Source organism: Sodalis sp. RH14 (assembly GCF_047324285.1).
Taxonomy (GTDB): Bacteria; Pseudomonadota; Gammaproteobacteria; order Enterobacterales; family Enterobacteriaceae; genus Acerihabitans.
In genome coordinates, this window is record NZ_CP178739.1 from 2,643,961 (window position 1) to 2,759,303 (window position 115,343).

The window sequence follows — 115,343 nt, forward strand, 5'->3', positions numbered from 1 at the left end:
CGGTGCCCTCAGTGGTGCATGACCTGTTTACCGCCGTGGAAAACAACGATCACGCCACCGCGCGCGCCCTGCATTTCGGCCTGGCCGGGCTGTGGAATACGCTGCCCCACGATAATTTGCCCGCCTGCGTAAAATATATCCAGTCGCTGCAAGGGGTGCCGCTGTTCCAGCCGCGTCCGCCGATGCAGCCGGTCAGCGAAGCGCTGAAACGCCAGATCAAACAGGCTTTTGATCACCTGATGGGGTAAAGCCACTCCGGCCTGCGTCCACGCTGGGACGCAGGCCCATAATCATAGCCCAGCGCCCCCGTACCCGGCGCGATGGAGGCGAACGGCGATGAAATCTTATCACTCTGCATTCGCGGCCGATGCGCATGAAAATACCGCGCCGGCATACCTGAACCTGACCAGGCCTAAACACCATAATCTGCGATGGCTCATTATTGGCATCATTGCACTACTCACTATTACCAATTATCTGGATCGCGGCAATCTCTCCGTGGCGGCGCCGCAGATTATGCGGGATTTGCATATCAGCAACGCCATGATGGGGGTGATCCTCTCGGCCTTTGTCTGGCCTTACGCCATCATGAATTTGCCCGCCGGCTGGGCGGTGGACCGTTTTGGCGTCAGGCTGTTGCTCGCGCTGGCGGCGGGGCTGTGGTCGATTGTCGCCATCCTTACCGGCTTTGCCCGCGGCGTCGGCGCGTTTATCGGCCTGCGCGTCGCGCTGGGCATCAGCGAGGCGCCGTTATTTCCCGCCGCGCTGAAAGCGGCCGACACCTGGTTTCCCGAACGGGAAAAAGCGGCGGCCACCAGCGCCTATATCGCGGCCACCCAAGTGGGGCTGGCGCTGGCGCCGCCCATTTCGACACTGCTGATGGCGCAATTCGGCTGGCCGGTAATGTTTATCATCATGGGGATGCTGGGTTTTATCGCCCTCATCGGCTGGCTGGTTATCTACCGCGAACCGGAGCGGCATCCCCGGCTGCACCGGGACGAGCTGCGCTATATCAGCGCCGGCCAGCAGCAGCGCCGCGACGCCGCGCTTGCCGGCCGGGGCCGGGTTTCGCTGCGTGAATGGAGCGGCCTGTTCACCTACGCCACCACCTGGTACATGGTAATCGGCGGCTTTTGCCTGCAATACGTCTTCTGGTTCTACATCACCTGGCTGCCGACCTACCTCCAGCAGGCGCAGGGCTTTACCCTTAACCGCGCGGGCCTGCTCTCGGCGCTGCCTTATATTGCCGGCGGCGTGGCGGTGCTGATCGGCGGCCGATTCTCCGATCGGCTGGTGAGCCGCGGCGTGGATCCGTTCAAGGCCCGCCGCTGCACCATCGCCGGGGCCGCGGTAATGACCGCGCTGGCGATGTTTGTCACCGCCGCGTCCAACGGGCCGGCGCTGGCGGTGGCGCTGCTGACGCTCGGCATGTTTACCTACAGCCTTTCCTCCGGCAACTACTGGACATTGGCCGCCGAAGCCGTCACCTCCAGACGCCTGGTCGCCTCGGTGGGCAGCATCCAGAATTTCGGCGGCTTCCTCGGCGGCGCCTGTTCGCCCATCGTCACCGGCGTGGTGGTCGACAGGTTCGGCGGTTTTGTCCCCGCGCTGGTGGTGGCCGGCGCCATGGCGCTTGTTTCGGCCGTCATGTATGGCTTTGCGTTGCGCCGGCGCCTGCCGGTATAACCGGTGGAAATCTCCGCGCGCCGCCAGGAGTCGCGGGGCGCGCTTTTCTCAGGATGGCCTGAACGGCCGGCGTTGTAATTCTTAGCAGTATTGTGTATTTATTTAACCTCATTGCTAAGGTTTATGGTGACCATGCCGGCCAGCCACTCTGAAGAGAAGGACAATACGCCATGAAGAAGATTGGATTTTTGTCGTTTGGCCACTGGACGCCTTCCCCGCAGTCGGGGACCCGCTCCGCCGCCGATGCGCTGCTGCAATCCATCGAGCTGGCCGTCGCCGCCGAGGAACTGGGCGCGGACGGCGCCTATTTCCGCGTGCACCACTTCGCCCGCCAGCTCAGCTCTCCGTTCCCGCTGCTGGCCGCGGTCGGCGCCAGGACCCGCCGTATCGAGATCGGCACCGGCGTTATCGATATGCGTTATGAAAACCCTCATTATATGGCCGAGGACGCCGGCGCGGCCGACCTTATCGCCGGCGGGCGCCTGCAGCTCGGCATCAGCCGGGGTTCGCCCGAGCAGGTCATTGAGGGCTGGCGCCACTTCGGCTACCGGCCCGCCGAAGGCGAGACGGATGCCGATATGGCCCGGCGTCATACCGAAACCCTGCTTGAGGTGCTGCGCGGAGAAGGATTCGCCCAGCCCAATCCGCAGCCGATGTTTCCCAACCCGCCGGGACTGCTGCGTCTCGAACCTTACTCCGCCGGCCTGCGCGAGCGTATCTGGTGGGGGGCCGGCTCAAATGCCACCGCGGTCTGGGCGGCAAAGCTTGGGATGAACCTGCAAAGCTCCACGCTAAAGGATGACGAGACCGGCGAACCGTTCCATGTGCAGCAGGCCGCGCAGATCCGCGCCTACCGCGCGGCCTGGCAGGAAGCCGGGCATACGCGCGCGCCCCGGGTATCGGTGAGCCGCAGCATCTTCGCCCTGATGGACGAGCGCGATCGCGCCTATTTCGGCAACAGCAGCCGCGACGGCGATCAGATCGGTTTCCTCGACGAAAAGACCCGCGCCATCTTCGGCCGCAGCTACGCCGCCGAACCGGATGTGCTGATAAAGGAACTGGCGCAGGATGAAGCGATTGCCGAGGCCGACACGCTGCTGCTAACCGTACCGAACCAGTTAGGCGTCGACTATAACGCGCACGTGATCGAGGCGATATTGCACCATGTCGCGCCCGGCCTGGGCTGGCGCTGACCGTACCGGCGCCTGCGCGCCGCATTAGCGGCGCGGCGGTCATGGCGGCATGGATCATTGCCCGCCGGTATTTTTACTTATTCGCGCCACGCCGGCGCTTAAATTAAATTTATCATTACCCTGTTCCGGACGGGAATCACTATTTCGCCGCCGTTAACATTCGTTAAGATATAACCTATTTACAGGAGATGCTTATAACAGCAGTCAGCCAATATTGTCCCTGCCGCGCCATGCCAGGGTAATTTTTTCATGCTAAGCTATGCGCCGTCTGTTCCTGTGATTGTTTGAGGTACGCCCCATGTTAGGACTTTCCCAATTGTTGCAAGCGGTAACCTTGGGTTTGGTATTGCTGTTGCCGCTGGTGAATCCGTTAACATCGGTTGCGCTGTTATTAAGCCTTTCCGGCAACATGAGCTATAAAGAAGTCAAACATCAGGCGTTTCTGGCCTCGGTGTACGTCTTTTTCATCATGATCGTCGCTTTTTATGCCGGCCAGCTGGTGATGAACACCTTTGGCATTTCCATCCCGGGACTCAGGATTGCCGGCGGGCTGATTGTCGCGTTTATCGGTTTTCGCATGCTTTTTCCCCATCCCCGCCATGAAAAATCCTCTATCGTGGATGCCAAACATCAAGAGATGCTGAACGAGGGTTCGGAAAGCATTGCCTTTGTGCCGTTGGCCATGCCGGGCAGCGCCGGGCCCGGCACCATCGCCATGATCATCAGTTCGGTTTCCACGTTAAAAGATAATTCTCTGGGGTTTGAAAGCTGGGTATTGCTGGTCAGTCCAGCGCTGACCTTTGCCACCATCTCTTTTATCCTTTGGATTTGCCTGAACGGCTCCGGCGTTATTATGCGCCTGATTGGCAAAAGCGGTATCGATGCCATATCCCGATTAATGGGTTTTCTGCTGGTATGCGTAGGGGTGCAGTTTATAATTAATGGCGTTTTAGAAATCATCGCGGTGCATTAATACATTACTTAATTAAAAGATTAAGCCGGATATTAAAATACCGGTCTTAATCTTTAATCATCATACGTCGCCAGAAAAAAAGCACCGCCGATTTTTATTCGTCAAAGCTTGGTAATATGCCAGTAACAACTCTATAGTATGGTTTCTACCGCAGAATATCGGCGCGAAATAGCGTATTGGTAAATGGCGAACAACAATGATGCCGGGAGGGACTATGCCGCAATGGATATCGACCGCCATTGCCAACTACGGATACGCCGCCCTGTTTATCGCCGTTCTGGTGGAAGGCCCGATGGCGACAGTCTTTGGCGCGATCCTGGCATCCCAGGGCCTGCTGCATATCAGCGGCGTTTATGCCGTCAGCGTGGCGGGCGACCTGACCGGGGACGTGATTCTCTATGGGCTGGGCCGGAGTGGGCGCATCACCACGTTGTTGCTGCGGCGCCGTTTCGACCTCCAGGGCGGCCGGCAGCTGGAGCCGCTGATGGCGCGGTTTCGCCGCCATCCCGGGCGCGTGCTGGTCACGGCGAAGCTGACGCATGCGGCGGGGTTCGTGGTGTTGTTAAGCGCCGGCGCGGCAAAAATTCCGCTCGGGCTGTTTCTTGGTTTCAATCTCCTGGCGACGCTGCCCAAGTCCGGCTTATTGCTCTTGCTGGGCTGGTTTGCCGGCGCCGCATGGGCGCGTATCAATGTATGGCTGTGGCTGTTTTCCTGTGCGTTGCTGGTGTCGCTCGCCATCGCGGTGGTCGTCTACCGGCGCCGGAATAACGGAGTGGAGCTGCCAGGGGGGTAATTCCATGCGTATTGCTGTATTTACCGACAGTTTTTATCCGGAGCTGGGCGGTATCCAGGATTCGGTATTGTCCGGATGCCGGGAATTGGGCAAACGCGGTCATCAGGTGGTGATTCTCGCGCCCCGCGCCAGCGGACATGACTTTGCCGTGGCCGGCGTACCCGCACGGGAAGTCGACGCGGGGAAAAATGTTTCCGTCCGCCGGCTGTTTTCGCTGCCGGTGCCCAGTTCGACCGGGCAATCCCGCCTGGTGGTGCCCACCGGGCGGCGCTGGCGCCAGTTGTTGTCTTTCGCGCCGGATATTATCCATACCCATACTTTTCTCGGCGCCGGTCTGGAAGCGCTGAGCGCCGCGCGCCAACTGGATATTCCGCTGGTAGGCACCAATCACTGGGCCATCGGGGAGTTTGCCGGCTATACGCCGTTTTCGGCGCAATTTTTCCGCAACGTCAGCCTGCGGGCGGTCAACCGCTATTACAACCACTGCGCATTAGTGACCGGTCCTTCCCATTCCGTGATTGACGAAATGCGCGCGTTTGGCCTGCGCAGTCCCCACTGCGTGCTGTCCAATCCGGTGGATCCCGCCCAGTTCCATCCGGTCCCGGACGAACGCCGCGCCATGCTTAAACGGGCGCACGGTTTCAGCGACGCAACCATTGTCTATGCCGGCCGGCTGGCGGACGAAAAAAAAATCGATGTGCTGATTCGCGCCCTGGCGCTTATCGCCGCGGAGGTGCCCGAAGCGATGCTGGTATTGGCGGGGCACGGCTCCGCCCGCCATCGCCTGGAGCACCTGGCGCGGGCGCTGGGGGTCGGCGATCGCGTCAGGTTTACCGGCACGCTGGATAAAGCCACGCTGGCGGATGTGTTTCACGCGGCGGACATCTTTGCCATCGCCAGCACGTCTGAAACACAAAGCATGGTATTGATCCAGGCAATGAGCGCGGGCCTGCCCGTGGTCGGGGCGCGCTGGCGCGCGCTGCCGGAATATATCGACCCGCAATCGGGGTTCCTGGCGCAGCCGGGGGACCCTGAGGATTTTGCCCGCAGGCTGACCCACTTGCTGCGCGCGAAAGCGCTGCGCCAGAAAATGGGCGAGCATGCCGCGCGGCAAACCAGGCATTTTTCCATCACTACCGTGACAAGCCGCTGGGAAGAGATTTATGCCCGGATCGGTCTGGCAGTACCCGAGGGCATGTCGCGTATCTCAGGAGCGTAATGATGAAACTCAGTTTAATAATCCCAGCGTATAACGAAGAGTTGTATCTTGCGACCTGCCTGCAATACGCCCTGCGGGAGCTGACGGCGCACGCACATCCCGGTGAGTACGAAATTATTGTCGTTAATAACGCCAGTACCGACCGGACGTCGGACATCGCCGCCGGCTTCAGTGGGGTTCGCGTCGTATACGAACCGATAAAAGGCCTCACCCGCGCCCGCCAGAAAGGGCTGGAATCGGCCTGCGGCGATATTCTGGCCTTTATCGACGCCGACACGCGTATGCCGTCCGGCTGGCTGGATAAAGTGCTGCATGCCTATGCGCAGCGCGGCGATCTGGTCTGTATCAGCGGCCCATACCGTTATTTCGACCTGCCGGGAATAAAAAGCGTCCTGGTGAAATTCTACTGGCTGGCGCTGGCGAAACCTACTTACTGGTGCACCGGCTATATGGCGGTGGGCGGTAATTTCGCCGCCAGTAAACGGGCCTTGCTGCGTATCGGCGGCTTTGATACGTCTATCGCGTTTTATGGCGAAGACACCAATATCGCCCGTCGGCTGGCGGGCGAGGGGCGGGTACAGTTTGACCTGGATATGGTGATGGAAACGTCGGCACGCCGCCTGAAAGAGGAAGGCTTCGCCACCACGGCGCTACGCTACGTCCTGAACTTTATGTCCGAGGCCATCCGCAATAAGCCCGCCACCTCCGAATATCGGGATATCCGCTAAGGGCCGCCGGCGTAGTGCGCCACGCGCCGAGTCACGCACGCGGTGCCGCTTCCGCCTTCAGGCCGTTATTGATCGACAATAAAACCATCCAGGTGCGGGCGCATGGAAATGGGTTTGCTTAACGGCGGACGGATACGCTGCGCGTCGGGCAGTAATTTCATTCCCAGGCCTGGCCCGTCGGGAATATCCACAAAACCGTCCAGCGGCAGGGGAACTTTATCCACGATATTGCTCCCCAAATGCTCGGGGCGGGATGCGAAAATGCCCGCTTCAAAGCCGGTGGCATATTCCTGAATGGCGAAATTAGGAATAGCGGCCGCCAATTGCAGACAGGCGGCCAGGCCGATGGGTGAGAGCGGATTATGGGGAACCACCTGGACATGATGCGCTTCGGCCATCGCCGCGACTTTTTTGCCGCCGGTAATTCCACCGCACAGGCACAAATCCACGCGGGCGAACTCCATCGCGTTGCGACTCAACAGGGCCTGGAATTCATAGAGGGTGGAAAAGCGCTCCCCGGTGGCGATGGGAACATGGATTTTATCCGCCACCCGCGCCATGGCATCGGCATTTTCCGGCCGGATGGGGTCTTCCACAAACATAGGATGATATTCTTCTATGCCGCGGGTAAAGGTCACCGCTTCCGGCGGCGTCAGGCGCCGGTGCAACTCAATCAACAAATCGACCCGATCGCCGACCACTTCCCGCATACGCCTGACGTTATTGATGGCATCACGCATTTTGCGGATATGGGTTTTAAAATAAACCTTGTCATTACCTTCATCCAGGAAAGGATTGAGATGACCGAATGCCGTAAATCCCGCATCCATTTTAGCCTGGCATTCTTCCAGTATTTTCTCAATGGTCTGTTCATAAATATGGCCATATATCCGCGCTTTTTTGCGCACCGGTCCTCCCAATAATTGATAAATCGGCACATTCAGGGCCTGGCCTTTAATATCCCAAAGCGCGATATCTATCGCCGAAATGGCCGCATTGATGGCCAGTCCCTGGAAATAGCTGAACCGATGCATTACATTCCAGTGGTGTTCGATATCAAACGCTGATCTTCCCTCCAGATATTCAGCGAAACGCTGGATAGCGGCGCCCGAGGCCTCAATATGGCCCCAGGCACCGGCTTCGCCATGGCCAACCAATCCGCTGTCGGTTTCCACGCGGGCAAACATGAACTGACCAATATGCAATGGCTCAACTCGGGTTATTTTCATAGGCTCCTCACTGACTGTTTATATCGCGAAATTTTTTTACCGGTTTGGATGTGACGAATAGGCGCCGTGCTCGTGCGCCTGCTTGCCGCCTTCGGCCTCGACATCACGTAAATCACGACCACGGGTTTCCGGCCCGAGAAATACCGATACGGCCGTCAGGACCGACAGCACGATGACGTAGGCGCAAACCAGTTTGGGATCCCCGTCGCCCACGGCTAATAAACTGAGGGCGATGATGGGGGCTATCCCCCCGGAAATGGGCGAGGTGACTTCCCTCGCCAGCGAAAAACCGGTATAGCGCACCCGTGAAGGGAACATCTCCGCCAGCCATGGACTTTGCGCCGAGGTCATCATGGTCTTGGCAATGGAAGAGACCAGAAACAGGCCGGCGTAAATCCATACCAGTTCCCGGGTTTGCAGCAGATGGAAAAAAGGAATAATCGCCAGGCCGGAAAGAATCGCGCCCCCCATGTAAACGGGCTTACGCCCCACTTTATCGGAGACCCAGCCAAATAAGGGCACGGTAATGAATTGCAAGGCGGTGCTGAACATTAGCGCGGTGACAATTTCGTCCCTGGCGATATGTAATTGCTGGGTGACATACACAATGACAAATGATTCGTAGATATACGCCAGGGAATTATCGCCTAACCGAGCGCCCCAGGCGCAAAACAGCTGGCGTTTCGACGTTTTGAATACTTCACGCACCGGGTTTTTGATAACGGCGTTCTTGCGTTTTAATTCTTCAAAGATGGGCGACTCTTTTAACTTCATGCGTATAATAACGCCAAACGCAATGACCACGGTGCTTAATAAAAACGGTATGCGCCATCCCCATACCTCAAATGCTTCTTTAGATAAATGCGAAGAGAAGTTGAAGGTGGCCAGCGATAACAACAGGCCCAGGGCCACTCCCATATAAGGCATCGCGCCATAAAGACCGCGCCGTTCAGCCGGCGCATTTTCAACAACGATCAATACCGCGCCGGCATATTCAGCGCCTGAGCCAAGCCCCTGCAGGGCGCGAAGCAGGGTCAGCAGGATAGGCGCCGCTATACCCGCCTGGGCATAGGTCGGCAACAGCCCCATCAGGGTGGTTGAACTTCCCATTAAGAGTAAGGTGATCACCAGCACTTTTTTACGGCCGATGCGATCGCCGAGATAGCCAAACAGCACGCTGCCGAACGGGCGGACGAAAAAGCCGATGCTAAAGCTGGCAAAAGCCAGAATAGTACCGGTCAAATGGTCGAAAGACGGGAAAAATAAGGTATTGAATAACGTTGCCGCAGCGGTGGCATACAGATAATAATCATACCATTCAACCGTCGTGCCGATGATGGCGCTGAGAATGGTATTACGAATGACTTGCCGGGTTGCCGGCGTTTGCGCGATTGCTTGTTCCACGACGAGCCCCTTATTGGTAGGTGTACAGGTTTGGCCAACGTTGGAATAAAAAACCACATACGAGTTATGCTTACCTTCGCATCCAGCGTGCGAAGGTGGTAATAACCCTAAAATAATCGGCGATATGTTGTTATATGATGCTTGGAAACGTTTCCGGAAACGTTTCCAGTGATTAAAAAGCGGTTGCCACAGACTGTCAAGTTTCTTTGGCGCGAGGATGTATATGAGTTCAAAAAATGAGACACCGGTCAATGAACGGGCCGGAATCCGTCAAGTTGCTGAACTGGCCGGCGTGGGGATCGCCTCCGTTTCCCGCGTGCTGTCAGGGCAACCGGGCGTCAGTAAAGAAATGACGGAACGGGTACTGGCTGCGGCGGAGAAGTTACGTTATACCCCCAATGTCCTGGCGCAAAGCCTGCGTCGCCGTTCAACCAAATCTATCGGTTTTGTCTGTTCGGATATCACCAATCCGTTGCTGGCCTCAATCGTCAGCGGCGCGGAAAGTGTCCTGACGGCCTCGGGGTTTTCCCTGCTGCTGACCAATTCCGGCGGGGTGCCGGCAATGGATGCGGAACATATTGACGTATTGCAACAACGCCAGGTGGACGGGCTGATTTTGCTGCCGTCGCTGGAAAATGATGAAGCGACCCTGAGCGTGCTGCGTAAAAGCACCATTCCGATGGTGGTGATTGACCGTACGTTGCCGGATGATGTCAACGCCAATACGGTATTATCCGATCATTTTACCGGCGTAGGCGCCGCCGCCAGGGCGCTATTGCAGTTGGGCCACCGGCGTATCGGCCTGGTCGTCGGGCGAGATGTGCGCCCGACCCGGGAGCGTATCCGTGCCGTGCGGGAGGCCTATCAGGCATGCCAGGCGGCGCCTGATTTTATGATAGAGGCAGGTATCCTGTCGGTCGCCCACGGCGAGCGGGCTATGGCGCGCTTACTGGCATTGTCCCACCCGCCGACCGCGGTGATTTTGGGCGGTAACCAATTACTGGAGGGTGCGCTGAAAGCGGTGGGGCAGCGCAACCTGGTCCTCGGCCGCGATCTGTCGCTGGTGTGTTGTGACGATGTCGCCATCGGCCGCCTGTTCTCGCCGCCGATTGCCACCGTGATGCGCGATAACGGCTTATTGGGCAAACGTGCCGCGGAGCTGTTACTGGGACAGCTGCGGCATCCTCATGATAAAGAACATATTCTCTTGCCAACCTGGTTTGAAAACCGCGCCAGCTGCGGCCCGGTACCGCCCACGCCGGGTCAGACAGACGTATAAGGCATGCAACCTGCCACGGCCGACGCGTTGGCGGCTGTTGGCCAACGATATCCGGCGTTGTTTGACCGCGGTTAGTCTCATTGCGCGATTTCAATCATAATATGTCATAAACTACTGCCATGTGGCATGTATCAGCGTTAAGTCTCCGTTTGGATAATTTGATCTTGCTCACGGTTAATCAAATATGATTAAATATAATCATTATAACTCGTGACCACCGATAATAACCTAAGGAATGTCTATGCCGGCCGGGCAAAACAACGCGCAGATAGGGGTGATCGCCGACGATTTTACCGGGGCCAATGATGCGGGCGTGGGGCTGACCCGCCACGGCGCCCGGGTCAATGTGCTGTTCGGCGGCGCGGACGCAATCACCGACGGCGGTCGCGCCGACGCCTGGGTTATCAGTACCGACAGCCGTGCCCTGCCGGCCGGGGAGGCGGCGCGGAGGGTGGGCAGGGCGGTAGGGCAATTACGTGCCGTCGCGCCGGACGGCTGGCTGTATAAAAAGATCGATTCCACGCTGCGCGGCAACCTGGGCGCCGAAATCGAGGCGGCCCTCAACGGCGCGCAGGCGCCGCTGGCGATTATCGCCGCGGCCGCGCCCGCCATGGGCCGGTGCATCCGCAACGGCCACTGCGAAGTCAACGGCCGCAGGTTAACCGATACCGAATTTGCCAGCGATCCCAATACGCCGGTCGCCACCTCCTCCATAGCCGGACGGATCAACGAGCAAAGCGCGCTGCCGCTGGCGGAGCTGGATGTAGCGGCGGTGCGCGACGCTTCCCTGGCAATGCGGATTACCGCCCTGGCGGAACAGGGTTGCCGGCTGGTGGTGCTCGACAGCCTGCTGGACGACGATTTACAGCGTATCGTCGCGGCGCTGCGGCAGTTGCCGTTCAAGCCGCTGCTGGTGGGATCGGCGGGCTTGATTGACCCGTTGGCGCGCAGCCTGCCGTTCGCGCCGGCGCCGCCCCTGCTGGCGGTTATCGGCTCCATGAGCGCCGCGGCCCGGCGGCAAATCGACCACGCGCGGGATAACGCGGCGGTCAGGCTGGTGGATATTGATGTGCTGCGTCTGTTCATCGCAAACCCGGCGAGCTTGATCGATCAATGGGTCGGTGACGTGAGCGCGGCATTGCGCGCGGGCAGGCACTGCGTGGTTCGTACCTGCCAGGATGAAGATCAGCGACGGCATATCGAAGCGGTCTGTCGACAACACGGCATCAGCCGCCAGCGGTTGGGCGAGGATATCTGCCTGGCGCTCGGCCGCCTGACGCGCCGGGTGGTCGACGCCCAACCCATCGGCGGGCTGTATCTGACCGGCGGCGACGTTGCCGTCGCGGTCGCCTCCGCGCTGGATGCGACCGGCTTCCACATCCGGGGACAGATTGCCGCCTGCGTCCCTTACGGCCGCTTGCTGGGCGGCGTGGCGCAAAACATACCGGTAATGACCAAAGCGGGCGGTTTCGGCGGTGAAACCACGCTATCAGAAGTTATTCGCTTTATTGAGGAGATGTCGCGTGACTAAGACAATTGCGGTAACCATGGGAGATCCGGCGGGCATTGGTCCGGAAATTATCATTAAAGCGTTGGCTGAAGGTGAATTTTCCGGTGCGCCGGTGGTGGTGGTGGGCTGTGTTTCCACCCTGCGCCGTATCCTGTCGCTGCGGATCACACCGCCCGCCGAATTGAAAATCATTGCCCGTCCCGCCGACGCGCGGTTTGCGCCCGGGGTTATCAATGTCATCGATGAGCCGCTGCAACAGCCCGCGGCATTGGTTCCCGGCCAGGTGCAGCCGCAGGCGGGCGACCTGGCCTATCGCTGCGTAAAACACGCCACCGGACTGGCGCTGGCCGGCGAGGTCCACGCCATCGCCACCGCGCCGCTGAACAAGGAGGCGCTGCATGCCGCCGGCCATATTTACCCCGGCCATACCGAATTGCTGGCCAAGCTGACGCAGAGCCGGGATTACGCCATGGTACTGTACACCGACCGGCTGAAGGTGATTCATGTCACCACGCATATCGCGCTGCGTAAATTTCTCGACACGCTGAGCCGCGAGCGGGTGGAAACGGTCATTCAAATGGCGGATACCTTTCTCAGGCGGGTCGGTTTCCCCCACCCGCGCATCGCGGTAGCCGGCGTCAACCCGCACGCGGGTGAGCACGGCCTGTTCGGCGACGAGGAAATTACCGTCGTTAATCCCGCGGTGGCCGCCATGCGCGACAAAGGGCTGGACGTCACCGGCGCGTGCCCGCCCGATACCGTCTTTCTGCAAACCTATGAAGGCCATTATGATATGGTGGTGGCGATGTACCACGATCAGGGGCATATCCCGTTGAAATTGCTAGGGTTTTATGACGGTGTCAACATTACCGCCGGCCTGCCGTTCATCCGCACCTCCGCCGATCACGGCACGGCGTTTGATATTGCCTGGACCGGCAAGGCCAAGGCCGACAGCATGGCGATAGCGATAAAACTGGCCATGCAGCTGGCCTGAGGGACGCCGCACCCTGTCGCGCCGCGCCGTCTCAAGCGGATGATGGTCTTTTTTCCTCGCCATCATCCGAATCCTGACATGAGGACGCCGCTTTCCTTTATTCCCCGCTGGATTCCAACTGCTGGATATGTTGCGCAATCAGGCGCGCCAGCTTTGGCGCATCCCGATCGCGGATCGCCGCCACCATGGCGAAATGTTCGCCGGACGATTTTTCTATCCGGGCATGGGAGCTCCATTGCCCCAGCGGGGCGGAGGGCACCCGGCTGCGCAGATCGAAAATCAGCTCCACCATATCCTGGTTCAGGCAGGGCGCCAGCAGCGCCCGGTGAAAAGCCATATTGGCCTCATACTGCTCAAGCAACGTGCCGTGCCAGGTGGCGTCGGCGAACGCCTGCGCGCAGTCCGTCAGGCGCGCGATGCCCTGTTCGCCGATATTCTCGACAATATCCGGCGCGGCCGCGCACTCCAGGATACAACGGATAGCCGAAATATTCCGGCGCTGCTGCAAATTGGGCGCGTAGACGTGGTACCCCTTGTTGGGCACGTGCTGCACCAGCCGTTCAATCACCAGTTGGTCAAGGGCGCGGCGCACATCGGCGCGGGTGCAGCCATAGCGTTCCTCCAGCTCGGCCTGTTTCAGCCACATGCCGGCGGTGAATTCACCGGTATTAATATCCTTGGCGATATCGTTGGCGACATTGGCGGATGCGCCGGGCTTTTTTTGCTTCATGTTTAGCGTCCTTCATTAACCTGGCGGTCGTCGATTCAAAGCATTATAAGGCGTTTTGCGCCGCCTGAAATACCGCCGCCATAATAAAACCCTATGGAGAAATGGGCGGGACGGCGCGCGGCTTCTTATCGTAAATCATCGTGTTACTGGGTTATTGCCGCAGAGGATACTTTTATATTACCGGGAAATGTGATGGGGGCGATAGTTTTTGCGCATATTTATCCAATTAAATTGGCGCCAATTTTGGTTTTATGTTTGAATGAAAATCACTCATCACCCTGTCATTTCTACAGGAAAAAAATGGCCCTCGACGAAACCCAACTGGCGGAAACCCGCGGACGCGCGCTTTATCAGCGCGGCCATACCACCATTTTCGCCAGCAGGCAGGACCCCCGTTTTGCCTATTGCATGTACGTTCCGCCCGATTTTGACGCCGATCCCGCCGGACATTGCCTGGCGGTGGTCATGCACGGCACCGGGCGCAGCATGACCGCCTACCGCGACGCTTTCGCCGAATTCGGCCGCTATAACCGCTGCGTGATCCTGGCGCCGCTGTTCCCGGTGGGACCGTTGCAAGACGGCAACTCCCATGGTTTTAAGTACATCATCGAGCAGGGCATCCGCTATGATCGGGTACTGCTGTCGATGGTGGATGAAGTCGCCGCATCCCTCGGCACGCCGTTCGACCGGTTTTTACTGTTCGGGTATTCCGGCGGCGGCCATTTTGTGCACCGCTTCCTGTATATCCATCCCGAACGCCTGCTGGGCGTCTCCATCGGCGCGCCGGGCTCCGTTACCCTGCTGGATGAACACCAGGACTGGTGGGTGGGCGTGCGCAATTTTGAGCAGATGTTCGGCAAACCGCTGAATTATGCCGCCCTGCGGCAGGTGCCGGTGCAACTGGTGGTGGGCAAGGTCGATGTGGAAACCTGGGAGATTACCCACCGGCCGGGAGGCAAATATTATATGCCGGGCTGTAACGACGCCGGCGCGACCCGCATCGAGCGCAATACCGCGCTTTGCCAGAGCCTGCTCGGGCACGGCGTCGACGCGCGCCAGGACATCGTGCCCAATGTCGGCCATGACGGCATGAAAGTGCTGGATACCGTAAAGGATTTTTTCCTGCGCGTGCTGCGCAGCCACCGTTGCGCGCCACCCCCCCGTTAAGGAGACACGATGTCGCAGATTACCCCCTTTCCGCTGGTTACCGTATCCGGCAGCGCCCATGAACGCGGGTTGCAATACGGCGAAATTGCCCGCGATCGCATCCGCCTGAGCGTCGGACTCTACGGCGATCAGCTGCGCGAACTGGGATTAAGCCAAGCCCAGCGCGAGGAACTCATTACCGCCTTCAGCGCCATCATCCGCGATTTCGATGCCGACTACCTGACGGAAATGACCGGCATCGCGACCGGGGCGGGCGTACCGCTGGAAGGCATCGTGATGATCAACGCCCGCACCGAGGTGATCGCCAAGGCCCGGCTGCTGAAAGAGCAGCGCGACGCCCATGACGATACTATCAAGGACGGCTGCAGCGGCGCGGTGATTTTGCCGCAGCGCAGCGCCAGCGGACGGCTGATCCACGGGCAGAATTGGGACTGGCGCGCCGAATGCGCCGACAGTTCCATCGTACTGAAAGTGCACCGCGACGACGGCCCCGATTACCTGACCTTTGTGGAGGCCGGCGGCCTGGCGCGCAGCGGCGTAAACCAGGCCGGCCTGGCCATCACCGCCAACTATCTGCGCTGCGAGCGCGACTACCGCCAGATAGGCGTGCCGATTTCCCTGATCCGCCGCAAGGTGCTGGAGCAGCAGCATATGGCGCTGGCGATGCGGGTGGTGGCGGTCACGCCCAAGTCCTGCTCCAACAATATGATGCTCAGCACCCGCGAGGGGTTCGCCATTGATTTTGAATGCGCGCCGGATGAGTCTTTTACCCTGTACCCCACCGACGGCATCCTGGTGCACGCCAACCATTGGGAAAGCGACGCGGCAAAAAGCAAAATCCGCGAAATGGGCATTGGCACGTCGCCCGATACCCTGTACCGCGCCTGGCGGGTGAATCAATTGCTGCGCGCTAAGCCCAAGCTCAGCGCAGACGATTTGAAAAATGCCTTTTTTGACGACTTCGGCGCGCCGTATTCGGTATGCCGGCCGCCGCGTCCCGGTTTTCAAAGCGATTTGTCGGCCACCGTGGCGATGATCGTTATGGACTCCACCGCGGGCACGATGGAGGTGGCGCCGCTGCCGGCGATTAACCGCGAATTTACCCGATATTCCCTGGCCCTGTCCTGACAGCCGCCGTCCGAACGAAACAACGACCCATTGAGGATACTATGAAGCAGATAATCGCGTGTATCGTTATGCTCCTGCCGGGAATGATGGCGGCCCGGGCCGGCGCGGCCGACAACAGCGTCATCCGTTTTGCCTTAAACCAGGACATCCGCAGCAGCCAGCCGGGCGTGAACCGCGACGGCAATACCGACGACGTGCTGATGCACGTGGTGGAAGGGCTGGTGGGCTATCGGGAGGACGGCACCGTCGGGCCGATGCTGGCCGACACCTGGGAGGTGCAGGACGGCGGCAAAAAATATGTGTTCCATCTGCGCAAAAATATCAAATTCCACAACGGTGATACTCTGGGCGCGCAGGATGTGCTGTGGAGCTGGAAGCACTGGACCGATCCGAAAACCCAGTGGCGCTGCCTGCGGGAATTCGACGGCAGCAGCCAGATCAACGTCACGTCGGTAAGCGCGCCGGACGACAGTACGGTGGTGATGACGCTGGCGCAGCCGGTGGCGCTGTTTCTCGATACGCTGGCCCGCACCGACTGCGGCGCCGCGGCGGTCGTCAGTCCCAAATCCGTGGACGGGCAGGGCAACTGGATCAAGCCTATCGCCACCGGTCCTTTTACCTTCGATAACTGGAAGCACGGTGAATACGTTTCGCTGAAACGTTTTGACGGCTACAGCTCCCGCGCCGGCGCGCCGGATGGTTTTGTCGGCGGCAAGAAAGCGCTGGTGGACGAAGCGCGGTTTATGGCCGTGCCGGACGCCGCCACGGTGAAAGCGGGGCTGCGCTCCGGTGCGGTGGATGTTGCCCAGGTCAGCCCCATCGACGCGTCGGACCTGAAAACCGACCCCAATGTGGCCATCGCGGTGGCGCCCAACGCCCAGCGCCATGCGCTGCTTATCCAAACGGCGGATCCGCTGCTGAAAAACCTCAAGCTGCGCCAGGCGATCGCCGCGGCGCTGGATACCGAACAAATCGCCATGGGCACCAGCGAGGGGCTGGCCACGCCGAGCAATTCCAATATTTCCGTGGCCTCCGGTTACTATAAAGAAGTGGAAAAGCAGGGCTATAAATATGATCCCGCCCGTACCAAACAGCTGCTAGAGGAAGCCGGATATAAAGGCGAGACGATTGAAATCATCGCCAATAAACGCTCCACCGTGCCCAGCTTCGATATGGCGGTTATCGTGCAGGCGATGCTGCAGGCCGCCGGCATCAACGCCAAAATCACCACCATGGAATGGGCCACCCAGCTTGAACGCTACCAGGCCGGCCGCTACCAGATGATGACCTTTACCTTCTCGGCGCGCTTTGAACCGGCGCTGGCGTTTGAGCAAATCAACGGCGATAAAGCCAAGCAGCCGCGCAAGGTTTGGGACGATCCCCAGGCCAACAAACTGGTGGACAGCCTGGCCTATGTCAGCGACAGCAAACAGCGGCAGGATATCGTCGACCAGCTGCACCGCATGATGATCGAACAGGTGCCGCTGATTATTTTCTATCCGGGGCTGGATATTATCGCGCACCGCAAGGTTATCGTAGGCTATAAACCCTGGCTGGCCGCCGCCGCCCGCCTGTGGAACGTATCCGTTAAGTCATAGCGGCAAGGAGTCGTCATGCTGAGTTTTATCTTCAGGCGGGTGGCGTCGGCGATCCCGACGCTGCTGCTGGTGACGGTGATCGTCTTCCTGCTGACCAGGCTGGTGCCCGGCGATCCGGCGCTGCTGATGCTTGGCGATCTGGCGACCGAGAGCAGCCTGGCGGATTTGCGCCATAACATGGGCCTGGATCAGTCGCTGTTGACGCAGTTTTTTATCTGGTTCGGCCAGGTGCTGCACGGCGACTTCGGTCACTCCATCCAGAGCGGACAGGCGATACTGCCGCTGATCCTCGAACGGTTTTCCGTCACCATGAGCGTGGTGCTGGCGGCGGTGGTCGTGGCCGCGCTGGTCGCCGTGCCTTTCGGCATGCTGGCGGCATGGAAACAGAACACCCGTCTTGATGTCGGCCTGGTGATGTTCTCGACGTTTCTGCTGTCGATACCGAGTTTTTGGATGGGGCTGCTGATCCTGATGTTTTTCGGCCTGAAGCTCGGCTGGCTGCCGGTGGTGGGGTATGTCTCGATTCGGGACAACGCCTGGCAGGGCGTGCTCTATCTGCTGATGCCGGTGCTGACGCTGGTGCTGGTGGAAGTGGGCGCGCTGGTGCGCATGATGCGCGCCAGCACCCTGGAGGTGCTGCGCCTGGATTATGTCACCCACGCCCGCGCCAAGGGGCTGCGCGAGCGTACCGTACTGTCGCGCCATGTGTTTCCCAATGCCTTCGGGCCGACCTGGACGCTGATAGGCCTTACGCTCGGCAACCTGCTGAGCGGCGTGGCGGTAACCGAAACGGTGTTTAGCCTGCCGGGCCTCGGCAGGCTGCTGGTGGACGGCATCTATGCCCGTGATTATCCGGTTATCCAGGGGTGCATGCTGTTTATCGCCGGTATCTATGTCCTGACCAATCTGGTGATAGATGCCCTTTATCCGCTGTTTGATCCCAGGGTGGCCGCATCATGAAACGCTCAATATTTTTGGCGCCCAACGCCCTGCTGGGCGGGCTAATGATCGGGATTATCGTCTGCGCCAGCCTGGTGGGGTTCTTCTGGACGCCGTTCGACCCCAGCCGGATCAATATTCTGGCCCGGCTGCAAAGTCCCGGCGCCGCGCACTGGTTCGGCACCGACGAATACGGACGCGACGTATTGAGCCGCATTATGCTCGGCGCCAGCGCCAGCATCAGCATTTCGGTGCTGACGGTGGCCTTCGCGCTGCTGACGGGGATTGTGCTGGGCTTGCTGAGCGGCTATCTGCGCGGCGTGACCGACCGGGTCATCATGATGGTGACCGATACGCTGCTGGCGTTTCCGGGCATCCTGCTGGCACTCGGCCTGCTGAGCATCCTGGGCAGTAACCGCTACGGCATTATTCTCGCCCTGGGCCTGGCCTATACCCCCTCGGTGGTGCGGGTGGTGCGCGGAACGGTGCTGGGGCTGCGCGAGACGGATTTTGTCCACGCCTCCCGGGTGATGGGACATCGCGAAGGATTTATCCTGCTGCATCATATCCTGCCCAACTGCATCGCGCCGCTGACGGTGCTGGCCACGTCCATGCTGGGCTGGGTGCTGATTTCGGAAAGCGCCCTGTCATTCCTCGGGCTCGGGGTACCGCCGCCGGAACCCACCTGGGGCAATATGCTGGCGGCAAGCCGTACCTATCTTTCCCAGGCGCCCTACCTGGCCCTGCTGCCGGGGTGCTGTATTTCCCTTGCGCTGCTGGGCGTCAACCTGCTGGGGGACGCGCTGCGCGATTATCTTGACCCGAGGATGCAATAATGAATAACACCGCGCAGCCTCTGCTGGACGTCGGTAACCTGACCATTAGCGTGCAGGATCGCACGGTGGTGAACGGCATTTCCTTTTGTCTGCAGCCGCGCGAAGTGCTGGCGGTGGTCGGCGAATCGGGCAGCGGCAAAACCCTGGCGATGCGAGCGCTGATGGGGCTGCTGCCGTCCAATGTCGCGCGCCGGGCCGATCGGCTGCGGTTCGCCGGCCAGGATTTGCTGGCGCTGGATAACGAGCAACTGCGCCAGGTGCGCGGCGCCGGTATCGGCATGGTGTTCCAGGAACCCATGACCTCGCTAAATCCGGCCATGACCATCGGCCGCCAGCTGGATGAAGGGCTGGCGCTGCACACCACGCTGACGCCGCAGGAGCGCAAACAGAAAATCGTCGCCATGCTGCGCCGCGTCGGGCTGGACGGCGGCGAAACGCTGCTGGCCAGCTTTCCGCACCAATTTTCCGGCGGGATGCGCCAGCGGGTGATGATTGCCGCGGTGATGCTGCTGGAACCGAAACTGATTATCGCCGATGAACCCACCACGGCGCTGGATGTGCTGGTGCAGCATGAAGTGATGAGCCTGATGCTGTCCCTGACCGCCGAGCAGGGCAGCGCGGTAATCCTGATAAGCCACGATCTGTCGATGGTGGCCAACTACGCCTCGCGCATCATGGTGATGGAGCAGGGCGCGCTGGTGGAGCAGGGCGAAAGCCGCCGGCTGCTGGCCGAACCCCGGTATCCCTATACCCGCCGGCTGCTGGACGCGATGCCCGTCAGAAAAGCGCCCGCCGACCGCCGCTCGCTACTGTCGGCATCGGCGGTATTGACGCTGAGCGACGTGAGTATCGATTATCCGGGGCAGAAAACATGGTTGCAACCGGCGCGCGTCACCCGGGCGGTGAACAGCGTCAGTTTTAACGTGCGCCGGGGCGAAACGGTGGCGCTGGTCGGCGCCAGCGGCTCGGGAAAAACCACCATCGGCAAGGCGATTGCCGGTATGTTGCCGGTGAGCGCCGGCTCGCTGTTGTTCGAGGGCCGGGATGTCAACGACCGGGACCCGGCGTTAAAACGCCGGTGGCGCCTGGCCTGCCAGATCATCCAGCAGGATCCCTATTCCTCCCTCAATCCGCGCATGAAAATCGGCCGGATCCTGGAGGAGCCGCTGCGGGTCTTCAATGATACCGGGCGGGCGCACCGCCTGGCGCGCGTCAAAGAGGTATTGAACGAAGTCGGCCTGGCGGAATTTTTCATCGACCGCTATCCGCACCAGCTTTCCGGCGGCCAGCGCCAGCGCGTGGCCATCGCCCGCGCCGTGATCCGCAAACCGGCTTTTATCGTCGCCGACGAGCCGACCTCGGCGCTGGATATGACCGTGCAAAAGCAGATTTTGACGCTGCTGCGCCGCCTGCAGGACAGCTACGGTTTCGCCTGCCTGTTTATCACCCACGACCTGGGCGCGGTGGAGCAGGTCGCCGATCGCATCATGGTCATGGAAAAAGGCCGGCTGGTGGAAAACGGCTGGAGCGACGATGTGCTGGACCGGCCGCAGCACGACTATACCCGGCGGCTGCTTTCCTGCCTGCCGCAGCTTAAGCTGCTGGAGAATGGCGGCTATCAGCTGGAGGCGCCGGTCCAGGCGCCGTAGCCGGGGGACTTCCCATCCGCCTGTGGCCATAGTAAGTTATTTTCTCACCTATTTTGACATCAGATGAAGGGTAATAATGTCCACACTGCAAGGCTCTGAACGTATTTTAACCACCCATGTCGGCAGTCTCCCACGGCCCGTGAAATTGCTGGATCTGATGAAGGCGAATATCGACGGCGCGGATAATCAGGCGGAGCTGGACCGCTGCATTAAAGACGCGGTGATCGAGTCGGTCCAGCAACAGGTCGATGACGGCATTGATATCGTTACCGACGGTGAACAATCCAAAGTCGGTTTCTTTGCCTATGTCCGCGATCGCATGAGCGGCTTCTCTGCGCGCCCCGGGCAACGCTATACGGCTTTTGACGCGGAGATCGAGGCGTTTCCCGATTATTATCAGCACTATTTCGGCGAAGCGATGCTCGGCGGCAACCTGGTGCCATTCGTCCCGGTGGCCTGCACCGGACCTATCGCCTATCACGGCACGGCGCAATTGCAGCGCGACCTGGCCAACCTGGCGGCCGCATTGGGTCAAGTGAGCGCCCATTCGGCGTTTGTCCCGTCGGTGGCGCCGACCGGCGTGGGCAGCAATGCGTTTTATGCCAGCGAAGGCGAGTATCTCTCGGCGGTGGCCGAGGCGCTGCGCGTCGAGTATAAAGCGGTGATTGACGCGGGATTCAGCCTGCAAATCGACGATCCGTTCCTGCCCGATCTGTTTGCCGATCGCGCCCTGGACAATGCGGCGATTCACCGCAAAGCGGGCGAGTATGTCGAGATCCTGAATCATGCGCTGCGGGGCCTGCCGCAGGAAAGAATTCGCTATCATACCTGCTACAGCATTAACGAAGGTCCGCGCATTCACGATGTGCCCTTCGTGGAGTTTGTGCGCTATATGCTCAATATTAACGCATCGGATTATTCCTTCGAGGCGGGCAATGTACGCCACGAACATGAATACCACCTCTGGGAAGAGATTACGCTGCCGGCGGGCAAGCGGTTGATCCCGGGCGTGATATGCCATGCCAGCAACACCGTGGAACATCCGGAACTGATTGCCGAACGCCTGGTCCGCTTTGCCGAACGGGTAGGTCGCGACAATGTTATTGCCGGCGCCGACTGCGGTTTCTCTTCGCAGGCCACCTATCGCACGGAAGTGCATCCCACGGTGGTGCGGGAAAAATTCCGCGCCCTGCGCGCGGGCGCCGACCTCGCCAGTAAAAAACTGTGGAAAAAATAAGCGGACGCCAGCCGTCCAGCGGCCGGCAACCTGCCCACTGAGCGTGACGGGGGCCGCCCGGCGGCCTGATAGCCGCTGTGTTGCGTCGCGTAAGGGAAAACGCCGCGCCGCCGATGCGGCGTTGCGGGCTTACGGATTGCCTGGCGCGGCGGGGAGGGCATCGTCCAAAAACCTCACCGCATTACGCAGCGCCTGGTCGGCTTCGGGGAGAACCCCGGAGAACAAATGCCAGACATGGAACATGCCGGGCCAGACCTCAAGTGATGTCCGTACCCGGCTTTCCCCGAGATGGGCCGCAAGGCGGAGGGCCCCGCTCAGCATGACCTCATTTTCGCCAATTTGGATCAGGGTGGGCGCAATCCCCCGGACATCGGCGAAGATCGGCGAGGCATCAGGGTGAGTCGGCAATTCTCCGGCCAGGAATATACGGGCCAGTTGGTTAAGAAACGCCGTGCTGCACAGCGGATCGATACCGTCCCTGACGGTTGCCGAATTTCCGCTGTGCGTGAGATCCGCCCAGGGTGAAAGGGCGACGGCGGCGGCGGGTAGGGGCACGCCGGCGTCCCTGGCTTTTCTCATAATGGTCACCACCATCGCTCCGCCGGCCGAATCACCGGATATCGCCAGGGAACGCGGGTCGACGCCGTTATCAAGCAGCGCGCGATAGGCGGTAAAAGTATCTTCAATCGGCACCGGGAACGGGTGCTCCGGGGCTTGCCGGTAATCGGGCACATAGACGCTGGCGCGCAGCAGCGCGGCATATTTTCCGGCCAGGCCGCGGTAGGCGTTTATCCCGCCATGGACATAGCCGCCCCCGTGTATATAGAACAGCACGCGGTCCTCCAGCACATTTTCCGGCGTGACCCGCAGCGCGGCGACGCCGCCCAAATCAACAGGGGTAAACGACACCCCGCCAGGCGCCGGGAATAACCTTTCCAGTCCAGCCGTATAGGCCGCGCGCGCCTCGGGCCATCCGGCCTCGCTCTGGCCATTCATTTTCTGGACCACAGGCAGTGCCGCTTGTATCCAGCCATCCAGCGTTTTTCTGGCATTTACAGGTAACATTGCATATCCTTCTGGGTGAATAAGTTTCTACACAATCACTCTATCGCAACCATTCGGGAAAAGGATTCTACAGTGGGTGTCCGTCACGTCGCGGCCGGCCAGCATGGCGGCGGGGGAATTGAACTCAACACCATGCGTGCCTTTGTGGCCATCGCCGAGTCAGGCAGCTTTGTCGCCGGCGGCAAAATCATGGGATTGACCCGCTCCGCGGCCGGAAAGTCGCTGGCACGGCTGGAAGCCTACCTGGGTACGCGCTTGCTGCACCGCACCACCCGCAGGGTGTCGCTGACAACCGATGGGCAAAATTTTTACGAGCGCTGCGTGCAGATACTGTCCGATCTGGACGAGGCCGAGCACAGCGTCAGGCAGGGCCGCCTGCAACCCAGGGGTACGCTGCGCCTCACCGTGACCGCGGCCTTCGGAAGGATAGTTATCCTGCCGTTGCTGAATCAATTCCTGAAAACATGGCCGGAGCTGGAAGTCGAGGTCAGCTTTACGGACAGGGTCGTCGACCTGGTGGAAGAGGGGTTCGATCTCGGTATCCGCATGGGCGATATGCCCGTCGACTCGCTGATGGTCGCCCGGCTGATTGCGAAATACCGTCCCTGTCTTTATGCCGCGCCGGCCTATCTGCAAGGCTATGGCACGCCAGAAAACATAGCGGACCTCAGCGGCCATCAGCGGCTTATCTACGGCCTGCATTCCGCATCGGGCGCCTGGCCTCTGGCCGGGCCCGATGGGACGCCGGTCCTTATCGACGGCCGCCGCCGCCTGCGTTTTGACAGCGGCGAGGCCATCAAGGACGCCGCGGTAGAAGGCATGGGCATTGCCTACCTGCCGTCCTTTCTGGCTGAGGATGACGCGAGGAAAAACCGGCTGGTAAAATTATTCCCGCAATACCAGGGCAGCGAGATACCCATCCATGCCATTTATCCCGACAGGAGACATCTGGCGGCGAAGGTACGCCTGTTCATCGATATGCTGGTGCAGCATTTTCATAAGGAAGGGCAACCGGGCTAAAAGGCTCCGGCCGGGCAGCCGTCATGGATATAGCCGGCCGCCCCTGCGTGATCGATCTCTTGACAGCCAGGCTACCAACTAGTAGGGTGATTGCACGCGATGGCGTTCTGGCTTTCCTGTGTCGGGCCCCGCCCGCATTATTGCGGGGGCCGCAATGCCGGTAAAGCAGCATTCGCCGCACCCCCTTTGTTTGGTCGATGGACTTTTATCATGAACGCAGAGCTTTCTCCCAAGGCCGCGGAAATCGCCGCCCATGCGCGGTTACTGCTGGCCGCCGGCGGCTATAACAGCTTCAGCTATGCTGATATTTCCGCCCGGGTACACATCAGCAAGGCCAGCATCCATCATCATTTCCCCAGCAAGGAAGAACTGGTCAGAACCGTGGTCGCCCTGTATCGGGAAGAGGCGCGGGCAGGCATGGCGGCCCTTGATAGCCAGCTCGCCGACCCGCTGGCGGAGCTTAACGCCTATGCCGATTACTGGATCACCTGCATTCGCGATGGTACGTCTTCTTTTTGCATTTGCGCGATGCTGGCCGCCGAACTGCTGACGATCCCGGTCCGGGTGGCGGATGAAGTCCGCGGGCATTTTCAGGATCAGTCTGACTGGCTCGCGTCGCTGCTCCAGAACGGCGCGGCCCAGGGGCAATTCCACCTGCGCGCCAGTGCGGCCGTCGAGGCCGGCGCTTTCATGGCCACGGTCCACGGCGCGATGCTGGCCGCCCGGGCCTATGGCAATCCGCAAACTTTTCAGTCCATTATCCAGCCTACGATCCATCATTTGACCGCGTCAGCCTGATCCGCTCCAGCGGAACGGGGTGGCCGGGGGTTTTTTGCGCTGCAGTAAGCCTACCAACTAGTAGGTTGATTACGCTGTCGCGGGTGCATACCCGCCAACCGGGGTTTGTTATCACGTCGCAGGCTTTCCAGGCGCCGCCTGCGACGGTTTTTCTTTTTAATGCGCCATATCAATCTATCGCGGTGCCCGCATCGCTCAGGAGATTCAACATGACTGTTCCAAGAATAACCCGCTTCCTGGCCCTCGGCCTGACCGGCGCGCTCCTTATGTCCAGCGCTCTGACGCCGGCTGCCGCCGCCGATAACAGCGTCAGGGTACGGGGTACCGTCGCCGCCCTGACGGGTGACCGGCTCCAGGTGACGTCGCGCGAGGGCCAAGCCGTCATGGTCACCCTGAAACCCGGCTGGAGGGTCTCGGCGGTAGCCAAGGCCGGTATCGCCGACATTAAGCCGGGCGACTACGTCGGCATCGCGTCGCTCCCCACATCGGCGGGAGGCGACGGGGCGCTGGAAGTGCTGATCTTCCCGCCCCAGCTGAAAGGCGCGGCGGAAGGCAGTTTCGGCTGGGACCTGAAACCCAACAGCACGATGACCAATGCCACCGTGGCCGATGCGGTCAAGTCGGTGGGCAGCAGCGACGTTACGGTCAGCTATCACGGCCGGGAAAAAAAGATTTCCATTGCGCAAGGCACGCCGGTCGTCACGCTGGCGCCGGCCACACCTGAGGATGTGAAGCCCGGCTCGGTGGTTTTCGTCAGCGCAGAGAAGGGCGCGGACGGCGAGCTTTCCGCCGGTAATCTTATCGTCGGCAAAAACGGCGTTGTTCCCCCGATGTAATCAATCACCCCCGCCGGCTGGCGGTGTCGGCCAGCCGGTCAAGGAGCCTGTCATGAACAAACCTGATACATCAAGCGCGCCGACCCCATCAGCCCCGCCTGGGCGCCGCCGGCTCGTTAAGCGGCACTCATTGCCTGTACGCATTACGCATTGGGTGAACGTCCTCTGCCTGTCGATTCTGTTACTGAGCGGATTGCAGATTTTTAATGCCCATCCCCGGCTCTACTGGGGGCAATACGGCGCCGACGCGGATCGGGCGTTTATCGCCATTGGCGCCAGGCAACTGGGCGATACATCGCGCGGCTATATCCAAATCGGCCCGCTGGGCATCGAAACCACCGGCTTTCTCGGCGTTTCCAGCGAAGACGGCGCCGCGGCCGCACGCGCATTCCCGACCTGGCTTACCCTACCGTCCTATCACGATCTGGGCGCCGGACGGCATTGGCATTTTTTCTTCGCCTGGCTGCTGGTCATTAATGGCCTGGTCTACCTGGCGCATGGGCTATGGTGCGGCCACCTACGGCGGGACCTGTTGCCTACCAGGGCTCAGCTGTCATTACGCCATTTGTGGCGGGAAGTGATCGACCACGCGCGCCTGCGCTTCGCCAGGGGGGAAGCGGCGCGGCGCTACAACGCATTGCAAAAGCTGGCCTATCTGACGGTCGTCGGCGGCGCGATCCCGCTTATGGTGTTGACCGGACTGGCGATGTCGCCGGGACTCAACGCCGTGTTTCCGTTTCTGCCGGATCTGTTCGGCGGACGTCCTTCGGCGCGCACGCTGCACTTCCTCACCGCGTCTTTCCTGGTGCTGTTCGTCATCGTGCATGTGGCGATGGTGGTCGCCTCGGGCCTTTGGAACAATCTGCGCTCGATGATTAGCGGCCGATACGCCATTGACGAAACAGGAGACAAGCCATGAAACCTCAGTTTTCACGCCGGCGTCTCCTGGCCGGCCTGCTCGCCGGGGCGGGGGGGACATTGCTCACCGGGTGCGATGGCCTGACGCAGAACGCGCAAGTGACCGCGTGGCTGGATAAGGTGGAAAAGCTGACCATGGGCAGCCAACGCATGCTGCTCGGGCGTCAATCGCTGGCACGGGAATACACTGAGGCCGACCTGTCGCCGGTCTTTCGCGCCAATGGAACGCAGATGCCGGACTCGGAGGACTATGCCCGCTTGCTGGAGCGCGGCTTTGCCGACTGGCGTCTGCAGGTGGATGGGCTGGTGCGGCAACCGCTGAGCCTGTCGCTGTCCGACCTGAAACGGTTTCCGGCCCGTACCCAGATCACCCGGCACGATTGCGTCGAGGGATGGAGCGCCATCGGCAAATGGCAAGGCGTTCCGCTGGGGCGGGTGCTGGATGCGGCGGGAGTGAAACCGGGCGCCCGCTACGTGGTGTTCCATTGCGCGGACGAGCTGGAGAGGACGCTGGATGGCAGCGGCCGCTATTATGAAAGTATCGATTTGCTCGATGCCTACCACCCCCAGACTCTCCTGGCCTATGGCATGAACGGCGGGGATCTGCCCGTGGCCCATGGCGCGCCGCTGCGTCTGCGGGTTGAAAGACAGCTCGGCTATAAGCATGCGAAGTATCTGATGCGCATCGAAGTCGTTACCGCGTTTGATGCTCTGGGCAGCGGAAAAGGCGGCTACTGGGAAGATCGCGGCTATGAGTGGTATGCGGGCATATAATGTCGTGCAATAGGGATTTTGACGCTATCCCGTTATGCCGGCCATAAAAAACGCCCTGGCGTTCAACGGGATGCCAGGGCCTGGAATCCCGCTACCTCTGGCTGAAAAATCCATGATGAAAATGTAATGATGCATGCCTGAAATAAGCACTCTCACGTTAAATTTGGCCGTGTTTATCTTTGATAAATAAGCTATATAAACTCGTGTTTTTTTTGGCGGATGTTTATTTTTAAATTTTTACTTTTTTGTCATTAGAGCTTGATGTGCATCACGCCAAAAGACCGTAAATTTCTTTAATTTTTTATTTTAGCTGGGATTTTTTGATGTATTTAGGTTAAGTGAAGATTCAGGAAGATATCTCACTATAAAATTGCAGTTACGGCATTTTATGTTATTTTTTTCATATTGCAATTCATCATTAAACGCACAATTGCACCATTTTTCTGGTTTTAAGGGAAATGTAAATAAATTTAATTCATATAAATCATAAGCTTACTTTTTATATCCTTTTTCTTAATTTAGTCTTAAGAAAATTAAGTTTTTTGCCGATAAGCTTTTTAGCATGAAAATATTATCATTTTGGAATACTTGAATATTATTCTAAAAAGCATATCCATATGTTAACAAGGGATTTTATATGTTTACCGGCAAATTAATGTTTCGTAATTTCTCCATAGGCAAGAAGCTTTTTACTGGGTTCATAATGTTGATTGTCATTATCATTGGTATGTCATGTTACAGTATTTACTCTTTAGATGTGATTCAACGTAATGCGGTCAGGACAAACCACACCAACAAGATTGGCGATTTGCTTGAGTTGGCCCGAAGGAATCGCCTGTTGTATATGCAAACGGGGGATGAGCAGATGATCAAAGCCAATGGCGAAGCGTTAAGCAGTATGCAAGTCTTAATCGAAAAAGAAGACGTCTCTCATTGGCAGGGCAATACAAAAAATAAATACGAAATATTAACTGAAAAAATAAAGCATTATAAGCAGCTGCGGGATGTATTTTTCGCTAATATTGTTCACAGTAACGCACTTGCCAAAGAAATAACGCAGGATAATGGACAGCGTGTTTTGAATGACCTGCAGAGAAAAATGCAGGATTCCTCCGTTGAACCTGGTATACGGGAAACGCTCCTTGACATTTCGCTGTCGCTCGACAACCTGCGTGATGCCGCGAATACACTGATAACCCAACATACTGATGACGCATTTGCGGTTTTTAAGACGTCGTACAATGATGCCGAAACCCTTTATTCCGCCAGCATTACTAAGCTTCCCGACTCAGAAAAAGCGGTAGTCATTCCCGTGTTGGCGTATTTCCAAAAAATTAAGGCCAGTACCTACGCTTACTTCCCAGCAGCCGTGGAAAGCCAAAAATCCTCTGACAGCATGAGCAACGTTGCAGACGAACTTAACAGTGCGACAAGCGATCTTATTGAAGCACAGGATTATGATAATGAAAGAGTCATTACGGACGCCATCGTCTTCATCTCCGCGCTCGCGGTAGCCGCGGTCCTCGTCGGATTATTGGCGGCCTGGTACATTACCCGCCAAATAACACTCCCCATCATCGAAAACCTGGCGATGGCGGAACGCATTGCCCGCGGGGACCTTACCTCAGCGATCTCCTCCAATTCCGGTGATGAGCTTGGCCAGCTCACGCGCGCCATGGGCGCAATGAACACCAAACTGAGCGAAATCATTACGGGCATACGGGAAAGCGTCGGCCACCTCGCCAGCGCGTCTTCGCAAATCGCGGCCGGGAATACGGATCTGGCCTCGAGGACTGAACAGCAGTCGGCGGCTGTCGTGGAAACAGCGTCCAGTATGGAAGAGCTGACCTCGACCGTCAGGCTGAATGCGGATAATGCCCTGCAGGCAAATAAACTGGCCGCCAGCGCCACCCTCGACGCGCGCAAAGGCGGTGAAATCGTCGACAATGTGGTGCTGACCATGAACGGCATTGCCGACAGTTCAAAGAAAATCACCGACATTATCGGTGTCATCAACAGTATCGCTTTCCAAACCAACATCCTGGCCTTGAATGCCGCGGTCGAAGCGGCGCGGGCAGGCGAGCAGGGACGGGGATTCGCCGTCGTGGCCGGCGAGGTAAGAACGCTGGCGCAACGAAGCGCTACCGCCGCCAAAGAAATTGAATCCCTGATTAACGAGTCGGTGCTGCGCATTAGCTCAGGTACGGAATTGGTCAATCATGCGGGATCCAGCATGGGGGATATCGTGCAGTCGGTGACGCATGTCAGCCAAATCATCGATGAAATCGCCACGTCATCAACCGAACAAAGCCACGGCATTGATCAGATCAGTAAAGCCATGGTGGAGATGGATTCCACCACGCAGCAAAACGCGGCGCTGGTTCAGGAATCCTCGGCCGCCGCCATTTCCCTGGAACAGCAGGCAAGAAATCTCAATGATATGGTCGCTATCTTTAAGGTCAGAGCGGGTCGCGCGCAGGAAAGCGCCGCTGGTGAATCCTTGGGGATGGCGAAAAGAAAAAGCCCGTCCAAGCCTGGCACAATGAATAAAGCGCTTAATGAAGAATGGACTTCATTTTAAACGTTAATCTTCTATTCATATCCTCCAGCAGGGTGGCTTTCGAAGGCGTCATCCTGCTCATACGGACTTTACCGGCTTATAAAGGGTAGACCACCGGCTATAATCGTATCCTGGCGGCGTTTATTTTTGCCGCGGCGTATTTCCGAATCCCCTTATACGTATGCTTCCTGCCAGGGAGAGTATGGCCGGGCTTTTGTGCTCATCCGGCGCTGTATTTCACCTGACTGAAGCGGTATTCACCATGGCACCTTGCGCATTCTTTGCGGCGTGGATCCAAGGCAGCGTAAAAAGGCCTTTCGCATTAATGCAGTATCACTAAAACCCGCCTCCAGCGCGATGGCCGCCAGCGTCTGGTTGCTGTTTTCCACCCGGCTGCGGGCAAACTCCACCCGCAAGCGCTCCACGGCCCGCGCGGGGGAAAGACCGGTATTGGCGACAAATTCCCGGGAAAACTGGCGCGGTGAGAGATGCGCCTCTTCCGCCATCATGGTAACGGAGAGGTCACCCCGAAGATTGCGATTGATAAACGCCAGCACCCGCTGGATCCGTGGCGAAGGCGGGGTAATATCCCGCATGCGCATAAACTGCAACTGGCCATGGGTACGACGGCGGGGGATCAGCAACTCCCGGGCAATAAGATGCGCCAGCGGCTCGCCGTGTTCCGCCGCGACCAGCGCGAGCGCCATATCCATTCCGGCAGTGGCTCCGGCCGACGTCCAGATATCATCATCCTGCACCACGATACTGTCGGCCAGCAGCCGGGCGTCAGGGACCAGACGCTGCAGTTCCGCCACCCGGCGCCAGTGGGTGGTCACCTTTCTTCCTGCCAACCTGCCCGCCGCCGCCAGCACAAAAGCGCCGGTGCAGACGGAGACATAGCGGTGGGCAATATCCTCCCGCAGCAACGCCAATAGCGCGGGATCGCAGCTTGCCCGGCCGACGCCGCTGCCCCCCACCACCACCAGGGTATCGAATCGTTTGCCTCCGCCAGCGCTGGCGTGTACCGCCAGGCCATTGGAACTGGCGAACATCCCGGCCCGCACGGCGCACACATCCAGCTGGAATTGTTCCTTTGGCGGCAGGTGGAAATTAGCGGTCTCGAACACGCTGAGCGGCCCGCTGAGGTCAAGCAGATTGAAACCGGGAAAAATCAGAAAACCAATGCGACGCGTCATGTCCTAAAAAGCCCTTTTTATGTCATTTCAGACAAAAGTATGGTGTGGAATACTGACCGGCGTCAATCAACGGTTTCAGGAGAAATGTGATGCCTTATGTCATGGACAGTGAACTTTCGGCACGTTTAGCACAATTGCAGCCCGAGCTTGCACGTTTTCCCGCCTTTCAACCCGGCGATGTTCTGAGCTGGCGGGACAAGAGCAACGCCTTTTACGCATTGCTTAACGACCATTTTCCCGAGGCGACCGGCATAGAGACCCGGGAATTTTTCATTCCCATGGGTAATGAAAAACGCCTGGCGCGCTGGTATCAGAACGCGGGCGAGCCCTCGCGCGGCACGGTGCTCTTTGTGCATGGCGGTGGCGGCGTCTCCGCCGATATCGCCGCCTATCATAAAATAGTGGCGAACTATGTGGCACAAAGCGGCGTCAGTTTTCTGGCGCTGGATTATCACCTTGCCCCGGAGATAGCGGGGGATAGCCAGGCGGAACAAATTATTAGCGGTCTGGCTTGGCTACAGGAAAACAGCGCGCAGTTGTCCATCGAACCGGATCGTATTGTGCTGATGGGTGACAGCGGCGGCGGGGGTATCGCGGCGTCCGCGGCCATTCTCGCGCGGGATCGACACATTGCCTTAGCCGGGCAGATCCTCGTTTACCCCATGCTGGATGACCGGACGACGGATGCGACAGCGGAAATATCGCCCTTTCTTACCATCACCGCCAGCGAAATACAGACCGCATGGCGCGCCAGGATCCCGGACGGAGCGGATGACGGACAACTGAACCGCATTATCCCGGCCAGGCTGGACGATTTTACAGGACTTGCCCCCACGTATATTGACGTGGGCGAGCTGGATCTCTTTTGCGCGGAGAACCTGGCCTGGGCGGGAAATCTGGCCGCCGCCGGCGTGCCGGTGGAATTTCATCTCTACCCCGGCGTCAATCACGGTTTTGAGTTGCTGGCCCCGCATTCAGCCATCGCCCAACAGGCCATGCGGCTGCGTTGTTCGGCCATTCGCCGTCTGACGGCGTAAGCAGGGTACTTCCAGCCAGGGCCGCGAACCGCCGGTGTATCCTGCTTCGGCGTCGCGGCCGCGCGTTGCGCTGAAAGTTACACGGCCAGCGTGTAGCCGTGTAGCCATGAAAAATGCCGGCCAAGACTGTTGAGCACGGCATCACGCTCCGCCCGGGCAGGTCCCTGCGCAAGATGCAGACAGTCATTCACCCGGCGCGACGATGCCTGAATTCTTTCACCACGGGCTTTACGTTCGCGTTGGTAGCTCTCGAGCTTTGATTCGATGGAATCCAGGGCATCATTATTCATGATGTGCGCGAGGGCGACGGCATCTTCGAACGATGAAATCGCGCCCTGGCCGTGATGGGGCATCATGCCGTGCGCGGCATCGCCGATGAGCACGGCGCGCCCGCGATACCAGGCCGCCATCGGGCTGACCTGGAACATCCCCCAGCGCTCGGACAGGTTAACGTGTTCAAGAAGCTGCCCGACGGCGGGATGCCAGCCGTTAAACATCCCGGCGATGGCGCCGGCGTCGGCGGGGACCCGCCAGGCTTCCTGCCGCCATATTTCCGGACCATCCATAAAAACCACGATCGTCTGATATGCAAAGTTTTTCCCGATGGGAAAATTCAGTACGTGCTTGCCATCGCCCATCCAGTCGGTAAAGGAATGCGGTTCGGGAAGGAGGTCGAGATCGGCGGTTTTGGCCAGTCCGCGAAACGCGCTGTTGCCGGTGAATACCGGCGTGGCGGAGGCACTGATCGCATTGCGGACGACGGATTTAATGCCGTCGGCGCCCACCACCAGGTCCGCCGTCGCCACCGAACCATCAGCCCAGTAAAGTTTCGCTTCGCTGCCTGCATCCTCCAGACGGGTAAGCTGTTTGCCCAGCCGGATATGTTCTTTGCCGATAACGTCAAGCAAGGCCGCCTGCAGGTCGGTACGGAAGGCGCCGTAGTAGGGGTGCCCGTATTCATTTCTGTACCAGTTATCGCGGGCGAGCAACTGCGAGGCCGCCACGCTGCCGTCTTCATTGCGAAAAAACGCGGCTTCCGTTTCACAGGAACATTCCGCCATGCGCGCCGCAATGCCCAGCTCGGCAAACAGGCGCGTGCCGTTCGCCCACAGCGAGATGCCCGCACCAAGCTCAACCAGTTCTCTGGCCTGCTCATACACAATAACCTCATGTTTGCTGTTTTTCATGGCGCAGGCAAAGGCCAGCCCGCCCATGCCAGCGCCAACTACTGCAATTCGTGCCATGGCAGTTCTTCTCCACTCATGTTGGTAAACATCGTCTTACAACTTTCAGATGAAGTACGCATTTATCTTTAAATAAAACAATAATCGGCAGTATTTAAAATAAGGCTTGGCCGCAGGCTGAATAAAATATTCCCATGGCCTTATGACCAGATTAATTAATTTAAATGTAGCTTACGCAGGAAATTCCTTTTCCCGATGATAAATGTGTATGAAATAAGTTTATTGTTGACCGGGGTAAGTTAAATAACTCATTCCCGTTATCCATTCCGGTACGGATTCATAAGCAACGTAGTCAGGGCGCGCGCCTTTCATCGCCCCCATCAGCGCCACCCAGTTGAGCGCCTCATGGCCGCCGTGTCCGCCGCGCTCCTCCACTTCCTCATAGGTCAGCGCGCGCATATATTCCACATCACCCGCGGCAAAGCGCTCCAGCATTTCCCTATCCCATTCTTCATTGACCAGCGGATGGCTATTACCGAGCGGCCATTCCATTTTGCTCATCATATCTATTTCATATTGGGCGAAATCGGTATACAGCGTCGGGTCGTCAATCAGCGCTTCCTTACCGATGGTCTGATACACCTTCATGCGCTGCAGCAGCTTATCATCTTCCGGCGCGCCTTCAGTCCATACCGGCGGCCAGTGCGAAAGCCCGCCTGTCGCCAGAAAATGAATACGATAGTCATCAGGCAATGTGTCGATGATTTCGCGGACTTTTAACCCCAGATCGTAGGCCCGTGAATACGGCATAAGCGGCGGAGAGAAGACGTTGATATAGACTGGCACCACTGGAATATTGAATTCCGGGTTGATGAAGACCAGGGGCATCATCAGATTATTGCCATATTCAATCGCGCCCATGCGTGTTGCGTCAAACCCGCCATGAATCAATTTTTCAAGCAACGTTTGCGCAATGCCGGCATTACTGGCAATGCTGTGCTGAGTAGTGAATTTCAGCGCTTCCATCATATATTCCGCCGGCCCGATATTCGCGTCACTGACTGGAACGCCCAGGGTCGGCATTAAGTTGCGGAAATTGTTTTCAAAATGATCGTCTAAAAACGCAATAATCAGATTTGGTTTGGTATCGTCGATACAGTGTTTCAACCGCGCATGTATGGCGGCCAGGCGTTTTCGCTGCTCGGGGGAGGGCGCGTCTGCCCAGCCAAGCGCACCGGGAACATGGGACATACTGATGGCACTGACAATCTTAGCCATATCATAACCTCGTTATCTGAATAGGTGATATTTCAACGTGAACGCCTGAGAAAATGTATTATCTGCAAATCAAATAATCGTATTGGTTAATTCGCCGATCTCCTTCATTGCCACCGTCACTTTATCTCCCTTTTTTAAATATCTAGGCGGCGTAAAACCTATTCCAACACCAGCAGGCGTACCGGTGGCGATAATATCGCCCGGCAGCAGCGTAATGTTTTGTCCAATGGTCTTGATTAGGGTCGCAACGTCAAAGATAAGATCCGCAATGGCGGCCTCCTGGCGTTTTTCGCCGTTGACGGTACAGGCTATTGTCTGGGAACCGGGTTCGCCAAACTCATCGGCAGTCACCAGGACCGGGCCCATCGGGCAGAATCCGTCAATGCCCTTGCCGAGCAGCCACTGGCTATGCTGTTTTTGCAGATGACGCGAGGTGAGGTCGTTGACCAGTGTGTAGCCGAAGACATAAGACATGGGATCGTCGCTCTGCGTCACGCGTCCTTTTTTGCCCAGCACCACGGCTAACTCGGCTTCGTAATCGAGGGTATGGAAGGGATCGAGCGTACTGTCTACCTCGTCGCCGGGGCCACTGACCGAGGTGGAGGGTTTGCTGAAGATAATAGGATGCGCGGGAACATTTCCCGCCGCGGCGCTCGAATCAAACCCGCTGTTTGCAAACTCTTGCGCATGGGCCGAGTAATTTTTGCCGACGCAAAAAATATTGCGCCGGGTACAGGGAATCGGCGCCAGTAAACGCACGTCTTCCTGCGCCAGGCCATCCTCATCGGGACGTTCACTGTAGCGTTGCAGCCTGTCGGCAAATGTCGCATAGCTGTCAATCAGCACATTCATATCATTGGTAGCAACAATATCAGTGACATCGACTACTTTTCCGGCAGTGTTAATTACGCCGATTTTTTTCTCGCCGGAACGCAGATACGTAACCAGTTTCATATTTTACCTTACAATAAAAACGCTATATTAATTAATCGCGCGCGCGGGCCACGGCTTCGACTTCAATGAGGAATTCTTCTTTAACCAGCCGGTCCACTACCAGCAGCGTATTCGGCGCATAATCCGGCGTGGCGAAAAGTGTTGGAAACAGTTCTTTCCGGTTTTTCATAAAAGCGTCAATATGCTGGGATGCCACCAGATAGGTATTAAATTTCACCACATCGTTGTAATCGCAGCCTACCGCTGCCAGCACCGCGCCCAAATTGTCAAACACCTGCGCAAACTGCGCGTCAAAATCGTTTTTACCTACCACGCCGCCATCGGAACCTACTGAAAGTTGACCGGAGATATAATAAAGGTCTCCCGCGCTCACTTTGGTCAGGTTAGAATAGAGTCCTTGCGCGGGGCTGGCGTTTTCCGGATTGATGTATTGCACCTTATCGGACACGGTAATACTCCTCGATGATAATAGGGATGAAGCCAATATAATGTTAATGCGAATCATGGCGGCGGAAACGATCGAGAATAACGGCGAAAATAATGACGACACCCACGGCGAGCGTCTGGTAATAGGCGGATACGCCTACCATGTTCATCCCGTTTGACAGCAGCGTTAATACCACCACACCGGTAATCACCTGCCGAAGATTGCCTGCGCCGCCGGTCAGCGCCACGCCCCCGAGAACGACCGCCGCCAGGGACTGCAGCGTCAGGTTCGCCGCCGCGATGGGCTGGGCGGAGCTGGTCCAGGCGGTTAAGATGATGGCCCCCGTTCCGGCGCAGAAACCGCTGACCATATAGACCAGGACCGTATTCCATTTTACGTTGATTCCCGATTTGGACGCCGCGGACACATTGGAGCCCATGGCATAGACATAGCGGCCGAACAGCGTGTATTTGAGCAATACGCCAATCATGATGGTCAAGGCGATGGCAATCCATACCATTACGGGAAGCCCTAATAATGTGCCATAGCCCACGGCTTCGATATATGAGGCGGGAACGTCGTAAATGGGCACGCCGCCCGACAATATTAAAGCGAATGCCTGAGCGACGGACAGCATCCCCAGGGTAATCACCAGGGGGGAGGTATTAAAAACCGCGATAAGGATGCCTGACGCGGCGCCGGTTAACGTGCCGACCAGCAGCATGGCGACCAGGCCCGCGGGGACGCCGAACTGATTCATGATCATCACGCCCGCGACGCCTGCGAGGGACATGGCAGAAGAAAGCGACAGATCCAGTCCCCCCCTTATTACGGCCACGGCCTGGCCAAGTGAGATAATAAGCAGAGGGGCCAGTTGGCAGGCCAGATTTATCCCGTTACTGACGGACATAAATCTCGGCTGGATAAAGCCCGCGATGACGGCGGTTAACACAATCAACAGGGGAAGCATCCAGTCCGAAAGCGAAAATCGTCTGGTTTTCACGCCTTTTCCCGACGCCAGGAGCCCCGCTTCTCTGCTTGTACTCATGATGCAAACTCCTGCTTCATCATTACGTAAGGGTTAATGATCTGGCTGGTCCTGACCGGCCTGGCCGACAACGTCTGCGATAATCGACGCTTTGTCATGTTCGTCAGGGTTGCGGTATGCCGTGACGATACTGCCGTGGAACATTGTCCACACCGTGTCGCACAGCGCCATCGTTTCGGCCAGATCGCTTGATAACATCAGCACCGATACCCCGGTCGAGGCCAGCGCGCGAATGCGCTGATGGATTTCATGTTTGGCCGCGATATCGACGCCGGCGGTGGGTTCTTCCAGTACCAGCACTTTTCCGGCGCTGGCCATGGCCCGGGCGAGCAGAACCTTCTGCTGGTTGCCGCCGCTGAGGCTGGTAAGCGGGTCATGCTTATCAGCGTATTTCACGCCGCAGGCTTGCAGCAGTTGGTCCGCCATGGATTCTGCCCGGCCAATACGGATGAATCCGCTGCGAGCGAACCGTTTTAACTGGGTCATCATCAAGTTTTCCGCGATGGACAGGGACGGATACACGCCATTGGCCGCCCTGCCGGCAGGCAGCCAGGAAACCCCTTTTTTCAGCGCCTCGGACACGTTTGCGGGCCGCCATGCATAACCCTCTAATTTGAAGCTGAGGGGGGCGTCGCCTGGTATGGGCAGGAAGCCGACCAGGTTATGCAACAGGGCCTCGCCTCCGCAGCCGACCACCCCATAGATGCCAACCACTTCGCCGCGACCGACAGAAAAAACCCGGGTTCCGCCGCGGCTGACCGGCAGGTTTTCCACGTCGAGCAAGGGCGGGAAGCGCAGGTTGCCTTTGCCGTTAATGTCGTGGCTGCCGGGCGCCTTGCCCGTAAGGCGCGAGACAATGACATCAGCATCCACATCGCCGCCGACGGGGAATGAGTCCACGACTTGTCCATTGCGCATAATAGTGACTCTGTCACTGACCGCGATCACATCATCAATATGATGAGTCACTAAAACCGAGGCCAGGCCCGCTGCCCGCAGTTTTTCCAGCACCCGGAAAAAGCGTTCCTTCTCGACGGCGCCCAGCATGGCCGTCGGCTCGTCGAAGATAATCACCCGCGGCTGGGACAGTAACGATTTCCCGATTTCGATAAGCTGCTGTATGGCTACCGGGAAAGCGCTTACCGACCGTTCCATATCAATGTCGGCCAGCCCAAGCTGGGCCAGGACTTCCTGCACCCGGGCGACTTCCCGGGCTTTGCGGATAAACGAAAACACCGTTTTGCCTTTCTCCGCGCCCAGCCACAGGTTGGCGCGGACCGACAGGCTCGGCGCCAGGGACAGTTCCTGATACACCATCACTATGCCGGCATGGCGCGCTTCACGGGAACTGCTGAACGAGACCTGCCGTTCGCCATACCAGATCGCGCCTTCGTCTGCTGGATATAATCCGCTGATGATCTTGCCGATAGTTGACTTGCCGGCCCCGTTCTCGCCCAGCACGCAGTGGATCTCCCCGGCCTGGAACTGGATGGAAACCTGGTTCAGCGCCTGCGTGGCGCCAAACCGCTTGGACAAGCCGCTGATCCGCAGCAGCGGCGAGCTTCCCTGACTTAGCGCCTTACCCGTTACCTGTTCTGTCGACATCGTTGTTACCTCGTACCAGGCTTACTGCATTGCAGGCACTTTCCATTCAGCCGGCGCGATTTCATAGGTTTCAAAGGGATGTGTCGCCACGTTGCTCTTGTCCAGCACCTTATTCGGCACATTGTAATGGGCGTAATTCAGTCCATCGGTACCTGCCGGCGCCAGGTTAGGCAGCGGTTTTCCCGCCATGGCGCGGATGGCGTACTGAACAATCAGGCGTCCCATGATGATGCCCGGCTCGGATACCACGGCCAGCATTTTCCCGTCTTCTATCATCGGCACGGCCCTTTTAACCATGGCCGAGCTCACGACGGACGCCTGCCGGTGCTGCTGGCGGATAGCCTGGACCGCGCCCATGCCCAGCGTAATCTGCGGGGTATAGATAAAATTGACCTCAGGGTTGCGTAGCATCAGGTCGGAGGCCTTGGCCAGACCTTCCTGAAGATCGATGCCGCCGCCAAATCCCGTTTCAACCACGGAAACGGGCGTTGCGCATTTACCTGCCTGCGCCTTGAAACCTTCATAACGAAGGCGTACCCATTCGGCCCCGGCGGGTCCTGGGATCATGGCGACATTTTTCGGCGTGACCGGGGATTTACAGACGGCGTCCGCCATAAGTTTGCCGATATAGGTATCATCCTGCAGAACGCCGAAGTCGATATTTTTACTGTCCACGGGGATGCCGACCGATGCGACCTTCATGCCGCCCGCTTTGAGGGATTTAATGATGGGGTCAAAACCGTTGAAGGCGGCCGGGGCCAACACCGCCACGTCGGCGCCGATGCTTTTCAACGCCTCCAGCTGGGCAAACTGTTCACGCACATTGCCGTATGCGCCGGCCACCGACACCTGGACCACGTCCACGCCGGAGCGTTTGGCTTCATCGGTAATGCCGTAAATAATGCCTTTATAAAAATCATCGTTCAGATGGACTACGGTCACCCCCAGCTTGAACGGCTTTTCCGCTTTAAGCGCGGGAATCAACCCGACTAATCTGTCTTCCTCTGCTTTTACCGGGGTAGTCATAAAGGCTGATAGCGCCGTTGACGCCAGAATATAGGAAAAGAATAAAGGGGACGTGCGTTTTTTAAAGTGAGACAGCCAATTCATTATAATTTCCTCGTTGTAATACCGCGACAGGACAGCAAACATCATTCCCTGTGAAAGGGTGTTTTGTAGTGAAAAGCCGACTTATTATCGGACCGTCATTAAGCATTGCGGCGATGCGTTATCGCCACGTACATCGCTTTATTCTTGTCATCTCGGGCGCAGCGATGGAATTACTGAAACAGTTGATGCGCTGCCGCCATAAAGGCTCTGGTTCTTTCAAATGCCACAGAGTGAGAGCATTCACTCAGGATATGTAAATCGGCATATTTAATCTTTGCTGATAAATATTCAGAGGTACTTTTGGGAAAAGGAATATCATCGCGCCCGTGCAGCATGACGACCGGGCAGTTAATCGCGGACAACACCTCATCACCCAGGGTGGTCATTTCGACATAACGCTGCGGTTCGCCGGTAAACATGGCATTGAAATATTCGGCATAACCGGGCGCAAACACGACCGGCTCTCTTGCCTTGATATAGTTGTCATCAATGATCGATTGATCATGAATAAGCGTACCCAGCGTGGCGATCAGTTCGTCCCGGTTTTGCGGACAGCGCCAGATGCGCTGAGTCGCGGCCGTGGCAAGGAAAGGCGCGCCGATAGCGCCGGTGGTCAGCACTGCCGACACCCGCTTGTCGGAAGACGCCAGTGACAGTGCGATGGCGGCGGACAGCGAATGGCCGATGATGCCGATCTCGGCCGCGCCGATATAATCCAGCATCGCTTTAGCCTGGCGAATCCACAGGGGGAAATCAAAGTAGGGTGGTTCCGCCTTGCGATCGCTGATGCCAAAACCGATAAGATCCATGGCGAAGATGTGATAGTCATGGCCCAGCGGCTCCAGCACGCGGCTCCAGTTGCCTAAACTGGAGGCGCCAGGGCCGGAACCATGAATCAGCATCAGCGGCTTGCCTTTCCCTGCGTGGTAATAGCCTGCCTGCATGCCTTCAAATTCAATGGACGCCTTATTCAGTGGAACATTCATGCTGACTCCTGGCTGACACCGGTGGGGGTGAAATTGATAATACGCGGCAAAAAACTTTTTTAAAGCAAAAAATGGATTTTTTGGCATATTATAAGTTTTATGTATGAATATCCTTTTAATTTTGGCTATGTTATTATGGGAATTAATTAGCAGAGCAAGCTTTTAACTATTTGAAAAATAAGAATTCACTGGAGAAGGAAAATGAAGGTTCTCAAAGAGGGAAGGTCGCTAAATGAGACGATTTATTCTCATGTCCGGGGCTTGATTCTTACCGGACAGCTTCTGCCGGGGAATAAACTTAAGATTTCCGAACTTGCCCAGCGGTTTGATGTGAGCATGAATGTCATACGCGAGGCCCTGAGCCGCCTGGCGGGAGAATTGCTGGTGGACGTTGCGCCGCAGCAAGGATTCAGCGTGCGCGGGCTTAATGCGGGCGAGCTTATCGATTTAACGGAACAGCGGATTACGTTGGAAGGGATTGCCTTGCGCAAGTCGATCGCCAGCGGGGATATTGAGTGGCAGGCGCGCCTTATCGCCGCTAATCACCGCCTGGTCCATACTCCCCAGACCTTACCTGAGTCGCCGGACAAATTTAATCCTGAATGGCATACGCGCCATGAGGTGTTCAATTTTATCATGATGGAAAACTGCGGCAGCAAATGGCTATTTTTGATGGTCAAACAGCTTGCCGAGGCGTTTTCAATTTATCAGCGGGTGCTTTTACCGGTTTCAACAGAGCAGGGGGAACGCAACAGCGATCACAATGAACTGTTGCAGGCAATATTAGACGGCAACGCGGACCGTGCCGTGTCTATTTTGTCTGAACATCTGAACCATACCCGCGATGTGATGCTAAGCGCGCTGGGCACCGCCGTTCGTGCCGAGCGCAGTACCTCTGCTTCCCACTGACAGGCGGCGGGATTATGCGGGTCCCGGCTGTTCGCCGGGGTCGGGAGCATCGTTGCGGGACGCGAGCAGCGCCCGCACGGCGAGCAGGATGCGTTCAACCCGCGCGCCGGGCCTGATTCGACCTGAACGCTCGAGTTCGGCGAGGCCATGCAGGGTCGCCCAAAACGTCTCGGTCATGACCTCTGCGTCGGCGCAAAACGGCGTGACCACCGTCGCGATGGCGTCGAAAGCAGCCCGCAGTTCCGGCCTGGTATCCGCCTCGGCGAACCGCAGAGGGGTCGGGAGGACAAACATGGCCTCGTAGAGCGCGGGCCAGCGGAAGGCAAAGCCGAGATAAGCCATGGCGACATTCTCCAGGGCGTTCCGCTGTCCGTCCGATTCACGCGCCGCGGCACGAAGCGCCGCGGTGATCTCTTGGAAACCCTCGATCGCCACAGCGGCAACAATCGCATCCCGGTTCTCGAAATGTGAATAAAGCACGGGCTGGCTGTATTCTATCTCTTGTGCCAGGCGGCGGATGGTCACCGCATTCCATCCTTCGCGCTCTGCGATCGCGCGCGCTGCCGCAATAATGCGGGATTCGCGTTCCGCCCGCTGCCTGCCTTTCCGCTCGGCGATACTCATGCTTTTATCTCCCGGACCACCCTAGCCGTCATTGCCGGTTATTATACGATGGCTTGATAATCTAGCAATGATAGATTATATTCTATTGCTATATTATCACCCTGGGACACTCAAATGCATTGGCTAACGTTCGGACTGGCGCTGTTCCTGGCACTCGCGATTATCGCGATTGGCAGCCTCTATATGGTGAACCCCACCGCCGCGACCCGCAGTTTCGGCCTGCCGCTGCCGGAAAGCGGCGTCAACATTCCATGGTGGCTGCGCCTGAAGGGCGTGCGCGACCTGACGACGGGATTCATGGTACTGGCGTTCATGGCGTGGGATACCCCGCGCGGCGTCGGCCTTATCCTGTTGGTGGGCGCCCTTATTCCGGTCGGCGACATGCTGCTTATTCTCGCCGCGAAAGGCTCCGCCAAAAGCGCCTTCGGCATCCATCTGCCTACGGCCGCGCTTATGGTCTTAACGGCCATGCTGATGCTGCCGGGGGGACGCTGAGAGGGTTCATACGCTTTCCGGCCATCCCTATGGGCGTTAATCGATATACTTTAACCCGGCCTGCTCCAGCATATCGCGCATATGATACATATCCAGGCCCAGCTCGCCCTTAGCGAAACGCTCGCGCTTCGCCTGTTCGTTATCTTCGCGTTGCTGCGCCGCGTCGGCCGTTTGCCGGGCGAGGTCGCGCGGCACCACCACCACGCCGTCGTCATCGGCGACGATCACATCGCCGGGATTGACCAGCGCGCCGGCGCAAATCACCGGCACATTGACTGAGCCCAGGGTGGCGCGGGCGGTGCCTTTGGCGCTGATGACGCGGGAGAATACCGGGAACCCCATGTCGCGCAGGGCGCCGACATCGCGTACCCCCGCCTCGCTCACCAGGCCGGCGGCGCCGCGGGCGCGGTAAGAGGTGGCCAGCAGTTCGCCGAACATGCCGTCGCCGTTTTCCACGGTACAGGCCACCACCACGATATCGCCTTGCCGGATCTGCTCTGCGGCGACATGCAGCATCAGGTTATCGCCGGGCTGGGCCAGCACGGTCACCGCGTTGCCGCATAACCGGGCGCCGGCAAAGGCCGGGCGGATGTGGGGTCGCATAAGGCCGGTGCGGCCCATGGCCTCATGCAGCGTGGCCACGCCAAAATCCCCCAGCCGTCTGACCAGGGCCGGATCGGTCCGCTCGATGTTGCGTTTGACTATACCTAATGCATTGATTCGGGTATGCATACTGCCTCCTTAACGGCCCTGGGCCTTAAGTCGTTGATCGAGAAGAGGATAGACGCGGCGTGCATTGCCCTCGAATATCAGTTGGCGTTCAGCGTCTTCAAGCCGGGCGCATTCAATATAACGGCGGGTATCGTCAAACGCGAACCCGGTTTGCGGGTCGATACCCCTGACCGCGCCGATCATTTCCGAGGCGAACAGCACATTCCTGACGGGGATCACGCGGGTAAGCAGGTCGATGCCCGGCTGATGGTAGACGCAGGTATCGAAGAAAATATTGTTCAGCAGCTTTTCCTCGATATCGTCGATGCGCATCGCCTGCGCCAGTCCACGGAAGCGGCCCCAGTGGTAGGGCACGGCGCCGCCGCCGTGGGGAATAATAAAGCGCAGCCGGGGGAAATCGGTAAACAGATCCGAGGCCAGGCACTGCATAAAGGCCGTGGTGTCGGCGTTCAGGTAATGGGCGCCGGTGGTGTGAAACGCCGGGTTGCAGCTGGTGCTGACGTGGATCATCGCCGGCAGATCATATTCCTGCATTTTTTCGTAAATCGGATACCAATATCGATCGGACAAGGGCGGCGACGTCCAGTGGCCGCCGGAGGGGTCCGGATTAAGATTGATGGCGACGAAACCGTACTCCCGCACGCAGCGATCCATTTCCGCCAGGCATGAGCGGGTGTCGACGCCCGGCGACTGCGGCAGCATGGCGGCGCCGGCGAAAAAGGCCGGATACAGCGCGCTGACCCGATAGCATAATTCATTGCAGATCCCGGCCCACGCCGCGCTGGTGGCGGCGTTGCCGATATGGTGGGCCATAAAGCTGGCGCGCGGCGAAAAAAGGGTTACGTCGATACCGCGCTCGCGCATTTTTTGCAGTTGGTTCTGCTCGATGCTTGCCCTGATTTGCTCATCGGTGATACGCAAATCGGCGGCGCTGATGTCGGAAGCGGGGTCGGTCAGGGCGGCCACCTGGCGTTTGCGCCAGTCCTCAAGGGCATCCGGCGCGGTAGTGTAGTGCCCGTGGATATCGATAATCATTGCATTTTTGCCCTCTCGGCGGTGTGGTTTTCAGCCATGACGATATGACCCAGATCGCGCCCCCGGGTTTCCGGCAGCATCATGGCGGCAAGCACCACGATGACATAGGACGCGCAGGCGCATATGCCCATGGCCGGTCCCAAATCCATATTGATGCTCAGTAATCCCACCATGGTCGGCATCACCGCGCCCAGGGCGCGGCCGGCGTTACCGCACAGGCCCTGCGCCGAACCGCGCACCCGGGTGGGGAACAGTTCGGCGATAAAGGCGCCGGTACCTGCGGCGGTGCCCGATTGCAGCGTGCCGAGCACAAATCCCAGCAGCAGGGTGATGGTCAGGTTGATCGGCGCCAGCGTATAGACCCCTACCGCCACGGCCTGGCAGCAGGCGATGATCATAAAGGTTTTACGCCTGCCGAACGCATCGGCCATCCAGCCATTAAGGAAGGCGCCGGCGAACGACCCGAGGATATTGATGGCCAGATAGCCGCCGACGTTGTTAATCGACAGATGCAGCACCAATTTCAGGTAAGCCGGCAGCCAGGTAATCATCACGTAATTGCCGCCGTAAATACCAAAGGTCAGCAGAATGGCCTTCAGGGTGGTGGCGCGATAAGGGGAGGAAAAAACATCCCAAATACTGTTGGACTGATCCTGGACGTCGGCATGTTCTTTTTTATACAGCGGCGCTTCCTGGATATTGCGCCGGATCCACAATACCAGCAGCGCGGGCAGCAGTCCCAGGGCAAACAGGATGCGCCAGGCGGTATCGGCGGGAAAAGAATTAAAGATAATGGTCGAAATAATAACGGTAATACCGTAGCCGATGGCCCAGCCCGCCTGCAGCGCGCCGACCACGCGCCCGCGCACCCGGGCGTTGATGGTCTCGCTGATAAGCACCGCCCCGACCGCCCACTCGCCGCCAAAACCGATGCCCTGCAGGCCGCGGGTGATCATCAGCTGCCAGAAGGAATCGGTAAATGCCGACAGGAACGTAAAGAGGGAAAACCAGGCGATGGTCACCTGCAGGATCCGCACCCGGCCATAGCGATCGGATAAAATACCGGCAATCCAGCCGCCCAGCGCCGCCATGATCAGCACGGTGGTGCCCAGGATGCCCGCCTGTCCTTTGGTCATGCCCCACAGGGCGATAAGCGTCGGGATGGACAGGGCATACATCTGCGTATCCATGGCGTCCAGCCCCCAGCCGCTGAAGCAGGCCCAGAAGGTGCGTTTTTCGATTTTGTTAAGCGATGTGAACCATTGAAACATCATCATGTCCCCTTTATGCCTTCGCCACCGGCGTTATAAACCGTCTCCCCGGTATTGAAAGGGCTTTTACAGGCAATATCGTTTCACTTATCGACAGCATGGGATTCGTTTTGCGCCGAACTCCAAACGATGAGCACGTATTAAACAGCTATCTCTTTTGCATGCAGCAGCGGTCGCGCGTCGCCGCCCAGCCGTTCCGTCGCGCGGGCGGCAATCTCCAGCAGGATGGGGCGATACCGCGCCATCAACGCCATGTCCAGCCGGCTGATGGGCGCCACGATGCCCAGCGCGCCGATAAGCCGCTGGCCGGGGCCGAATACCGGCGCGGAAATCCCGGCGGTTTCCTCGTCGCGCTCGCCGTGCGACGCGTAGGTATGGGCCCGGCGCACCTGTTCGTAGATGTCGCCGGGCTCCCCGGAAAAGGCCAGCAGGATCCTGCCGCCGGCACCGCGCTCCAGGGATTGCACATCGCCCTGCTGTACGTTTACGCGCACGGCAAATTGCGAATTAATCCGAAACAGGCACAAGCGGTGATCCCCTTCCCGGATATGAAAAGACACGGTTTCGCCAAGTTGTTCATTAAGCTCACGCATTAACGGCAGCAGCACATCGCTGAGATTCAGGTGGGCTAAGTAATGGTTTCCCAGGCTGAAGGTGGCGGAGCCGAGGCCGTAACGGCCATCCTCCAGGCGGATCATCATCCGGTGATGGCAAAGCGCCGCCGCCAGCCTGAGCACCGTGCTTTTATACAAGCCGGTGCGCCTGGCGAGTTCGGTCAGGGTTAACGACCGATCTTCTTGCCTGAAGGCGAACAGCAGCGCCATCGCCCGATCGATCACATCGACGCCGCTGGGGGTTACGCCCAGGGGTTGGGGATTTGTCCCCTCTGTTCGCGCCATAATATTGCCTCGTGTTCTGTCTGATAGAACTAGATATCATCTAATAGAACAACTATAGACAGCGCAGGGGATAATTTCTGTGTGTTTCATCACAGGTTAATAAGGGGAGGGGAGGCGGGGTGTGCCGGCAAAAGGCCACTTAGCCAGGCCGCAGCAAAGCGGATAATCCTGGCGCCGATCATGGCGACGGGGAAAGGGATTGACACAAAATCGTAACATGCTATCGTCTATCGGTAATATATAACACCTTACAGATAACAACTGACTGAGGAGAAGGGTAATGCGCTTTCGAAAAACTATCGGCGTGGCATGGGTCGGTTCCGCGCTGATGCTGTGTGCCGCCTCAACATATGCATATGCGGCGCCCGCCAACAGCATGCCCACCGGTGAGGAGGGCGGCATTGCGGCTGTGCCCGAGATTGTCGCGCTGGTGCCCGAGGCGATAAAAAAACGCGGGGTGCTCCGCGTCGCCACCATGACAAAATACCAGCCTTTTTCTTTTGTCGCCAACGGGAAAACTGTCGGCATGATCCCGGAGATGGTTAGCGCTGTCGCCCAAACGATGGGGCTGAAAGCGGAGATCCAGGGTATGGATTTCCCCGCGATTCTTTTAGGGCTGCAGGCACAGAAATACGATATCGGCATGGGCGAGTTTTTCGTGCGCAAAGACCGTGTCGAAGTTGCCGACTTTGTCACCGAATGGAGTAATTTCGATGCGTTCGTGGTGAATAAAGGCAGCAAATATATGCCTGAAAGCATCGCGGATGTCTGCGGGCATAAGATAGCGATCCTGGGGGGGTCTTCCGGCGTTCCCGCCATGGAAACCGGCAAGGCGCGCTGTGCGGATGAAGGCAAACCGGCGCCTCAGGTCAGCGTCTTTCCGCAAATGGCGGATGCCGTGCTTGCGCTCGCCAGCAAACGCGTCGAGGCGGTGCTGACCGGCCGCGAAGTGGGGTTAACCCTGGTGGCGTCGGGACAGCCTTTTGTGCCTACAGGCCGTGTGGGCGGTGGTCCCTGCGCCACGGCCGTGGCGCGCAATGAGTCAAGCGCGGGGTTGCTGCAAGCCCTGCAGGCCGCCTATGTGCACCTGATCGCGTCGGGAAAATATGCGCAAATCCATAAGCGGTGGGGCACGGATTACGGCATGATCACTGATCCCACTATCTATAAACAAGGCGACGCCCTGCCGGCTTATACCATCGAGTAAAGGTTATCCAACGCTCTGATAGGTAGATATTATCGCTTCTTTTATTCCCCAGGAGACCTGATGCATTCAAGATCTCACTATTCTGTTGTTGATATGCACGCCGCCGGAGCGCAAGCGCGGGTTGTGATCGGCGGCGTCCCGCAAGCCAAGGGCAATACCATGAATGAAAAGCGGCTGTACTTGGCTGCTCACTATGATCATGTGCGCAAGCTGCTGATGTATGAACCCCGCGGCGGTTCACAGATGAGCGGAAGCCTGATTATGGCGCCCTGCGATCCGCGCGCCGATGTGGGTATTGTGTTTATCGAAAGCGGCGGCTGGCTGACCATGTGCGGCGCAGGCACCATCGGCGCGGCGACCGCGTTGATCGAGACCGGCATGTTTAAAGCGGCCGGCGCACGCGCGCAGATCGTATTTGACACGCCGGCCGGTCTGGTGACGGCGCATATTGCTCTTAAAGACGGCGCGGTCCAGGGCGTCTCGCTCTCTAATGTGCCGTCATACCTCGCGGTCAAGGACCACCAGATCGATGTGCCCGGACAGGGTCGTGTCGATGTCGATATTGCCTATGGCGGCAATTTTTACGTCATTGTCCCCGCTGACCGCTTCGATCTGGCGTTGGTCCCGGCCTGTGCGGAACGGCTGGTGTTGATTGGCCGGCAAGTACGGGAAAGCACTAACGCCACCCTCGCCGTCAGGCATCCATTGGAAACGGGGGCGACGCCGATCCCCAACGTGATTTTCACCGGGCCTGGCTCGCATCCGGGCACCCATCGAAATCTGGTGTTGTTTGGTGAAGCCGGTGTCGATCGTTCTCCCGGCGGGACGGGGACATCGGCGCGCATGGCTCAGCTGTATGCGCGGGGTGCGTTGGCATTGGATGAAACCTTTGTCCATGAAAGCATTATCGGCTCCCGTTTCACCGGCAAGCTGACCGGCGTACACATCGTGGCTGGAAAAGAAATGGTGCTACCTCTTATCACAGGGCGGGCGTTTGTTATTGGCCTGCGCAACTTTTTTGTCGATCCGGAGGATCCGTTCCAGGAGGGATTTGGGGTCGGCTATGCGGCGGATGCGAAGCGTCCCGTTTTTTCAGACGGTAAGGATCACATATGAAGTCAAGCGTCCAGTATTCCGTGATTGATGCCCATAGCGCCGGCGCGCCCGCACGGGTGGTTATCGGCGGCGTCGCGCCCGTTCCCGGCGCGCGTATCAGCGAAAAGCGCGCCTATCTGATGGAGCATCACGACGCCATCAGGAAGCTACTCATGTATGAACCGCGCGGGAGTTCGGAAATGTGCGGCAGCATCTTGATGCAGCCCTGCGATCCACGGGCCGACATTGGCATCGTCTTTATCGAAACCGGCGGGTGGCCGTTAATGTGCGGCGCGGGAACCATCGGCGCCGCAACGGTGATGGTGGAAAACGGGTATGTCGAGGTGACCGAACCCCTTTCGCGCATCTCATTTGATACCCCCGCCGGCCTGGTCACCGCGGAAGTCGAGGTCGCTAATGGCGTGGTGAAAGGGGTCACCATCCAAAACGTCGCCTCTTATATGGTGGCCCCAGACCAGGTGGTGGACTTGCCGGCGTGCGGTCCCGTTACCCTGGATATCGTCTTCGGCGGGAATTACTATGCGCTGGTCGCCGCATCAAGTTTGGGGCTGGCGGTGCAACCGGCGTATGCGGAGCAACTGGTGAGCGCGGGTCGCGCCATTCGCGATAGCGTCAATCGCGATCTGCATATCATCGATCCCGCCACCGGCAAGGCTTGCCACGTGCCGATGGTGATTTTCACCGAAGAGCAAAACAGCGCCGGCAGCTACCGTAACCTGGTGTTTTTCGGCGAAGCAGGCGTTGACCGATCTCCCGGCGGCACGGGAACGTCGGCGCGCATGGCCCAGCGCTTTTATCGCCGCCAGCAGGGGCTAGGCGACAGGTTCCGGCACGAAAGCATTATCGGTTCAGTCTTTGAGGGTACTTTCGAGGAGACGACGAAGCTGACTCCCCATGTCGAAGCCATTATCCCGAAAATACGCGGCCGCGCCCATATTATTGCGCAATCGACCTTCCTGCTTGATCCCGAAGACCCTTTTGCCGAGGGTTTCGGCGTCGGCTACGGCAGCGATGCGTTGCCGCCGGCAAACCGGACCGCCTAGGAATGGATGTACAGGAATAGCGGTGCCCTGCCACGCGGCAAACGCACCTATGCCAGCGCCTGTTACGCCAAAGCGTATCGGTTATCAAAAAAAACGCCCCGAAGGTCATTTGGCCTTCGGGGCGCAGCGCACCGTGATAAGCGTTATCTTTTCTTACGTCGCCACCTGATTAAGCACGGATTTTTTCGCGCGTGTAAACGCCGTTGACCAAACGCGAAAGATTCAGCGGGTTGTCATCTTTTAGCGCATCGGGCAGTAATTCCTGCGGATAATCCTGATAGCAGACCGGGCGCAGGAAACGATCGATTGCCAGCGTGCCCACCGAGGTACCGCGGGCATCGGAGGTCGCCGGCCAGGGGCCGCCGTGTACCATGGCGTCACAGACTTCGACGCCGGTGGGATAAGCATTTAACAGCAGGCGGCCGGCTTTGCGTTCCAGTAAAGGAACCAGATGGGCAAAATGGCGCAAATCTTCCGTTTCCGCCACCAGCGTCGCGGTCAACTGCCCCCGCAGCCCCGTCAGGGCCCGCGTCAGCTCGGCCTGGTCCGCCACGGCGACGGCGATGGTCACCGGCCCGAAAACCTCTTCCTGCAACAGTGGATCGCCTGTGGTCAACAAACCGGATTGCGCCTGGAACAGCTGGGGCACCGCCTGCATACCCTGCTGCGGCTCCCCGGCGAGATGGGTGATGCCCTGGTGTTGATGTAATTGCGCGAGTCCGTGTTCATAGCTGGCGAGTACGCCGCGGTTGAGCATGGTTTGCGGCGGGCTGCGCCGGATATTTTGCCGCATCATCTGCAAAAAAGCGCTGAAGTCAGGCGAAGATATACCGATTATCAATCCTGGATTGGTGCAAAATTGCCCGCAGCCGGCGACCACGGAAGCCGTCAGCTCACGGGCGATCCCCTCGCCGCGCGCCGCCAGCGCGCCGGGCAGCAGGATCATCGGGTTAATGCTGCTCATTTCGGCAAACACGGGGATCGGATCGGGGCGCGCGGCGGCCAGATCATATAACGCGCGGCCGCCTTTCAGCGAACCGGTAAACCCCACCGCCTGAATAGCCGGATGCCGCACCAGGACTTGTCCGATATCGCCGCCATAAATCATATTGAACACTCCGGCAGGCATGCCGGTTTGCCGGGCGGCGAGCACGATGGCGTTAGCCACGCAATCGGCGGTGCCCATATGGCCATTATGCGCTTTCATGACTACCGGACAGCCCGCCGCCAGGGCGGAGGCGGTATCGCCGCCGGCGGTGGAGAAGGCGAGGGGAAAGTTACTGGCGCCGAACACCGCCACCGGCCCGATGCCCCGTTTTATCTGACGCACATCGGGGCGCGGCAGCGGGGCGCGCTGCGGTAGCGCGGTATCGATACGGGCGCCAAAGCAATCCCCGCGCCGCAGCACGGAAGCAAACAGCCGCATTTGCCCGCTGGTACGCGCGCGCTCCCCGCGGATACGGCCTTCAGGCAGCGCTGTTTCCCGCATCGCCAGCTGGATAAACTCATCGCCCAGCGCATCCAGCTTATCGGCAATGGCATCGAGAAAAAGGGCGCGGTCACGCGCAGGCGCGCTGTGATAGGCTGGGAAAGCCTGTTCGGCGGCTAAGCAGGCCTGGACGGCTTCCTGCTCCGTGGCTTGATAAAAAGTGTAGGGCAGCGCCTCGCCGGTAAATGCATCATAACTGGCCAGCGTGACGCTGTTTTGCCGGCTGCGTTCACCGCGGATAAAGTTTTCACCCAGAATTTGCATAGCGGAACCTTGATACGTGTTGAAAATAAGATCAGCGCCGGCGGACGGTGCCGCGTTCAGCGTCAACTGAGGGTTACCCAGATGGTTTTCATTTGGGTGTATTGATCAAAGGCTTCGAATCCTTTGTCATAGCCGCCGAAACCCGAGGTTTTGAGGCCGCCAAACGGCGTGGTGATATCGCCTTCACCGTAACCGTTAACCGCCACGGTGCCGGCCTGTATTTGACGCGCCATGCGCACGGCAATGTTGATGTCATTGGAAAATACCGTAGCCGCCAGGCCATAAGCGGAGTCATTGGCGATTTTTACCGCCTGTTCCTCGCTGTCGAAAGTGAGGATCGCCACCACCGGACCGAAGATTTCGTCCCGGGCCAAGGCCATATCCGGCGTGACGCCATCAATAATCGTGGCTTCGACAAACCAGCCGCCGCTATCCTGCCGCACCTGGCTACCGCCGTGCAGCACAGTGGCGCCTTGCTGTTGGGCCTGCGCGATGGCGCTCAATACCCGCGCCAGCGCGTCAGGCTCGATCAGTGGCCCCAGCCTGGTGGCGCGGTCGGTGGGGTCGCCGGTTTTCCATACCTGCGCGGCCCGGATAAAAGCCTTCATAAAGGGTTCTTTAATGGCGGAGTGCACCAGGATGCGCGAACCGCAGGTGCAGTTTTGCCCCATATTCCAGAATGCCGCATTGGCCAGGTTTTCGGCGATGGCGTCCAGGTCTTCCGCCATATCCGCCATGACGATCTGCGGGCTTTTGCCGCCGCATTCCAGCACCACTTTCTTCAGGTTGCTGTCGGCGGCGTAGCGCAGGAACTGCCGGCCGATTTCTGTTGAGCCGGTGAAGGTCAGCGCATCGACATCGTTATGCAGCCCTAAGGCTTTACCGGCGATATGGCCTAAGCCGGGCACCACGTTGAATACGCCTGCGGGGATGCCCGCTTCCCGCGCCAGCCCGGCGATACGTATCGTCGACAGCGAGGCCAGTTCCGCCGGCTTGATCACCAGCGAGTTGCCAGCCGCCAGCGCCGGCGAAATTTTCCATGACAAGGTGGCGGCAGGGAAGTTCCACGGCAATACCATGCCGACCACGCCCACCGGTTCACGAATAATCAGGCCAAGGTTGCCCGCGCCGGTGGGCGATATCTTGCCGAAGACCTTATCGATGGCTTCGGCATACCAGCGAATGTTGTTGACCACATCGGGTAGGTCGAAATTTTCGCAATCCGCCAACGGCTTGCCGGCATCCAGCGAATCCAGCAGGGCTAACTCGGCGGCATGTTGTTCGATAAGATTGGCAAAAGTATGCAGGATGCGCTTACGCTCGCGCGGCTCCATGCGGCTCCATTCACCGCGCTCAAAGGCGGCGCGGGCGGCCTTAACCGCTTTATCAACGTCGGCGGCGGAGCAGGCGGCAATCTGGTTGAGCAGTTTACCGGTCGCGGGATTAAAGTTATCGAAGACCCGCTGGTGTTCAGCGTCGACATATTCGCCGTTGATAAAAGCGCGGGTCCGTACAGTGTCAGGTAAAGCAATCATATGCACTCCAGAAGGGATGTTATAGCACTTTGCCAAGAAAGGCTTTGGCGCGTTCATTTTTGGTATGGCTGAAAAATTCAGTCGGGTTGCCTTGCTCTACCACCACGCCGTTGTCCATGAAGACCACCTGGTCGGAAACTTCGCGGGCGAAACCAAGCTCATGGGTCACGACGATCATGGTCATGCCCTCGTCGGCCAGTTCGCGCATGACGCTCAGCACTTCGCCGACCAGTTCGGGATCGAGGGCGCTGGTCGGCTCGTCAAACAGCATCAATTTGGGCTTCATCGCCAGCGCGCGGGCAATGGCGACGCGCTGCTGCTGGCCGCCGGAGAGCGTACGGGGATAGGCATTGGCCTTACCGGTCAGCCCCACCTTGGACAGCATCACCATCGCCTGTTCGACGGCGTGTGATTTACGGATTTTTTTGACGTGCATCGGCGCTTCAATGATGTTTTCCATTACCGTCATATGGGGGAACAGGTTAAAGCTCTGGAAAACCATGCCGATATCGGCCCGTTGCCGGGCCACTTCGGACTTTTTCATCTCATAAAGCTTGCCGTTGTGTTCGCGATAGCCGACCGTTTCGCCGCCGACCTGCAATAACCCCTTTTCAATACGCTCAAGATGGTTCATGCAGCGTAGAAATGTGCTTTTACCCGATCCGGAAGGTCCGAGGATGCAGCATACGTTGCCGTATTCGACGGTCAGGTCAATGCCCTTGAGCACCGGCAGATGGCCATATGATTTCTCGACGCCGCGCGCCACTACCGCAAAGTGGTGTCCGTGCGGGGAAGATGGGGAAAAAGGCATAGTCAGGCATTCCTTACTGTGTGATCGTCAAGTTTCTCGTCCGCCGGCGCTGGCAGCGCCTGGGAATGATGATCGCTTTTGGAAAAATGCTTCTCGGTATAGTGCTGCAGCACGCAAAGAACAGAGGTGAGCACCAGATACCATAGCGAGGCCACAATCAGCAGCGGGATGGTCTGGAAGTTCGCGGTATAGATGAGCTGCGCGGAGTAGAGCAATTCCTGCAGGGCGATCACGCTGACGAGGGAAGTGGTCTTGAGCATGCCGATCAGCTGGTTGCCGGTTGGCGGAATGATAATGCGCATCGCCTGCGGCAGGATGATTTTCACCATCACGCGAAAGCTTGACATGCCCAGCGCTTCCGCCGCTTCCCGTTGTCCGCCAGGCACTGAATTCAAGCCCGCCCGCACGATCTCGGACATATAGGCTCCTTCATTCAGCCCCAGGCCAAGCAGCGCCGCGGCATAGACCGTAATGTACTGATTGGCGTCAAAGGTGCCTAGATTGGGCCCGAACGGAAAACCAATGGTAATCTCCGGATAAAGCGCGGACAGGTTGTACCAAAATATCAGTTGCACCAGCAGCGGCGTGCCGCGAAACATCCATAAATAGATAAAGGAGATACTGTTGAGCACCGGATTTTTTGACATGCGCATCAGGGCGAGCAGCGTACCTAATACCACGCCGATGCTCATGGCGGCGAGTGTCAGCCAGACGGTTGCCATCAGGCCAGAGAGAATCGAAGCATCGAAAAGGTATTGGGAAACCACCTGCCATTGATAACGCGGATTGGTGATAAGTGAAACGATCAACCCCGCCGCCACAATGATAAGAAGTCCCGCCGCAATCCACCGCCCATGATATTTCAACGGCACCACGGGCATGCTCTGATGTTCTCCGATGTCTCCCACTACCTGCCGATTTAACAATTGTGTCTGTGTCACTTTCGTTCCCCTAAACATACTTGAAACTCGCTATGGATGTATGTGAGACTTTACGGTAATCGATAACCGGTAGCCGTTTACATAATGTTAGTTTAGTTTTTATCCGTCAAGTTCAATCGCGCAAAAATGGGAGTGATGACGATGTCTCAATTCAAATGGACCAACTGGGGTGGCAATCAAACCTTCACCGTGGACAACTGTTTCCGGCCGGCAAGCGAAGAGGAGGCAATCGCAGGCATTCGCCAGGCGGTAAGCCAAGGACAGCCTGTGCGGGTTGCCGGCAGTGGCCACTCATTTACGCCTATCGTTCGCACGGGTGGTTTATTGCTCGATCTCAGCGCGCTGAGCGGCGTCATCGCCATCGATAAGGGGCATCAACAGGCGCAGGTCGCGGCGGGTTCCTCCATTGCCGCCCTCGGCGAACCGCTGTGGTCCGCGGGACTGTCGCTTGAAAACCAGGGGGATATCGACGTGCAATCCATCGCCGGCGCCGTCGCCACCGGCACCAAAGGTTCGGGCACCGCTTTTGGGTCGCTGTCATCAAAGGTGGTCAGCCTGCGTATCGTCAATGGGCTCGGGGAGGTGGTGGATATCGATGGTGAAACCGCTGATTATCTGCGCGCAGGCCAGGTTTCGCTCGGTTTGCTCGGGCCGGTGGTGCGAGTCGGTTTACAACTGGTCCCAGCCTACCGGCTAAAAGAGGAAAATATCATTCTGCCCATGTCGGAGGTGCTGCGCCAGTGGGATTACCTGCTCGGCGCATACCGGCATTTTTCTTTTTGGTGGATGCCCAGCGCGCATTCCGCCCAGATGTACCAACTGGGCGAGGTGCCGGCCGATCACTGCTTTGTCAAACTGCTGCGGGAAGTGTCCGCCGATGGACCCGACCTCCCTCAGGGCGCAATGAATCGGCGCACGGATCGGGCGTATCGCATCTATCCCGATGGCACTACCGATGCGCAATTCCATGAACTGGAGTACATGGTGGACGCCGCCGATGCGCGGGAGGCGGTCGAACGCATGCAATATCTGATGCGCAGCGGATTTCCCCATGAGATCTCGCCGCTGCAGGTCCGCTGGCAGAAAGCCGATACCGGCTATATTTCGCCGCAGAGCGGCCGTGACAGCACGTCCATCTCCGTTTCAGGCGCCATAGGCAGCAATTATTTTCCCTTCTTGCAGGCGGTGGATCAGACTTTGCGACCGCTTTCGGCCCGGCCGCACTGGGGCAAGCTGCACTTTCTCGACCGCCGGCGGGTGAGCGAACTTTACCCCGATTACTCGCGTTTTATACAAATTCGCCGGCAGATGGACCCGCTCGATCTGTTTTTGAATCCGCATTTTGCCGAGCTGTTTGCATAACGCCGTGTTTGAAAAAGCGCATTGACAGACTTAACGTTGAATGTAATATATTACCCATAACCAATCACTATAAGTGAGAGCACAATGAAGATCGCGGCAATTGAAGTTTACGGCTATCAACTGACCTACGCCCATGGCGAATACGTGATGTCCCAAGGCCGCGCCGCTCAGCGACAGGCATCCACGCTGGTGCGGATTATTACCAATGAGGGGCTGGAAGGCTGGGGGGAAAGCTGCACCCTCGGCGGCACCTATCTGCCGGATTTCGCCGAAGGGACGCGCGCGGGAATTTGCCTTATGGCGCCCGCGCTGCTGGGGCTGGACCCCACCAACCTGGCGGTCATCCATCAACGCATGAATGCCTGCCTGCTGGGTCAAAACAGCGCCAAAAGCGCCATCGATATAGCCTGTTGGGATGTGTTGGGCAAAATGGCGAACCTGCCGATCGCCACGCTGCTGGGCGGCGTGACCCAGCCGGATTTTCCTTTATATGAAGCGGTGCCCCTGTCATCCCCCGGCGACATGGCCGCCTTTGTGCGCATGCGCGGGGAGGCGGGCATCAGCCGTTTTCAACTGAAAGTGGGCAACGATCCTTTCGATGATGCCGCGCGGACCCGCAGCGTCGTGGAAGCCTGTCGCGATGATGTGACGATCGTCGCCGACGCCAACGGCGGCTGGAATCTGCAGTCGGCGGCGATCGCGGTGCGGGAACTGGCCGGCCTGAATATTTTTATCGAGCAACCCTGCCGCGATACCGCCGATTGCGCGCTGGTGCAGCGCATGAGTTCGCTGCCGCTGGTGATGGACGAGTCGGTGATCAATGCCGCGGAGCTGTACCGGGCGAAATACGACGCGGGCGCAGTCTCGGTCAATATCAAGCTGGCGCGGGTAGGCGGCATCACCGGCGCGGTGCGTATGCGTGACCAGGCGCAGGATTTAGGCATGACGGTTTGTATTGAGGATGTCTGGGGCGGCGATGTGACCACCGCCGCAGTAGCGCACGTTGCCGCCAGTACCCGCGCGGATGCGCTGATGCACGCCTCCTTTTTCAACGACTGGACGCTTGAGCATGTCGCCGGTTATGCCCCGCGCTCCGTGCGGGGACGGGGCAAAGCGCCCACCGCGCCCGGACTAGGGATCGCCGTTGATGCCCGGTCATTAGGCGCGCCGCTGTTCCGGGTGGAAAACCATGGCCGATAACCGCGCCTTGCCGCAAAGCGCCATCGATTGGCTTAGCCGCCGGGATCGGCAGGTGATATTCGCGGTGGATTCGCACACCGGCGGCAATCCGACGCGCATCGTGCTCTCGGGTATTGATTTGCCCGCGCAGGCGGCAACCGTTGACGGCGCGCGGCGCTGGCTGCGCGACCGGGCCGACCACTGGCGGCGCCGTCTAGTGCACGAGCCGCGCGGCGGCGGGCTCACCTGTGCCGTAGTGCCGATTATGTCGCAGGAAGATGGCTGCGATATCGGGGCGGTGATCCTGGAACCCGGTTCGTACCCGCCGATGTGCGGACACTGCATGATTGGCTTCGCCTCGGTGATAGTCGAGCTGAATCTTTTGCCCAATCTGTGGCGCGAGCGCGCGGACAGCACGTCATTTCGCATTCGCACGCCAGCGGGGCCGGTTGGCGTGACGGCCAGGCGTGAGGGCGAAAAATTCACGACCGTAACGCTTACCAACGTTGAATCTTTTGTGGTCGGCCGGGGGGAATGCCGGCTGGAAGGCCGTCTGGTTCAGGTCGAGCTGCTTTATGGCGGCGATTATTATATTTCTGTGGCCGCCGAGAGCATCGGCCTGTCGCTCGATCGCGACAACGCCACTGAAATTGTCCGCCTGGCCCGGCTGCTGCGCGAGGCCTATACCAGGGAAGGCGTCACCGATCCGCTTACCGGCGCGGCGCTGGATGTCTATCAGGTATTGTTTTACCGCTGCGATCCCGCGCAACACCTGCGGGCGAAAATCGTGGTGGTGGCGCCGCCGGGCGTTATAGACCGTTCTCCTTGCGGTACCGGGACCAGCGCGCTGTTCGCCAAACTGGTCACCGAAGGCAAGGTCCGGCCGCAGGATACCGTCACCACGCAGAGCATTATCGGTTCCACTTTTACGGTAACGGCTGCGCAGGTGCGCGGCGCCGGCCCGCGTACGTTTATTACGCCGGCGCTGACCGGGCGTGCCTATATCAACGGCTTTCTGACTATTGCGGCGGACTCGGAAGACGAGCTCGCCGATGGTTTTCCGCCCCTCTGACTTTTATCAATGGAGATTCAGCTTATGATCCTTAAGGGAGTACTGTCCGCTATTGTTACGCCGTTCACCGCTGACGGTGAAGGTATCGATGAAGCGGCGCTACGCAAGCTCGTAGACCAAAATATCGCTGACGGCGTCGATGGTTTTGTTCCTGCCGGCGGTACCGGCGAGTTTTCTGTCCTTTCCCACCAGGAGAGATTACGTTTAGTCGCGATCGTGGCCGAGCAGGCGGCTGGCAAGGCCACGGTACTGGCCCATACCGGCGCAACCTCGTCCCGGGAAGCCATTGCATTTTCCAGGCACGCCGAAAGCGTGGGCGCCACCGCCATCATGCTGGCGACCCCCTACTATGAGCCCATCGGTTTTGATGAGGCGTTCGCGTATTACGCCGAAGTCGCCGCGGCCACCAGCCTGCCCATTTGCGCTTACAACTTTCCCCCGGCCACTGGTCTGCATCTCGACGTGGATTTCCTGCTAAAACTGGCCAGGGAGATACCGCAGGTCAAATACGTCAAGGATTCGTCGGCCAACATCATGCAAATGAGCGCGCTGCTGATGGATCATGCCGATGAAATCACTTTTTTCAACGGCGAAGACGTGCTGATGCTGCCCGCGCTGATGCTGAAAGCGCCCGGCATGGTGATGGGCACCGGCAATTTTATGGCGCCGGGGCTGGTGAAATTACAGCGCGCGAGCGAAAGCGGCGACGACCAGGCGGTTGCGGATCTCTGGCGGCAAGTGTATCCGCTGATCCGCCTGCTAGGCGCGGGCCGCTACAACAGCGGCATCAAGGCCGCCTGTGAAATCCTGGGGCTGAGCGTCGGGCCGGTGCGCGCGCCGATTCCGCCTTATTCCACCGTGCAGAAAGCGGCGCTCAGGCAGGCCATTTCCGCCATAGATCCGGCATTGCTGACCGGCGCGGCGCGCCGGTAACCCAACGGCACCGGCAATCCCGTTACGCCGTCCGTTAAGAACCATCATTGGAGAGGTAGTATGAAAGCAGATATATTTTCCGGGGTGATCCCGGCGTTGATGACGCCTTGCACACAGGCCAGGCAGCCCGATTTTGATGCCCTGGTGCGTAAAGCGCAGGAATTGATCGGCGCGGGTATGTCGGCGGTGGTCTATTGCGGTTCGATGGGCGACTGGCCATTGCTGACCGACGCGCAGCGCATGGAAGGGGTGGAGCGCCTGACCCAGGCCGGCATTCCGGTCATCGTCGGCACCGGCGCGGTGAATACCGCCGCTGCGGTGGCCCATGCCGCCCACGCGCAGAGCGTTGGGGCCAAAGGCCTGATGGTTATTCCGCGGGTGCTATCGCGCGGTTCGGTGATCGCGGCGCAAAAAGAACACTTTAAAGCCATCCTTGCCGCCGCGCCGGAGCTGCCGGCGGTTATCTATAACAGTCCCTATTATGGTTTCGCCACCCGCGCCGATCTGTTTTTCGCCTTGCGCGGCGAACATGCCAACCTGGTCGGTTTTAAAGAGTTCGGGGGCATGGATGACCTGCGTTACGCCGCGGAGAATATCACCAGCCGCGACGATGACGTTACGCTGATGATTGGCGTCGATACCGCCGTAGTGCATGGCTTCGTCAACTGTGGCGCCACCGGCGCCATCACCGGCATTGGCAACGTGCTGCCCGAAGAAGTGCTGCATCTGTGTCATCTTTCTCAGGCGGCGGCGGCCGGTGATAGCGACGCGCGCCAACGGGCGCAGGAGCTTGAACAGGCGCTGGCGATTCTGTCGTCATTCGATGCCGGTCCGGATCTGGTGCTGTTCTTCAAATATATGATGGTGCTGAAGGGGAATAAAGAGTACGCGCTGCATTTCAATCGGACCGACGCGCTTACCGACAGTCAGCGCGGCTACGTGGAGGCGCAATTCCGCTTGTTCAATCAATGGTATACCGAATGGAGCCAATTGCCGGGCGCGGTACAGCGCTATAAAAACGGCATGGAACGAGCCGCTTAGGTTGTGTTCAATCGCTCTATTCAAGCGTGGTTGGCAGTAAAAACCACGCTTTTTTTTGCGCGCCACGGGATTATTTACGCTGACGTGGGGCCGGCTTTAGGGGAAACCGGGAGCCGGCATGCGGGGCGCTATAGTGCTTGCGGCAGACGGCGCGTGGCGGCCGGGCGGTGAAGCGCATCCACCACCTTGACCGTGGCCTGCGCCCGATCGGCCTCACTGAGGGCAGGGCCCTGCGTCCAGGCGGTGACAGGCCTGCGGTATTGAAAAAGCGGCCGCCAAGGCCGCCCCTTTGTCCATGTCACGGCAGAAAACGGCGCAGACGACCGCACCTTCGACCCGCGTTAACTCGCGGGCAGGGGTTCTGCCGCCACGCCCGCCCCAATAATGCCGATGCGAAACGGGAGCGCGGCTTTATTCAGACATTTTCCTTCACCTGCCCGGCGGTGGCGATACGGTCCCGTTCGACGATGCTCAGCTGCGTCTTTTTTTGCGCCTGGCTCATCAGGTGCACGCGGGCGCGCCGCGCCGCTTCGTGGCCGGAGCCGGTGGCGATCTCCATATTGCCGATTTCGGCAAAGTAGTCGCCCGCAAAATGGATATTGACGTCGTTGCGTTCGCAGTAGGCGAGCATGGGGGCAAAATTGAACCCGGCCGGGCGATACGTATTGCCGGGCACCCAGCGTTGCACAATGGTTTCCTTCACATGCCCCTGCAATTGCGGGAACATTTTATAGATATCGGCAAGATAACGATCACGAATCTCATCATCGGTCAGCTTAAGCATTTCGCGCGCCGGGGTACCGCCGGAATAAACCATCAGGCTGCCGCCCGGTTTGCGCGGGCCGGTTCTCAGCGGATTGGCATGATTGAAAAACATGTCAAACGAGGCATCCGGCGTGGTGATGGCATAGATATCGTCATAGGGCATCGGGCCCGGCTCGTCGGTGATGATTCCCATGGTGGGGAACGGACCGTACTGAACGCTTATAAGGGTCTGGCGAACATCATCGGGTATATCGCGGACCATGTCCGATGCCTGGTAAGCCGGCACCGCCACCACCACTTCCGCGGCGGTTACGCTATGTTCACGCCCGTCGGTTTCATAGACCACGGTAACCAGGTCGCCGGTTTTACTCACTGATTTCACGGTAGCGTCATAGCGCACGCGATCGCCCAGCAGTTCCATCATCACCTCGCCGAAACGGCCTGAACCCCCGTTAAGATTAAGCGCCATGGCATCGCCTTTACCGGCCCATACGGCGCCAAAAAGCGAAACGCCGACCCCCGCGTGCTGGTCTTCCATTTCCGCCGCCGCGCGCCGGGCCGCAGATTGAAAAAGCGCTTCAAGCCGTTTGGGCAGCGGTCCCATAAATTCGCGAAAGGATTTATCCGACAGATAGCTGGCGACCCGCGCCCGGCGGCGCTGGTTACTTTCGCCATATACCGGCGCCATCGCTTTTTGCCAGCCTTTCACCGCCTTTAGAATCCGCATGCCTTTGGTCGCCAGGGCGAAACGCTCACGCAGGGTCATCGGCATGGTCAGCGGCAGGGCGGAAACCATTTTGGGCTTATACACTTTACCGCCCCAATAAATCGCGAATTTATTGCCGGGGATCTTGATGATATCTAGGCCTATGGAATGAAGGATGTTGCGCATATGCGATCCCGGCGGTGGAAACAAGTGACCGCCGAGATTCAGCCAATAGTCTCCCCGTGATACCGAGTAGAGACGTCCGCCAAGACGATGCGATTTTTCCAGGACCAGAATATTCTTGTCCCTCAGCTCCCAGGCCGCCGACAAGCCCGATGGGCCGCCGCCAATAATCACAACATCAAATTCCGGTTTAACCATTTTTATTTCACCTCAATCGCTTACGTGTTGAATTGACTTGCCTCGCAGAGGATGTTCCTGGAGGACCCTGGCCCGGACGGCGGGATAAACATCGCGCTTGCAGCAGCTAAGTGTTACGGGTAATATATTACGTGTAACACGCTATTGTCAATGTTCAGTGAGTGTTCAAGCCCGCGTCGCGCCCTTAATTCATCCCAGGAGAGTTATATGAAATTCAATTATTCACGACTTTTGTGCCTGATTGCCGCGCTGGCGGCAGGCGCGCTTCCCGCCGCCGGCGCCTGGTCTCAGGAGGCGATTGCCAAGGCCGATGACGTGGCTGCACAGCTGCCGCAATCGATAAAGGACGCCGGCGAACTGCGCATCGCCGTTCCGGACACCGGAAAACCCTTGGCTTATAAAGAAGGCGGCGTGCTTAAGGGGATGGATGTCGATCTCGCGCAATCGGTTGCCGCCATATTGGGTCTGAAGGCCGATATTCGCCTGATCCCTTTCGCCACCGCGCTGGCCGGCTTGCAATCGAATAAATACGATATCTCCTATGGCGAGTTCTATGTCACGACGGAACGATTAAAAGTCGCTGATTTTGTGACTAACTGGCAGGATTACAGCACTTTCCTGGTGAAAAAAGGCCAGCCTTTCCAGGCCAAGGCGCTGGCTGATATTTGCGGCCATAAAGTCGGCGCCATGGCCGGTTCCGCTGAGCTGGCCACGCTCAACTCCGCCGCGCTGAAATGTACGGACAAGGCGTCTGTGGTCAGCGCATTTCCATCCATTAATAATGCCGTGCTGGCCCTTAACAGCGGCCGGGTCGACGGCGTGTTGATTAACCGCGGCGGGGCGCAGGAATCGATACGCGTCGATGCGGGACTTAGCGCCTCGGGTGAAATCGGCGGGGGACCGACCGCGACGGCGGTGGCGCGCAACGCGAATTCGGCTCAATTGCTGCAAGCATTGAAAGCCGCCTACGATCGTTTGATTCAGAACGGCGAATACGCCAAGATCCTGGAAAAGAACGATACCGCCTTCGGTGCCGTCAAAAGCGCGGAAATTTACCAGGAAGGGTCAACGCCGCCTAAATACAGTTTCTGACGTGGCTCCCAGGGATGGGAAGTTTAACGATTAGGCAGATAACTATTACTTATTATAATAAGGAAATGTTATGTCATCGCCCTGTTACCGCCACGGGTGAGCAACAATTTAGCGGCCGGGTCATAAGAAAATAGAATCTATATTGAGTAGAACCTTCATTCGGGCTAAAATGTAGCATGTTATCGACTACTAAGATGTCAGTCTGAGGTTTATATGGAACAGGAACATCCTATACTGCGGCAAGCCAATCTGCGCGATCAGGCGCTGTCCATTTTGAAATTGCGTCTGGTTTCCGGCGATCTGGCGCCGGGCCAAATTTATTCCGCCTCGGCCTTGGCCGAAGAATTAGGCGTTTCCAATAGCCCGGTTCGCGAGGCCATGCTGACGCTGGTTAACCAGGGATTGATGGAAACGGTGCGTAATCGCGGTTTTCGCGTGGTGCATTTCAGCGATAAAGAGCGTCATAACGTCTATGAGCTGCGGTTATTGCTTGAAGTGCCGTCGATGGCCAAACTTGCTAGGCTCAGGCCGCGGGTGGAAGCGCGCCGGGAGGAGTTTTCACATATTGCCTCCGACATGGTGGGGTATGCCAAGGAAGGGAATATTGCGGGTTATCTGGAAATGGATCGCCAGTTCCATCTTGGCCTGCTGTCGCTGCTCGAAAATGAACCCTTGGTGACCATTGTGGAAAACCTGCGCGATCAGTCCCGTCAGTATGGTCTCAAGGCGCTGCGTGAAAGTGGCGGGCTGGTAAAATCCGCGCAAGAGCATCAACCTATCCTTGATGCCATGTTATCCGGGGATGGTGAATTAACCACTCAATTGATGACTGATCATCTGAGCCATTTAATGAGTGACTGGGCGGGCTGATTTCCGCCGCCGCCCTGGTTATCTTTCCTCGTAATTCGCCGGCGCGCCGCGCCGTGCTCGTGGCCCGCGGGCCGGCGCGAATATAAGGGTTACGCCGTGCCTGGACCACGGCGAAGTGGGTCTCTTGCCTTATTCCGCCGGTGCGGTCAGCGCGGCGCGGTGCGCGCTGACAAGGCGTTTCTCGTCGCTGAGCGCCTTTTGCACCGATGGCCGTGCGTCCATCCGATCTTTCCAGCTCGCCACGTTTTTCAGGTGGCTGATGTCGACCCCTGAGCGATCGCCCCAGAATGTGGCCCAGAGATAGGCATCCGCCACCGTCATCGTCTCGCCGGTCAGAAAAGCGCGGCCGTCGGCAAGACGGTCATCGAGGATGCTGTAGGCCGCGGCGATTTTGCCGCTGGTCCAGGCAATGCCTTGTTCCGTCATCAGTTTGCGCATCAGCGGGATATGTTTCTGGGCGATTTCGGTGGCGATAAACACCAGGAGCTGGTCGTACCTGACGCGCTCAAGCGTGCCGCGTAACGGGATCAGTCCGGCCGCGGGATACTGGTCGGCGAGGTAGGAAATAATCACGATTGTTTCGGAAATCGGATGATGTTCTTCTTCATCGATAACCAGCAGAGGAACGTATTGCATGGGATTGAGCTGGGTAAAATCATCGCCGTTCGAGGTGGATTTGCCGACCACGTCGAAGTGAATAAGCTCAGGCTCGAGGCCGAGTTCGTTGGCGATAATCTGGACGGCTTCAGAGCAGGTTTTATCAGCGATATACAGTTTCATTGGGTGATCCTAGGATAGTTGCGGCGTTATGGGATGTATAGGGTTGCCCGCGTGCCGGATAAACGGGCCGTGAGGCAAAACCCGGTCTTGCTCAGCGGGGCGCGTGCGCCGGGCGCAGGCTGCGAAAGGCCGCGCGTATTTCATCCGCGAAGATCCGCGGCTGTTCGAACGCCGCGAAATGGCCGCCGCGCGTCGTTTTATTCCAATAGATAAGGTTCGGATAGGTTTGCTGCGCCCAGGATTGCGGCGCGGTCCAGATCTCGCGCGGGAATACCGATACGCCGACCGGGATCCGCACCGGCAGCGAGTAGAAATCCAGGTGCGGATGTTCGGCATACATGCGCGCAGAAGAAGCGCCCGAGTTGGTTACCCAGTACCAGGTCACATCGTCGAGGATTTTATCGTAACCAAAGGCGCTCACCGGGTCGCCGTCGCAGTCCGACCAAGACTCGAATTTTTCGTAAATCCAGCTTAACTGTCCGGCGGGGGAATCCGCCAGGGCATAGCCGATAGTCTGGGGCCGCGTGACCATTTCCCAATAATAGCCGGAGCCATCCCGAGCGAACGCGTCAAGCTGATCAAACACTCGCTGTTCATCAGGCGTCGGGTTCGCCGGCTTTTCTTTCGGCGCCACCAGCGGCAGGTTGGTATGGATGGCGCGCAAGCCGGGGAGTTCAAGCCGGGCCATTGCAATGGTGATATGACTGCCCCAATCGCCGCCCTGGGCCACATATTCGGCGTAGCCCAGCCTGTGCATCAGTTCATGCCAGGCTTTGGCGATACGGTCCCGGTTCCAGCCGGTCTCGGCCGGCTTGTCTGAAAAGCCATAGCCGGGGAGGGAGGGAATAACGAGATGGAAGGCATCTTCCGCCCGGCCGCCGTGCGCAGTGGGATCGACCAGCAAGTCGATGGTATCCAGGAATTCCAGCACCGAACCCGGCCAGCCGTGGGTTATGATCAGCGGTATCGCATGCGGGTGACGGGATCGGACGTGCAGGAAATGAATGCCGAGCCCATCGATTTCCGTTTTGAACTGGGGATACCGGTTCAGGCGTTGCTCCACGCGGCGCCAGTCATACTGCGTGCGCCAGTATTCGATGAGTTCCCTGACCCGCGCCAACTGCGGCCCCTGGGAAGCATCGGGTACGGTTTCCCGTTCGGGAAACCGGGTCGCGTCCAGGCGGCGCTTTAAGTCGTCCAGCACTGGCTGGGGGATGTTGATAACGAAAGGCGAAAGGGTAGTGTTCAGCTCGCTTTCAGTGATGTTTTGCATAACAGGACTCCGTTAAGGCGATCGCCGGCAGACGCGCGGCGTTTCGATGACGCAAAACATAACCGGCCGCGCCGGGGAAATAAACGCCGACAAAAGCGACGCTCTGTAGCTCCGGGAGCGACAATGCCGTTGGGATAACCATTTACTAAACGACGGCGATACCCTAATTTAGGACGTTATCGTTTCCGGAAGATCAATCATGACGCAATCTTCTCCTTCACTGCAGGATATCGCCGCCTTTGTGGCCGTGGCCCAGCATGCAAGCTTTACCCGGGCGGCCGAACAGCTGGGAACCAGCAAGGCAAACGTGGGTAAAGCGGTGCAGCGCCTGGAGGCGCGCCTCGGGACCAAGCTTTTTCAGCGAACCACCCGATCGGTAACCTTGACCGAGGATGGCAATACCTATCTTGACGCGGCCCGTGCGGCATTAGGCGGTTTACACGAAGCGGAAACGGCATTGGCCGCCCGCCGCGACCATCCCGCCGGCCGGGTCAGACTGGACATTCCCGTGGGGTTCGGCGGATTTATTCTTCCCTCGCTTCCCGCGCTTCGTGCGCGTTATCCCCTGGTGACCCTGGATATTTCACTTACCGATAAGGCCACTGATGCCGTGGGCGAAGGATGGGATATCGTGGTGCGGGTGGGAGAACTGCCGGCGGACGGTGAAATGACCGTGAGAAAACTTTGTGGCCTGCGCCTGTGCCTGTATGCCGCGCCGGCCTATCTCGACGGCCGGCCCTCAATCCGTTCCGTCAGCGATCTGATGCGCCACGAAGCGGTTATTTTCCGTTCTGCCTCCGGCAAGCTCAGACAATGGCATATCTTTGACGAGGGCCGCGTGCGGGAATTTTCCCCCAATATCAGCGCCATTGTGTCCGACGGCAGGTCGCTGGTGGATGCCGCCAGGGGCGGGCTTGGCATTGCGCAGGTTTTTGACCGCGTCGGGGACCCCTATGTCGCCTGCGGCGAACTGCGGCGGGTGCTGCCGGCGGCATCCGTTGCGGGACCCCCGGTGCATGCGCTTCTCCCCCTTGGCCGGCGAATGCCGCTGAAAACGCGCGTGGTACTCGATCACCTGGCCGATCTTATGCGTTCAGCGACCGCGGAATAAGCGCGTGATTGTCTCCTCACCGGAGACACAGCTGCGCCGCTGCCGGTATTTATCCCCGAATCAACAACGCCTATCGTCGCGGTGAAGGACAATATCGTCCCTTTCATACGAGGTGTTTATCATGTCATCAAGCCCGGCGTCTTCGTACGCCCGCAGCGGCCCGCTGGTGCTGTTTGCCGTTTGCCTGGCGGCATTGGCCCTGCCGCTCAGCTTTACCGGCGCGGCGCTGGCCACGCATACCATCGGGATTGAGTTCTCGGCAAGCGCCGCCCAACTTAACTGGATCACCAATAGTTTTATGCTCACCTTCGGCAGCTTTATGCTCCCCGCAGGCGCACTGGCGGATGTTTACGGCAGGAAGCGCGTTTTTATGGGCGGGGCCGCGCTGTTCGCCATGGGCTCCCTTGCGCTCGATTTTGCACCTGATATCACTACGCTGAACCTGCTGCGCGCGCTACAGGGGGCGGGGGCCGCCGCGGCCCTGGCCGGCGGCTCGGCCGCGCTGGCGCAGGAGTTTACCGGCCATGCGCAGACCCGGGCGTTCAGTATGATCGGTACCACGTTTGGCATCGGTCTTGCCCTGGGGCCGATCGTTTCCGGCAGCCTGATAGAACATTTCGGCTGGCGCTCAATCTTCCTGACGGGCACGATCCTGGACGTGATTGCCCTGGTTATCGCCCAAGGCGTGATGAAAGAAACGCGCAATCCGGGCAGTTCCCGCTTCGACAGCGCCGGCGCCGTGGCTTTTATCGCCGCGCTCGGTTTCCTGACGCTCGGGCTGAACGAAGCGCCCGATCGCGGCTGGTCCGCGGCGATCGTGCTCGGCGCGTTTGCCCTGTCCATCGCTGCGTTTGTCCTCTTCGCAACGATAGAGACCCGCATTAAACAACCGCTGCTCGAACTCTCCCTGTTCCGCTACGGAAGATTCGTCGGCGTTCAGATCCTGCCCATCGCAACCTGCTATGCGTATGTCGTCCTGCTTATCGTGCTCCCCATGCGTTTCATCGGCGTGGAGGGTTACAGCGAAATACAAACCGGTCTGCTGATGCTTGCGCTTTCCGCGCCCATGCTTATCGTTCCCGCCGGCGCCGCCATCCTTGCCCGGACGATACCCGCAAGCTGGCTGGCAAGCGCAGGCCTGTTCGTCGCCGCCGGCGGGTTGTTCTGGCTGAGCCGGGTCGGATCCGGCGGCTCAATGCTGGCGTTGACCGGCCCGCTGCTGGTGATCGGCCTCGGGACCGGCATTCCCTGGGGCCTGATGGACGGCTTGTCGGTGACCGTCGTGCCGCGGGACCAGGCCGGTATGGCCAGTGGCATCTTCAACACCACCAAGGTGGCCAGTGAAGGTATCGCCTTGGCCATGGTGAATGCGCTGCTATCGGCTTTTGTGTTCTTGGCGGTGACACGGGCGGGCGCCGGCGATGGCGCACATCAGCCTCTCGTCGAGGCGTCGCGCCAGCTCGCCACCGGCAACCTCGATCAGGCAACGCGCATGCTCGCCCCTCTGGGACGCGACGCCCTGACCATGGCCTATGACACCGCATTCACCATGCTGCTCTATGTATTGATGACCGTCACCCTGGCCGCCGCGGTCTCGGTATTTATCCTGCTTTCTCCCCGGGACGCGGGAACGCCGTGCCCGGATCGGACGCTGACGGAATAACGGCCCGCCGCGGGTTGCATGGTTTTAGCCCCGACTCCCGCTCTTAATCGTCTTGCCATTATTCCAATGGCTTAAAGGGCAAACGGGTATCATACCTGCTCCCAAAAACCATAGCCCAGGGCGCGTATCCCATACCCGTTTTCCCTGTGCTGCTCTGAACGGCACACAAGGCAATGCCCTTACGCCAAGAATGGCGTGATATGTTGAGTGAGAAAGAACTTGTCGGTAGCAGAAGCGAAAAAACCACCGCATTTGTTCTGTTTAATACATTGAGCACATACCAGCGGATAGATATTTTTGAAATCGCTGATGCTTTTGGCGCAAATATCATGCACATCGCTATTGACCACACAAAGCGGCAAATTGAAGATGCGGGTCTCAATGCCACAGCGTTGGAGAATATCGACCGCTGCCGACAGGATATCCTTGTAATCCCACGGGTCGATAGAAAGGGCAGACCAATTAAGTTTGGCATAGCCCATATTTTCCATACCCATCAACGCCACGTGTTTAACAAAGAATAAGTTATTCGAAATAAATTCTACTAAATCTGGGAGATATTCAATGGTCTTTTGATGTAACACAATACGCAGTTCAATGGGAATACCTTGCTTATAGCAGTTAAGCAACCCAGCCAGCGTTTGATCGAATGCGCCTCGGCTTTGCACAATATAATCATGGATATCTGAAACATGTGCAAAAAGCGGGATGCCGACCATGAGGTTGCCGCGAGCCGCGGCCGCAAGCCGGGAGACATAATTCTCATAATAAAAATAGCGCCCATTACTAAGAAGATGGATTAGGGTGTGTGGGGAGCGCTGCGCGATCTTATCAATGATGCGGATTAAGCCCTCATTTAACATCGTTGGCTCGCCGCCCGTAATACATAATGTCTCGGGTAAATGGTCGTCATCCAGCAGATCTATCGTGGCCGTAACGTCGTTTTCCAATTGATAGGGATCCGTAATCCTTGCCGGTTTAGGCGGCTGAGGACACATTACGCATAAGTTATTACAGAGTTCTGTAACCAGGAAGGCATTGTTGTGGGAAGCGGTGCGATAATAGCGGTGTATTCTGCCTTTAACGCTAATGCTGATAATGTCTCCAGGAGAGAAGACAATGCCAGGTTTAACCAGGAGTACGGGAAACCGGCCATGTTCCCACAGCGCCGGTGCGCGATAGTCGTCGGCCGCACAAATCACTGCAGTCGGGCACGTGTCTTGGAACGACGGGAGCAGGGCGTCGGTGGCTAAATAAAGGATATCGCGGTCGGTCATAGGATCAGACCCCGTGACCACTTTGCCGAATAGCTCCCGAACCAAGCCGTAGGTCAATTCTGCCTGCGTAAATAGAAAGCAGGTATCTAACGGGATGGCTGGCTTCATTGCAAACCCCATTGCAGCAATATATGCCGGGTTTGAAGGTCATTTGATGTCAATTTTTTGATAATCATTTTGATGATGCTTTGGTTTTTATAACAAAAATCGTCCTTGCCCGGCCGCCCATAAGGGGACGCCGTGACTTGGTAGCGCCGAACCGGATCAGCCCCGCAATAGGGCGCATAGGCACAGTCCGAGCAGACTGGCAAGCTGTCGTTAATCCCCGATAACGCCAATTCTTGCATTACCGGCCCCAAAAACAATTCTGACCGGGTATTCTCAAGCACATGCCCCATCTTGAAATGCCGGTCTCCGGTCTCGGCCATCATACGGCTTTCATCGCTGGGATAAATATTGCCATCGTAGTTATATAAAGTGACACCGAAACCGGCGCCACAGGGGGATTGTAAATCGACAAAACCTGTCGCCCATGGTGTGACAAGTTTCTTCACAATAAGACTGGCATAGGATTCGCGAAACGGTTGTCCGTCTTTGTTTAACTGGATGATATAATCCAGGCATTTTTCATAGAATTCCAAAAAAGCGTCTGTTGTATAGCCAATTTTGTTGAAATATTTTTGAGCAAAGCCGTAAGGATTCAACTCACGGATAAAGATGCTGCTAAACCCTTGCCGGATATATTCATCAATTATTTCTTGGTGCAGACCAAGACTTTGGCGGGTTGTTGTCATCAGCGCGCTGACCTTGGCGAAGGCATTTTTTTGTTTAATGCGATCCAAGGTAGCGATTAGCGCTTCCCAGGCGCCGGCCTGGCTAAATTTCCGATTAGCATTGTGCAAGGACTGGGGGCCATCTAACGAGGTGCTAATTGAAATATTATGCTCGATCAAAAAGTTGATATCTTCGTCATTTACATCGCATAGGTTGGTGCACAGAACAAATTGGATTTCTTTCACCGCATTATTTTGTTGCACACGCTTCACGGCCCGCCGGACCAGCGGCATTGTCAACGTCGATTCTCCCCCCTGAAACTCCAGCGTGAGTTTGGCGGAGGGCATGGACAAGGCCATATCGATACTGGCGTCAAGTACGGCTTCGCTCATATCAAAGCGAGAAGAGGCGGACTGGCAGGATTTTCTCGATGCCTGGCAGTATATGCAAGAGTTGTTGCACCTCACAGTCAGCACGAAGATATGCAATTGCGCAAAGTCTTCGAGAAAGGCCTTTTTGGTCTTAAATTTAGACGCCAGTAGAGGGATCGGATCTAACGCCTCGTCATTGATGATGATGTGCTTCGATCGCAATTCATAGTAGAGCTTTTTATCGGTTATTTCTTTTTTATTGACCAATACGCTAAGCTGTTCATCGTTTAAACAGATCCATTCACCGTAATCGGTCGAAATAAAATATCGCTTAGCATCCAATTTGCTGAATCTGAAAGGCAACAGCTGATAATGGGGCTGGTAAAAACTCTCAGCGCTTGCGAATTTAATGCTCATGATTGAATCGTTCTTGTATGCTGAGCATCAGCGCATTATTGAGAAAAGTATTGATGATTTCGGCACTCTCTTGGACATGTGCGTTTGTGACGGTGAAATTCAGCAGCATACCATCCCCGGCTTGAGCTGTTATTGATAAATAATCCGCAAATAGTGATGCCATTTCATCAATGGCATGCTGCGTATAAAAATCAGAATCCAGTATCATTTGCATAAGCGTTAGACCGAGGAAGTCAGTATATGAAGGCTATCGCCGGGAGCCGCATTGTGCACCAGCGTGACCACCGGCGAAAAGGCTTTCCTAACGATTTCGGCATGAATTTCTTTTGTTTCAGCTAGGACGATCTGGCGCATCTGGTTTTCATGCAGAAGATCCAGAAATTCATATACTACCCGTTCAATATCGCTGGTAGGTGCTGCGGTATTTTTATTATAAAAGTAAATCAAAAGATGATTGTCCGCAGTTTTAGTGACATGAATATAAAACCGGTCTGTCAAAGAATAACATGTTTTCATTATCGCATTAATGGAATAAATCCCCTTATCTGCGATGATATAAAAAAATCACCGAGTGCATTCGTACCTTTACCGGTGGGCGCCATGGTTTAGTTACTCCTATAAATAGCCAGCATTTCTGCTGGCTATGACTGATTAACAGGTCTTGCCTGGCGTGCAGGAGTAATGGCTTGCATGGCTCGCGTGGCTGGAATGGCTATAGTGGGCTGCAAAAACTTGCCCATCCAGCGCGGGTCTATCCAAAATAACGGCTATGCCACCCTGCGGATTCGTTCGGGTACTGATGCTTTCCTGAACCCCATTGTTCACCGGAATGGCATCCGTTGACGCTATGGCGTTCAAGCTGCTTCCCGCTAAAACCCCAACAACTATCCCAGCGATAATCGGTTTAATTTTTTTACTTGCTTCAACCTCGTCTAACGCGATCTTTGGTACTGTTGGTAATCCTTTCATTGTTGATCCTTACCAATTTAAAACATAAGGAAATTATTAATCAATTAAATAATATTCCAATGTATTTCACTTTTCTTGCGCTTTTTATTGCAAAAAATTGATATAGGACAATATTTATTCACTCTCAAAGAGGACGTGATTCCTGGTTCTGTTGGTTAACACGTGAAACATACTGGAAGCGCTATAAACTGATTTTTCTAACACTGCATTTAATTAAATCATTATCATTATCATCAGCCGAAAACCTAATTCAACGTGTGGCAAAAATACCGCTTGGCAATAATTGATCCCAATTTTAGTGCAGAAAAGCAAACTATTAAAATACGTGATTTACATCACATGTTTTGATGATTTTCCATTGCAAGGTTTAGGTTTTTTTGCAATAACCCACCCTAAAACAGTGGCAGATGCACGATTCCACTACGGATGCCCTGGGTAACTTGCCCGCCGACAAAAGATTTTTACACTCTGAGAGCCGATGGCTTACATCTTATCGCAATTTTTCAAACTCAGGCTGTCAATAAGATGCACCCGTGAATATGTCTGCGTCAATCAAACAAGCCTGCGTTCTTCCCACGCTTTGCCCATTAATAGTGTGATCACGCGCGTGTTTACATCTAAATAAATCAACGCGTTAATTACCTGGTCGAAAATATATCATTAATTATTAGACAATTAATTCGCTTATAGCAAAAAACTAACATATTGAGCCTCTATATCACTTTTAACGATTAATTTGTTTTTTTTTATTTCCGATAAACATATGAAGGCGCAGTCCGACTTCCGGGGCACGATGCGATGCCAGCCATATAAAACCACAGGGAATCATGCCATGAAATTATCACTTGCCCATAAACTATGGCTCCCGCTCGTTGTCGCGCTGGTGTGCCTGGCCGGAACGTTATTTTTTGGCTCGGTGACGATTAAACAAGACCAACTGACACTGCGGAAAAATGCGATACAGGATGTCTCGCAACTGGCCCAGAGCGTAGTGAAAATGCAGGCTGATCTTGCTGACAAAGGATTGATTTCACAAGCGGAAGCGCAACAGCGCGCACTCCAGACCATCAAGAATCTGCGTTATGGTAAAACGGGGTATTTCACGATTTTGAATACCCAGGCGCAGGTCATCATGCACCCCATCAATGCAATGCTGATTGGCAAAGGGTCTGACATCGCTGATGCCAACGGGGCCTATATTTTCAGAGACATGGTGGCCGTCACCAGGGACAATAATGCCGGTTATACCGCCTATGTTTTCCCCCGTCCGGGCGAGACGAAACCTCAGCCGAAAATCGCCTACAGCATTCCGTGGTCGCCCTGGGGCTGGATCATCACGACCGGCCTGTATGTTGATGATATTAACGAGGCATTTCTGGTTTCTCTTTATCAGAATATCGTTGAATTCGTTACCATCAGCATTTTGCTCTCGCTGCTCGTCTATGTGATCAACCGGGGTATATTGCGAACCCTGGGCGGCGAGCCGCGCTATGCCGTTGAAGTCGCCGCCCGGATTGCTTCAGGCGATCTTTCCCACGCGGTGGATAAAAAAACCAGTGACAGCTCAAGCCTGATATATGAAATGGGTGTTATGCGCAAACAACTCACCACGGTCATTGAAGAGATCCGCGATGGCGCTGATATCATCAACGCCAGCACCCATGATATCGTCGCCGGAAATCAGGAGATAGTCGCTCATTCCGAGCAGCAGGCTATATCGCTGGAAAGAACCTCCTCCAGCATGGAAGAGATTACCGCCGCCGTAAAACAAAATGCGGAGAATTCGGGGCAAGCGCGCGAACTGGCGCGCGGCGCGGTGGATATTGCTTCTCGCGGCGGCGTGATGATGCAGAGCGTGAATGACACCATGACCGGTATTTCTGAAAGCGCCATCAAAATAGCCAGTATTATTGAAGTGGTAAACGGTATCGCTTTTCAGACCAATATCCTTGCCCTGAATGCGGCGGTGGAAGCGGCCAGGGCCGGTGAGCAAGGCAGGGGTTTCGCCGTGGTCGCCGGCGAGGTGCGCAGCCTGGCGTTACGCTGCTCTCAGGCGGCGCAGGAGATAAAAGGGCTGGTGGAAGAGTCCATGGCTCGCGTCAACAGCGGCTCCTCACAGATCAAAAAGGCCGGGAGCAATATCGACGACATGATAGAGGCCGTGCAGCGGGTTTCGGATATTATGTCGCAAATTTCCTACGCCACGGATGAACAAAGCAAAGCCATTAGCCATGTTAACGAAGCCGTAGTGCAAATCGATGCGGTGACGCACCAGAACTCCGTGCTTGTGCAGCAGGCGGTGGTGGCGGCAAGTGGCCTGGAAGAGCAAACCCGTAGGCTGACCGAAACCGTTGCCTTTTTTAATACTGGCAGGTAATTTCCGTAACAGACGACAATGCCCGGTCTCGATGCGAGCCGGGCATCATGGTTATTGATTGAATTGTAGCGTGACTCCGTCGATGCCGTCTTGCTGTTGCAGGAAAGCGACGGTGCGGCCCGCTACCCGGCGGAATTCCAGCGATACCCTGCCTTCCTCAAGGGGCAAGTCATCCACCGTCAGGCGGTCCACGCCGTCCGGCAATGCGGGACGGTTGACGCGGATCCGGCGGCGGTCGGCGTCGATTTCCAGTCCCAACGTGGCTTGCAGCAGCATGAATACCGCACCTGAAGCCCATGACTGCGGCTGGCACGCCACCGGATAGACGATGGGCTGCTCGCTTGCCGCGCGGGAAAAGCCGCAAAACAGCTCGGGCAGACGCAGGGAAAACGCCAGGGCCGCTTCGAACAGATTGCTTAATAGCGCCGCCGTGCCCTGGCGTTCGCCGTAGCGCGCCAGGCCGGCCGCGCACAAACCGACATCATGGGGCCATACCGAGCCGTTGTGATATGACATCGGATTGAAGCGGGCCGCTTCGCCGGACAGCGTGCGAATGCCCCAGCCGGTGTTGAAGGCGGGCGACAGCAGCCGGCGGATCACCTGGGATGCGCGTTGCTGGTCCGGCAGGCCGACGTACAGCAGATGGCCGGCATTGGACGCCTCCACCTGGCAGGGCCGGCCGGCGCCGTCCAACGCCAAAGCATAAAAACGGCGCTCCTGCAGCCAGAACCGCTGCTCCACGGTCTGGCGCAACCGTTCCGCCCGTTCGCGCCAGCGCCCGGCGGGTTCCGCCTCGCCCCGTCTGGCCGCCATGCTCGCCATGTCCAGCAGCGCGCGCCAGGCATAGCCCTGCACCTCCACCAGCGCGATAGGGCCTTCGGCCAGCCGTCCGTCGGCATGGGACACCGAATCATGGCTGTCTTTCCAGCCCTGGTTCGCCAGCCCGCTGCGCTCCCCGCGCTGGTAGTCGAGCAGCCCGAGCGGGCTGGCATCCAGCCTGGATTCTATCCAGGCGATGGCGGCGGTCAGCTGCGGCCAGATCCGGCTGATAAACGCCTCGTCCCCGGTGCGCTTATACCAGGCGCCGGCCAGCATGATAAACAGCGGCGTGGTATCCACTCCGCCATAATAAAACCCGAACGGCAGCTCATTGGTGGCGGTCATCTCGCCCTTGCGGGTCTCGTGCATGATCTTGCCCGGTTGGGCATCCCGGAAGGTGGACGCTTCCGCCGCCTGATGGCCGGCCAGATAGGCCAGCACGCCTTTGGCCAGGGCCGGATCGATCCAAAGCGTTTGCAGGGCGGTGATGATGGCATCGCGTCCGAACGGCGTGGAAAACCAGGGAATACCGGCATAAGGATACGGGCCGGTGGGCAAATCGCTGGTCAGCAATGCCAAATCGGCGCGCGCTTTGTCGAGCCAGGCCTGGAACAGCGGCTGGGAGCACGTCAGTTGCGCCCCCCGGCGCCGGCGCTGGCGCATCTTGCGTCTCGCCTCCACCGCGCCGCGCCGGAAACGGCCGGCGGTCGGGATATTGGCTTGCCGGCCGGCTTCCATCAGCAATTGCCAGTGGCCATGGGGCGGCAAGGGTGCCTGAAAGCGCGCCAGGCCGTCGCCCAAAGCCTCCGGCTGCGGTGAAAACGTCAGCGCGGTTTGCCGGCGAACCGCGTCCAGTCCCTGATAGGCCAGGGCGACGCCCTGTTCAATGGGCTGTTGCGCCAGCGTGCTGCCGCGCAACGGCCGCCGGGCTCCGCGAATCTCAAAGATGTCGCGAAAATCGGTAGCGAAACGCAGGCCGACCGGCAACCTCAGCGCGTATTCGCTGTAATTGCGGATGGCGATGCGCAGATACAAGCGGTTTTGCCACAAAAAGCAGGTGCGTTCGATATGCAGCGCGTTGGCGGGCAAGGTTTGGCCGTCTACCGTCAGCGGCGGGTTGGTCAGATGCGCGGTAAAGAATACGTTGTCGCGGCTGACGGTCGAGGAGAGAAACGCCGGCTGCACATTGTCGCCAATAGTCAGCCCTAGTCCGGACAAGAGGCGGGTATCATCGGTAAAGAGTCCGTCGCTCCGGCCGGTGATATCGCCGAAATCATCGGTCACCAGAAAGCTGTCGCCTTCCTTAAGGACATACAGCGAGGGACGTTTCGCTTCCGTGTGCGGGGATTGCTCCTGCACGTCGCATGATAAGCGGGGCTGATTTTCCATGGCGCTTACCCCGCCTTTTCCACATGCAGCAGGGCATCGCTGTTGGCGGCCGGTTGCCGCAAACGGCGGTACAGTTGTACATAGCGATCGGCCATGACGTCGGCCGAAAAGCGTTGCTCGAACTCTGTCCGTACCCGGCAGCGGTCCAGCGTGTCCACGGCGCGGCAGGCGGCCACCGCCTGCGTTTCGTCTTCTACGATAAAGCCGGTGACACCCGGTTCGATCACTTCCGGCACCGAACCGCAGCGCCAGGCCACGACCGGCGTGCCGCAGGCCATCGCTTCAATCATGACCAGCCCGAACGGCTCCGGCCAGTCGATGGGGAACAGCAACGCCCGCGCCTGGCCGAGGAAATCCGCTTTCTGCCGGTCGTTGATTTCACCGATAAACTCCACGCCGCCGCCCTGCAGCAGCGGTTCAATCACCTGGCGGAAATAGTTTTTATCGGCATCATCCACCTTGGCGGCAATTTTGAGCGGAATCCCGGCCTGACGGGCGATGGCGATAGCCCGATCCGGGCGTTTTTCCGGCGAGATGCGGCCGAGGAAAGCCAGGTAGTCCCCCCGGGGAGCGGCGGTGAACCTATAGCGTTCGGGATCCAGCCCATGCCATACCGTGCCGGCCCAGTTGGCGAACGGCAGCGGCTGGCGCTGCGAATCGGAAATGGATACCAGGGGATATTGCCGCCAGCGATGGAAAGCCGTGGGCAGATCGGTCATATCCAACCGGCCGTGCAACGTGGTCAGGGTCTTGGCGGCCACGGACTCGAAGAACGGGAAATGCAGCAGATCGGTATGGAAATGCAGCACATCGAACTCGCCGGCGCGCTCGCGCAGCTCATCGAACATCACATAATGGGCGGCCAGATCCGATTTCAGCGGAGCGGGATCAAGACGCAGCGCCCGATCGCGGCCGGCATGCAATGGCGCCAGGGTTTGGCTGTCGCCGGAAGCGAACAGCGTGACATCATGTCCTTTTTTAATCAATGCGTCGGTAAGATTGGCGACGATCCGTTCGGTGCCGCCATAGAGTTTGGGGGGAACCGCTTCGTACAGCGGCGCAATTTGAGCAATTTTCATTAGCTTATCTCCATACCAACAATAAGTGATGAAAGGCGCGTCAAACGCAGCGATAGCAAAAAAGAAAATAGGGTGCGTGCGCAAAATTTTCAAGTCCGCAACAGGATTTTGCCGGCCGCGGATAAAACCCTAACGCGGCCAAAGGGTTGGGACGGGATCGTGGGCGAACTGCGCGCATCCTAGCCCGGTAGCGAAAGCCCTTGGCAACATCAGGCCGGCCAATAATTTCCCCACTTTCTTTACGCCTGTTTTCTGCGCCGCGCTCATTTCCCCTCTCTTTCGTGAAGCTGTTCACATATCCCTATGCGGATGCCCAAACTTACGGTGAAATTTTCGGCGTCTGGCAGAGGAAATATGAAAACAAACTGACTAACTTCGATAATGAAATACCATTTTATTATTTGTGATTGTAAGTTTCATAAAATTGTGAGTGCGCTCACATTACTCGATGTGGCCGTAACTCCGGCGCGCCCAGGCGGGCGTTAACTCTCCCAGAAATGGTAGGTATCGCTGTGAAAATAACGTCAGTTGAGGTCTCTGTTTTTACGTATCCGACACGTCGCGTTTCTGATAGCGCGGGCCATTCGCATCCGGGTGAAGAAAGTCAGGCAAAAATGGCGTTGTTGACGCTGACCACTGACGAGGGTGACTGCGGATATTCATTCGCGCCGCCGGAAGTGGTGCGGCCACACGTGGTCAACGCTTTCTTTAGAAAAGTATTGGTGGGTCAGAATCCGTTTGACCGCGAACGGCTGTGGCAGGATCTGGCGCACTGGCAGCGCGGCAGCGCGCACCAGCTGACCGAGCGCGCGCTGTCGTTTGTTGAGCAGGCGCTCTGGGATTTAATCGGCCGTAAACTGAACATGCCGGTGCACAAACTGCTGGGCGGATTCCGGGAAAAAGTGCCGGCATACGGCAGCACCATGTGCGGTGATGAGCTGAAGGGCGGCCTTTCCACGCCGGATGAGTTCGCTCGGTTTGCCGAGAAGCTGGTGGCGCGCGGTTATCAGGCCATCAAGCTGCATACCTGGATGCCGCCGGTGGCGTTCGCGCCGGACCCGAAAATGGACATCAAAGCCTGCGCCGCCGTGCGCGAAGCCGTCGGGCCGGACATCGAACTGATGCTCGACGGCTATCACTGGTACAGCCGCAGCCAGGCGTTGACCATCGGCAAGGCGCTGGAAAAACTCAACTTTGCCTGGTTCGAAGAGCCGATGGAAGAAGAAAGCATGGCCTCCTATGCCTGGCTGGCGGAAAACCTCGCTATCGATGTGATCGGCCCGGAAAGCCTGGGCGGCAAACACCACAGCCGCGCCGACTGGGTGAAGGCGGGCGCCTGCGACATCCTACGCGCCGGAGCCAACGGCGTCGGCGGGATCTCGCCGTGCATGAAAGTCGCCGGTCTGGCTGAAGCGTTCGGCATGGACTGCGAAGTGCACGGCAACGGCGCGGCCAGCCTGGCCGTGGTCGGCGCGATCCGCAATTGCCGGTGGTACGAACGCGGCCTGTTGCATCCGTTCCTCGAATACGACGAACCCGCCGCCTACCTGAACAGTATTGTCGACCCGATGGATAAGCAGGGTTTTGTCCATCTTTCCAATCGCCCCGGCCTCGGAGAGGACATTAATTTTGACTACATAGAAACGCATACCGTCAGCCGCGACTGACCTGCGGGCAGAAAAAATACTAAACCTCTGACTCTACCCGGAAGGTACATCATGAACACTGGCACACCCCCCGGGGCGTGGTTATTCGCGCTCCTGCTGATGATGAGCTGCTGGACGGTGCAGGCGAAAACGCCGCCCGACCAGCTGATCGTCGGCATGAATATGAACAACCTGCTGACGCTCGATCCGGCAGCGATGACCGGTAATGATATCGTCGGTATCGTGGTCAACCTTTATGACCCGCTCATTGAGCTCGATCCGCAACAGCTGACGCATGTGCGTCCTGCGCTGGCGACCTCGTGGCAGGTCAACGATGCCGGCAATCTTCTGACGTTCCATCTGCGCGCAGGCGTGACATTCCACTCCGGCAATCCGGTCACCGCAGACGATGTGGTGTGGTCGATGCGCCGCATTTTGCATTTGAACCTGGCGCAGGCATCGGTATGGAAATCTTATGGATTCAGCAAAGATAACGTCGATGAAATGGTACGCGCGCCGTCGCCTGATACCGTTGAAATCCAACTGCCGAAACCGAATGACCCGAAACTGGTGATCTATTCGCTGGCCGCGCTCGGCAGCGTGGTGGCGTTGGATCGCAAAACGGTGCAGGCCCACGAGGTGAACGGCGATTGGGGCAACCGCTGGCTAACCACCAATGAAGCGGGTTCCGGCCCGTTTCGCCTCGACGGGTGGCAGGCCAAAGACGTGCTGAATATGAGCCGCAACCCGCAGTACTGGCGCGGAAATCCACGGCTATCCCGCGTGGTGTTCCGCCATTTTCAGGAATCGCAAACACTGCGTTTGATGATTGAAAAGGGCGACCTGGATATCGCCAATAACATGGCGGTTGCCGATGTCAACGCGCTCAGCCACGACCCGGCGCTGGTTGTCGAGCAGGTAAAGAAAGGCACGATTTATTACGTGGCGATGAGCATGAAAGATCCGCATTTCGCCAACGCGAAAGTACGCGAAGCGGTGCGCTATCTCATCGATTATCAGGGCATCGGTAAAGCGCTGATGACCGGTTACGGCATTGTGCACCAGCGGCCGATCCAGGTGGGCATGCCGGCAACCCTGCCGGATCCGGGCTACAAACTGGATATCCCGCGCGCCAAAGCGTTGCTGGCCGATGCCGGTTATCCCGACGGCTTTGATACCACGCTGCGGGTGCTGGCCGATCAGCCGTTTCTCAATATCGCGATTGCCGTACAGTCCACGCTGATGCAGGCGGGGATACGCGCCAAAATAGTCACCGGCACCGGCAACCAGATCTACGGCGCCATGCGTGAACGCAAGTTCGCCATGCTGGTCGGGCGCGGCGGCAGCGGTGTGGAACCGCATCCGCATTCCAGCCTGCGCGCGCTGGTCTATAACCCGGATAACAGCGACGCGGCGCGTCTCACCAATTTCCAGGGCTGGCGCACGGGTTTTTACGATAAACAGCTCAATACAGACATCGACCGGGCGCTGCTGGAACGTGATCCTGAAAAACAAAAGCAGGAGTACTTTGCCATTCAGGAACGCTACGACGCCCTGATCCCGGCGCTGGTGCCGGTTTCGCAAATGATCGATTCCATCGTGGTGCGCAGGGACGTCAAAAACTATCTGCCGCATCCGTCGGCCACCACCTTTTTGCGCGATGTCTATAAAGACGAGAGCCGGCAGCCTGTGTCGCCGGGTGCGCAGCCAGCCGGAGGGAAGGGATTATGACCATGCCCATTCCGGCGCCGGTTACAAAGCAAACCGCGCGCGCGCCTTTCCCCGCGGGGCGGATCGGCAAACGCCTGCTCCAGGTCTTGGTGACGTTGTTCGGCCTGCTGCTGCTGACGTTTTTTATTGGCCGCGTAATGCCGGTGGATCCGGTGCTGGCGATTGTCGGCCCCGACGCCGACCACAGCACTTATCAACAGGTTTACCATCAGCTCGGTTTTGATAAACCGCTGTGGACACAATTCGGCATTTACCTTTCCGGCCTGGCGCACGGTGATTTGGGCAATGCGCTGCTGACCGGCAAGCCGGTGACGCGGGACATTTTGCGCGTGTTCCCGGCCACCATGGAACTGGCGACGCTGGCGATCATTCTCGGTGCCGGCGTCGGCATTCCTCTGGGCGTGCTGGCAGCGGCAAAACGCAACAGCATTGCGGATTACGTCGTGCGGATTATCAGCCTGGCCGGCTATTCCACGCCGATATTCTGGGTCGGGATGATGGGGCTGCTGGTGTTTTACGCCTGGCTCGGTTGGGTAGGCGGCGCGGGCCGGCTGGATTTCAGCCTCGACGGACAGGTCACGCGCCACAGCGGTTTTATGCTGATCGACGCGCTGATTGCCAGCAACGGGACGGTATTTCGCGACGCGCTGAATCACCTGATCCTGCCTGCGTCGTTACTCGGCTTTCACTCGCTGGCCTATATCAGCCGCATGACGCGTAGCTTTATGCTGGCGCAGCTATCGCAGGAATTCATTATCACCGCCCGGGTGAAAGGCCTGAGCGAATGGCATGTGCTGTGGAATCACGCGTTCCGCAATATTCTGGTCCAGTTGCTGACCGTGGTTGCGCTGGCTTACGGCTCGCTGCTCGAAGGCGCGGTGCTGATTGAAACGGTTTTCTCCTGGCCGGGCTTCGGTTCGTATCTCACCAGCAGCCTGATGCTTGGCGACATGAACGCGGTGATGGGCTGCGTGCTGGTGGTCGGTTTAATTTTCGTGATGCTGAATCTGCTCTCTGACCTGCTGTACCAGGTTTTTGACCCGAGGACAAAAGTATGACGATATCCCTTGATTCTGCGGCGCTCAGCGCCGGTGATGAAAAACGCCGGCGCGTGAAGCAGGCGTTGGGCCGCATCGGCAATTTTTTGTGGCGGATGGCGAGCAACCCGCTGACGGCTATCGGCGGCGCCATTGTTCTGCTGCTGATGGTTGTGGCGCTCTTCGCACCCTGGATCGCGCCCTTCCATCCGCTGGTGCAGGACCTGAATAACGCGCTCAGCCCGCCGTCGGCGGCGCATTGGTTTGGCACCGATGAGTTTGGCCGCGATATCTTCAGCCGGCTGGTTTACGGCTCGCGCATCACGCTGTATATCGTGCTGCTGGTCTCCGTCACCGTCGGGCCGCTCGGGTTGCTGCTCGGCGTCACCGCGGGTTATTTCGGCGGTAAAACGGATATGGTGCTGATGCGGGTGACGGATATTTTCATCTCCTTTCCGAGCCTGGTGCTGGCGCTGGCGTTTGTCGCCGCGCTCGGCCCGGGGCTGGAACATGTGGTGATCGCCATTACGCTCACCGCCTGGCCGCCGATTGCGCGCCTGGCCCGCGCTGAAACGCTCTCGCTGCGCCAGGCCGATTTTATCTCGGCGGTGCGTTTGCTGGGCGCATCCCCGGCGCGGCTGTTGTGGCGCCACATTGTGCCGCTGTGTCTGCCGTCGGTCATTATCCGTATCACCATGAACATGGCGGGAATTATTCTCACCGCCGCGGGCCTGGGGTTCCTCGGCCTGGGCGCGCAGCCGCCCGATCCCGAATGGGGCGCAATGATTTCCAGTGGCCGGACGTACATGATGGAGTGTTGGTGGGTTGCGACCTTTCCCGGTCTGGCGATCATGATTAACAGCCTGGCGTTCAACTTTTTAGGAGATGGCCTGCGTGACATCCTCGATCCCCGTAGTGAATGACGCCCCGGCGTTACTCGATGTGCGCGATCTGCACGTCAGCTTTGTCAATGGACGTCAGGAAACGCAGGCGGTGCGCGGCGTTTCCTTCCAACTCGGGCGGGAAAAACTGGCGATTGTCGGTGAATCCGGTTCGGGCAAATCCACCGTCGGACGGGCGCTGTTGCAGCTTCATCCGGCAAAAGCACGCATTACCGCTGAAAAAATGCAGTTCGGTGATATCGATTTGCTTAACGCCAGCCCGCGGCAGATGCGGCGGGTGCGCGGGAAACGCATATCGATGATTATGCAGGACCCGAAATACTCGCTCAATCCGGTACTCTGCGTCGGCGATCAAATTGCCGAAGCGTGGCGTTCGCATCACCCCTGTTCCTATCGGGAGGCGAAAAGCAAAGTGCTCAATATGCTCGATGTGGTGCGCATCCGCGATCCGCAACGTGTTTATCATCTGTATCCGCATGAGATTTCAGGCGGGCAGGGGCAGCGCATCATGATCGCCATGATGCTTATCACTGACCCGGAAATGGTGATTGCCGATGAGCCGACCTCCGCGCTGGACGTCTCGGTGCGTTTACAGGTGCTGGCGCTGCTCGACGATCTGGTGAAAACCCGTGGACTGGGACTGATTTTTATCAGCCATGACATCAATCTGGTGCGCAGCTTCTGCGACCGCGTGCTGGTGATGTATGCCGGACGCATTGTGGAGTCGATTGCCGCCACCGATCTGGATAATGCGCGGCATCCCTATACGCGCGGTTTGCTTAGCGCGCTGCCGGACATGGATAACCGTCGTTATCCGCTGCCGGTGATGCACCGTCAGGCCAGTTGGCTTACCGATTAAGGAGCCGAAATGCAAACGAAAACCATGATCGACGTGCGCAATCTGAATCTTGCGTTCGGCGAAGGCGCGAAAACCACCCAGGTACTGACGGAGGTGAATATCGATGTCCGTGAAGGAGAAATCTTCGGGCTGGTGGGGGAGTCGGGCTCCGGGAAAACCACGGTGCTGAAATGTCTCGCCGGGCTGTTTACCCATTGGCGCGGTGAGCTGGAAATCGACGGTCAGCCGCTCCAGCACCGCATTGGCCGCGACCGCTGCCGTCTGGTGCAAATGGTGTTTCAGGATCCCTATGGCTCGCTGCATCCCCGTCACACGATCGGCGATATTCTTGAGGAGCCGTTGCAAATCCACCGTATCGATCAGCGTGATCGGCGGATTAACATTATCCTGGACAAAGTCGGTCTGAACCGCGCGTTCCGCCGGCGGTATCCGCATCAGCTTTCCGGTGGCCAGCGGCAGCGTGTCGCTATCGCCCGCGCGCTGATCCTCAAGCCGCGCGTACTGCTGCTTGACGAACCGACTTCGGCGCTGGATGTGTCGGTGCAGGCGGAAATCCTCAATTTGTTGTTCGACCTGCAGAAAGAGGAAGGGCTGACCTATTTGATGGTGACGCATGATCTGGGCGTCATCGCCCACCTCTGCCAGCGTGTTGCCGTCATGCAATACGGCAAAATCCTCGAAACGCTGGAAACCGACGCGCTGCTGCGCGGCGATATTCAGCAGGATTACACCCGCGTGCTGGTCGATGCCAGCCGCAATTACAGCAGGGAAATGGCGGCAAAAGTGATGTTATAGGGACCGCACCTTCCCTTCAGCGTTCAGCGGGGTTTGGCTTGCTGGATAACATTGTCGGATTCAGGCATGTGGGGCAATTCTCTATCGCGCCGGAATGGGTCCTGGATGGCCCTTAAAAAGCCGCTTAAAAGTAGGACCGGGATGTCTATCGGCGATGCATTTGGGTTAATGCCGAGGCCAGTTCGCGCAAGCTTTTTTTGAGTTCATCATAATCACCGGGCACATGATCAAAATGGGGGCAGGTTATCACCGCCTCGGCCCGGTCGTCATGGCCCAAAACAGGAAACGAAACCGATGTCAGGCCGATTATCCGGTCGTGTTTGATCTCGGAAAATCCTTGCTCGCCGATTTGCGCTAATTGTTGATGCAGGTTGGCCCGCAGTTCCGGTCCCAGCGGGGCATGACGAATAAGGCGCAGGGCGGCCTGATCGGAGGCCATTGCCAGGAACAACAACGCCGAGCTGGATTTGATCGCATTCAGTGTGGAGCCTGAGCGGGCGCCGATGGCGGGGGAGAATTCAGGATAAGCATGCGCCAGCACCACAAAATCATCTTCCTTCAACGAGGCTAAGTGGCAGGGCTGATTGGTTTGCCAGGAGAAATCGCGCATCAGGCGTTGGCACTGCTCGGAAAGGGCGAATTGCTGGATTGGACTGACGGCGTATTTGACTTGCACCTTATCGGTCAGATGGTAAAGCCGGGCGGCATCTTGATACAAATAGCCTTCTGCCGACAGGCACTGCACGATGCGATAAATGTGATTGAATGACAGCCCTAGTTCAGCCGCCAATTGCCCCATGCTTTTCGGCGCCCCGGTTTTGGCGAAGTATTCGATAATTTTAAGTCCGCGAGTGAGGGCCGGCGCTTTGTATTCCTGGCTGGGCGTATTCATGGTGGCTTTCGGTTATCAGGCGCAAAAGGATAAATCCTACCTTAGGTAACCCCGCTGGCGCTGTCAAAAATAACTGCTGCTATCCGCGCGGGCAAGAATCGCAGCAGTAGGGCGCCGCGCCTAGCGCGGGATGATATCCGCCCGTTCGGTGGATTTTTGCGGCGTTTCGCTGCGGCGCAAATAGCGGATAACCAGCAAGGTGACCACGCCGCCGACGGCCATGCAAACGCCGAGGTAATACATAGGGGCGCTGCTGCTGCCGGTCATATCACGGATCGCCGGAACCGTATTCTGCGCAAAAAATCCGCCCAGGTTGGCCAGGGAATTGATGGCGGCCAGCCCGGCTGCCGCGGCGCTGCCGCTCAGAAAACGCGTCAGGTTCCAAAAGCACGGCTGGATGGAAAATATCGCCATTATCACCAGGGTAATCGAGAAAAAACTCAGTACGGGCGTGTTGATAAACCAGGCGCTGGCCACCAGGAACACCGCCGCGACGAACATCGGCAGCGCAATGTTGAGCACCGGGCTGGCGGTGCGACCCGGTTTCGCGGTTAACCACCACAGCAGCAGAATCGACATCAGCCAGGGCAGCATATTAATAAAGCCATTATGCAAGTCGGATACGCCGAACCCTTTGACGATAGTGGGCATCCAGTAGCTCAAGCCGTAGGCGCCAAAGGAAATAAACCCAAGCACCAACGCCAGCAGAAGGACGCGGCGGTCGATCAACGTCTGCAATACGCCGGTTATGCGATGATCCTGATGGGCCTCGCGCTCAAGGTCGAGACGGTTGACCAGCCAGCGCTTTTCCGTTTCGTCCAGGAAGTTGGCTTTTTCAGGGGTTTCGGCTAAAAACATCACGACCGGAATAATCAACAGCACCGCCGGCACGCCGGTGCCGATGAAAATCCACTGCCAGCCGTCAAGCCCCAGTACGCCGTGCATGCTGAGCAACATCCCGTTGAGCGGGGCGCCGACCAGATTGGCAAACAGGCTGGCCATAATGAGATAGCTGACGACTTTTGGCCGATATTCAAGCGGGAACCAGCGGGTCATATAATAAAGCAAACCGGGATACAGTCCTGCCTCGGCCGCGCCGATTAAAAACCGTAAGATATAAAACATGGTGGCGCTGGTGGTAAAAGCCAGCAGAATGGTAATGATACCCCACGTGATCATGATGCGGGCAAACCAAATACGCGGACCTATTTTATGCAAAAAGATATTGCTTGGAATTTCAAAAAATAAATAACCGATAAAAAATAGCGATGCGCCCAGGCCAAAGGCGGTTTCGCTTAAGCCCAGGCTATCAACCATATGTAATTTGGCAAAACCGATATTCTGCCGGTCGATATAAGCAATAATATACATCAATAACATTAGAGGGATAATTTTGACGCTTATTTTTTTCATCAGCGCCTTTTCTTCGAGGTGGATATGACTTTCCATTTTTCAGACTCCAGGCAATAAAAGGTGAGGTCACCCAGTGAACCGCTTATTGTCTCGCAGAAGGATAGGCTTACCGCAATAAGCGGCGGCTACATAATGCCGAATTTCGCAAAGGCATCGGTGGTGCGCATACCTTGCCGTAACGCCTCCAATACCTTATTTTCGCCTTTGGCTTTCTCGAATGCGCCGTGGAACGCATCGTCCACTGCGGCGGCAGGCACCACCAGTACGCCGTCGCGGTCCCCGTAAATGACGTCGCCGGGCATCACTTTGATGCCGTCCAATTCTATCGGTACCCGCCAGTCCACCACTTTGCCGCGCGGCCCTTGATCCTGCGCATAACTGCCGAAAGACGCTACCGGAAACCGTAATTTCAGAATTTCGTTGGTATCGCGGTGAAAACCGTGAACGACCGCGCCCGCGGCGCCGCAGTAAAGGGCGCGGGTCGCCATTAATCCGCCAAATTGGGCATAGCGATGGGAACCGCCGGCGCAAATGTAAACCTCGTCCTTTTGCAGGTCGTCCAGGGCCTGGAACATCAGGCCGAATGGCTGGGCGCTCAGGGGATTATGACCCTCATATTGCGTATCGAAAAAATCCGCTTCCAGTACCGGCATGGCGCGACCGAGGATCACCGCGGCGGGATCGACGGGTTTCAAGTGCGGATGTAAATACTGGTGCTGCAAACCCATGGTATCCAGGATATCGCCCACCAACGCCACGAATAATTTTTCACGCGCCAGGGCAAACAGGGCGGCATCATCAGGCCAATGGTTTTTCATCGTTCTCTCCAGTCGATTCATCATCAAGTGCAAGGGTTGGAATGGTCGCCGTCATGGCGGCCTGGGCTGAGGGTAATACGCAGGCGCTACTCGGGGTGCGGTTCCCGGTCGATATGATCGCCGGAGTGACCTACCAGGAAGTCCAGATCGGCGCCGAGATGAGCCTGCTGCACGGTCGCGATATATAAACTGGCATAGCCGCGCGTGATGGCGGGCAGCGTCGGCGTCCAGCGCTGCCGGCGCCGGGCCAGCTCATCCTCGGACACGCGCAAATGCAGGATTTTTTCCCGGGCGTTCAGCTCGATAAAATCGCCGGTCTGCACCAGGGCCAGCGTGCCGCCAATCTCCGATTCCGGGCTGACGTGCAGGACAATAGTGCCGAAAGCGGTGCCGGACATGCGTCCGTCGGAGATGCGCACCATATCCCGCACACCTTCGAGCAAAAGTTTTTTCGGCAAGCCGAAATTGCCTACCTCGGGCATTCCCGGATAGCCGCGCGGGCCGGCGCCTTTCATCACCAGGATGTCGTCTTTTTCCACCGGCAGGGTCAAATCGTTAATCACCGCGTTATAGTGTTCGATATTCTCGAATACGAACGCCCGTCCGGTATGGCACAACAGATCAGGTGAAGCGGCGGAGGGCTTGATTATTGCGCCGTCGGGGGCGAGATTGCCGCGCAACACCACGGTGCCGGCGTCTTCTTGCACCGGAGCGGCGGCATCGGCGATCACCGCATTGTTATAACTGCGGCCGCCACGGTAGTTATCCGCCAGGCACAGGCCGTTGGCTTGTATCACCTCGCCGTGCAGCCGGTGCGCCAACTGGCCGATGACCGCCGGTACCCCGCCGGCGTAATAAAAATCTTCCATCAGGTAGTCGCCCGAGGGTTTCAGGTTAGCCAGCAGCGGCACGTGTTGGCTGAGGCGATCAAAGTCATCCAGCGTCAATTCCACCCCCAGCCGTCCGGCAATGGCCAGCAGGTGCAGGATAAAATTGGTCGAGCCGCCGATCGCCGCGTTGACCACGATGGCGTTTTCAAATGCTTGCCGCGTCAGGATCTGCGATAGCCGCTGGTCTTGCTTGACCATGGCCACCATGCGCCGGCCGGCGAGGCGCGACAGGCGCCGGCGGTTGGCATCCACCGCCGGAATGGCGGCGCCCCCCGGCAGCGTCAGGCCCAGGGCCTCCACCATGCAGGCGAGGGTGGAGGCGGTGCCCATGGTGTTGCAGGCGCCGGGGCTGCGGGACATGCTGTTTTCCGCCTGATTAAACTCTTCCTGGGTGATTTTTTGCGCGCGCAAATCTTCGCTGAATTTCCACAGATCGGTGCCGGAACCCAGATCTTTGCCATGGTGTTTGCCGTTAAGCATCGGGCCGCCGCTGACCACGATGGTGGGCAGATCGACGCTGGCGGCGCCCATCAGGCAGGCGGGCGTGGTTTTATCGCAATTGACCAGCAGCACCACCCCGTCTATGGGATTGGCGCGGATCGTTTCTTCCACGTCCATGCTGGCAAGATTGCGAAATAACATGGTGGTGGGCTTCATGAGCGCTTCGCCCAGGGACATCACCGGGAATTCGAACGCGATGCCGCCGGCTTCCAGCACGCCCTGTTTTACCTGGTCGGCCAGGTCGCGCAAATGCGCATTACATGGCGTGAGCTCCGACCACGTATTACAAATGCCGATAACCGGCCGGCCGTCAAACACATCGTTTGGCAAGCCTTGGTTTTTCAACCAGCTGCGGGCGATAAAACCGGATTTATCCGTTCGTCCAAACCATTCCTGGCTTCGTCTCTTGTTCGTCATCGTTTATGCACTCTGTTTCGCGCAATGGCGCCCGTGGTTATCCGCCTATCATGACTGGTCTTTATCACGTGCCGACCTGTTATCTTGGCTTCAATGTGTTGACATAATGACGGATTCTAGGAGGCTTGCCGATCAAGTCAACGTGGGGGCGGCATCACTCTTTTTTTCGGTTTTGCGATAAAAAAGGCATTTCAGTGCGAGGGCGCATCTCGGACTTTTATATATAAAAATCCGGTGATTGTCTGAGAGGCGTTGTGCGAATAAAGAGTATTTGATTCAGAGAGTTAATCGCGTAAAGATGCATAATGATTTTTATATATAAAAGTCAAAAAATTTTCTTCTTATATTGAATTTGCGACGGAAATCACGCTTATGTGATGAGTATGATACCTGATGTCTGGTCTCCACCCGCGATCAAAGTCCGCCTTATCCTCGCGTGCGCGCGGCGCAAATAACGGCAGTCCAGTGCGGCCAAAGCGCTAGCTTATGTAAGCCGATGCCGACTGGCGCCCGGCGGCTGGCCGATGACGCGCTTGAAAGCGCGACTGAATGCAGCTTGAGAGGTGTAGCCGAGACGCTGGGCGACGGCGTCGATGGATAATCTCTCGTGAAGCAGCCATTGACTGGCAAGACGCATCCGCAGCTCCGTGGCATAGCGCAGGGGCGGCACCCCGATGGTGGCATGAAAGCGTTGGGCGAAGACAGAACGGGAGACATGAGACTCCGCGGCCAATTCTGCAACTGTCCATGCGCGGCCAGGCTGGCGATGCAGCGCCAATATGGCGCGGGCCAGGCGCGGATCACGCAATGCCGCGACAAGACCAGAGGCGTTCTCACAACCGCATTCGATCCAGCCACGCACGATCATGGCTCCCGCCACCTCAGCGAGCCGGGCCAGAATGCCGCCGAAGCCGATGCGGCCTGCGCAGATTTCACGTTTCATTGCGTCAAGAATCGCCAGCAAACCAGGATAGCGCTGCTCTTGTGTGTCAGCCACCATGACGCTTGGCATCATTTTGCCGAGTCCCTGCATGGCGCCGAGATCGAACTCCATGCAGCCGTAAAAGAGAACCGCACTGGGCGTAGCATGCGTACTGGGGCATGTGTTCACCCCGCTCACGGCCTCGCCGAGGGGCGCCGCGTCGAACATGCCGATGTCCTGAAATGAAACTTCGGCCGCGGACAGCAGTTGATGAGCCTCGCCTTGAGGCATGAACACGGCGCTACCCGCAGACAATGCATGCAATGTACCATCATCGGTGCGCAGTACGGCATTGCCGACGGCCAGGAAATGGAAGTAAGCATGTCCCGGCCTGGCATCGAAACCCAGGCCAAAGGTGGGGCCGGTCTGGATGCGACGGTACTGAACACCCTGCAGGCGCATGCCGGTCAGCAGTTCGCTGATGAGATCTGACGATAGGGCAAATTGTTCTTGTTCAGTCATTTTCGGCGTTTCGAGCAAAACATCAAGACTTAGCATCATAGATCATCCTGTGTTGCGCCGCTAGACTTGCGGCTACAACCAATAGCCAGGGATGTTCGAGATGAGTAATGACGTTTTTGATGGCCGACCCACCGCCAACACAGGCAGTGCGGCCGGCGTAGCGCCTGCGGCACCCGCGTGGATGGCCGTGTTTTCATTGGCGATGGGTGTGTTCGGGTTGCTGACGGCGGAGTATCTACCCGCCAGCCTGTTGACGCCAATGGCAGCCGATCTCGGCGTGTCGGAGGCGCTTGCCGGCCAAGCGGTGACGGTAACCGCCGTCATCGCCCTGTTTGCCGGGCTGCTGGTGCCCGGTCTGACGCGTAGGTTTGACCGGCGCGTCGTCTTGTTGGCTTTTACCGTGCTGATGATCGCCTCCAACTTGCTTGTGGCGTTGTCCTCCAGCCTGACAGTGTTACTGGTGATGCGTATTTTGCTGGGCATCGCGTTGGGCGGTTTTTGGAGCATGGCGGCAGCCGTGGCTATGCGGCTGGTGCCTGCGAAATCAGTGCCGCGGGCGCTATCCATCATCTTCAGCGGCATTGCGATCGGGACGGTGGTTTCTGTGCCGTTGGGAAGCTACCTGGGGGGACTCTATGGCTGGCGCAGTGCATTTGTGGCGGCGGCGGGTGTTGGCGGGTTAACACTTGTCTTCCAATTGTTCACGCTGCCCCGCATGACTGCGCGCAAGATGGCGCGCACCGCATCGGTTCTGGAATTGCTCCGCCGCCCAGGCATTGGGATCGGGATGATGGGCTGCGTGCTGGCTCATACGGGCCAGTATGCCTTGTTCACCTATATCCGCCCCGCGCTGGAAAGCGTGGCCCCTATTGATGCTGACGGTTTGTCTCTGATGCTTCTGGGGTTTGGTGTCGCCAACTTCGTCGGCACGCTGCTGGCCGGCTGGCTGATGGAACGTAGCCTGCGCGCTACGTTGGTATTGATGCCTGTGCTGGTGGGCGTGGCGGCGTTCGGCATGATCTGGCTCCCCGTCCACGAAACAGGCCTGATGCTGTTGGTGGCTTTGTGGGGGCTGGCCTTCGGCGGCGTGCCGGTGGCATGGTCTAACTGGGTGGCGCGTGCCGTTCCCGATCAAGCGGAGACCGCGGGCGGCATGGTCGTCGCGGCGGTGCAATCGTCAATAGCCGCCGGCGCCGCAGTGGGCGGCATAGTGTTCGGTTTTAGCGGCGTCACCGGCGTCTTTATCGCCGCAGGCGCTGTGATGCTGCTCGCTGCGCTCGTGATTGCCCTGGGTGTTCGGGTGGCGTTGCCACAGCACGGTGCGACAGCCGGCCAAGTACCGCACGTTTGACCAACATAGTCCCATGGGCGGGTCAATGATGGTATCCCGGCGCTGATCGTCACCGGTTGCGGAACATATTTAACACCCACCACCGGGTGCTGGTAAACCGACGGCGCAAAAAGGCCCCGTGCTATCGCTATCGCTAGCGCGACCGGGGCCGATTCAACTTTAACTATAATCCTGGCAAATGTCACAGCCCCGGGGTCGTGGCGGGAGATGGGGTCGACCCGGTGCCTGAATTGGACGCACAGCCTGACAACCCGCCAGTTATCAACGGGACATGAAGCGGCTTCACTCACCTTTGATAGCACAGGTGTCATGGAAATTGCTTTTTTTGACACAGGCCCATCAAAAATGGCAATTGATTTGCTTCCCTTCTCAGTTAATATGAATGTTATCTATGCGTTATCTGTCTTCTATATATAAAGATGTAAATCAGGCCGGCTTGATACCTTGATCAAAATGTTTATCAAAAAAATTTATGTTATTCATGAACATTATCATTGTCTCCACTGGTATTAAGTTTATAACATGTCGCTCTTCGGGTGAACCAGAAAAATGAATTCTGTTAAATCATATTATCTTGTCAATTAGAGATGCCTACTGTTTAAAAAAATGTAACACCCTTCTAGGGCTTTACGGAGGACAAATGAGTGATTCCAATTCTCAAGACAACAATATAGGCCAAGAGTCCGCGACCACTTTTGACCCCGCAACTTTTGATGAATATGCTGAACTTTATGATTCTTTTTCTCTTCAACCCTATCGGACACAATTGGAAACACCCACCATAAAGTTTCATTTAGGAAAATTAAGCGGCAAGCGAATTATGGATTTCGGCTGTGGTCCGGGGTTTTATGCGCGGTGGCTGATAGATAATGGCGCTAAAGAGGTATTTGGCTATGATATATCGAAAGGTATGCTTGATCATGCCATTTATCAAGAAAAAAAGGATGCCAAGGGTATCACATTTCTTTCCCATCTTGATGAATCATTAAATAACACTTTTGATATTGTACTATCGATCTATGTCATACCTTATATCAACAGCCTGGAAGATTTATCAACTTTGTTCATGTCTTTTGCATCCCTGCTTAAGCCCGGCGGAAAACTAATAACTCTGCCACTTCACCCTGATTTCAATACGGATCCGTTGTATTACCTCCCATTCGGCTTCAGTTTGACTGAAACAGAAGCCAGGGCTGATGGAAGCAAAGTTGGGTTGCACCTTCATAAACCGCCTTATGATATCGACCTGCAAACTTACTATTGGTCAGCTCATACTCTTGAAAGTACCTTGGCCGCGGCTGGATTTAACAATATACTATGGCGTCCGCTAATATGGGCGGAAAATACCTCCGCCGAGGATACGGCTTTTTTGCAACCTTATCAGCAGCAACCCCATGCAGCGATAATAGAATGCACGCGTGGGTAGAGAGATATAGGGGATGACAGGAAATGAAGCTATGTAATATCAAATCCAGCAAAGTGATGCGCCGCCATGGAACAGCTAACTGACCGACGATGATTTTTATAACCGCCATGGCTGGTTGAGCAGTCTTGACCATGCCATGGGAGCGGCGGAAATTCTGGCGCTTCATGATTAAGAAACTTTACTGCCCGCCCGCCCATTCTGGGCAGGCGAACATCAGCGCGGTGATAATGCGACGGTCGAGTCGTTCAACGGCAGACTCCGGCTGGGGTGCCTGAATGAGAAATGGTTCATGTCCTTGGCCGATGCGCGGTGCAAGATTGAAGCCTGGCGCGTACACTATAATCGGTACCGTCCCCATTCTGCCCTGGGCGGGATGACCCCGCCCGAGTTTGTTGAAGATGCGGCAGTGGTGGTAATCACATCAAGTTGAAGATTAAAATGACTAATCTTTTTCACCGAAGCCACGGGCAAATTCCGTTTTAAGTTCCTCCAAAAACTCATGCTCATCCTGACCGTCGCACAGCAAATCAATCGTGGTATTTCCTTTCACGCCGGCGCCTAATATACTCATCATTCCTTTAATCGGGATTTCCTTCCCGTTGTTTATCAGGGTAAGTGATGAATGATATTTTTTTACTATCTTGGCTAAACAAGCCGCCGGGCGGGCATGTAATCCCGTACTGTTTATTACTTTGACGCTTCGCCTGATCATACTATCCTCAGATGGTTTCGGTGAACCTTAAGATGCTTTACGAATATAGCGGTGACCTTTATTCATCATCAGGATTTTGGCGTAGACATCCTCTTCAACCGCATATTTTGCGCGCGCCATTACGCGGGCCAGGTTAGCCTCATTGTTATTATCAACATAGGCTTTGCCCACGGATGTAATAAACGCTTTTCGCAGGTCGCTGGCGATATTCACTTTGACAACATTGTAATTGACGAAGCTGCGCAGGATATCCTCATGAATACCTGAACCGCCATGAATAACCAGCGGCACCGGGGACACCGCGGCAATACGCTGGAGCAACGGAATATCGATACGGGGAATATCGTCCAAACCATGGACATTGCCCACCGAGACCGCGAGCAGGTCGCAGCCGGTTTGCTCGACGAACGCCTTTACTTTTTCCGGTTCGGTTTTACAGTCGGCTTCGCTGACATGATCGTCTTCTTTACCCAGAATGGCGCCCAGTTCCGCTTCAACAGGCACACCGAATGATTTGCAGAAATCAACCGCTTCACGCGTAAACGCAATATTTTCATCAAATGAAAACGCTGCGCCATCAATCATCACCGAGCTGAACCCAGCGCGCACCGCCTGTTTCACATCATCCAGCGATTTACCATGATCGAGATGCAAACTTACCGGGACATCCATTTTATCGGCATGCCGCTTAACAATTTCATAAATATAATCATAACCTGACAATTGGGCATTGGTCGGCGCGATCTGAATAAAATTAGGTAATCCCGATCGTTCAATGGCATTCAGAATAGAAATTGTGGTTTCCAGGTTCGTGGTATTAAAAGCACCCGCCAGCACTTTCTTTTCGCGAATTCGGTCGAGCAGGATCTTTCCATTAACTAATGGCATAGTATTTTCCTCATTTAGTGTTGCTAACATAGAGATAAATTTTAATTTACTAACCCAATTCCTCTCCTGGCTCATAAAATAATGCACTATTCAAGGCATTATTTTATTCAAGTTATTTGCTTAGGTACTTCGCGCCACCTAGGCTTATTCAGCAATAACACCTTCCTGTTGAAGCTTGAAGCGATAAAACTCCTGCCAGCGTAATTGATAACCTTGCAGCGCCCGGTATCGCCGCATATTGGGAAGATAGCGCGCGGCGACGGTCACCTCCGGCGGCGCCAGCGTCGGACAGGCGGTGAGCAGCGCCCCTACCGAGACGGCTTCATCAAATGCAATGGCGTCCACCGGGCGCTGCAAAATATCAGCTTTTAATTGCAACCAGAGCGGATTGCCTGTGGCCGGTCCAATCACCTTCAGCGTTTGCCCCGCAGGGACACCAAAGCAGGCAAAGCAGTTGGCGAATTCCATCGCCAGCCCCAGCGAAATACCAGCGACCAGCGTATCGATGGACAGACTGTCGCCCAGGCCATACAGCAGTCCCCGGGTATGACGGTTCTTATGCGGGGACCCCGAGCCGCGCAAATGGGGGATAAATACCGGCACATCCTCTAGTGTCCACATCTCGTCCAGATAATGCCGGAAGCCGCGCTCCAGGGCAGCTTCGATTTCGCCGAAGGTAAAACGAAAGGTGTTGCTCAGCCATTCCAGGGCAAAACCGCCGACCGGCAAAGAGGCGAACAGGGTATAAAGATCCGGCAACGAATAACGGCCATTGGCCAGTTTGTCCCGGCTTGCCTGTACGCTCAAGGCGGGGCGGGAGTTGAGCAGCAAAATGCCCTCTGTCGTCCCCGTTGAGTTCAATATTTCCCCCGTCTTCATTTGCAGGGCCCGGGCGCCCACCATGTGGTCGTGTCCGGCTAGCGTGACGCTGACGTGTTCGCAGAAACCCAGATCGCGGCCCAGTTCGGGAGCGACCCAGCCCGCAACTTCCCCCGGCGTCAGCAGCGGCGCAAAGGCGGCAAACGGCAGTTGCATAATATCGGCTGCTTCCCGCGACCAGGCGCCGTGGCTGACATCGAGGCAAAGTGTGCGGCTGGCGAGCGTGATCTCGGTGCGTCGTTGTCCGGTTAGCCGCCACAGCAGTAACTCGGGGGCATGCAGCCAGCAGATGTCTTCCCGTCCGTGTAAATGATAGCGATCCAGCAACCAGCGCATTTTGAAAGCGGAGTAGTTACTGTGCGGAGGTAACCCGGTGATGGCATACAGCCTTGCGCTTTCCACCTCGCTCAGCGCCGCCAGATATTCTTCGCCGCGGCGATCATACCAAGCCAGCATCGGCGTCAGGATTTCTCCCTTATCATCAATGAACACACCGGATTCGCCAAAGCTGGCAATGCTGATGCGTCCCACCGGCAGCGATGATTCCGCCGCCAGGCCGGACATTGCCGCCTTAATCTCCAGCCACAGCTGGTCGACGTCAAAATCAACCGCGCCCTGCGTCGATATCAGTTTGGGAGTAACAAATTTTCTGGCCCCCAGCCGCGTGGCATCCTGGCAGGAAAAACAGGTGACTTTACAATTGGTGGTACCGATATCAATGACGATAGCCGCGCTGGAATCAGGCATATACGGTTCTCCGCGTCATTCGGAACACCCCATATAGCACCAGGCCGATTACCGGCACCAAACCGATAGCGATAATGTTGCCGTTAAAGATTTCAAGCAGCCAGAAGCGGAATGGGTTGCCGCCATCCAGGAAACTGGAAACCTGCCCGCTAGAGCCATCAGCAAATTTAAAGTTGACGTCTTTCGCCATAGTGGTGATAAACGGCGCGATTTTGGTGGCAATCCACAGGTCCGCGGCAATGACCGGAATCGCCCCCAGCAGGGTGCGGAAAATGTTGCCGCGGCAGGCCAGCGCAATCATTGACGCCATCACCGCCAGATTCGCCAAATCCCCGAGCGGCAGCACTTTATTTCCCGGCAGAACAAAAGCGATGAAAACCGAAATGGGCGTCAGCAACAGCGCCGTTGAGATAATTGCCGGGTTACCTACCGCCACCGCGATATCCAGCCCGATGTATAAATCATCGCGTCCCGGATATTTGGCGTTGAGGTATTTTTTGATGGCCTCTGACAGCGGCAACAGGCCTTCCATCAGGATGCGGACCATACGCGGCAGAATAAACATTACCCCGCCGATACTGATACCCAATAACAGGATATGTTTGAAATCATAACCGGCGATAACGCCCAGCAGCACGCCAAGGATGGTGCCCACCATCATCGGTTCACCGAAAATGCCGAGCTTCTTCTGCACAGTTTCCGGATCGATATGAATACGGTTAAGCCCCGGGATTTTTTCGATGATTTTGTCCACCAACAGCCCTATTGGGAAGAACACCACCGCGGATAGCGTCGGTAATGAAATACCCTCCAGACCGAAATACTTCTGCACCATCGGCGCAGACCAGTCCGCCAGTTTGAGTACCACCACCGCGGCGATGCCGGCGGCCAGCAGACCAAACACGAAACTGCCCGTACTGTAATAAACCAGGGTACCGGCCAAGGCGAAGTGCCAGTAATTCCACATATCCACATCGACGGTACGCGTCTTGTTAAGCGCCAGCATCGCCACGTTAATCAGGATGGTCAGCGGGATCACGAAAGGCGCGATCGGCGATCCCCAGGTAATGGCGGACAGCGGCGGCCAGCCAAGATCCACTACCGGCAGGTTGATACCGGTACGTTCCACCATGGCCTGGGCCGCGGGTCCCACGTTGCTGGTCAAAATATCAAAAATGGCATAGATTCCCACGAAGCCGATACCGACAGTGAGGGATGAACGCAGCGCTTTGGCCGGTCTTACTTTAAAGAACAAAGCAAGAATAAATAATACCAGCGGCAATAATACCGTCGGGCCAAAACCCAGGATATATTGCACGACCGTATATAGGGTATGGGCTATTTCATTCATGGCAAACCCCTGTTGCAGACGTAACGGGACCTCGCGTTAGCGCCTTTATAAATTAATCGGAATAGTTTAAATTAATTATTTTTGGTCTTTCAGGATCGATGCTATTTTCTCCAGCACCTTATCCTCGCCTATGCCCGTAATTATAGGTAGGCCATTAACTACCGGAATATCCAGTTCATAAGGCACTTTGGTGGTGGATACCACTAAAGTCGCTCCGTCGGTATTGCTCGGCAGGGACGCGACATTAGTTTGTGAATAATTGACATCCAGTCCTTGTTCCTTACAATACTCCATTACCTTTTCGGCCACCGCGGTGGAGGTCGCGATGCCGGTGGCGCATACAAATAAAATAGTCTGGCTCATATTTCACCTCGTTCATTGAGTTTATCTAAAATAGCCTGGTGAATTTGTTCATTACTCATGGCGAATAATTTCTGCATAAACCCGTCATCCTGAATCAGATCCATTATCCAGCCCAGCACATTGAGTTGCTTGTTGCTTTCACTCAGCGCCAGTAAGAAAACCACGCGCACCGGCACCGGGTCTGGCTCACCGCCCATATCCGCGAACGCCACCGGCTCCGGCAGGATACCAATGGCGAAGGCGTTGCGGCGCACATAACGATGATCGGTATGCGGTATTGCTACGCCAACCGGATCTGTAGGCAGGCCGGTAGGGAATTTCTTTTCACGCGCCAGGACATGGTCGGCAAAATCCCCGACCACCTGTCCATCGGCAATCAGCGGTTGCGCCAGTCGGCGGATGAGCGCATCAACACTCATTCCCGCAGGGATGCGTTGAACGTACTCGGATTTGAATTCAATGCCCTGCATAAATTCCTCATTAATCACGTTACTCGACAATGGCTTGGATTGATGACGATTGGATAATTATCAAAACCGCCTCAACTCACCTCCCGGCGCTGCAGGATGGTGCCCAGGTAGTATTTATTACCTTTCAGCCAGACATTGCCGAACTCTACGGGCAAAGTCCGGGAGAAAAAAACCAGCTGTTCCAGGTGTAATACCGGCGCTTCTTCGCTGATATCCAGGAAATGACCACGCTCATTACCAATCAACCGGGCGGCGTAACGGCTTTCTGAGTAGCGGATTTTTTGCTGAGAAAGGCGCTCGATCGTTGGAAACAAATTTTCCTTGTTAAAATCCACTTCGGTAATGCCCGGACAAAGCTCAATATTAATACGGTTCTCAATCAGCATGGCCTTTTCATCGCCAATAGAACGCAGACGTTCAAGGTATAAAATGTCCTGCCCCGGTTTTATTTGCAGCTTCTCAGCAACAAAACGATTTGCTGATTCAATTCGTGAAGTTACCACACAGGTGCTGAAGCTGATTTTTTGACTTTCCAGCGATTCGGCAAACGACAATAATCCTTCACCCAGCGGGTAGGCGATGTTCTCCTTTTTGACAAAAGTGCCTTTTCCCTGGACCTGAACCAGCGTCCCGGCTTTCACCAACTGGGCGACCGCCTTCTTTACGGTGCCCCGGCTGACTTCCAGCATGTCCATAATCTGGAATTCAGAGGGAATACGGTCGTCCTCGACCAACTCTCCGGTGTAGATACTTTCTCTTATCCACTCCGCCACCTGCTGGTAAAGTGGGATCTGGGAATTTTTACTTAAAGCTTTCATGGCGCGCACCTGAACATCCTGAGTTGTCTATAGACAATTATGTACAACTTCACGACTATAATATGAAAAACGGCGAATGATGTGATGGAGAGGGGTCACATTTTCAGGGACCGGATCAGGATCGAAAAAAGGTGATATAAGTCACATTTATTCAGAAAGGCAGCTGTCAGAAAAATACTCGGATCAGCATCCCCAATAACGCATGAATGATAGTGTCGCGCGCATTGCGCTGAAATAAATACGGCCGGGGGAGGCCTGGGCGCCTCCCGCGTATTTGTTCATGGGCTCGGACAGCGGTGGCGACCGGGCGGCGCTGATGTACACGCCGATAGGGCGTTGCAAACCCCTTTTTATCAGCCACGCCATCGCGGCGAACCAAGGCGACGACATTCCATTTAGTTTTTCGCTCCTGGCAGATCGCCATGCTCCCCCAATTGTTGCACGTCAACAAATACGCCGTCAGGGTCGTATTCAAGCCTGAGCCTTTGCAATCGTTCCCAATTTTCAGCGGCGAAGCACCTGCTGGTCTCGGCCGCCCTTGTCTCAAGATCGTACTCGTTGATATAACTGCTACGGGCAATCTCCTGAAGCTCGTCATACATCTGTTTTAACCAATATCGATTGATATTGTCATCTTTTGCATCGTTCCATTGGGCGTATGTGGATACAAAAAACTTGCCCTGTGCCGAAAATGCGGCTTGCGGATAGGTGGTCACACCCCGCCAGAGAATCGCTGTAAGGGTACTCCGAGAAGGCGCGCCTGATAAATACCGGGATAGAATGGAAACCAATTCCTGCGTGTTATCTGTAAGGATATTGTCGGCACAAAACCTTTTTGATAACACCATGCCGTTGAACTGCTCGTAAATGGCCTCGAAGTTTGAGGGCTGGTCGATGGCCAAGGCTGTGAGCGGCAGTTCCAGGCTGGCTTCAAAAGATTCGCGTAGCGCCTGCGCTTCTTGCGGGCTAGCGGCGAACGCCAAGATATTTAACTGCACTGCCGGTATGCCACCCGTCGTCGTGGGGCTGACAGACAGCGTCACCTGAAGATTTGCAGGGGGAGATGCGACGTCAAGTCCCGCCAATAAATCGTGCAAATGCGTGAAAGGTAGCGTGTATAAGCTGTTGGTTATTGCCCGAGGCAACGAGTAGCAACTGAGGTAAAAGCGGGTCACGACAAAAAACGAACAGGGCCCGGCGCCACGAGCGGCCCAGAACAAGTCTGGCTCCTGGGTTTCGGAAACATGTCGTAGACGACCGTCCGCGGTGACAATGTCCAGGGCTTGTACGTTGAACACGCTCATTCCTCCCCATTGGCTGCAGTTGATCCCAAGCCCTCCACCCAACAGGAATCCGCTGATACCCACTTCTTTTACATGCCCTGTGGGAAAAGCCAAACCTTTAGCCGCCAGTGCATGACTCAATTGGCCGCTACTGACCCCAGGTTCAACGATGGCGCGCTTGCGCCGGCTATCGATATCAAGTCCCTTCAAGCCGGAAACGTCCAACATCAGCGAATCAAAGCGAAGAAAACAACCGGCGTAGTTATGCCCATTTCCACGCACGCTCACTTCCATGCCTCGCTCCTTGGCAAATGCAATCGCGCGAATCACATCGGCCTCAGTCGCGGCGCGTACTATTCCGGCAGGTCTACGCGTTGGGCCTCGACCGTTCCAGGTACTGGTGAGGTACCACTCATCAAAGGCGGGATGCGAAGCAAGACGAACCTCGCCATCCAGTTGCGATGCCAGCTTCAGTCGAGACACAGAAGTCTGCGTAGCGGCGGGTATCCCCAAGTCCTGGCTGACGATGGAATACAGCCGTTTCGGTTTCAATCCTAAGCGAGTCTTGATGCGGGCATTCAAGCGGCCGCCCTCGATAAGATTAATTCCGCTTTCGAATGCATAGCGGTACAAGGCAGCGAAGGCCAGGGTATAAGGGCTGAATTCGGATTGCTCGTAATCCATGCCGGCCGACCAGGCATGGAGAGTTCCGTCTTCCTCGAAGCAGATAATGCCGCTGACAATTTGCCCGTTCTGTTCTACGACGCTAAGGCGAACCAGATCGCCGCAAAGACGGCAAAAAACAGCCAATTGTGCTTCTGGCCAATAATGCGGCGTCCCCAGCCGTTTGGTTGTCAAATAACACAACCGGGCCAGTTTCTCAATTTCATTATCAAAGGGAGGAGCCAGTATTCGAACTCGCGCACCGCCGCGTTTAAAGATACGAAGCTGGCGTACCATTTCATGACGCCCGTCCTTTGGCAAAGCCTGCACAAAACTGTCAAAATCCGCAAAAGCATCCAGTTCGAGTGTATATTTATCCACCATGTAATTTATATTCAGCCCATAACGTTGAGCTTCACGCAGAAGCACGCCATCCTGCACATTGAGAAAACAGAAATAGCGCGCCTTCTCAGCCAGTGCGATACTCGTAAGAGCATCGAATATTAGGGCATACAGACTAGGGGCATCGCCCAACATCGGGATTGTGGTGTCCGTACAATGCATGATATGACTGAACAGTCCGCGCTCTTCAGGTATTATCGAGAGCTTAGCGGAGGAAACTAATAACCCTAACGGATCAACAGACTTAAAGTCTTGCAGATAAATCGGGACCAGCGCAACCAGCCGCCTTTCCTCCCGCGCCAGCACATAGAAGATTTTACTGACATTTAACAAGGGTGACTGCTCAGCCGCGATAAGAAATCGCAGATCGTAAAACATGGGCGCCTTGCTTTGAAGAAAAAACGCGCGATACTCAGCCGGATCCAGGTCTTTAACGGTATTGATAATATCAAGGGTAATGGTCATCGCAACCTCCGTTGGCTTATCGGACTGGCAAATAATTTTTCTGACAAACAGAGCCGTAACGACTCTGTCCTTAAGTAGACCAATTCAAAATAACCTTGCCGGCTGTCCCTGCTTGCATCGCCTGGAAACCTGCGTGGAAGTCATCGACAGGCAAGCGGTGAGTGATGATATCCCTAACGTTCAAACCGCTTTGTAGCATGTTGAGGGTCTTGCGCCAGGTCTCGAACATTTCTCGCCCATAAACCCCTTTGATACGCAGGCTCTTGCAAACTACTGTATTCCAATCCAATGTCACTTTACGCGTAGGCAATCCCAGACAGGCTATCTGGCCACCGGAAGTCATGGCACCGATTAAGGATTCCAGCGCTTCATTACTACCACTCATTTCAAAACCGATAGGGAATCCATCAGACAAACCGTAACGCTGAGCAACTTCTGTTAACGACGTGTTGTCCGGATCCAGGGTAATCGCGTCGACTATCCGGTTCGCAAGCGCTAGGCGCTCGGCATTGATATCGGCGATGAATATACGATGCGCGCCGACAAATCGCGCAACCGCGGCCGCCATTATCCCAATAGGCCCCGCACCCATGATCAATACATCGTTGCCCACCAAATCAAATGACAGAGCGACATGAACCGCATTACCAAGCGGGTCGAGAATAGCCCCCAGTTCATCGTCAATCTCATCGGGGAGAGCAATAACATTGAATGCAGGCAGCGCCAGATAATCCGCAAAGGCACCGGGGTGGTTTACTCCTACTGACAAGCTATGAGGATCCAGATGAAAATTTCCTGCCCTGGCTGCGGTGCAACCGAGATCGACAAGATGTCCCTCACCGCTGACGCGCTGGCCAATGCTTATTTGCGTGACATTACGGCCTACTTCTACAACTTCTCCGGCATATTCATGGCCTGTTACCAGAGGAACGGGTACCGTTTTTTGGGCCCATTCGTCCCAGTTCCATATATGCAGATCCGTTCCGCAAATACCGGTCTTGCGGATCTTGATCAGCACCTCATCATCGCGAACTTGTGGGATCGGTACGTCCTGTAACCAGAGCCCAGCGCGAGGATTTGCTTTAACTAACGCTCGCATATACTGTCTCCTACAGTCATTGTGATACAAGGGACATATTTTTTTGAAACTACCGCTGTCGAATATCGCAACATTATGTTGCTTTAAATAGGCTGGTGGATTTTGTGATGCAATGGATATGTTTTGTAGCAAATATATGTCATGTGGTTCTTGATCAGCATCGCCAATTCTAAAAACTAGAACGTCATTTTCTATTATCAACTTCTTCCTCTTGCCTTGCGCTGTAATGGGTCCTTTCCATTTATCTCAGTATATAATACTAATTATGTATATTTACAGGTGGTTTCTTCATGGTAGAGCTCAATAGGAAGATTAGTTTAATCCATTGAAATATATTGCTATATAAAATTGATTTAGCCCTCAAGGCATGAAAATCCATATCTCCGACGGCGCGTTTGATAACTAAATAATTTTTTGACACCAATACGCTGCATTGTCAGGGATGAAATTAGCGATTTATAGATTTCTTTTTATGAAATCACCGAATTTCTTATATAAATCAGTTGAAAAATACTGTGTTAGGCGCATGGAGTGGGGGAAGTATTTTGCGGTTGGTCCCACTGCGGTAATTTTTATCCATAACATTGCCAGATATGAACCTAACAATAAAAATTACTGAATGTCATACCCTGCTGTTCACAATAAGGCTGTTTAGTTAATCCGCGGTGTTGCCAAGCATCAATATGCTGCTGCTGTTCAGTCCGGGTGTGCCGCTTTATCATGATTGAATTCACGCTGGTAAATGAGTGAAATGAATATTTCATAGCGACTATCTATCAGCGAGGCGATATGCCCGATCCCTTACGCGAAATCGCTACTAAATCAAAAACAAAAAGCCCGCGTCAGGTCATCCCTGACGCGGGCTTTTCTAAAATCTTGGCTCCTCTGACTAGGATCGCCGTTGTCAGTAAGTGGCTAATAAATAATATAAAGCAGGACACTGCTCTTATCAAGACCCCCAAAGTGACCACCACGTAGCGAAGATTGGAATAGGGTATGTGAAAGCACATAATCGTTCCCATAAAGACAGATCAAGGCAGTAAACATGACCGCTTCCGGTGGAACGCGCCATTTACAAGCTAGGCAGCGGCATGATGTTGCGCAACCCACTTAAATCAGTGGAAGATGCATGCTTCCCCAGGTGGATGCCTGAGGAAATTGTATTATAATGGGATATATTCTGGCTGAGATTAATTCAGTTGAGGGTCCAGAATATCAATAACTTTTGCCAAAACCTCGTCAACGATACTAGATTCGGCCGTTGCAGCATATTTTGCCTGACGCTCAATCAGGTCTAAGGATCGAACCTGATAACATAGCGCTACACCGGTAATCTTGCCGGTATCGGTACTTGCACCATCAAAATAAACGGTAACCGCTTCTGATCGAGCCAACCCGCCACCACCGGTGATAGGTACACAAATAGCCGTACCCAACTTTTTGTTAAGCGCCTGCTCAGTGATAATCAGGTAAAAATGCGGGCCTTTAAACTCTCTTCCGCTGACCGGATCGCCGCTCGCATGCCAAATTTCACCCTTCGCCGGGGCGCTTCTTCTGCGAACCATTAAATCACCTCTTTACCGACCGGATGAGAATTCAGCTCGTCATAAGATGCTTCGTTGAACGCACGTACTTCTTCCTCATCAATGCCCTGCAACAACGTTGCGAGCGATTTGCGACCGCGCGCTACCCTGCCTGCCGGTTTAATGCTGATCGTGTCCCCGGAAGCTTTTACATCGAGTTTTATACCTACTTGCCATCCCATATCAGTGGCGATATCGCTAGGGATTGTAAGAACCACGGCGCCCCCCTGCTGGCGTAAACGAGTAAGTGACATAGTTTTCTCCTAAGCTATCAGTGTAACTTTATCTCATATGCACTCTAGCATAAAATCTCATAAAGTCACACATTTCATCATCGGAAATTAGCTGATGATTAGGCTGATAATTTCCGGGTCCGCTGATTCGCATTCGAGCAAAAATGCTTTACGGGCATCGGCTGTATGGCTGGGGATAAAACCGTGTTTGTTCTTTTTTACGATATGAAAGAAAGAGCGTTCAGCGGGATGACCTTGACTTCCTCCGCCGTTTCCCGTCGTTTTACCGTACATACATAAAACGACTTCACAGGCATCAGCGGCCATCACAGAAGATGACATTTCCGACAGGCGATATAGCGGCAAGTGCCCGGCGTATTTCGCCGTCATCACGCGCGCCAGCAGGCCCGGTCCGGCGATGCCGCGCTCGATGGGACGCGACGGCGCCGGCGCCTGGACGATGACATCGCAGCGGGCGCAGGCTTTCTTTTTACGCCGGGTTTTTATCACCTTGAAGGCGCTTTTGGCTTGCGTCAGGAAGACTTTACCCTCCTTGACCTGCGGCCAGACCAAGCGGCCGCGCTCAAGGCGTTTTGCCTGCAGGCACAGGCCGTCACCGGTTGACCACAGGACCTTTATCAGGTTGCCTCGTTTCCCCCGGAAGACAAAGACATGGCCGGACAATGGATCTTCCCGGAGGGCGGACACGACTTGGCCGGCCAGGCCCTGAAAGCCCTTTCGCATGTCAGTCTGGCCGGCGACCAGCCAGATACGGGTGCCCGCCGGTAAGCCGATCATGATTGCGGGCCTTGCATGAACTCACGAACCAGGACGGTCAGCAACTCGGCCGAAGGTGACGTCAACATCATCCGTCCCCGGGGAAATGTGATTTCACAGGAACAGGGGTGCTCCAGCGGAGATCTCTGCGGGGCAGCAGGCGTCACGGGATTTTCGGTGATATGGACAGGTAAAAGCGTGGGGGCGGGCGGGGTGTGACCGGCTATGGATGCTGTCGGAAATCGGGCCAAGTAGCCCGATGGGCAACATCTCAGAACTCACAAAGGTAAAACAGCCGACGGCTAGCGCAAGCATTGCCAGCTAGGTGCGCGCGGTAGCGCGGTCCGGCAAACTCTCTGCTACGGTCCGTTGTGCAGATAATGCAGTATTGTCGGAAGAAGGGGTCGACATAGTGTTCCTCAGCTTTAAAGTGTAATGAACTGCCAACGCCATTAATGGCGCTGATGACTCACCATTCCAGCGTTTTGCCCTGGTAATTAAGGAAAGCGATACCACGCTGGTTAAAACGGGTCATCAGCATTTCTGTTACGCCGCGTGTACTGGTTTCGATATCCAGTAGCGCATCAGGACCACCCATTTCAGTACGTACCCAACCGGGCGCTACCGCCGTCAATGACCAAGGTGTCTGCGGGTTTTCTGCGATAAAACTGCGCAGTGACTGATTCAGCGCCGATTTACTGGAACGATAAGGTTCCCATCCACCCTGCGTATTCGCCGCAATACTTGCCAGTTCTGATGACATAACGGCGACCACACCGCCGGCCCGGACCGTCGGTGACAGAATGCGTAAGGCAGACATTGCACCTACGACATTGGTGCGCATTACTGTTAGTAGCCGCTGAGCGAAAGATTCATCAGGAGAGCCCACCGTTCCGGCGTTCACCATCAGCAGATCCAGCGTTTTTCCTGCCAGGCGAGTATACAATTCTTCAAGTGACTCATCGCTGTTCATATCAAGTGTTTCAACAGACAAATGTGAGTCGCGCGCGGCGAGCTGACGCAGTTCAGGGCGGGTTAAGCCCTCACGTTCAGTAGCAATGACTTGCCAGCCACGTTCCAGAAAGCGTTCAGTTAACCCCAGCCCCAGGCCACGACTGGCCCCAATAATTAATGCGGTAGGTTGATTTTCCGACGTACTCATAAAATCTCCGGTTGTTCAGAAAAATGTTTTTTAATCAATGTGCTCAATACGGTTTCCAATCCAAGTATCCCCACCCGCTGCTCGGTTTGACTGCCTGAAAATGTAATCCAGCCAGCATTGAAGCCATCAAGCATTTGTATTCTTGGTAACGGGTTTTGCATACCCTGAGCAAGAAACAGGGCATTCCAGTCGTAGCGAGGTACGGCATATGCTTTTACCTTCCGTCCCAATAGCCGTGTAAAGCTGGCGGCCAGTTGGTTTGGACTGATACTCTCTGGTCCGCGAAGCTCAATGATCCGCTTTCCGGACCATGTTTCCTGCAACAATGCAGCCGCAGTGCAGCCAACATCAGCAGTAGCCACCATAGGAATAGCCCGGTCCAGCGGTTGCAAAAAAGACGGGATCTCTCCCTGCTCCTGTGCTGAGGGGATATCCCATGCGGCATTTTCAATAAACCAGGCAGCTCTAATGAATGCGGTAGGCAGTGGTAATGTGCCTAATACGTCTTCCATGATTCCCAGTTGGGTTAGCAAGTTCGGCTGCGTGGCCTGTGCACCAATGGTGGATAAACACACCACCTTCTGAGGACGAGTTTCCTCCAGCGCGATACGTAAAGCAGTAATGATTTCACGACTTTCTGGAAAACCCGCAGACGGGTCAAAATTAGGCGGTAAAAGAATGAAAACACCCTCAACATTTGTGAATGCTTTGCTCAGGGCTACCGCATCATTCATTTCTGCAATCGCCACATCACAACCCTGGCTGGCCCAGTACTGACCCTTTTTCACAGAGCGAACAACAGCACGCACTTCATGGTTCTTTGAAAGTAATAAGCGAGCAATCACACCGCCAACCTGGCCAGTAATACCAGTAATAACGAACATAGGTGATCCTCTATGAGTGTATTAATAATGAATGGTGGAAAGTTTACGGTACAAAAATTAGTTAATCCATATCATCAATGTCACATTTGAAGTGACAAAAAGTCATTAATTATGGCGGTATATTGGTATTGATCTCACCGGATTATGTAACGCGAAAGGGTATGAATAACTGATAACTCATGACAAAATGTCATGGTTATATAGAGTTCGAGGCCTTTACCAGTCAGAATAAAGGGAGAAAAAATGGCATTCGACGAGCGCATGTTAAAGGGTATGGGCGTACTATCTGCTGTGGTAAATGGTGGGAGTTTTGCCGCTGCGGCTGAAGCATTGGATATGTCCCCATCAGGCGTAAGTCGTGCGATCGTCCGGCTGGAAGGTCGGCTTGGTATCCGTCTGTTTGAACGTACTACCCGAGCAATATCTTTAACTGATGAGGGGCACCGTTTCTATCAGCAAATCGCCCCGTTACTGGCCGGACTGGAAGAGGCCGCAGCTTGTGCGATCAATGGTCGTATTTCCGTACGCGGACGCCTGCGGGTCAATGTGCATCCGTTTTTTTCAAGACTGATACTTGGGCCTCGGTTAGGAAGTTTTCTAAAACAATATCCTGAATTGCAGGTTGAGCTTTCTACTCGTGAAGAGCTGGGCGATCTGGTTGCAGAGGGGTTTGACCTGGCAATTCGTTTTGGTGAACATAAATCCTCGACGTTAGTAGCGCGTAAACTACTAAACACCCGTATTCTCACGGTTGCTTCACCTGCATATATTAAGCAGCATGGAAAGCCAGTGACGCCTGATGATTTGGCTTTACCCGAACACTCATGCATTCAGTTTCGATCTCCCGAAACGGGCAAACTCTTTACCTGGGAATTTCAACGTGGTAAAGAGATAAAATCGCTGAATTTGAGTGGTCAGCTTATTGTGAATAATGTCGGTACTATGCATGGCGCCTGTCTTGCAGGATATGGAATTGCACAGGTCATGGAGTTGGGCGCTGAGCATCTACTAGCACAGGGTAAACTGGTTAATCTGTTCCCTGAATGGCCTGATGAACTTTTTCCACTTTACGCACTATATCCGTCACGCAATCATCTACCGGCGAAAACCCGTGCTTTCCTGGATTTTGTCTCTTCGGTGGTTGCTTGCCCTGTTACACAATCCTGACAAAGGACACCACATCTGTTGGGGAGTGCGGACGAAACTTGGACTGCTTTGGAGGTAGTCCATGTATTCGTTCGAAGAGCGTATCCGTGCTGTTGAACTCTATGTCAAATATGGCAGAAAAGCTTCGCGGGTGGCGGGAATGGTCCAGATTCGGTTTCTGAAATCAATCTCTGACCATCGGGCAAAACGCAGTTCACTGGAGCGGATAAACCGGTGAAGCGTCAGCAGAACGGCCAGATGGGTTAATTCCCGTCCCTGCTGATAGTCATCAATGCGTTCCAGCAGTTCCGGCAGACGCTCCAGTGGCAGGGCAGGGTAGTGGCGCGTAACGGGTGGGGCTGTCACGCCATCCAGATTCGCCGCCGGGTTATTTTCTATTAACCCCTGATGCACGGCATAGCGCATGACGTTACAGAGATGCTGCCTCGTGCGGGACGCGACTTCCAGCAGATCTTTCGCCTCGATATCTTTCAGCAGATCGATGAAATGACGGGGTTTCAGTTCTGTTACCGGCAGATGACCAATTACCGGAAAGATATGATTTCTCATGCTGGCAAGCAGGCGGTCTGCGGTATTCTGCGACCACTTCTTATTATTTTTATGCCAGCCCAGTGCCGCGGTCTCAAAGACTTTTTCCGGCGAGCGGGCGGCCCTTTCGGCGATACGTTGCTGAGCGGGTTTAATGTTTTGCGCCAGCAACTTGCGGATACCGTCGCGTTGCTGCCGTGCGCCAGACAGAGATACATCGGGATAAGCACCTAAACCAAGGCGGGATTCTTTACCGTTGATACGGTACTTGAGATACCAGAGACGTGAACCGCCTGGATTGATCAAAAGATACAAACCGTGTGAATCGGAGATTTTGAAAGGTTTATCAGAGGGCTTGAGACTGCGGATTTTCGTGTCGTTGAGAGACATTTGGGGGTCACTCCGTCATCGAACCAACATGACCCTAAATCTGACCACTAAATTCTCCCGATGCAGAGGGAAAACTGAAAACGCATCGGGAAGATTTTTCACGTTAACCTATCGCCTCAAAATTATATAGGAATTCGCGCCATTGCATGAAAAACAAAAAGCCCGCTTCAGTTCCCTGAAGCGGGCTTTTCTAAAATCTTGGCTCCTCTGACTGGACTCGAACCAGTGACATACGGATTAACAGTCCGCCGTTCTACCGACTGAACTACAGAGGAATCGCGAGAACGGGGCGAATACTAAAGGCGCCGGCCCGTTTTGTCAAAGTTCTTTTCAGCATTTCCCGCCGGATGGCCAGGAGATCGCCAGTTTGCTGATAATCCGCACAATTTTCGCTGATTCGCGGCAGCTTATCCGCTCGTTTATCGCGTGGGCGGCAAGAGGCGGGGCGTGTTTGTTCCCTTTAATAACGAAATGACGAAGCCAACCTGACGCGCGGCCGACCGTTGTGCGCACCGGCTGTGTCTGCTTTATGACAAAAGGTTTGAACTTTGTTCATAACCCGGTGGCGATAAATCTTCTCATTAAAAAAATATTCTGCAATTTCATGGAGTTGAAATATGACGGCTTCTGGTACGTTCCCTGCTTAATAGAAAGGGTCAACCGACTAACAGGAGAATGCACATGGCTATCCGTCAATGCGCCATTTATGGCAAAGGTGGCATAGGTAAATCCACTACGACACAAAATCTCGTTGCCGCTCTGGCCGAGATTGGCAAAAAGGTGATGATTATCGGCTGCGATCCCAAAGCGGATTCCACCCGTCTGATCCTGCATGCCAAAGCACAGAACACCATTATGGAACTGGCCGCCGAAGTCGGCTCGGTAGAAGATCTGGAGCTGGAAGACGTTTTGCAAATCGGTTATCGCGGCGTGCGCTGCGCCGAATCAGGCGGCCCTGAGCCGGGCGTCGGCTGCGCCGGCCGCGGCGTTATCACCGCCATTAACTTCCTGGAGGAAGAGGGCGCGTACGAGGAAGATCTGGATTTTGTGTTTTACGATGTGCTGGGCGACGTGGTCTGCGGCGGGTTCGCCATGCCGATCCGCGAAAACAAGGCGCAGGAAATCTATATCGTCTGCTCCGGCGAAATGATGGCGATGTACGCCGCCAACAATATCTGCAAAGGCATCGTCAAATACGCCAAGTCCGGCAAGGTGCGCCTCGGCGGCCTGATCTGCAACTCGCGCCAGACCGATCGCGAAGACGAGCTGATCATGGCGCTGGCGGACAAGCTCGGTACGCAAATGATCCACTTCGTGCCGCGCCATAACATCGTGCAGCGGGCTGAAATCCGCCGTATGACGGTCATCGAATACGATCCAACCTGCGGCCAGGCCGAAGAGTACCGCACGCTTGCCCGCAAAATCGTCGACAACAAAAAAATGATAGTGCCCACCCCGGTCACCATGGACGAGCTGGAAGCACTGTTGATGGAATTCGGCATCATGGATGTGGAAGACGAAACCATCATCGGCAAAACCGCGGCGGAAGAAGCGCAGTCAGCCTGATCCGGCCGCGCGGGGCCCTGAGCCGGCAACGGCTGGCTTAGGTCACTATCCTATTTATTATGTAAGGACATCGCCATGACCGATATAACCGGCGAACAAACGCTGGCGCTGATTCAGGAAGTTCTGGAAGTCTTTCCTGAAAAAGCCCGCAAAGAGCGTGCCAAGCACTATATGCTGAGCGATCCGGAAATGGAAAGCGTTGGCAAATGCATTACTTCCAACCGTAAATCCCAGCCCGGCGTGATGACGGTGCGCGGCTGCGCCTACGCCGGCTCGAAAGGGGTGGTGTTCGGACCTATCAAGGACATGGCCCATATCTCCCATGGCCCCATCGGCTGCGGCCAGTATTCCCGCGCCGGCCGCCGCAACTACTATACCGGCGTCAGCGGCGTCAACGCCTTCGGCACCCTGAACTTTACCTCGGATTTCCAGGAAAAAGACATTGTGTTCGGCGGCGACAAAAAGCTGACCAAACTGATTGAAGAAATGGAAACCCTGTTCCCGTTGACCAAAGGCATCTCCATCCAGTCCGAGTGCCCGGTGGGCCTTATCGGCGACGATATCGAGGCGGTGGCGCGGGAAATGCAGAAAAAACTCGATAAACCGATCGTGCCGGTGCGGTGCGAAGGGTTTCGCGGGGTATCGCAGTCGCTGGGCCATCATATCGCCAACGACGTGGTGCGCGACTGGATTTTATCCAACCGCGATGACGAAGCGTTTGAAACCACCCCTTACGATATCGCCATTATCGGCGACTACAATATCGGCGGCGACGCCTGGGCCTCCAGGATCCTGCTGGAAGAAATCGGCCTGCGCGTGGTGGCGCAATGGTCGGGCGACGGCACCCTGGTGGAAATGGAAAATACCCCCAAGGTGAAGCTGAACCTGGTGCACTGCTATCGCTCCATGAACTACATCTCGCGCCATATGGAAGAAAAATACGGCATTCCCTGGATGGAATATAACTTCTTCGGCCCGACAAAGATTGCCGAGTCCCTGCGCAAAATCGCCGCGCTGTTCGACGAGACCATTCAGGCCAATACCGAGGCGGTTATCGCCAAATACCAGGCCCAGACCGACGCCATTATCGCTAAATTCCGCCCCAGGCTTACGGGCAAGCGCGTGCTGCTGTATCTCGGCGGCCTGCGCCCGCGCCATGTGATCGGCGCGTATGAGGATTTGGGGATGGAAATCATCGGCAGCGGCTATGAATTCGCCCATAACGATGACTATGACCGCACGTTGCCGGACCTGAAAAAAGGGACGCTATTGTTCGATGACGCCAGCAGTTACGAGCTGGAGGAAATCATCAAGGCGCTGAAACCGGATCTTATCGGCTCCGGCATCAAGGAAAAATACATCTTCCAGAAAATGGGTTTCCCGTTCCGCCAGATGCATTCCTGGGATTATTCCGGCCCTTATCACGGTTACGACGGTTTCGCCGTCTTCGCCCGCGATATGGACATGACCCTGAATAACCCGAGCTGGACCCAGTTGACCGCGCCCTGGCTGAAAACCGCCTGAGATTGTTTGCCTGAAGCCTGAACCCGTCAGTTCACAGATTTGTGGCGCGGGAGGAGAGAATCATGAGTCAGAGTGTAGAAAAAACCAAGGCCTGCTATCCGCTGTTCG

Annotated in this window: 103 protein-coding genes, 1 tRNA gene and 4 pseudogenes (2 of these 108 only partly in view); 52 read left to right on the top strand and 56 right to left on the bottom strand. The window is 56.6% G+C overall.

From position 1 onward, the window contains the following. The 7 genes from ACL2XQ_RS12075 to ACL2XQ_RS12105 form a co-directional block, all read left to right on the top strand. On the top strand, nt 1-248 hold the 3' portion of the coding sequence (locus ACL2XQ_RS12075) for a dihydrodipicolinate synthase family protein (protein ID WP_413740402.1). 655 nt of this gene lie to the left of the window's left edge; 248 of the gene's 903 nt are visible here — the last part of the coding sequence; its start codon lies beyond the left edge, outside the window; the stop codon is at nt 246-248. Between the two features lie 88 nt (nt 249-336). Further along, complete coding sequence (locus ACL2XQ_RS12080; protein WP_413740403.1) at nt 337-1,686, top strand: MFS transporter; 1,350 nt, start codon at nt 337-339, stop codon at nt 1,684-1,686. A gap of 170 nt (nt 1,687-1,856) precedes the next feature. Then, nucleotides 1,857-2,879 (top strand): LLM class flavin-dependent oxidoreductase, encoded by a 1,023-nt coding sequence (locus ACL2XQ_RS12085; protein ID WP_410014747.1) that lies wholly within the window; start codon nt 1,857-1,859, stop codon nt 2,877-2,879. 298 nt (nt 2,880-3,177) lie between these two features. Beyond that, entirely contained in the window at nt 3,178-3,852 is a 675-nt protein-coding gene (locus tag ACL2XQ_RS12090) for a MarC family NAAT transporter (protein ID WP_410014748.1), read from the top strand. A gap of 214 nt (nt 3,853-4,066) precedes the next feature. Beyond that, nucleotides 4,067-4,645, top strand: coding sequence for a DedA family protein (locus ACL2XQ_RS12095; protein ID WP_410014749.1), 579 nt, complete (start codon nt 4,067-4,069; stop codon nt 4,643-4,645). 4 nt (nt 4,646-4,649) lie between these two features. Beyond that, entirely contained in the window at nt 4,650-5,864 is a 1,215-nt protein-coding gene (locus ACL2XQ_RS12100) for a glycosyltransferase (RefSeq protein WP_413740404.1), read from the top strand. After that, nucleotides 5,864-6,592, top strand: a complete 729-nt coding sequence (locus ACL2XQ_RS12105; protein ID WP_410014751.1) for a glycosyltransferase family 2 protein — start codon at nt 5,864-5,866, stop codon at nt 6,590-6,592. The genes ACL2XQ_RS12100 and ACL2XQ_RS12105 overlap by 1 nt, the downstream gene beginning before the upstream one ends. Before the next feature lie 65 nt (nt 6,593-6,657). On the opposite strand, the gene ACL2XQ_RS12110 is transcribed toward ACL2XQ_RS12105, so the two are convergent. Together ACL2XQ_RS12110 and ACL2XQ_RS12115 are read right to left on the bottom strand one after the other, a co-directional pair. Then, on the bottom strand, nt 6,658-7,821 hold the full coding sequence (locus ACL2XQ_RS12110) for a mandelate racemase/muconate lactonizing enzyme family protein (protein ID WP_413740405.1): 1,164 nt from the start codon (nt 7,819-7,821) through the stop codon (nt 6,658-6,660). A 36-nt stretch (nt 7,822-7,857) separates the two neighbouring features. Then, nucleotides 7,858-9,225, bottom strand: coding sequence for an MFS transporter (locus tag ACL2XQ_RS12115; RefSeq protein ID WP_410014753.1), 1,368 nt, complete (start codon nt 9,223-9,225; stop codon nt 7,858-7,860). A 223-nt stretch (nt 9,226-9,448) separates the two neighbouring features. Between ACL2XQ_RS12115 and ACL2XQ_RS12120 the strand changes: the two genes are divergently transcribed. From ACL2XQ_RS12120 to ACL2XQ_RS12130, 3 genes are all read left to right on the top strand, one after another. Next, nucleotides 9,449-10,504, top strand: coding sequence for a LacI family DNA-binding transcriptional regulator (locus tag ACL2XQ_RS12120; RefSeq protein ID WP_413740406.1), 1,056 nt, complete (start codon nt 9,449-9,451; stop codon nt 10,502-10,504). A gap of 241 nt (nt 10,505-10,745) precedes the next feature. Then, a complete protein-coding gene (gene dtnK, locus ACL2XQ_RS12125; RefSeq protein WP_413740407.1) occupies nt 10,746-12,035 on the top strand; it encodes a D-threonate kinase in 1,290 nt (429 codons plus the stop codon). Next, nucleotides 12,028-13,008, top strand: a complete 981-nt coding sequence (locus tag ACL2XQ_RS12130) for a D-threonate 4-phosphate dehydrogenase (protein WP_413722998.1) — start codon at nt 12,028-12,030, stop codon at nt 13,006-13,008. The genes dtnK and ACL2XQ_RS12130 overlap by 8 nt, the downstream gene beginning before the upstream one ends. A 97-nt stretch (nt 13,009-13,105) precedes the next feature. Here the strand turns inward: ACL2XQ_RS12130 and ACL2XQ_RS12135 are convergent, their stop codons facing one another. Beyond that, nucleotides 13,106-13,738: a GntR family transcriptional regulator gene (locus tag ACL2XQ_RS12135; RefSeq protein WP_410014757.1), complete on the bottom strand. Its 633-nt coding sequence runs from the start codon at nt 13,736-13,738 to the stop codon at nt 13,106-13,108. A gap of 300 nt (nt 13,739-14,038) precedes the next feature. Between ACL2XQ_RS12135 and ACL2XQ_RS12140 the strand changes: the two genes are divergently transcribed. The 7 genes from ACL2XQ_RS12140 to ACL2XQ_RS12170 all read left to right on the top strand — a co-directional run bounded on the left by ACL2XQ_RS12140 (nt 14,039) and on the right by ACL2XQ_RS12170 (nt 22,292). Then, a complete protein-coding gene (locus ACL2XQ_RS12140; protein WP_413740408.1) occupies nt 14,039-14,905 on the top strand; it encodes an alpha/beta hydrolase in 867 nt (288 codons plus the stop codon). 9 nt (nt 14,906-14,914) lie between these two features. Then, nucleotides 14,915-16,033, top strand: a complete 1,119-nt coding sequence (locus tag ACL2XQ_RS12145) for a C45 family autoproteolytic acyltransferase/hydolase (RefSeq protein WP_410014759.1) — start codon at nt 14,915-14,917, stop codon at nt 16,031-16,033. A 41-nt stretch (nt 16,034-16,074) separates the two neighbouring features. Continuing rightward, nucleotides 16,075-17,631 (top strand): ABC transporter substrate-binding protein, encoded by a 1,557-nt coding sequence (locus ACL2XQ_RS12150; protein WP_413740409.1) that lies wholly within the window; start codon nt 16,075-16,077, stop codon nt 17,629-17,631. A 15-nt stretch (nt 17,632-17,646) separates the two neighbouring features. Beyond that, nucleotides 17,647-18,591 carry an ABC transporter permease gene (locus tag ACL2XQ_RS12155; protein WP_410014761.1) on the top strand — a complete coding sequence of 315 codons (945 nt, stop codon included), beginning with the start codon at nt 17,647-17,649 and terminating at the stop codon, nt 18,589-18,591. Then, a complete protein-coding gene (locus tag ACL2XQ_RS12160; protein WP_410014762.1) occupies nt 18,588-19,406 on the top strand; it encodes an ABC transporter permease in 819 nt (272 codons plus the stop codon). Before ACL2XQ_RS12155 ends, ACL2XQ_RS12160 begins: the two co-directional genes overlap by 4 nt. After that, nucleotides 19,406-21,055, top strand: a complete 1,650-nt coding sequence (locus tag ACL2XQ_RS12165; protein WP_413740410.1) for a dipeptide ABC transporter ATP-binding protein — start codon at nt 19,406-19,408, stop codon at nt 21,053-21,055. Before ACL2XQ_RS12160 ends, ACL2XQ_RS12165 begins: the two co-directional genes overlap by 1 nt. A 76-nt stretch (nt 21,056-21,131) precedes the next feature. After that, nucleotides 21,132-22,292, top strand: a complete 1,161-nt coding sequence (locus ACL2XQ_RS12170; protein ID WP_413740411.1) for a cobalamin-independent methionine synthase II family protein — start codon at nt 21,132-21,134, stop codon at nt 22,290-22,292. A gap of 129 nt (nt 22,293-22,421) precedes the next feature. Here ACL2XQ_RS12170 and ACL2XQ_RS12175 read toward each other — a convergent pair whose 3' ends face one another. Then, the gene (locus ACL2XQ_RS12175; RefSeq protein ID WP_413722994.1) at nt 22,422-23,357 is read right to left on the bottom strand and encodes an alpha/beta hydrolase; all 936 of its coding nucleotides are present in this window, start codon (nt 23,355-23,357) and stop codon (nt 22,422-22,424) included. A gap of 72 nt (nt 23,358-23,429) precedes the next feature. Between ACL2XQ_RS12175 and ACL2XQ_RS12180 the strand changes: the two genes are divergently transcribed. From ACL2XQ_RS12180 to ACL2XQ_RS12205, 6 genes are all read left to right on the top strand, one after another. Further along, nucleotides 23,430-24,377, top strand: a complete 948-nt coding sequence (locus tag ACL2XQ_RS12180) for a LysR family transcriptional regulator (RefSeq protein ID WP_413740412.1) — start codon at nt 23,430-23,432, stop codon at nt 24,375-24,377. Nucleotides 24,378-24,587: 210 nt separating this feature from the next. Continuing rightward, nucleotides 24,588-25,175, top strand: coding sequence for a TetR/AcrR family transcriptional regulator (locus ACL2XQ_RS12185; RefSeq protein ID WP_410014767.1), 588 nt, complete (start codon nt 24,588-24,590; stop codon nt 25,173-25,175). Between the two features lie 209 nt (nt 25,176-25,384). Then, nucleotides 25,385-26,011: a hypothetical protein gene (locus ACL2XQ_RS12190; RefSeq protein ID WP_410014768.1), complete on the top strand. Its 627-nt coding sequence runs from the start codon at nt 25,385-25,387 to the stop codon at nt 26,009-26,011. A 52-nt stretch (nt 26,012-26,063) separates the two neighbouring features. Continuing rightward, nucleotides 26,064-26,930, top strand: coding sequence for a cytochrome b/b6 domain-containing protein (locus tag ACL2XQ_RS12195; RefSeq protein WP_413740413.1), 867 nt, complete (start codon nt 26,064-26,066; stop codon nt 26,928-26,930). Next, the gene (locus ACL2XQ_RS12200; protein WP_410014770.1) at nt 26,927-27,703 is read left to right on the top strand and encodes a molybdopterin-binding protein; all 777 of its coding nucleotides are present in this window, start codon (nt 26,927-26,929) and stop codon (nt 27,701-27,703) included. Before ACL2XQ_RS12195 ends, ACL2XQ_RS12200 begins: the two co-directional genes overlap by 4 nt. 637 nt (nt 27,704-28,340) lie before the next feature. Then, the gene (locus ACL2XQ_RS12205; protein WP_413740414.1) at nt 28,341-30,284 is read left to right on the top strand and encodes a methyl-accepting chemotaxis protein; all 1,944 of its coding nucleotides are present in this window, start codon (nt 28,341-28,343) and stop codon (nt 30,282-30,284) included. A gap of 236 nt (nt 30,285-30,520) precedes the next feature. Here ACL2XQ_RS12205 and ACL2XQ_RS12210 read toward each other — a convergent pair whose 3' ends face one another. Beyond that, nucleotides 30,521-31,459, bottom strand: a complete 939-nt coding sequence (locus ACL2XQ_RS12210) for a GlxA family transcriptional regulator (protein WP_413740415.1) — start codon at nt 31,457-31,459, stop codon at nt 30,521-30,523. Nucleotides 31,460-31,548: 89 nt separating this feature from the next. Here ACL2XQ_RS12210 and ACL2XQ_RS12215 point away from each other — a divergent pair, with 89 nt between their 5' ends. After that, nucleotides 31,549-32,496 carry an alpha/beta hydrolase fold domain-containing protein gene (locus tag ACL2XQ_RS12215; RefSeq protein WP_413740416.1) on the top strand — a complete coding sequence of 316 codons (948 nt, stop codon included), beginning with the start codon at nt 31,549-31,551 and terminating at the stop codon, nt 32,494-32,496. Nucleotides 32,497-32,573: 77 nt separating this feature from the next. Here the strand turns inward: ACL2XQ_RS12215 and ACL2XQ_RS12220 are convergent, their stop codons facing one another. The 8 genes from ACL2XQ_RS12220 to ACL2XQ_RS12255 all read right to left on the bottom strand — a co-directional run bounded on the left by ACL2XQ_RS12220 (nt 32,574) and on the right by ACL2XQ_RS12255 (nt 41,088). Further along, nucleotides 32,574-33,740 (bottom strand): FAD-dependent oxidoreductase, encoded by a 1,167-nt coding sequence (locus ACL2XQ_RS12220; RefSeq protein ID WP_410014775.1) that lies wholly within the window; start codon nt 33,738-33,740, stop codon nt 32,574-32,576. Nucleotides 33,741-33,959: 219 nt separating this feature from the next. Then, nucleotides 33,960-34,958 (bottom strand): extradiol dioxygenase, encoded by a 999-nt coding sequence (locus ACL2XQ_RS12225; protein WP_410014776.1) that lies wholly within the window; start codon nt 34,956-34,958, stop codon nt 33,960-33,962. 69 nt (nt 34,959-35,027) lie between these two features. After that, nucleotides 35,028-35,912: a fumarylacetoacetate hydrolase family protein gene (locus ACL2XQ_RS12230; protein WP_413740417.1), complete on the bottom strand. Its 885-nt coding sequence runs from the start codon at nt 35,910-35,912 to the stop codon at nt 35,028-35,030. 31 nt (nt 35,913-35,943) lie between these two features. Beyond that, complete coding sequence (locus tag ACL2XQ_RS12235) at nt 35,944-36,360, bottom strand: RidA family protein (RefSeq protein WP_413730335.1); 417 nt, start codon at nt 36,358-36,360, stop codon at nt 35,944-35,946. A gap of 43 nt (nt 36,361-36,403) precedes the next feature. Beyond that, nucleotides 36,404-37,387 carry an ABC transporter permease gene (locus ACL2XQ_RS12240; RefSeq protein ID WP_413740418.1) on the bottom strand — a complete coding sequence of 328 codons (984 nt, stop codon included), beginning with the start codon at nt 37,385-37,387 and terminating at the stop codon, nt 36,404-36,406. A 33-nt stretch (nt 37,388-37,420) separates the two neighbouring features. Continuing rightward, nucleotides 37,421-38,992, bottom strand: coding sequence for a sugar ABC transporter ATP-binding protein (locus ACL2XQ_RS12245; protein ID WP_413740419.1), 1,572 nt, complete (start codon nt 38,990-38,992; stop codon nt 37,421-37,423). Nucleotides 38,993-39,013: 21 nt separating this feature from the next. Continuing rightward, a complete protein-coding gene (locus ACL2XQ_RS12250; RefSeq protein WP_410014781.1) occupies nt 39,014-40,102 on the bottom strand; it encodes a substrate-binding domain-containing protein in 1,089 nt (362 codons plus the stop codon). 170 nt (nt 40,103-40,272) lie between these two features. Continuing rightward, a complete protein-coding gene (locus tag ACL2XQ_RS12255) occupies nt 40,273-41,088 on the bottom strand; it encodes an alpha/beta fold hydrolase (protein ID WP_410014782.1) in 816 nt (271 codons plus the stop codon). Between the two features lie 201 nt (nt 41,089-41,289). On the opposite strand from ACL2XQ_RS12255, the gene ACL2XQ_RS12260 reads away from it, so the two are divergent. Beyond that, nucleotides 41,290-41,997: a GntR family transcriptional regulator gene (locus ACL2XQ_RS12260; RefSeq protein WP_413722983.1), complete on the top strand. Its 708-nt coding sequence runs from the start codon at nt 41,290-41,292 to the stop codon at nt 41,995-41,997. Nucleotides 41,998-42,009: 12 nt separating this feature from the next. On the opposite strand, the gene ACL2XQ_RS12265 is transcribed toward ACL2XQ_RS12260, so the two are convergent. Then, a complete protein-coding gene (locus tag ACL2XQ_RS12265) occupies nt 42,010-42,621 on the bottom strand; it encodes a WHG domain-containing protein (RefSeq protein WP_413722982.1) in 612 nt (203 codons plus the stop codon). Nucleotides 42,622-42,735: 114 nt separating this feature from the next. On the opposite strand from ACL2XQ_RS12265, the gene ACL2XQ_RS12270 reads away from it, so the two are divergent. Further along, nucleotides 42,736-43,116, top strand: coding sequence for a DUF4267 domain-containing protein (locus ACL2XQ_RS12270; protein ID WP_410014785.1), 381 nt, complete (start codon nt 42,736-42,738; stop codon nt 43,114-43,116). A gap of 36 nt (nt 43,117-43,152) precedes the next feature. Here ACL2XQ_RS12270 and ACL2XQ_RS12275 read toward each other — a convergent pair whose 3' ends face one another. From ACL2XQ_RS12275 to ACL2XQ_RS12290, 4 genes are all read right to left on the bottom strand, one after another. After that, a complete protein-coding gene (locus tag ACL2XQ_RS12275) occupies nt 43,153-43,848 on the bottom strand; it encodes a 4-carboxy-4-hydroxy-2-oxoadipate aldolase/oxaloacetate decarboxylase (protein WP_410014786.1) in 696 nt (231 codons plus the stop codon). Between the two features lie 9 nt (nt 43,849-43,857). Then, nucleotides 43,858-44,883, bottom strand: coding sequence for an amidohydrolase family protein (locus ACL2XQ_RS12280; RefSeq protein ID WP_413740420.1), 1,026 nt, complete (start codon nt 44,881-44,883; stop codon nt 43,858-43,860). Then, nucleotides 44,880-46,160 carry an MFS transporter gene (locus tag ACL2XQ_RS12285; protein ID WP_410014788.1) on the bottom strand — a complete coding sequence of 427 codons (1,281 nt, stop codon included), beginning with the start codon at nt 46,158-46,160 and terminating at the stop codon, nt 44,880-44,882. The genes ACL2XQ_RS12280 and ACL2XQ_RS12285 overlap by 4 nt, the downstream gene beginning before the upstream one ends. A gap of 134 nt (nt 46,161-46,294) precedes the next feature. Next, on the bottom strand, nt 46,295-47,053 hold the full coding sequence (locus tag ACL2XQ_RS12290; protein ID WP_410014789.1) for an IclR family transcriptional regulator: 759 nt from the start codon (nt 47,051-47,053) through the stop codon (nt 46,295-46,297). Between the two features lie 280 nt (nt 47,054-47,333). Between ACL2XQ_RS12290 and ACL2XQ_RS12295 the strand changes: the two genes are divergently transcribed. Genes ACL2XQ_RS12295 through ACL2XQ_RS12305 form a run of 3 tightly spaced genes read left to right on the top strand, consistent with a single transcriptional unit; the run spans nt 47,334 to nt 50,419 of the window. Continuing rightward, nucleotides 47,334-48,260, top strand: a complete 927-nt coding sequence (locus ACL2XQ_RS12295; RefSeq protein ID WP_410014790.1) for a transporter substrate-binding domain-containing protein — start codon at nt 47,334-47,336, stop codon at nt 48,258-48,260. A 60-nt stretch (nt 48,261-48,320) separates the two neighbouring features. After that, nucleotides 48,321-49,376: a proline racemase family protein gene (locus ACL2XQ_RS12300; protein ID WP_410014791.1), complete on the top strand. Its 1,056-nt coding sequence runs from the start codon at nt 48,321-48,323 to the stop codon at nt 49,374-49,376. Beyond that, the gene (locus tag ACL2XQ_RS12305) at nt 49,373-50,419 is read left to right on the top strand and encodes a proline racemase family protein (protein WP_413740421.1); all 1,047 of its coding nucleotides are present in this window, start codon (nt 49,373-49,375) and stop codon (nt 50,417-50,419) included. Before ACL2XQ_RS12300 ends, ACL2XQ_RS12305 begins: the two co-directional genes overlap by 4 nt. Nucleotides 50,420-50,588: 169 nt before the next feature. On the opposite strand, the gene ACL2XQ_RS12310 is transcribed toward ACL2XQ_RS12305, so the two are convergent. From ACL2XQ_RS12310 to ACL2XQ_RS12325, 4 genes are all read right to left on the bottom strand, one after another. Beyond that, nucleotides 50,589-52,172: an aldehyde dehydrogenase (NADP(+)) gene (locus ACL2XQ_RS12310; protein ID WP_413740422.1), complete on the bottom strand. Its 1,584-nt coding sequence runs from the start codon at nt 52,170-52,172 to the stop codon at nt 50,589-50,591. A gap of 62 nt (nt 52,173-52,234) precedes the next feature. Further along, nucleotides 52,235-53,707: an aldehyde dehydrogenase gene (locus tag ACL2XQ_RS12315; protein ID WP_410014794.1), complete on the bottom strand. Its 1,473-nt coding sequence runs from the start codon at nt 53,705-53,707 to the stop codon at nt 52,235-52,237. A 19-nt stretch (nt 53,708-53,726) separates the two neighbouring features. After that, nucleotides 53,727-54,518, bottom strand: coding sequence for an amino acid ABC transporter ATP-binding protein (locus ACL2XQ_RS12320; protein ID WP_413722979.1), 792 nt, complete (start codon nt 54,516-54,518; stop codon nt 53,727-53,729). Nucleotides 54,519-54,520: 2 nt separating this feature from the next. Further along, on the bottom strand, nt 54,521-55,459 hold the full coding sequence (locus tag ACL2XQ_RS12325; RefSeq protein ID WP_410014796.1) for an amino acid ABC transporter permease: 939 nt from the start codon (nt 55,457-55,459) through the stop codon (nt 54,521-54,523). Nucleotides 55,460-55,600: 141 nt separating this feature from the next. Here ACL2XQ_RS12325 and ACL2XQ_RS12330 point away from each other — a divergent pair, with 141 nt between their 5' ends. The 5 genes from ACL2XQ_RS12330 to ACL2XQ_RS12350 all read left to right on the top strand — a co-directional run bounded on the left by ACL2XQ_RS12330 (nt 55,601) and on the right by ACL2XQ_RS12350 (nt 61,046). Next, nucleotides 55,601-56,821 carry a D-arabinono-1,4-lactone oxidase gene (locus tag ACL2XQ_RS12330; protein ID WP_413722978.1) on the top strand — a complete coding sequence of 407 codons (1,221 nt, stop codon included), beginning with the start codon at nt 55,601-55,603 and terminating at the stop codon, nt 56,819-56,821. An 84-nt stretch (nt 56,822-56,905) separates the two neighbouring features. Further along, nucleotides 56,906-58,021, top strand: a complete 1,116-nt coding sequence (locus ACL2XQ_RS12335) for a mandelate racemase/muconate lactonizing enzyme family protein (protein ID WP_410014798.1) — start codon at nt 56,906-56,908, stop codon at nt 58,019-58,021. Then, entirely contained in the window at nt 58,011-59,072 is a 1,062-nt protein-coding gene (locus ACL2XQ_RS12340) for a proline racemase family protein (protein WP_410014799.1), read from the top strand. Before ACL2XQ_RS12335 ends, ACL2XQ_RS12340 begins: the two co-directional genes overlap by 11 nt. 24 nt (nt 59,073-59,096) lie before the next feature. Further along, on the top strand, nt 59,097-60,005 hold the full coding sequence (locus ACL2XQ_RS12345) for a dihydrodipicolinate synthase family protein (protein ID WP_410014800.1): 909 nt from the start codon (nt 59,097-59,099) through the stop codon (nt 60,003-60,005). 60 nt (nt 60,006-60,065) lie between these two features. Then, the gene (locus ACL2XQ_RS12350; protein ID WP_410014801.1) at nt 60,066-61,046 is read left to right on the top strand and encodes a dihydrodipicolinate synthase family protein; all 981 of its coding nucleotides are present in this window, start codon (nt 60,066-60,068) and stop codon (nt 61,044-61,046) included. A 415-nt stretch (nt 61,047-61,461) separates the two neighbouring features. Here ACL2XQ_RS12350 and ACL2XQ_RS12355 read toward each other — a convergent pair whose 3' ends face one another. Further along, the gene (locus ACL2XQ_RS12355) at nt 61,462-62,898 is read right to left on the bottom strand and encodes a flavin monoamine oxidase family protein (RefSeq protein WP_413740423.1); all 1,437 of its coding nucleotides are present in this window, start codon (nt 62,896-62,898) and stop codon (nt 61,462-61,464) included. 207 nt (nt 62,899-63,105) lie between these two features. Here ACL2XQ_RS12355 and ACL2XQ_RS12360 point away from each other — a divergent pair, with 207 nt between their 5' ends. Further along, nucleotides 63,106-63,990 carry a transporter substrate-binding domain-containing protein gene (locus ACL2XQ_RS12360; protein WP_413740424.1) on the top strand — a complete coding sequence of 295 codons (885 nt, stop codon included), beginning with the start codon at nt 63,106-63,108 and terminating at the stop codon, nt 63,988-63,990. 213 nt (nt 63,991-64,203) lie between these two features. Beyond that, nucleotides 64,204-64,860 carry a GntR family transcriptional regulator gene (locus tag ACL2XQ_RS12365; protein ID WP_410014804.1) on the top strand — a complete coding sequence of 219 codons (657 nt, stop codon included), beginning with the start codon at nt 64,204-64,206 and terminating at the stop codon, nt 64,858-64,860. A 129-nt stretch (nt 64,861-64,989) separates the two neighbouring features. Here the strand turns inward: ACL2XQ_RS12365 and ACL2XQ_RS12370 are convergent, their stop codons facing one another. Further along, nucleotides 64,990-65,640, bottom strand: a complete 651-nt coding sequence (locus ACL2XQ_RS12370) for a glutathione S-transferase family protein (protein WP_410014805.1) — start codon at nt 65,638-65,640, stop codon at nt 64,990-64,992. Between the two features lie 91 nt (nt 65,641-65,731). Continuing rightward, the gene (locus ACL2XQ_RS12375) at nt 65,732-66,913 is read right to left on the bottom strand and encodes an epoxide hydrolase family protein (RefSeq protein ID WP_410014806.1); all 1,182 of its coding nucleotides are present in this window, start codon (nt 66,911-66,913) and stop codon (nt 65,732-65,734) included. A 199-nt stretch (nt 66,914-67,112) separates the two neighbouring features. On the opposite strand from ACL2XQ_RS12375, the gene ACL2XQ_RS12380 reads away from it, so the two are divergent. Both ACL2XQ_RS12380 and ACL2XQ_RS12385 read left to right on the top strand, forming a co-directional pair. Next, nucleotides 67,113-68,024: a LysR family transcriptional regulator gene (locus ACL2XQ_RS12380; RefSeq protein ID WP_413740425.1), complete on the top strand. Its 912-nt coding sequence runs from the start codon at nt 67,113-67,115 to the stop codon at nt 68,022-68,024. 121 nt (nt 68,025-68,145) lie between these two features. Next, the gene (locus tag ACL2XQ_RS12385) at nt 68,146-69,687 is read left to right on the top strand and encodes an MFS transporter (protein WP_413730350.1); all 1,542 of its coding nucleotides are present in this window, start codon (nt 68,146-68,148) and stop codon (nt 69,685-69,687) included. 179 nt (nt 69,688-69,866) lie between these two features. Here the strand turns inward: ACL2XQ_RS12385 and hxsC are convergent, their stop codons facing one another. The 5 genes from hxsC to ACL2XQ_RS12410 form a co-directional block, all read right to left on the bottom strand. After that, nucleotides 69,867-71,072, bottom strand: a complete 1,206-nt coding sequence (gene hxsC, locus ACL2XQ_RS12390) for a His-Xaa-Ser system radical SAM maturase HxsC (RefSeq protein WP_413722971.1) — start codon at nt 71,070-71,072, stop codon at nt 69,867-69,869. Next, nucleotides 71,069-72,526, bottom strand: coding sequence for a His-Xaa-Ser system radical SAM maturase HxsB (gene hxsB / locus ACL2XQ_RS12395; RefSeq protein WP_413722970.1), 1,458 nt, complete (start codon nt 72,524-72,526; stop codon nt 71,069-71,071). The genes hxsC and hxsB overlap by 4 nt, the downstream gene beginning before the upstream one ends. Next, the gene (locus tag ACL2XQ_RS12400) at nt 72,516-72,740 is read right to left on the bottom strand and encodes a hypothetical protein (protein WP_413722969.1); all 225 of its coding nucleotides are present in this window, start codon (nt 72,738-72,740) and stop codon (nt 72,516-72,518) included. Before ACL2XQ_RS12400 ends, hxsB begins: the two co-directional genes overlap by 11 nt. A 5-nt stretch (nt 72,741-72,745) precedes the next feature. After that, nucleotides 72,746-73,081, bottom strand: coding sequence for a His-Xaa-Ser system protein HxsD (gene hxsD, locus ACL2XQ_RS12405; protein WP_413740518.1), 336 nt, complete (start codon nt 73,079-73,081; stop codon nt 72,746-72,748). A 96-nt stretch (nt 73,082-73,177) separates the two neighbouring features. After that, nucleotides 73,178-73,495, bottom strand: a complete 318-nt coding sequence (locus tag ACL2XQ_RS12410; protein WP_413722967.1) for a hypothetical protein — start codon at nt 73,493-73,495, stop codon at nt 73,178-73,180. Nucleotides 73,496-74,327: 832 nt separating this feature from the next. Between ACL2XQ_RS12410 and ACL2XQ_RS12415 the strand changes: the two genes are divergently transcribed. Continuing rightward, nucleotides 74,328-75,872, top strand: a complete 1,545-nt coding sequence (locus tag ACL2XQ_RS12415) for a methyl-accepting chemotaxis protein (protein WP_413731061.1) — start codon at nt 74,328-74,330, stop codon at nt 75,870-75,872. Nucleotides 75,873-75,923: 51 nt separating this feature from the next. On the opposite strand, the gene ACL2XQ_RS12420 is transcribed toward ACL2XQ_RS12415, so the two are convergent. Together ACL2XQ_RS12420 and ACL2XQ_RS12425 are read right to left on the bottom strand one after the other, a co-directional pair. Continuing rightward, complete coding sequence (locus ACL2XQ_RS12420) at nt 75,924-78,080, bottom strand: glycogen debranching N-terminal domain-containing protein (protein ID WP_413740426.1); 2,157 nt, start codon at nt 78,078-78,080, stop codon at nt 75,924-75,926. Between the two features lie 5 nt (nt 78,081-78,085). Then, nucleotides 78,086-79,159 (bottom strand): glycosyltransferase family 4 protein, encoded by a 1,074-nt coding sequence (locus ACL2XQ_RS12425; protein ID WP_410014811.1) that lies wholly within the window; start codon nt 79,157-79,159, stop codon nt 78,086-78,088. 512 nt (nt 79,160-79,671) lie between these two features. Here ACL2XQ_RS12425 and ACL2XQ_RS12430 point away from each other — a divergent pair. The 6 genes from ACL2XQ_RS12430 to ACL2XQ_RS12455 are packed head-to-tail and all read left to right on the top strand — an operon-like array spanning nt 79,672 to nt 86,129. Continuing rightward, complete coding sequence (locus ACL2XQ_RS12430) at nt 79,672-80,826, top strand: mandelate racemase family protein (RefSeq protein WP_410014812.1); 1,155 nt, start codon at nt 79,672-79,674, stop codon at nt 80,824-80,826. 51 nt (nt 80,827-80,877) lie between these two features. Next, the gene (locus tag ACL2XQ_RS12435) at nt 80,878-82,536 is read left to right on the top strand and encodes an ABC transporter substrate-binding protein (RefSeq protein WP_413740427.1); all 1,659 of its coding nucleotides are present in this window, start codon (nt 80,878-80,880) and stop codon (nt 82,534-82,536) included. A gap of 2 nt (nt 82,537-82,538) precedes the next feature. Continuing rightward, nucleotides 82,539-83,594, top strand: a complete 1,056-nt coding sequence (locus ACL2XQ_RS12440; protein ID WP_413740519.1) for an ABC transporter permease — start codon at nt 82,539-82,541, stop codon at nt 83,592-83,594. After that, entirely contained in the window at nt 83,591-84,496 is a 906-nt protein-coding gene (locus tag ACL2XQ_RS12445) for an ABC transporter permease (protein WP_413740428.1), read from the top strand. The genes ACL2XQ_RS12440 and ACL2XQ_RS12445 overlap by 4 nt, the downstream gene beginning before the upstream one ends. After that, the gene (locus ACL2XQ_RS12450) at nt 84,468-85,334 is read left to right on the top strand and encodes an ABC transporter ATP-binding protein (protein ID WP_413732696.1); all 867 of its coding nucleotides are present in this window, start codon (nt 84,468-84,470) and stop codon (nt 85,332-85,334) included. The genes ACL2XQ_RS12445 and ACL2XQ_RS12450 overlap by 29 nt, the downstream gene beginning before the upstream one ends. 24 nt (nt 85,335-85,358) lie before the next feature. After that, nucleotides 85,359-86,129, top strand: coding sequence for an ABC transporter ATP-binding protein (locus ACL2XQ_RS12455; protein WP_413733208.1), 771 nt, complete (start codon nt 85,359-85,361; stop codon nt 86,127-86,129). Nucleotides 86,130-86,274: 145 nt separating this feature from the next. Here ACL2XQ_RS12455 and ACL2XQ_RS12460 read toward each other — a convergent pair whose 3' ends face one another. The 5 genes from ACL2XQ_RS12460 to ACL2XQ_RS12480 form a co-directional block, all read right to left on the bottom strand. Continuing rightward, nucleotides 86,275-87,021, bottom strand: coding sequence for an IclR family transcriptional regulator (locus ACL2XQ_RS12460; protein WP_413740429.1), 747 nt, complete (start codon nt 87,019-87,021; stop codon nt 86,275-86,277). A 120-nt stretch (nt 87,022-87,141) separates the two neighbouring features. Then, nucleotides 87,142-88,470, bottom strand: a complete 1,329-nt coding sequence (locus tag ACL2XQ_RS12465; RefSeq protein ID WP_410014817.1) for an MFS transporter — start codon at nt 88,468-88,470, stop codon at nt 87,142-87,144. Between the two features lie 89 nt (nt 88,471-88,559). Then, nucleotides 88,560-89,252, bottom strand: a complete 693-nt coding sequence (locus ACL2XQ_RS12470; protein WP_413740430.1) for an RraA family protein — start codon at nt 89,250-89,252, stop codon at nt 88,560-88,562. A gap of 86 nt (nt 89,253-89,338) precedes the next feature. Then, nucleotides 89,339-91,060: an IlvD/Edd family dehydratase gene (locus ACL2XQ_RS12475; protein ID WP_413730358.1), complete on the bottom strand. Its 1,722-nt coding sequence runs from the start codon at nt 91,058-91,060 to the stop codon at nt 89,339-89,341. Between the two features lie 484 nt (nt 91,061-91,544). Further along, on the bottom strand, nt 91,545-92,543 hold the full coding sequence (locus tag ACL2XQ_RS12480) for an AraC family transcriptional regulator (RefSeq protein WP_413732698.1): 999 nt from the start codon (nt 92,541-92,543) through the stop codon (nt 91,545-91,547). A gap of 142 nt (nt 92,544-92,685) precedes the next feature. On the opposite strand from ACL2XQ_RS12480, the gene ACL2XQ_RS12485 reads away from it, so the two are divergent. The 3 genes and pseudogenes from ACL2XQ_RS12485 to ACL2XQ_RS12495 form a co-directional block, all read left to right on the top strand. Continuing rightward, a complete protein-coding gene (locus ACL2XQ_RS12485; protein ID WP_413731064.1) occupies nt 92,686-93,855 on the top strand; it encodes an MFS transporter in 1,170 nt (389 codons plus the stop codon). A 640-nt stretch (nt 93,856-94,495) separates the two neighbouring features. Then, a complete protein-coding gene (locus ACL2XQ_RS12490) occupies nt 94,496-95,281 on the top strand; it encodes a class I SAM-dependent methyltransferase (RefSeq protein WP_413728227.1) in 786 nt (261 codons plus the stop codon). Nucleotides 95,282-95,504: 223 nt separating this feature from the next. Beyond that, nucleotides 95,505-95,711 (top strand): annotated as a pseudogene (locus ACL2XQ_RS12495) (integrase core domain-containing protein); the annotation flags it as partial. Between the two features lie 12 nt (nt 95,712-95,723). On the opposite strand, the gene ACL2XQ_RS12500 reads toward ACL2XQ_RS12495, so the two are convergent. The 17 genes and pseudogenes from ACL2XQ_RS12500 to ACL2XQ_RS12580 all read right to left on the bottom strand — a co-directional run bounded on the left by ACL2XQ_RS12500 (nt 95,724) and on the right by ACL2XQ_RS12580 (nt 110,060). After that, on the bottom strand, nt 95,724-95,993 hold the full coding sequence (locus ACL2XQ_RS12500) for an HPr family phosphocarrier protein (protein ID WP_413740431.1): 270 nt from the start codon (nt 95,991-95,993) through the stop codon (nt 95,724-95,726). Between the two features lie 27 nt (nt 95,994-96,020). Beyond that, complete coding sequence (locus ACL2XQ_RS12505; protein WP_413740432.1) at nt 96,021-96,881, bottom strand: class II aldolase; 861 nt, start codon at nt 96,879-96,881, stop codon at nt 96,021-96,023. A gap of 144 nt (nt 96,882-97,025) precedes the next feature. Then, a complete protein-coding gene (locus tag ACL2XQ_RS12510) occupies nt 97,026-98,507 on the bottom strand; it encodes an FGGY-family carbohydrate kinase (protein WP_413740433.1) in 1,482 nt (493 codons plus the stop codon). Then, the gene (locus ACL2XQ_RS12515) at nt 98,500-99,858 is read right to left on the bottom strand and encodes a PTS galactitol transporter subunit IIC (protein ID WP_413722957.1); all 1,359 of its coding nucleotides are present in this window, start codon (nt 99,856-99,858) and stop codon (nt 98,500-98,502) included. The genes ACL2XQ_RS12510 and ACL2XQ_RS12515 overlap by 8 nt, the downstream gene beginning before the upstream one ends. Before the next feature lie 75 nt (nt 99,859-99,933). Then, nucleotides 99,934-100,221, bottom strand: coding sequence for a PTS sugar transporter subunit IIB (locus ACL2XQ_RS12520; protein ID WP_410014826.1), 288 nt, complete (start codon nt 100,219-100,221; stop codon nt 99,934-99,936). Continuing rightward, nucleotides 100,218-100,691, bottom strand: a complete 474-nt coding sequence (locus ACL2XQ_RS12525; protein WP_410014827.1) for a PTS sugar transporter subunit IIA — start codon at nt 100,689-100,691, stop codon at nt 100,218-100,220. Before ACL2XQ_RS12525 ends, ACL2XQ_RS12520 begins: the two co-directional genes overlap by 4 nt. Nucleotides 100,692-100,762: 71 nt before the next feature. After that, a complete protein-coding gene (locus ACL2XQ_RS12530) occupies nt 100,763-101,509 on the bottom strand; it encodes a GntR family transcriptional regulator (RefSeq protein WP_410014828.1) in 747 nt (248 codons plus the stop codon). 395 nt (nt 101,510-101,904) lie between these two features. Next, entirely contained in the window at nt 101,905-104,322 is a 2,418-nt protein-coding gene (locus tag ACL2XQ_RS12535) for a GNAT family N-acetyltransferase (protein ID WP_413740434.1), read from the bottom strand. A 70-nt stretch (nt 104,323-104,392) separates the two neighbouring features. Then, entirely contained in the window at nt 104,393-105,421 is a 1,029-nt protein-coding gene (tdh, locus tag ACL2XQ_RS12540) for an L-threonine 3-dehydrogenase (protein WP_413740435.1), read from the bottom strand. Between the two features lie 599 nt (nt 105,422-106,020). Beyond that, the gene (gene tnpA / locus ACL2XQ_RS12545; protein ID WP_410014831.1) at nt 106,021-106,185 is read right to left on the bottom strand and encodes an IS66 family insertion sequence element accessory protein TnpA; all 165 of its coding nucleotides are present in this window, start codon (nt 106,183-106,185) and stop codon (nt 106,021-106,023) included. A 426-nt stretch (nt 106,186-106,611) separates the two neighbouring features. Continuing rightward, a complete protein-coding gene (locus tag ACL2XQ_RS12550; protein ID WP_413722955.1) occupies nt 106,612-106,986 on the bottom strand; it encodes a type II toxin-antitoxin system PemK/MazF family toxin in 375 nt (124 codons plus the stop codon). Then, nucleotides 106,986-107,258 (bottom strand): antitoxin, encoded by a 273-nt coding sequence (locus ACL2XQ_RS12555; protein WP_410014833.1) that lies wholly within the window; start codon nt 107,256-107,258, stop codon nt 106,986-106,988. Before ACL2XQ_RS12555 ends, ACL2XQ_RS12550 begins: the two co-directional genes overlap by 1 nt. Before the next feature lie 87 nt (nt 107,259-107,345). Then, nucleotides 107,346-107,579, bottom strand: coding sequence for a TrbM/KikA/MpfK family conjugal transfer protein (locus tag ACL2XQ_RS12560; protein ID WP_410016809.1), 234 nt, complete (start codon nt 107,577-107,579; stop codon nt 107,346-107,348). Beyond that, a pseudogene (locus ACL2XQ_RS12565) lies at nt 107,577-107,759 on the bottom strand (IS66 family transposase); the annotation flags it as partial. The pseudogene ACL2XQ_RS12565 and the gene ACL2XQ_RS12560, both read right to left, overlap by 3 nt. After that, nucleotides 107,760-108,035, bottom strand: a pseudogene (gene tnpB / locus ACL2XQ_RS12570) (IS66 family insertion sequence element accessory protein TnpB); the annotation flags it as partial. Nucleotides 108,036-108,483: 448 nt separating this feature from the next. After that, nucleotides 108,484-109,176 (bottom strand): SDR family NAD(P)-dependent oxidoreductase, encoded by a 693-nt coding sequence (locus tag ACL2XQ_RS12575; protein ID WP_413740436.1) that lies wholly within the window; start codon nt 109,174-109,176, stop codon nt 108,484-108,486. Next, nucleotides 109,173-110,060: an NmrA family NAD(P)-binding protein gene (locus ACL2XQ_RS12580; protein ID WP_413740437.1), complete on the bottom strand. Its 888-nt coding sequence runs from the start codon at nt 110,058-110,060 to the stop codon at nt 109,173-109,175. Before ACL2XQ_RS12580 ends, ACL2XQ_RS12575 begins: the two co-directional genes overlap by 4 nt. Nucleotides 110,061-110,303: 243 nt before the next feature. Between ACL2XQ_RS12580 and ACL2XQ_RS12585 the strand changes: the two genes are divergently transcribed. Beyond that, nucleotides 110,304-111,227, top strand: coding sequence for a LysR family transcriptional regulator (locus ACL2XQ_RS12585; protein ID WP_410014836.1), 924 nt, complete (start codon nt 110,304-110,306; stop codon nt 111,225-111,227). A 120-nt stretch (nt 111,228-111,347) separates the two neighbouring features. On the opposite strand, the pseudogene ACL2XQ_RS12590 reads toward ACL2XQ_RS12585, so the two are convergent. Both ACL2XQ_RS12590 and ACL2XQ_RS12595 read right to left on the bottom strand, forming a co-directional pair. Continuing rightward, nucleotides 111,348-112,145 (bottom strand): annotated as a pseudogene (locus tag ACL2XQ_RS12590) (tyrosine-type recombinase/integrase); the annotation flags it as partial. 199 nt (nt 112,146-112,344) lie between these two features. Beyond that, nucleotides 112,345-112,420 (bottom strand) — tRNA-Asn (locus ACL2XQ_RS12595). A 406-nt stretch (nt 112,421-112,826) separates the two neighbouring features. Between ACL2XQ_RS12595 and nifH the strand changes: the two genes are divergently transcribed. The 3 genes from nifH to nifK form a co-directional block, all read left to right on the top strand. Continuing rightward, complete coding sequence (gene nifH, locus ACL2XQ_RS12600) at nt 112,827-113,711, top strand: nitrogenase iron protein (RefSeq protein ID WP_410014893.1); 885 nt, start codon at nt 112,827-112,829, stop codon at nt 113,709-113,711. 75 nt (nt 113,712-113,786) lie between these two features. Beyond that, entirely contained in the window at nt 113,787-115,235 is a 1,449-nt protein-coding gene (gene nifD, locus ACL2XQ_RS12605) for a nitrogenase molybdenum-iron protein alpha chain (RefSeq protein WP_410014894.1), read from the top strand. A gap of 62 nt (nt 115,236-115,297) precedes the next feature. Continuing rightward, nucleotides 115,298-115,343: the start of a nitrogenase molybdenum-iron protein subunit beta gene (gene nifK / locus ACL2XQ_RS12610; protein ID WP_413740438.1), read on the top strand. The gene runs 1,526 nt beyond the window's last position; the window shows 46 of its 1,572 coding nt (coding positions 1-46); it begins with the start codon at nt 115,298-115,300; its stop codon lies off the right edge, out of view.

Coding starts and splice junctions, on each gene's coding strand:
- ACL2XQ_RS12585 (WP_410014836.1), top strand. CDS start 110,304: ATGGCATTCGACGAGCGCATGTTAAAGGGTATGGGCGTACTATCTGCT.
- ACL2XQ_RS12475 (WP_413730358.1), bottom strand. CDS start 91,060: ATGACGAACAAGAGACGAAGCCAGGAATGGTTTGGACGAACGGATAAA.
- ACL2XQ_RS12480 (WP_413732698.1), bottom strand. CDS start 92,543: ATGATGCTAAGTCTTGATGTTTTGCTCGAAACGCCGAAAATGACTGAA.
- ACL2XQ_RS12165 (WP_413740410.1), top strand. CDS start 19,406: ATGAATAACACCGCGCAGCCTCTGCTGGACGTCGGTAACCTGACCATT.
- ACL2XQ_RS12385 (WP_413730350.1), top strand. CDS start 68,146: ATGTCATCAAGCCCGGCGTCTTCGTACGCCCGCAGCGGCCCGCTGGTG.
- ACL2XQ_RS12140 (WP_413740408.1), top strand. CDS start 14,039: ATGGCCCTCGACGAAACCCAACTGGCGGAAACCCGCGGACGCGCGCTT.
- dtnK (WP_413740407.1), top strand. CDS start 10,746: ATGCCGGCCGGGCAAAACAACGCGCAGATAGGGGTGATCGCCGACGAT.
- ACL2XQ_RS12515 (WP_413722957.1), bottom strand. CDS start 99,858: ATGAATGAAATAGCCCATACCCTATATACGGTCGTGCAATATATCCTG.
- ACL2XQ_RS12465 (WP_410014817.1), bottom strand. CDS start 88,470: ATGGAAAGTCATATCCACCTCGAAGAAAAGGCGCTGATGAAAAAAATA.
- ACL2XQ_RS12280 (WP_413740420.1), bottom strand. CDS start 44,883: ATGATTATCGATATCCACGGGCACTACACTACCGCGCCGGATGCCCTT.
- ACL2XQ_RS12120 (WP_413740406.1), top strand. CDS start 9,449: ATGAGTTCAAAAAATGAGACACCGGTCAATGAACGGGCCGGAATCCGT.
- ACL2XQ_RS12485 (WP_413731064.1), top strand. CDS start 92,686: ATGGCCGTGTTTTCATTGGCGATGGGTGTGTTCGGGTTGCTGACGGCG.
- ACL2XQ_RS12225 (WP_410014776.1), bottom strand. CDS start 34,958: ATGGCTAAGATTGTCAGTGCCATCAGTATGTCCCATGTTCCCGGTGCG.
- ACL2XQ_RS12420 (WP_413740426.1), bottom strand. CDS start 78,080: ATGGAAAATCAGCCCCGCTTATCATGCGACGTGCAGGAGCAATCCCCG.
- ACL2XQ_RS12080 (WP_413740403.1), top strand. CDS start 337: ATGAAATCTTATCACTCTGCATTCGCGGCCGATGCGCATGAAAATACC.
- ACL2XQ_RS12295 (WP_410014790.1), top strand. CDS start 47,334: ATGCGCTTTCGAAAAACTATCGGCGTGGCATGGGTCGGTTCCGCGCTG.
- ACL2XQ_RS12530 (WP_410014828.1), bottom strand. CDS start 101,509: ATGAAAGCTTTAAGTAAAAATTCCCAGATCCCACTTTACCAGCAGGTG.
- ACL2XQ_RS12580 (WP_413740437.1), bottom strand. CDS start 110,060: ATGTTCGTTATTACTGGTATTACTGGCCAGGTTGGCGGTGTGATTGCT.
- ACL2XQ_RS12425 (WP_410014811.1), bottom strand. CDS start 79,159: ATGAAAATTGCTCAAATTGCGCCGCTGTACGAAGCGGTTCCCCCCAAA.
- ACL2XQ_RS12315 (WP_410014794.1), bottom strand. CDS start 53,707: ATGATTGCTTTACCTGACACTGTACGGACCCGCGCTTTTATCAACGGC.
- ACL2XQ_RS12230 (WP_413740417.1), bottom strand. CDS start 35,912: ATGAAACTGGTTACGTATCTGCGTTCCGGCGAGAAAAAAATCGGCGTA.
- ACL2XQ_RS12185 (WP_410014767.1), top strand. CDS start 24,588: ATGAACGCAGAGCTTTCTCCCAAGGCCGCGGAAATCGCCGCCCATGCG.
- ACL2XQ_RS12365 (WP_410014804.1), top strand. CDS start 64,204: ATGGAACAGGAACATCCTATACTGCGGCAAGCCAATCTGCGCGATCAG.
- ACL2XQ_RS12105 (WP_410014751.1), top strand. CDS start 5,864: ATGATGAAACTCAGTTTAATAATCCCAGCGTATAACGAAGAGTTGTAT.
- ACL2XQ_RS12155 (WP_410014761.1), top strand. CDS start 17,647: ATGCTGAGTTTTATCTTCAGGCGGGTGGCGTCGGCGATCCCGACGCTG.
- ACL2XQ_RS12290 (WP_410014789.1), bottom strand. CDS start 47,053: ATGGCGCGAACAGAGGGGACAAATCCCCAACCCCTGGGCGTAACCCCC.
- ACL2XQ_RS12135 (WP_410014757.1), bottom strand. CDS start 13,738: ATGAAGCAAAAAAAGCCCGGCGCATCCGCCAATGTCGCCAACGATATC.
- ACL2XQ_RS12110 (WP_413740405.1), bottom strand. CDS start 7,821: ATGAAAATAACCCGAGTTGAGCCATTGCATATTGGTCAGTTCATGTTT.
- ACL2XQ_RS12400 (WP_413722969.1), bottom strand. CDS start 72,740: ATGCAAATGATACTGGATTCTGATTTTTATACGCAGCATGCCATTGAT.
- ACL2XQ_RS12320 (WP_413722979.1), bottom strand. CDS start 54,518: ATGCCTTTTTCCCCATCTTCCCCGCACGGACACCACTTTGCGGTAGTG.
- ACL2XQ_RS12215 (WP_413740416.1), top strand. CDS start 31,549: ATGCCTTATGTCATGGACAGTGAACTTTCGGCACGTTTAGCACAATTG.
- ACL2XQ_RS12310 (WP_413740422.1), bottom strand. CDS start 52,172: ATGCAAATTCTGGGTGAAAACTTTATCCGCGGTGAACGCAGCCGGCAA.
- ACL2XQ_RS12250 (WP_410014781.1), bottom strand. CDS start 40,102: ATGAATTGGCTGTCTCACTTTAAAAAACGCACGTCCCCTTTATTCTTT.
- ACL2XQ_RS12255 (WP_410014782.1), bottom strand. CDS start 41,088: ATGAATGTTCCACTGAATAAGGCGTCCATTGAATTTGAAGGCATGCAG.
- ACL2XQ_RS12160 (WP_410014762.1), top strand. CDS start 18,588: ATGAAACGCTCAATATTTTTGGCGCCCAACGCCCTGCTGGGCGGGCTA.
- ACL2XQ_RS12360 (WP_413740424.1), top strand. CDS start 63,106: ATGAAATTCAATTATTCACGACTTTTGTGCCTGATTGCCGCGCTGGCG.
- ACL2XQ_RS12195 (WP_413740413.1), top strand. CDS start 26,064: ATGAACAAACCTGATACATCAAGCGCGCCGACCCCATCAGCCCCGCCT.
- ACL2XQ_RS12265 (WP_413722982.1), bottom strand. CDS start 42,621: ATGAGTATCGCCGAGCGGAAAGGCAGGCAGCGGGCGGAACGCGAATCC.
- ACL2XQ_RS12095 (WP_410014749.1), top strand. CDS start 4,067: ATGCCGCAATGGATATCGACCGCCATTGCCAACTACGGATACGCCGCC.
- nifH (WP_410014893.1), top strand. CDS start 112,827: ATGGCTATCCGTCAATGCGCCATTTATGGCAAAGGTGGCATAGGTAAA.
- ACL2XQ_RS12375 (WP_410014806.1), bottom strand. CDS start 66,913: ATGCAAAACATCACTGAAAGCGAGCTGAACACTACCCTTTCGCCTTTC.
- ACL2XQ_RS12300 (WP_410014791.1), top strand. CDS start 48,321: ATGCATTCAAGATCTCACTATTCTGTTGTTGATATGCACGCCGCCGGA.
- ACL2XQ_RS12205 (WP_413740414.1), top strand. CDS start 28,341: ATGTTTACCGGCAAATTAATGTTTCGTAATTTCTCCATAGGCAAGAAG.
- ACL2XQ_RS12335 (WP_410014798.1), top strand. CDS start 56,906: ATGAAGATCGCGGCAATTGAAGTTTACGGCTATCAACTGACCTACGCC.
- ACL2XQ_RS12460 (WP_413740429.1), bottom strand. CDS start 87,021: ATGAATACGCCCAGCCAGGAATACAAAGCGCCGGCCCTCACTCGCGGA.
- ACL2XQ_RS12220 (WP_410014775.1), bottom strand. CDS start 33,740: ATGGCACGAATTGCAGTAGTTGGCGCTGGCATGGGCGGGCTGGCCTTT.
- ACL2XQ_RS12505 (WP_413740432.1), bottom strand. CDS start 96,881: ATGCCATTAGTTAATGGAAAGATCCTGCTCGACCGAATTCGCGAAAAG.
- tnpA (WP_410014831.1), bottom strand. CDS start 106,185: ATGAAATATTCATTTCACTCATTTACCAGCGTGAATTCAATCATGATA.
- hxsB (WP_413722970.1), bottom strand. CDS start 72,526: ATGAGCATTAAATTCGCAAGCGCTGAGAGTTTTTACCAGCCCCATTAT.
- tdh (WP_413740435.1), bottom strand. CDS start 105,421: ATGCGAGCGTTAGTTAAAGCAAATCCTCGCGCTGGGCTCTGGTTACAG.
- ACL2XQ_RS12145 (WP_410014759.1), top strand. CDS start 14,915: ATGTCGCAGATTACCCCCTTTCCGCTGGTTACCGTATCCGGCAGCGCC.
- ACL2XQ_RS12455 (WP_413733208.1), top strand. CDS start 85,359: ATGATCGACGTGCGCAATCTGAATCTTGCGTTCGGCGAAGGCGCGAAA.
- hxsC (WP_413722971.1), bottom strand. CDS start 71,072: ATGAAGCCAGCCATCCCGTTAGATACCTGCTTTCTATTTACGCAGGCA.
- ACL2XQ_RS12380 (WP_413740425.1), top strand. CDS start 67,113: ATGACGCAATCTTCTCCTTCACTGCAGGATATCGCCGCCTTTGTGGCC.
- ACL2XQ_RS12210 (WP_413740415.1), bottom strand. CDS start 31,459: ATGACGCGTCGCATTGGTTTTCTGATTTTTCCCGGTTTCAATCTGCTT.
- ACL2XQ_RS12440 (WP_413740519.1), top strand. CDS start 82,539: ATGCCCATTCCGGCGCCGGTTACAAAGCAAACCGCGCGCGCGCCTTTC.
- ACL2XQ_RS12500 (WP_413740431.1), bottom strand. CDS start 95,993: ATGATCAGGCGAAGCGTCAAAGTAATAAACAGTACGGGATTACATGCC.
- ACL2XQ_RS12520 (WP_410014826.1), bottom strand. CDS start 100,221: ATGAGCCAGACTATTTTATTTGTATGCGCCACCGGCATCGCGACCTCC.
- ACL2XQ_RS12330 (WP_413722978.1), top strand. CDS start 55,601: ATGTCTCAATTCAAATGGACCAACTGGGGTGGCAATCAAACCTTCACC.
- ACL2XQ_RS12305 (WP_413740421.1), top strand. CDS start 49,373: ATGAAGTCAAGCGTCCAGTATTCCGTGATTGATGCCCATAGCGCCGGC.
- ACL2XQ_RS12445 (WP_413740428.1), top strand. CDS start 83,591: ATGACGATATCCCTTGATTCTGCGGCGCTCAGCGCCGGTGATGAAAAA.
- ACL2XQ_RS12175 (WP_413722994.1), bottom strand. CDS start 23,357: ATGTTACCTGTAAATGCCAGAAAAACGCTGGATGGCTGGATACAAGCG.
- ACL2XQ_RS12535 (WP_413740434.1), bottom strand. CDS start 104,322: ATGACCATTACCCTTGATATTATCAATACCGTTAAAGACCTGGATCCG.
- ACL2XQ_RS12510 (WP_413740433.1), bottom strand. CDS start 98,507: ATGCCTGATTCCAGCGCGGCTATCGTCATTGATATCGGTACCACCAAT.
- ACL2XQ_RS12270 (WP_410014785.1), top strand. CDS start 42,736: ATGCATTGGCTAACGTTCGGACTGGCGCTGTTCCTGGCACTCGCGATT.
- ACL2XQ_RS12090 (WP_410014748.1), top strand. CDS start 3,178: ATGTTAGGACTTTCCCAATTGTTGCAAGCGGTAACCTTGGGTTTGGTA.
- ACL2XQ_RS12275 (WP_410014786.1), bottom strand. CDS start 43,848: ATGCATACCCGAATCAATGCATTAGGTATAGTCAAACGCAACATCGAG.
- ACL2XQ_RS12470 (WP_413740430.1), bottom strand. CDS start 89,252: ATGAAAAACCATTGGCCTGATGATGCCGCCCTGTTTGCCCTGGCGCGT.
- ACL2XQ_RS12345 (WP_410014800.1), top strand. CDS start 59,097: ATGATCCTTAAGGGAGTACTGTCCGCTATTGTTACGCCGTTCACCGCT.
- ACL2XQ_RS12350 (WP_410014801.1), top strand. CDS start 60,066: ATGAAAGCAGATATATTTTCCGGGGTGATCCCGGCGTTGATGACGCCT.
- ACL2XQ_RS12260 (WP_413722983.1), top strand. CDS start 41,290: ATGAAGGTTCTCAAAGAGGGAAGGTCGCTAAATGAGACGATTTATTCT.
- ACL2XQ_RS12560 (WP_410016809.1), bottom strand. CDS start 107,579: ATGTCATCTTCTGTGATGGCCGCTGATGCCTGTGAAGTCGTTTTATGT.
- ACL2XQ_RS12555 (WP_410014833.1), bottom strand. CDS start 107,258: ATGTCACTTACTCGTTTACGCCAGCAGGGGGGCGCCGTGGTTCTTACA.
- ACL2XQ_RS12370 (WP_410014805.1), bottom strand. CDS start 65,640: ATGAAACTGTATATCGCTGATAAAACCTGCTCTGAAGCCGTCCAGATT.
- ACL2XQ_RS12190 (WP_410014768.1), top strand. CDS start 25,385: ATGACTGTTCCAAGAATAACCCGCTTCCTGGCCCTCGGCCTGACCGGC.
- ACL2XQ_RS12150 (WP_413740409.1), top strand. CDS start 16,075: ATGAAGCAGATAATCGCGTGTATCGTTATGCTCCTGCCGGGAATGATG.
- ACL2XQ_RS12245 (WP_413740419.1), bottom strand. CDS start 38,992: ATGTCGACAGAACAGGTAACGGGTAAGGCGCTAAGTCAGGGAAGCTCG.
- ACL2XQ_RS12200 (WP_410014770.1), top strand. CDS start 26,927: ATGAAACCTCAGTTTTCACGCCGGCGTCTCCTGGCCGGCCTGCTCGCC.
- ACL2XQ_RS12550 (WP_413722955.1), bottom strand. CDS start 106,986: ATGGTTCGCAGAAGAAGCGCCCCGGCGAAGGGTGAAATTTGGCATGCG.
- ACL2XQ_RS12415 (WP_413731061.1), top strand. CDS start 74,328: ATGAAATTATCACTTGCCCATAAACTATGGCTCCCGCTCGTTGTCGCG.
- ACL2XQ_RS12170 (WP_413740411.1), top strand. CDS start 21,132: ATGTCCACACTGCAAGGCTCTGAACGTATTTTAACCACCCATGTCGGC.
- nifD (WP_410014894.1), top strand. CDS start 113,787: ATGACCGATATAACCGGCGAACAAACGCTGGCGCTGATTCAGGAAGTT.
- ACL2XQ_RS12285 (WP_410014788.1), bottom strand. CDS start 46,160: ATGATGATGTTTCAATGGTTCACATCGCTTAACAAAATCGAAAAACGC.
- ACL2XQ_RS12355 (WP_413740423.1), bottom strand. CDS start 62,898: ATGGTTAAACCGGAATTTGATGTTGTGATTATTGGCGGCGGCCCATCG.
- ACL2XQ_RS12410 (WP_413722967.1), bottom strand. CDS start 73,495: ATGAAAGGATTACCAACAGTACCAAAGATCGCGTTAGACGAGGTTGAA.
- ACL2XQ_RS12575 (WP_413740436.1), bottom strand. CDS start 109,176: ATGAGTACGTCGGAAAATCAACCTACCGCATTAATTATTGGGGCCAGT.
- ACL2XQ_RS12490 (WP_413728227.1), top strand. CDS start 94,496: ATGAGTGATTCCAATTCTCAAGACAACAATATAGGCCAAGAGTCCGCG.
- ACL2XQ_RS12525 (WP_410014827.1), bottom strand. CDS start 100,691: ATGCAGGGCATTGAATTCAAATCCGAGTACGTTCAACGCATCCCTGCG.
- ACL2XQ_RS12435 (WP_413740427.1), top strand. CDS start 80,878: ATGAACACTGGCACACCCCCCGGGGCGTGGTTATTCGCGCTCCTGCTG.
- ACL2XQ_RS12100 (WP_413740404.1), top strand. CDS start 4,650: ATGCGTATTGCTGTATTTACCGACAGTTTTTATCCGGAGCTGGGCGGT.
- ACL2XQ_RS12085 (WP_410014747.1), top strand. CDS start 1,857: ATGAAGAAGATTGGATTTTTGTCGTTTGGCCACTGGACGCCTTCCCCG.
- ACL2XQ_RS12340 (WP_410014799.1), top strand. CDS start 58,011: ATGGCCGATAACCGCGCCTTGCCGCAAAGCGCCATCGATTGGCTTAGC.
- ACL2XQ_RS12240 (WP_413740418.1), bottom strand. CDS start 37,387: ATGAGTACAAGCAGAGAAGCGGGGCTCCTGGCGTCGGGAAAAGGCGTG.